Here is a 112,515-nt window from a genome sequence, read left to right as displayed (position 1 = left end):
ATCATCCTCGACGCTCTCGACTGGCGGTGGATCTTCATCCTCGTACTGCCAGTCGCCATCGCGGCGCTCGCCATGGGCGCGATGCGCGTGCAGAACGTCACGACGCCGACAAAGGCACCCGTTGACGTCCTGTCGATCATCCTCTCGGCCTTCGCGTTCGGTGGACTCGTCTACGGCCTGAGCCTGCTCGGCGAGTCGGCGGCGGGTACCGCTCCGATCGCGCCGTGGATCCCGATCATCGTGGGTGTGATCTCGCTGGCCCTCTTCGTGTGGCGTCAGCTGATGCTGCAGCGGTCCGACCGAGCGCTCCTGGACCTGCGCACCTTCACGCGCCGCGGCTTCGCAGTCGCTATCGTGCTCATGGCCGTCATGATGGCAACACTCTTCGGCACGATCATCCTGCTGCCCATCTACACGCAGGACGTTCTCGGCCTCTCGCCCACCGTAAGCGGGCTCCTCGTGGTACCCGGCAGCCTGCTGATGGGTCTCATGGGCCCCGTAGTCGGTCGCCTCTACGACAAGGTGGGCCCACGCCCGCTGCTCGTTCCTGCGTCCATCCTGGTGAGCGCCTCACTGTGGTCGTTCACCTTCCTCAGCGAAACAACACCGTGGTACGTCGTCATAGTCATGCACGTCGCGCTCTCGATCGGTCTCGCCTTCATGTTCACGCCCCTTTTCACGAGTGGCCTGGGCGCGCTGCCGCCGAACCTGTACTCGCACGGCAGTGCGACCATCGGCACGGTTCAGCAGCTCGCGGGGGCCGCGGGAACAGCGCTGTTCATCGCTCTGCTCACTGCGGGCGAGATCATGCGCGCAGCGGAAGGCGCAGACGATGTCATTGCTCGCGCCACGGGCGTGCACTGGGCTTTCCTCGCAGGCGCGATCATCTCGCTGTTCGCGATCGTGATTACGTTTTTCGTACCCAAGCCCGACCCGGAGCTGGCTGGCACCAACGCGCACGGAGGGCACTAGCGACTGGCTGTGTGGCTGCGAGAGCCTGAGCCGTCGCAGCCACACTGCCAAGAGCAGACCTCACCCACGCGGTGACTGTCGCGCGAAGTTCTTAGCGCTTGCGCTTCTCGCGCACCCGCATGTTCACATTGATCGGCGTGCCCACGAAGCCGAAGATCTCGCGCAGTCGACGCGTGATGAAACGGCGGTACTGCGGGTCGAGGAAGCCGGTCGTGAACAGCACGAATGTCGGCGGGCGCGACGACGCCTGGGTGCCGAACAGGATGCGCGGCTGCTTGCCACCGCGCAGGGGGTGCGGATGCTCGGCGGCGAGCTCCGAGAGCAAAGCGTTGAACTTTCCCGTCGGAATACGGGTGTCCCACGACTCGAGGGCCGTCTCCAGAGCTGGAACGAGCTTCTCCAGGTGCCGACCGGTCTTCGCCGAGATGTTCACGCGTGGTGCCCAGTCGACGTGCGACAGGTCCTGCTCGATCTCGCGCTCGAGGTAGATGCGGCGCTCGTCATCCAGCAGGTCCCACTTGTTGTAGGCCAGCACGAGGGCGCGGCCCGACTCGAGCACGAGGTCGATGATCTTGAGGTCCTGCACGCTGATGGGGACCGACACGTCGATCACGACCACGGCAACCTCTGCACGCTCAAGGGCGGCTGAGGTGCGGAGGGTCGCGTAGAAGTCGGCACCCTGCGCAAGGTTCACCCGACGACGGATGCCCGCAGTGTCGATGAAGCGCCAGAACTTGCCGCCCAGCTCGATCTGCTCGTCCACCGGGTCGCGTGTGGTGCCGGCCATGTCGTTGACCACCACGCGCTCCTCCCCCGCCGTCTTGTTGAGGAGGCTGGACTTGCCAACGTTGGGGCGACCGAGGATGGCGACGCGGCGCGGGCCACCCACCTCCTCCTTCGCGACGGACGAGATCTCCGGCAGCACGGTGAGGACGTGATCGAGGAGGTCAGCGACACCACGGCCGTGGAGCGCGGACACGGGCCACGGCTGGCCGAGGCCGAGGGACCAGAGGGCTGCTGCCTCGGGCTCCTGGTACGCGTCATCCACCTTGTTGGCGGCAAGGATGACGGGCTTCTTGGTTGCGCGCAGCATGCGTACAACGTGCTCATCGGTAGCGGTCGCGCCGACCGTGGCATCCACGACAAACAGGACGGCGTCCGCGAGATCGACGGCGATCTCGGCCTGGGCTGCAACGGAGGCGTTGATGCCGCGGGCGTCGGCCTCCCAGCCGCCCGTGTCGACGATCGTGAAACGGCGGCCGCCCCACTCGGCCTTGTAGTTGACGCGGTCACGGGTCACACCCGGAGTGTCCTCGACGACGGCCTCGCGGCGGCCGAGGATGCGGTTCACGAGCGCGGACTTGCCGACGTTCGGGCGTCCAACGATCGCGAGGACCGGCAGCGCGGGGAGGTACGTGATCGCATCCGGGTCCTCCGACGCCGAATCGAGGATGTCGAGGTCCTCGTCGTCCAGGTCGTAGTCGCCAAGCCCCGCACGGAGGGCTTCCGCACGGCGGGCCGCCTCGTCCTCATCGATCGAGGTGATGCGCTCGACGAGCGCGGAATCGAGTTCGGGGAAGTCGTCAGTCTCATCGACGTCGGCCATGGTCAGTCCTTATGGTTCAGCTGCGCTCGGCTCGCGGACCACTCAGCCTGTGGTGGATCGAACGAGGGCGACGACCGAGGCGACGGTCGCCTCGAAGTCAAGTTCTGTGGAGTCGATGGTGGTCACGCCATCGGCGGCATTCATGAAATCGACGACCTGCGCATCCTTCGCATCCCGCGAACTGAGTTCCCGAGCGGTCGCCTCGGCCGAAACCCCGGAGAGTTCGGCTGAACGCCTCGCCATTCTAACTTCTTCGGAGGCTGTGAGGAGAATCCTCACGTCGGCATCGGGAGCCACCACGGTCGTGATGTCCCGGCCCTCCACCACGATCCCCGGCATCTCGGTGGACACGATGATGCCGCGGAAGAGGTCGACGAGGTACTGGCGCACCTCCGGGATCCTGGCGATGTTGCTGACCGTGGACGAGATGGCGGGCTCCCGGATGTCCGTCGTGACGTCCTCAGATCCCACCCGCACGAAGTACCCTTCGGGATCGGTGCCGATCGCGAAGGCAAAGCTCGGGAGGGATTCGATGACGTCGGCCGGACCGTGAGTGTCGATGCCCTCGTGGCGGCAACGCCATGCGAGCGCGCGGTAGGCGGCTCCCGTGTCGAGGTACGCGAATCCGAGCGAACGAGCGGCAGCCCGCGAGACGCTCGATTTTCCGCTACCCGCGGGCCCATCAACGGCAACGACGACGGTCATGCTGACAACTCCGAGATTCTCCAACCACGAGCGGTCAGTTCCGTTGCGAGGCGCTCCTCCGCTTCCGGGAGCACGGAGATCTCGGCGAGGCCGATCTGCGCGCCCGGCGAATGCTCGAGCCGGAGGTCCTCCATGTTGATTCCCGCTTCTCCGATATCGGTGAGGAGACGCGCGAGCTGACCCGGGGTGTCATTGACGATGACCACCAGCTGGGCGAAGCGTGCCGACTGCCCGTGTTTGCCCGGGATGCGCGCTACCCCGGCATTTCCGCCGGCGAGAGCCTCCGCGATCGCACGGCGGGAGCCCCGGGCATCCGGATCCTCGAGAGCGGCGAGCAGGCTATCGACGTCGTCGCGGTATTTGCGGAGCACGTCAACGACCGCGCCGGAGTTCGCGCTGAGGATCTGGACCCACAACTCGGGATCACTCGACGCGATGCGCGTGGTGTCACGAAGGCCCTGCCCCGCGAGCGACACGGCCGCCTCGGGCGCGTCAGTGAGGCGGGTGGCAAGGAGGCTCGCCACCACCTGCGGCACATGCGAGACGAGCGCAACGTTGCGGTCGTGCTCCTCGGTGGACATCTCGAGGGGAATGGCACCCAGATCGAGTGCGAGCTGTTCGACGGCAGCCGCGCGCCGGTAGCTGATGCCGTCGTGACCGGCGATCACCCACGGGCGCCCGATGAAGATGTCGGCGCGAGCGGAGATCGCGCCGCTGCGTTCGCGGCCTGCCATGGGGTGGGAGCCGATGTACCGGCTGACGTCCGCGTCAGCGGCGATGAGCTCCGCGAGGGGTCCGGCCTTCACGCTCGCGACATCGGTCACGAGGGCATCGGGGAACGCGGCGAGCTCGGCGGCGACCGTCGCGGCCGTAACATCCGGCGGCACGCACACGACGATGAGCTCGGGGGCATCTCCATCCGCGGCGCGGCGGCCAGCTCCGTAGTCGACGGCGAGCGCAACGCTCGACGGCGACGTGTCCGCGAGCGAGACGTCGACGCCGCGCGCAGTGAGCGCGAGCCCGATGCTGGTGCCGAGGAGCCCGGTTCCCACGATCCGAACGGGGCCGGCAAGGCGGCGATCAGTCACGGTCTTCCTCGGTCTCGGTGTCATCGGCGGCCGCGGCATCCTGTCCGCCCGATCGGGACAGGGTCAGCACTCGGCCGAGTTCCACCTTAGTGAGATCGCGGGTCTGCCCGACGGGCAGTGTGCCCAGGTGAAGAGGGCCGAACTGGCGGCGCACGAGGTCGATGACGGGATGCCCGACAGCATCCATCATCCGGCGCACGATCCGGTTCCGTCCCGAATGCAGGGTGAGCTCGACGAGCGTCTCGCGCCCCGAGCCTCCGGGAAGAGCCCTGGCCTTATCGGCGACGATCGGGCCGTCCTCAAGATCGAACCCGGCGAGGAGCTTGGCGATGGTCTGCGCGGTGACGACCCCCTGCACCTTCGCGATGTACGTTTTCATCACGCCGAACGATGGGTGGGCGAGCACGTGGGCGAGCTCGCCGTCATTGGTCAGGATGAGCAGGCCCGAGGTCGCTGCGTCGAGTCGTCCGACGTTGAAGAGTCGCTCGGGGTAGTCCTTGGTGAACAGTCTGAGATCGGGGCGCCCGCTCTCGTCGGCGAGCGAGCTCACCACACCGACCGGCTTGTTGAGCATCACGTAGCGCTTACTCGTGTCGAGCTGGATGGCTACACCGTCCACGGTCACGAGGTCGGTGGGAAGCACCCGTCGACCGGGCTCGGTGACCTTCTCGCCGTTGACCGTCACACGGCCCTGAGCGATGAGATCCTCGGATGCTCGTCGCGACGCCACGCCGGCTGCAGCCATCACCTTCTGAAGCCGCTCGCCTTCGGCGGCCGGATCAACGCTGCTCATCGAACCCCGCAGACCCGTCGTCGAGAAGTGGGGAGATGTGGGGCAGGTCGTCGATCGAGTTCACACCGAGCTGCGTGAGGAGCAGCGGCGTGGTCTCGTAGTGGATCGCGCCGGTCTCACTGTCCGTGAACGCCTCGGTGATGAGCCCACGGCTCAGCAGCGTGCGGACCACCGAGTCGACGTTCACGGCCCGGATCGACGCGATCGCACCACGACTGATCGGTTGCTTGTACGCGATCACGGCGAGGGTCTCGAGCGCGGCCTGGCTGAGCCTGGTGGGGCTCTGGGTCAAGACGAAGTCGCGCACCACGATGTCGTGCTCAGGGCGCACGTAGATGCGCCAGCCGCCGCCGACCTCCCGCAGCTCGAACCCACGGCGCACTCCCCCGGCTTCGCCATCGTAATCGGCGACGAGGCGTTCGATCGACTGGCGCACCGCAGGCACGGGGTGCCCGACCGCAGTCGCGAGGTGCACGAGGCTCTGCGGCTCATCGGCGACCATGAGGATGGCCTCAATCGCGCGCTCGACGTCGGATACCGCGGGCTGCGGGGCTGGGGTCGGCGCTTCGGTGGTGGATTCTGCGGTCATCTCGTCCTTTGACGTGTCAGTGTCCATAGTCTGCTCCGAGGTTCGCGAGGCTGTCGTCGGACCACTGCTCTGCCGTCCACTCGATCGTGAGATCGCCGAGTGGCTCGGCCTGCTCGAAGGTGATGAAAGCACCGCGGTACAGCTCGAGCACGGCCAGGAACCGCGCGATGATCACGCCACGCTGCTCGGCTCCAGCGATGAGCTGCCGGAACGACATCGGCTCGCCCTGCCGCAGCATGGAGACGACGTGCGCGGCCTGCTCACGAATACTGACGAGCGGGGCGTGCAGATGGTCGAGTCCGACAGACGGAATCTCACGCGGCGCGAAGGCGAGCGCGGCGAGGGCCGCGAAATCCTCCGCTGAGAGTGTCCACACCAGTTCGGGCACCTGCCTGCGGTACTTCTCCTCGAGCCGCACGGCCCGAAAGTGACGGGATGACTCGGCGTCCAGTCGCTCGGAGAACCACCGTGCCGATTCCTTGAACGCGCGGTACTGGAGTAGCCGGGCGAAGAGGAGGTCCCGGGCCTCGAGCAACGCGACATCCTCCGCATCGACCAGTTCGCCCTGGGGAAGAAGCCCGGCGACCTTGAGGTCGAGGAGAGTCGCCGCGATGACGAGGAATTCGCTCGCCTCATCCAGTTCCTCCTCCGAATCCAGCCCGCGGAGATAGGAGATGAACTCGTCCGTCACCGCCGAGAGCGAGACCTCGGTGATGTCGAGCTCGTGCTTCGAGATGAGGGACAGGAGCAGATCGAACGGCCCGTTGAAATTGGCGAGCGAAACCCGGAACCCGGGGGCGTCGGTCTCGAGCTCGCCTACCGGGTCAGGCGACCGCGCCACGCGAAATCAACTCTCGTGCCAGCTGGCGGTAGGCCTCGGCGGCGGCGTGTTCCGGCGCGAAGCTCGTGATGGGCGATCCGGCCACGCTGGCATCCGGGAACTTCACGGTGCGACCGATCACGGTCTCGAGAACCTGGTCGCCGAACGTCTCGACGACACGCTCGAGAACCTCGCGGGAATGGAGGGTACGTGCGTCGTACATGGTGGCCAGGATGCCGTCCAGCTCGATCGCGGGATTGAGCCGGTCACGCACCTTGTCGATGGTCTCGACGAGCAGCGCGACACCGCGGAGGGCGAAGAATTCACACTCGAGGGGAATGAGCACGCCGTGCGCGGCGGTCAGGGCGTTGACAGTCAGGAGGCCGAGCGATGGCTGGCAGTCGATGAGGATGACGTCGTACTGGTCACTCACCTTGCGCAGCACTCGGGCGAGGATCGTCTCGCGTGCCACCTCGTTGACGAGGTGAACCTCGGCGGCGGAGAGGTCGATATTGGCCGGGATGACGTCGAGGTTGGGGACGCTCGTGTGCACGATCGCTTCGGACGGGTTGGCGATGGTGCCGAGAAGCAGGTCATAGATCGTGGGCACGTCGTGAGTGGCCACGCCGAGCCCGGCTGACAGGGCACCCTGGGGGTCGAAGTCGACTGCGAGTACCTTGCGGCCGTACTCAGCAAGGGCTGCGCCCAGGTTGATGGTTGTGGTGGTCTTGCCCACCCCACCCTTCTGGTTGCAGAGCGAGATGACGCGAGCGGGACCGTGTCCGCGAAGCGGCTTCGGAACAGCGAAGTCGGTGAGCGGGCGGCCGGTGGGACCCGTTGCCGTGGCCTCGAAGCCCGGCAGGAGAGCCGAATCCTCGCGCTGCGCTGTCATTCTCACAGTGTACGGCGGCACCTCTCGTGAGCCCGGCGGCCACACACCCGGCCGCGCAGGGTCGCCTCTACCTCTGGTTGAAGGTTCAGCGGGCTCGGGGATGCGCCGTCGTGTACATGTCGCGGAGCGTGTCGACGGTCACGAGGGTGTAGATCTGTGTGGTTGCCACCGATGAGTGGCCCAGAAGTTCCTGAACAACCCGGACATCCGCTCCCCCTGCCAGGAGGTGCGTCGCAAAGGAGTGCCGGAAGGTGTGAGGCGAGATCTTCACGCCCAGGTGTGCACGTTCGGCCGCAGCCTGGATCACGAGCCAGGCGTTCTGGCGTGACAGACGCTGGCCGCGCATCCCGAGGAAAAGGGCCGGGGTCGATCGACCGGTTGCCGACAGCAGAGGACGTGCCCTCACGAGGTAGGCATCGAGCGCCCTCCGCGCAAAGCTGCCCACGGGAACAATGCGCTGTTTGTTTCCCTTACCCGTGAGTCTCACCACATCGCCATCGATCACGTCGTCGACATTGAGGTCGACGACCTCGGACACTCGGGCACCCGTCGCGTAGAGGAGCTCGAGCAGTGCGCGGTCCCTCAGCGAACGGATGTCATCGCCCTCAGTCGCGGCGAGCACGGCGTCCATCTGCTCGATGGTGATCGCCTTCGGGAGGCGCAAGCCGAGCTTCGGAGGCTTCGTGTCGGCCGCGACATCCACGGCGACCTGCCCCTCGTCGAGCAGGAACCGATGGAATCCGCGAATCGAAGACAGGACGCGAGCCATGGAGGATGCCGTGAGCGGCCGCTCTGCACGAGTGCGGAGTTCGGTCGAGAATGCCGCGACATCGGCACCGGAGATCTCCTCGGGACGGGTGATGCCCCTTGTCGCGAGCGAGTCGACGTAGGCGAGGAGATCACGCCTGTAGGCCTGCACAGTGTTCGCGGACAGTCCCCGCTCGATCGAGACGTGACGGAGGTAGCGGCCGACCGAATCGGCCACGGAGAGCTGCCGGACGGTCATGCCCTCACGGTGTCGCGCTGCGGCCACGCGGCATCCGCAGCACCGAGTGTGCTCCACCCGCGCTCGCGAGCAGCGTGAGCTGCGAGCACGGCCACGCAGAGGATCGAGTTCTGCACGCGGCGCTCGAGCACCGCCTGCACGGCATCGTCGAGGGTGACCCAGCGCAGCACGATCTCCGCCTCCTCCTCGGTGCGATCAAAGGTCTCGTCGGACGCCGAGACGCCACGCGCGAGGTAGACGCGGATCACCTCATTGCTTCCGCCCGGACTCGTCATGATGTCGGAAAGCACGTTCCACTCGGATGCCACGAGGTCGGCCTCCTCGGCGAGCTCACGCTGCGCCGCTACCAGTGGGTCCTCCCCCGCCATATCGAGGAGGCCCGCTGGCAACTCCCAGTCGCGGGAGCGCACCGGATGCCGGTACTGCTGGATCGCAAGCACCCGGCCCTCCTCATCCATCGCGAGCACCGCGACGGCCCCGGTGTGGTCGACGAAGTCCCGCACCACGTCCGTGCCGCCCATGCCGAAGGTCTCGCGTCGGATGTCCCACACGCGCCCCGCGAACTCGCGAGTGGACGAGGTCACCACGAGGGCGACGTGCTCATCCGCGAGAGGCTCGGAGCTGGTGTCAGGCATCGTCCGGTTCCGGCACCTCGAAGAGGCGCGAAGCCTGCTGGCGCTCGAGGGCAGCACCGATCAGGCCGCGGAAGAGCGGGTGGGCCCGGTTGGGACGCGAACGCAGTTCCGGGTGGGCCTGGGTTCCCACGTAGAAGGGGTGCACCTCGCGCGGAAGTTCCACGAACTCGACGAGGGTGCGGTCCGGGGAGATTCCGGAGAACTTCAGTCCGGCATCCGCTATCAGCTCGCGGTACGCGTTGTTGACCTCGTAGCGGTGACGGTGACGTTCCGCGATCGTCGGCGCACCGTAGAGCTCCTCGACGATCGAGCCGGGCTCGAGTGCCGCCTCGTACAGGCCGAGGCGCATGGTTCCGCCGAGGTTGCCGTCTGCGATGATGTCGACCTGCTCGGCCATGGTGGCGATCACCGGGAACTCGGTTTCCGGGTCGAACTCGGAGGAGGATGCTCCGGCGAGACCCGCAACGTCACGCGCGTACTCGATGACCATGCACTGGAGGCCGAGGCACAGGCCGAGAGCGGGGATTGCGTTCTCGCGGGCGAACTTCAGCGCGCCGAGCTTTCCCTCGATGCCGCGGACGCCGAAGCCACCAGGCACGAGGATGCCGTCCAGGTCGCCGATCATGCGCGCCGCGCCCTCGGGCGTCTCACATTCGTCGGAGGGCACCCAACGGATGGAGACCTTCGCCTGGTGAGCGAAACCGCCAGCCTTCAGTGCCTCGGTGACGGAGAGGTAGGCATCCGGCAGGTCGATGTACTTGCCGACAAGGCCGATCGTCACCTCGTACTTGGGTTCGTGCACGGCCTTGAGCAGATCATTCCAGCCATCCCAGACGACGTCACCCGCGACCAGCCCCAGCTGGTCGATGATGTACGCATCGAGTCCCTGGTCGTGCAGCATCGTCGGAATGTCGTAGATGCTGGGCACGTCGACCGCGTTGACGACGGCAGCCTCGTCAACATCGCACATGAGCGCGATCTTGCGCTTGTTGCTGTCGGAGACGGGGCGGTCGCTGCGCAGCACGAGGGCGTCGGGCTGGATCCCGATCGAGCGGAGGGCGGCGACGGAGTGCTGGGTCGGCTTGGTCTTCTGCTCTCCAGAAGCTCCCATGAAGGGAACGAGGGAGACGTGCACGAAGAACACGTTGCGACGGGTGAGTTCATGGCGCACCTGGCGCGCGGCCTCGATGAAGGGCTGGCTCTCGATGTCGCCGACGGTTCCGCCGATCTCCGTGATGATCACGTCGGGTGCGGGCTCGCCGTCGGGTCCGGGCTGCGCCTGCAGTCGCATCCGTCGCTTGATCTCGTCGGTGATGTGCGGGATCACCTGGACGGTGTCGCCGAGGTACTCGCCGCGGCGCTCCCTCGCGATGACCTGCGAGTAGATCTGCCCGGTGGTCACGTTGGCCGCCTGGTTGAGGTTGATGTCCAGGAAGCGCTCGTAGTGGCCGATGTCCAGGTCGGTCTCGGCACCGTCATCCGTGACGAACACCTCTCCGTGCTGGAACGGGTTCATCGTGCCCGGATCGACGTTGAGGTAGGGATCAAGCTTCTGCATGACCACGCGCAATCCGCGCGCGGTGAGAAGGTTGCCCAGACTCGCGGCGGTCAGGCCTTTACCGAGAGAGGAGACGACGCCCCCGGTGACGAAGATGTGCTTAGTAACGGCCTCGTGAGAATTATCCACCACGGGGTTCCATCCTATTCGACGTTGGGGACGCATTCGCCCGACTCGCGGCACGCAATTCCCGAATGGTCACCGTTTCTGCGCTGCAAGGTCGAGAAGCTCCCGCGCGTGGGCGAGGCCGCTCTCGGAATCGGGGAGTCCGGAGAGCAACCGAGCCATCTCAGACAATCGCTCATCGCCCTCCAGTTGTTCAACGTTCGACTCCGTGACGGCTCCGTCCCGGTCCTTGAGCACCCGGAGGTGATTCGTAGCGAAAGCAGCAACCTGGGCAAGATGGGTCACCACGATGACCTGCGCTGACGCGCTCAGCTCCGCGAGTCGCCTGCCCACCTCGATCGCCGAGGCTCCGCCGACGCCGGCGTCGATCTCGTCGAAGATGAACGTCGGCACAGGGTCGACTCCAGCCAGAACGACTTCAATGGCGAGCATGACCCGGGAGAGCTCGCCTCCCGACGCGCCTCGACCGAGCGGCCGAGGTTCTGCGCCGGGGTGCGGAGCCAGGAGAAAACTCACCTGGTCCTTGCCGAGCGGCGAGTAGTCCTGGCGGTCCTCCACGGTGATGAGCAGCCGAGCATCGGGCATCGCCAGCGCGCCGAGTTCCTCGGTGACTCGCGTCGACAGCTCGCGCGCTGCCTCGCGGCGACGCTCGCTGATCGTCTCAGCGAGCGCCATCACTTCGGCGCGATCCCGCTGCACCTCGTCGCCGAGTGACTCGATGCGCGTCGAATCGCTGTCGAGCTCGAGGAGCCGCGAGCTTCCCGAATCGAGGAAGTCGATGGCGTCGTCAAGGGTCGGGCCGTACTTGCGTACAAGCGCGTTCAGCTCGGCGCGACGGTTCTGAACGCTCTCGAGCTCCTGTGCGCTATCGGTGTCGAGCGAGCTCAGGTAGCTCGCGAGTCGTGCCGAGACCTCGCTGACGGCGAGGGATGCCTCGGCCAACGCCTCGGCGATGGAGCCGAGCTCCGCGTCATGCACCGACACCCTCTCAAGGTTGCGGCGGGCGATGCCGAGAAGCCCCACGGCGTCCCTGGCCTCCTCCGGTGACTCGGACGAGAGAAGCTCGTGCGACTCCGCCGCGGCGAAACGCAGGTCCTCAACGTTCGTGAGGCGGTCGGCGCGTTCGGCGAGCGCGGCGTCCTCACCGCGGGTCGGTGCGACGGCCTCGATCTCCGCGATTGCGACGCGCAGGTCCTCCGCTTCACGCGCACGCCGGTCACGTTCCGCGACCAGCACATCAAGCTCTCCCTGAGCGGTCTGCCACCGGCGGAAGACCGCGGAGTACTCCGTCAGGAGAGTCTCAAGAGTCTCACCGCCGAAGCGATCAAGCGCCTCGCGCTGCGCCGTCGCGGAACGCAGGCGGATCTGGTCGGACTGCCCGTGGACGACGACCAACTGCTGGCCGATCTCGTTGAGGACGCCGATGGGCGCGCTGCGACCCCCGACGAACGCCCGGCTTCGGCCTTCGGCAGAAACAGACCGGCCGAGAATGAGGTCCCCATCATCGAGGTCACCGCCAGCATCCCTCACACGCTCCGCCACTGCCCCCTCGGGGTCAACGACCCAGCGCCCCTCGACGACGGCCTGCGGGCTGCCGGAGCGAATGGCCGCGCTGTCGGCCCGCTCACCGAGCAACAGTCCGAGCGCGGTCACGATCATGGTCTTACCCGCGCCTGTCTCACCCGTGAGCGCGGTGAATCCCGGACCCAGGGGAAGCCGGGCTTCGCCGATCACGCCGAGATCGCGAATGGAGATCTCCTCGATCACGGGCGAGCGCCTTCCTCGCTTCCGGGCCCGCGCCATCCCGTGACCGGGAGTGCGAACTTGTTGACCAGCCGGTCGGTGAAGGGTGCCTGCTGGAGCCGCGCCAGCACCACCGGCACCGGTGACCGTCTCACGACGACCCTGGCGCGCGGGGGCAGCTCGAAGGTCCTGCGGCCATCGGCCCAGAGCACCGCTCCCCCGGGTGTGCGCTCGAGAATTTCGACCGCCAACGCGGACTCGGGGCCCACGACCAACGGGCGGGAGAACAGGGCGTGCGCGCTGATCGGAACGAGGAGCATGGCGTCCAGGCTGGGCCAGACCACCGGCCCTCCCGCGGAGAACGAGTAGGCCGTGGAACCCGTCGGCGTGGACATGACGACACCGTCACATCCGAACGTCGACAGCGGGCGACCGTCCACCTCGACCACGACCTCGAGCATGCGTTCGCGGTTGGCCTTCTCAACGGAGGCCTCATTGAGGGCCCATGTTTCGTAGATGACCTCACCGTCGAGCTTCACGCGCACTGAGAGCGTCATGCGCTCCTCGACCTCGTAGTCCTGGGCCAGCGCGCGGGCCACCGTCTCGCCGAGTTCCTCGCGCTCGCTCTCGGCGAGGAAACCCACGTGCCCGAGGTTCACGCCGAGCAGGGGCGCTGAGCATCCGCGAGCAAGCTCGGCGGCACGGAGGATGGTGCCATCCCCACCCAGCACGATGACGAGCTCGAGTTCGTGCTTCTGCACATCGACGTCCAGGATCGCGGCGCCGACCAGATCCGGAGCCGCCTCCACAATCTGGCCGTGCCCGTCCTCGGGGAGCACGGGCACGAGCCCATCGGCCATCAACTGCCGGCAGACCTCGAGCGCCGCCTCAAGCGACTCAGCGCGCCCGGTGTGCGCGACGACGAGGATGTGTCGTTCGGATGTCACGAGCCCTCCACGTCCCATCGCAGCATTCGCGTCACGCGATCGCGGAAACGGCTGCACTCCATTCTGCCGGATTGCTGCCGCGCTCCGCGCTCAACCAGGCGAGATACTCGCGATTGCCCGCGGTACCGACGATTGGGGAGGGAAGGATGCCCGCGGTCCCGAGCCCGAGGTCCCATGCGGCCCATAACACCCCCATGACAGCCTCGTCCCGGAGCGCCGCCGTGCGCACGACCCCCTCACGGATGCCCGTCCTCCCGACCTCGAACTGCGGCTTCACCAGCAGCACGAAGTCGGCACCAGTCTCGGCCACAGCGAGCATCCCCGGGAGCACTATGCCGAGCGAGATGAACGACAGGTCGCCCACCACCAGGCTTGGCCTCTCCGTCGTTCCCGCCTGCTCGGCGAGGGTCTCGGGCTGCAGATAGCGCGCGTTCACGCCCTCGAGGTTGCGAACGCGGGGATCCGACCGAACCGGTTCTGCGAGTTGTCCGTGGCCAACATCGAGGGAGATCACGGAGCGAGCTCCGCGTTCAAGGAGAACCTGCGTGAATCCGCCCGTTGACGCTCCCACGTCGATCGCCAGCCGACCACGGGGATCGATCGGGAATGTGTCGAGTGCTGCGATGAGCTTGTGTGCTGCCCTGCTCACATAGTGGTCAGTGTTCGCCACCTCGATCGATTGGGTGTCACCCACGCGATGCGCGGGCTTCACGACACCCACTCCGTCCACGGTGACCAGACCCTGCGTGATCAGCGTCGCAGCATGCGACCGCGAGCGTGCGAGGCCGCGAGCGGCCACCGCAGCATCAAGCCGCGAGTCAGCCATGCGTCCCCGGTGAATCGCCCCCTTCGAGGCGTGCCTTCAGCTCCTCGTGCAGCTGGGCCAACGCGTCGGCACGCGTCTCGAGCGGTTGGTCCTCGATCACTCGGAGGCGCGACAGCAGGCCGTCCTGCTCTGCTGGGTCGTTGGTCGAAGGATCGCTCGTCATGCTCACGAATATAGTTCGGGTGGAACGTCGAGGGCATAGATCGTCGCCCCGGAGTTCCAGATCGCCGCACAGCCGGCCCGCAGAAGGTCGAGCCCACTTCCCGCCTCCGCCGTGAGAACGTGAGCGCGTCGCCGTACTCTCGCGCTGCCGACGATCGTCAGGACCGAGTCGCCCTCCTCGACGGTCTGCGTCTCCGGATACGGCTCGTGGAGACCCCTCAGGTCGTCCAGGATGTACGTCGGTCGCTGGTCCGGTACCGCAGCGAGCACCTGCTTGGCCTGGTCGATTCCGGTCAGGACGAGAGCCGAGGGGATGCCGGCGCGATTGGCCCCGAGGATGTCGGTGTCCAGGCGATCCCCGATCATCAGGGCGCGACGGGAGCCGAATCGAGCGAAGGCCTCCTCGTAGATCGCGACTTCCGGCTTACCTGCCACCAGCGGCAGGCGTCCGACTGCCGTGTGCACGGCAGACACCAGTGTTCCGTTGCCGGGTGCGGTGCCTCGAGCCTGTGGGATCGTCCAGTCGGTGTTCGTGGCAACCCAGGGAATGTCGGCCCCCGCCGCGCCACCGAGCACGAAGGATGCCTCGGCCAACTGCAGCCAGCCGACACTAGGGTCGAACCCCTGCACCACGGCCGCGGGTGAATCCTCGGCCGTACGGGTCACCACGAACCCTCGGCGCTCGAGTTCGACCGTGAGGCCCTCGCCTCCCACGACGAGGATCGTCGAGCCCTCCGGCACGAGGCCGGCGAGAAGCGTCATGGCGGCCTGGGGTGACGTGACGACGTCGGATGCAACGACATGCAGCCCCAGATCGACAAGGTGTGCCGCTACCGTCGCATCGGAACGCGAGGCATTGTTGGTCAGATAACCGACGCGAAGGCGAGAGTCGAGCGCGTTTATGCTCTCGACGGCATATTCGATGGGACCGGCCCCCCGGTAGATGACACCGTCAAGGTCGGCAAGGATGACGTCCACATCGTCCAGGATCGACTCAGGCACTCGGCCGCCCCTCGCCCTCATCCGTCGACGGGAAACCCTCGACACTCAGTTCCTCTTCGATGACCTCGATCGTGTCGTCGTCATCGGGGTCGATGGCCTCAGCCGCGATGTCGGCGCGTTTCCACCACTGGTCGGCTTCGGCCTGTCGACCGAGGTCCTCAAGCACGGTCGCATACGCCGCGAACAGCGAAGCGCTCCACGAGTACGCGGTCGTGGGATCGAGTTGCGGGATCTCCAGCTCCTGAAGTGCGGCCTCGGGGTTCTCCTGGTCCAGACGCGCGCCCGACATGGCGATCGCAAGCTCAACCTGCACGGGAACGGGGAGAGACACCCTCGGAACCGAGCGTCCGAGTTCGAGTGCACGATCCGGCCGACCCAGGCCGCGTTCGCTGTCAACCATCATGGGCAGCTGGTCATCGCGACCCGTGATGCGACGGTAGGTCCTGAGCTCGCGAAGGGCGAGTGCGTAGTCTCCGATGGCGTACGCCGTAATGGCAAGAGTCTCCCGGGCCACTCCGATGCGACCGGCCCTGCGTGACGCCGAGATCGCATGGCGGTGTGCAAGCTCCGGGTCGTCGTCAATCAGCCGGGCTGCCATCGCAAGGTGCCGGGCGACCTCCTCAGCGTTCTCCTTGCTCAGGGTCTTCAGTTCGTTGCGAGCAACACGATCGAGGTCGGCAGCGGTTACCGACTCGGGGATCTCCGGGTCATCGTGCCGCGGACGAACCGACTTCGTGCCGAACGGATCCCGGTCAATCTCCGGCTCACGCTCTCGAGCAGAGCGGTCACCGCGAGCGGGGGCTCCGCCCTTCGTCCACAGACGCTTCTCCTCCGGTCGACCCTGACCGGAGCGGGGCGGCTTGCCCCTGGAGTTGTCTCGACCGGATCCGGCTCCCCCACTGCGAGGACGAGACGGTCGATCGTCACGTGAATCGGTCATGGGGGCCTCCTGGGTCCTGCTTTACAGCCGCGAACGCGGCGAGGTGGTGACTTAACGCAAAATGGCCACCCGACTCTGTCTTTCAACAGAATGGGTGGCCATTTCACAAAGAAGTCCGGCGGTGTCCTACTCTCCCACAAGGTCCCCCTTGCAGTACCATCGGCGCAGAGAGTCTTAGCTTCCGGGTTCGGAATGTGACCGGGCGTTTCCCTCTCGCTATGGCCGCCGAAACACTATTGATTTATGTATCGAAATTGGCCAGAACGCTTGATCTCAAAGGATCAGTTTCTGGACGCAGTTCCCGACCGTAAATCGGGAACCACAAAGTGGACGCGAATATCTTCTCATTCACCCTCGAAGGGTGGAGTGTTATCAATTTATCGGCTTATTAGTACGGGTCAGCTCCACGAGTCTTTAGTCCTCGCTTCCACATCCCGCCTATCAACCCAGTAGTCTAGCTGGGAGCCTCTCGACCGAAGTCATGGAAATCTCATCTTGAAGCCGGCTTCCCGCTTAGATGCTTTCAGCGGTTATCCGTTCCGAACGTAGCTAATCAGCGGTGCTCCTGGCGGAACAACTGACACACCAGAGGTTCGTCCATCCCGGTCCTCTCGTACTAGGGATAGCTCTTCTCAAATTTCCTGCGCGCGCAGAGGATAGGGACCGAACTGTCTCACGACGTTCTAAACCCAGCTCGCGTACCGCTTTAATGGGCGAACAGCCCAACCCTTGGGACCTACTCCAGCCCCAGGATGCGACGAGCCGACATCGAGGTGCCAAACCATGCCGTCGATATGGACTCTTGGGCAAGATCAGCCTGTTATCCCCGAGGTACCTTTTATCCGTTGAGCGACAGCGCTTCCACAAGCCACTGCCGGATCACTAGTCCCGACTTTCGTCCCTGCTCGACCTGTCAGTCTCACAGTCAAGCTCCCTTGTGCACTTACACTCGACACCTGATTGCCAACCAGGTTGAGGGAACCTTTGGGCGCCTCCGTTACTTTTTGGGAGGCAACCGCCCCAGTTAAACTACCCACCATGCACTGTCCCTGAACCGGATCACGGTTCGAAGTTAGATATCCAGAGTGACCAGAGTGGTATTTCAACAATGACTCCACCTGAACTAGCGTCCAAGCTTCACAGTCTCCCACCTATCCTACACAAGCCACACCGAACACCAATACAAAGCTATAGTAAAGGTCACGGGGTCTTTCCGTCCTTCTGCGCGTAACGAGCATCTTTACTCGTAGTGCAATTTCGCCGAGTTCGCGGTTGAGACAGCTGGGAAGTCGTTACGCCATTCGTGCAGGTCGGAACTTACCCGACAAGGAATTTCGCTACCTTAGGATGGTTATAGTTACCACCGCCGTTTACTGGGGCTTAAATTCGCAGCTTCGCCTTACGACTAACCGCTCCTCTTAACCTTCCAGCACCGGGCAGGCGTCAGTCCGTATACATCGTCTTGCGACTTAGCACGGACCTGTGTTTTTAGTAAACAGTCGCTTCCCACTGGTCTCTGCGGCCTTCAAACGCTCGGGAAGTAAATTCCGTCACGCCTCAGGCCCCCCTTCTCCCGAAGTTACGGGGGCATTTTGCCGAGTTCCTTAACCACGATTCTCTCGATCTCCTTGGTATTCTCTACCTGACCACCTGAGTCGGTTTGGGGTACGGGCAGCTAGAACCTCGCGTCGATGCTTTTCTTGGCAGCATAGGATCACCGAATTCCCCCGTGAGGGGTATGCATCAGATCTCAGGCTATGTGAGAGACGGATTTGCCTATCTCTCGCCCTACGTCCTTACACCGGGACAACCATCGCCCGGTACGGCTACCTTCCTGCGTCACACCTGTTAATACGCTAACCGCACCAGCATGGGGTCGAGCGTTAGGCCGGATGCGTCACCCCGAAGGGATCAGTCGTCCGGATTAGGACTCTTAGCACTACTGGATTAGCTTGGGCGGTTCTTCGCCGGTACGGGAATATCAACCCGTTGTCCATCGACTACGCCTGTCGGCCTCGCCTTAGGTCCCGACTTACCCAGGGCGGATTAGCCTGGCCCTGGAACCCTTGGTCTTTCGGAGGACGGGTTTCTCACCCGTCTTTCGCTACTCATGCCTGCATTCTCACTCGTGTGGCGTCCACGGCTGGTTTACACCGCCGCTTCACTCGCCACACGACGCTCTCCTACCACTCCGTGCGCCTGGACATAAATGCCTAGCTAATACACGAAATCTACAACTTCGGTGGTGTGCTTGAGCCCCGTTACATTGTCGGCGCGGAATCACTTGACCAGTGAGCTATTACGCACTCTTTCAAGGGTGGCTGCTTCTAAGCCAACCTCCTGGTTGTCTCTGCAACTCCACATCCTTTCCCACTTAGCACACGCTTGGGGACCTTAGTTGGTAGTCTGGGTTGTTTCCCTCTCGACGATGAAGCTTATCCCCCACCGTCTCACTGCTGCGCTCTCACTTACCGGCATTCGGAGTTTGGCTAACGTCAGTAACCTTTTGGGGCCCATCAGCTATCCAGTAGCTCTACCTCCGGCAAGAAACACGCAACGCTGCACCTAAATGCATTTCGGAGAGAACCAGCTATCACGAAGTTTGATTGGCCTTTCACCCCTATCCACAGCTCATCCCCTCCATTTTCAACTGAAGTGGGTTCGGTCCTCCACGACGTCTTACCGTCGCTTCAACCTGGCCATGGATAGATCACTTCGCTTCGGGTCTAGGACCAGCGACTGTATCGCCCTATTCAGACTCGCTTTCGCTACGGCTACCCCTCTCGGGTTAACCTCGCCACTGATCGCTAACTCGCAGGCTCATTCTTCAAAAGGCACGCTGTCACCCCTACTAAGGAGGCTCCAACGGTTTGTAAGCAGACGGTTTCAGGTACTATTTCACTCCCCTCCCGGGGTACTTTTCACCTTTCCCTCACGGTACTTGTCCGCTATCGGTCATCTGGGAGTATTTAGGCTTACCAGGTGGTCCTGGCAGATTCACACGGGATTTCTCGGGCCCCGTGCTACTTGGGATACTCTTCGCGCCATTGACACATTTCAACTACGGGGCTGGCACCCTCTATGGCGTGGCTTTCAATCCACTTCGTCTATATGTCGTTGTAACGCTTGCTGTACGGCAGTAACAGCTGAAAAGTCCCGCTACCCCGACCATGCAACGCCTGCCGGCTATCACACATGATCGGTTTGGCCTCTTCCGATTTCGCTCGCCACTACTAACGGAATCACGGTTGTTTTCTCTTCCTGTGGGTACTGAGATGTTTCACTTCCCCACGTTCCCTCTACCCGCCCTATATATTCAGGCGGGAGTCACCAGGTCGAATTGCTTCGCCTGGCGGGGTTTCCCCATTCGGAAATCCTCGGATCAAAGCTCTATTATCAGCTCCCCGAGGCTTATCGCAGATTTATACGTCCTTCTTCGGCTCCAGATGCCAAGGCATCCACCGTCTGCTCTTAGAAAATTGATATCACATGAGTTTGAATCGATCGCCAGCCCGAAGGCTGGAGATAGACCAATGATTGTCCTGACAAGAGTCAGGAGTCATCGTTTATGTGATCCGAACCTTTCGGTTCGAATCTAAGATGCTCGCGTCCACTGTGTAGTTCTCAAAATACGGGCGGTACCCCGTGTGCCAAGCCCTAGGGGCTAGTCACAACAAGGTCCAGAGGTCCGATCGACACCCGAAGGCGCCGGCCCGGTCCCTCAGGACCCAACAGCGTGCAGAAGACCAGACTCGAGTCGAGCATCCGTTCCTGCGTTGTGTTCGTCGTCGAGACGAAAAACACAGCGCGTACTGAGAGGCAAGATCCTTACCTGGTCACAATGTCAATGTTCCACCCATGAGCGCCGTCTGACCCGAACAGGTCAGTACGACTTGGCTGCTTTGTTCTCCCTGTATACAGAGGAGAGCAGCACGTGCTCCTTAGAAAGGAGGTGATCCAGCCGCACCTTCCGGTACGGCTACCTTGTTACGACTTAGTCCTAATCACCGATCCCACCTTCGACAGCTCCCTCCTTGCGGTTAGGCCACTGGCTTCGGGTGTTACCGACTTTCATGACTTGACGGGCGGTGTGTACAAGGCCCGGGAACGTATTCACCGCAGCGTTGCTGATCTGCGATTACTAGCGACTCCGACTTCATGAGGTCGAGTTGCAGACCTCAATCCGAACTGAGACCGACTTTTTGGGATTCGCTCCACCTTACGGTATTGCAGCCCTTTGTATCGGCCATTGTAGCATGCGTGAAGCCCAAGACATAAGGGGCATGATGATTTGACGTCATCCCCACCTTCCTCCGAGTTGACCCCGGCAGTCTCCTATGAGTTCCCACCATTACGTGCTGGCAACATAGAACGAGGGTTGCGCTCGTTGCGGGACTTAACCCAACATCTCACGACACGAGCTGACGACAACCATGCACCACCTGTTTACGAGTGTCCAAAGAGTTGACCATTTCTGGCCCGTTCTCGTATATGTCAAGCCTTGGTAAGGTTCTTCGCGTTGCATCGAATTAATCCGCATGCTCCGCCGCTTGTGCGGGCCCCCGTCAATTCCTTTGAGTTTTAGCCTTGCGGCCGTACTCCCCAGGCGGGGAACTTAATGCGTTAGCTGCGACACAGAAACCGTGGAATGGTCCCTACATCTAGTTCCCAACGTTTACGGCATGGACTACCAGGGTATCTAATCCTGTTCGCTCCCCATGCTTTCGCTCCTCAGCGTCAGTTACGGCCCAGAGATCTGCCTTCGCCATCGGTGTTCCTCCTGATATCTGCGCATTCCACCGCTACACCAGGAATTCCAATCTCCCCTACCGCACTCTAGTCTGCCCGTACCCACTGCAGGCTGGAGGTTGAGCCTCCAGTTTTCACAGCAGACGTGACAAACCGCCTACGAGCTCTTTACGCCCAATAATTCCGGATAACGCTTGCACCCTACGTATTACCGCGGCTGCTGGCACGTAGTTAGCCGGTGCTTTTTCTGCAGGTACCGTCACTTTCGCTTCTTCCCTACTAAAAGAGGTTTACAACCCGAAGGCCGTCGTCCCTCACGCGGCGTTGCTGCATCAGGCTTGCGCCCATTGTGCAATATTCCCCACTGCTGCCTCCCGTAGGAGTCTGGGCCGTGTCTCAGTCCCAGTGTGGCCGGTCACCCTCTCAGGCCGGCTACCCGTCGTCGCCTTGGTGGGCCGTTACCTCACCAACTAGCTGATAGGCCGCGAGTCCATCCTTGACCGAAATTCTTTCCACGCGCAGAAGATGCCTTCGCGCGTCGTATCCGGTATTAGACGTCGTTTCCAACGCTTATCCCAGAGTCAAGGGCAGGTTACTCACGTGTTACTCACCCGTTCGCCACTAATCCGCCGGAGCAAGCTCCGGGTTCATCGTTCGACTTGCATGTGTTAAGCACGCCGCCAGCGTTCATCCTGAGCCAGGATCAAACTCTCCATAAATGTTTATGCGCCATCGTTGCCTCCGGAATGGGAGGACGAACAATGACAAGTTTGAAACTGACAGAACAAATCAATACTGACTTGCTTTGTTGTTTATATCTTTTCCAAAGGAATCCGTGTGTTAGTGACGTCAACTCCGAATGGAGCCGCAGTCAATACCACAACGGGTTTTTGGCATTTGACATTGTGCACGCTGTTGAGTTCTCAAGGATCGGACGCTCCTGGATTCCACGCTTGCGCGTGTCGCTCCAGGGCAACTTGCCTTTGTTTGTTACCCTCCCGCTCTCGCGCCGGGCAACTTGTCTAACTTACCACCAAGCCTGCGTTAGTCAAATCGACCCGCCGGAGACTTTCAGATCTCCGAACGCACCCGCTGGGTGGGTTTTCACCCTAATCCTGGAAGCAGAATCTCACAAGGAGTATCCGTACTTACTTGGGGGTGGTTGTCCCTCTTGAGGCCGGAATGTTGGGGGTTGAACCGCTCCGAACTTTCCGCACCTTTGGGGTGACAGGTGATTACATTACGGGGATCTGGGAGGTGCTGCAAATTACGACGCATCCCGGGCGTGTCGCGCCAGACTTGCCCGGATTCCTGCGGCGAGGAGCGTGAGCGCACACAGCGCGATCGCTCCCCCGGAGGTGCCCACGCGCTCGAGGAACAGGAACCATCCCGAAGAATTTCCGTCGCCTCGGAGGACGGCAACGAGAACTCCAGCCGCGAGGAGGGACAGCGGCACCAGGGCCGCCGCGATCACGCGCACCCGAGTGGGCGTCCGGTACGTAACATCCCGTGGGATCTGCCGTGCACACCAGATCTGGACCCAGAGGCCAATGCCCGCGAGTCCCAGCACGGAGCTCGCGAGTGCGACCCACTCCCAGAGCGGCCTACCCGAGAGCTCGGCGTTCAACGCGGGTATCAGGGCGCTCCCCCAGCGTCCTTCGTGCGTGAAGGCGTCCCATACGAGATGGGTCACGACTCCGATCGCCAGCGAGAGCAGGAGCAGGAGAGTCCGGCGTGAGCTGCCCCAGGTATCGCGCCATCCGGCAGAGACATCTCGCCACGCATCGGGCAGGCGCCGCGCGTACCACCCGGGAACCAGCTCGGGAACAGCAGGGCGAAGTAGGACCCGCCATACCAGGAAGAGCCCGAGCGCGAGCGGCAGATCGACGGGAATCACGGCCCACCACGAGTGTGTTGTCCAGTAGTCGGGTCCGACACGGAGGTACAAGGGCAGGTCCGGCATCATCGCGCCGATCGCCACCGCCCCGGGAACCAAGGGAGTCCGGATGAAAGGAAGCGCGACGATAGCGTGCGCCGGCGTGAAGGGCACGCTACTCCACGAATATGCCGGCGAGAGTCTTCTTGCCGCGACGCAGCACCGCCATGCCCGAGAGGAGTTCGGTGTGCTCGAGCGTTGCCTGGTCGTCCTCGACCTTGACGTTGTTGACGTAGACGCCACCCTGACCGATTGCCCGACGCGCTTCGCTGGCGCTCGCCGTGAGGCCCGTATCGACGAGGAGTTGCGCAATCGACGTGGACGAGGGCGACGTGGTGCCCGGCAGCTCGCGGAGCGCGGACTCGAGGGTCGCGGCATCCAACGCGGAGAGGTCACCCTGGCCGAAGAGCGCCTCGGATGCGTCGATCGCGGCCCGCGTGGCATCGGCCCCATGCACGAGACCGGTGACCTCCCACGCGAGGATCTTCTGTGCCTCGCGCCGGAACGGCTCGGCGGCCACCACACCCTCGAGCCGCTCGATCTCCTCGCGGCTGAGGAACGTGAAGACCTTCAGTCGCTGGATGACGTCGGCATCGTCGGTGTTGAGCCAGAACTGGTAAAACGCGTACGGGCTCGTCATCGTGGGATCGAGCCACACGGCGTTGCCCTCGCTCTTGCCGAACTTGGTGCCGTCCGAGTTGGTGATCAGCGGAGTGCCGATGGCGTGGGCGGTGGCGCCCTCCGACTTGTGGATGAGATCGGTGCCGCTCGTGAGATTGCCCCACTGGTCGCTTCCCCCGGTCTGCAGCACGCATCCGTACGTGCGGTAGAGCTCCCGGAAATCCATGCCCTGGAGTATCTGGTAGCTGAACTCGGTGTAGCTGATGCCGGCGTCGCTGTTGAGACGGGCGCTCACGGCATCCTTCTTGATCATCGTGCCGACCCGGAAATGCTTGCCGATGTCCCGCAGGAACTCGATCGCGGACAGCGGTGCCGTCCAGTCGAGGTTGTTGACCAGCAGCGCCGCGTTGTCACCTTCGAAACTCAGGAACCGCGCCACCTGCCCCTGCAGGTATCCGACCCATTCCGCCACGACACTCTCGTCGTTGAGGGTGCGCTCTGCGGTCGGACGCGGATCGCCGATCAGGCCAGTCGAGCCTCCCACGAGGCCGAGCGGTCGATGGCCAGCCAGCTGCAGACGGCGCATCAGGAGCAGTTGAACGAGATTCCCCAGATGGAGGCTAGGAGCTGTCGGGTCGAAGCCGCAGTAGTACGTGATGGGAGGGCCTGCCAGCAGCTGCTTCAGCTCGTCGGGGTTCGTCGACACGTGGACGAGACCTCGCCACGTGATCTCCTCCCAGACATCGGGGAAACTCGGGTCGTTCGCAGGCAGGGTCAGGTCTGGCACGACAACAACCGTACCGCCAGCGCTCGACACTCACTGCTCGATGCGTTCCGGCGGATCGAGGTCGGGAGGCCTTGGCGGGTAGAGGACGGTCACGAGTACCACAGAGATGATGATCAGCAGGAACCACGAGCCGAGTTTGGCGATCGAGACGAGCTCCCAGCCATCCTCCTGGCCGGGGTACTGCCAGGCGTTGGCCCACGTTCCGATGTTCTCGGCGAACCAGATGAACGAGGCGACGAGAACGAAGGCGACGAGGACGGGCATCTGGATGGTCGCCCTGAAGACGCGCGCGTGCATCGTGCAGAAGCCGAACACGACGAAGGTCGCGAGAAACAGGGCGATCCTGACATCCCAGAAGTAGTGATGCAGGAAGAAGTTCGCGTAGATGGCGGCCGCGAGGAGCGCCGTCACCCATCGCCTCGGGTAGCGCTCGAAGCGCAGGTCGAAGAGGCGGTACACGCGAACCATGTAGGACCCGACGGCCGCGTACATGAATCCGCTGTAGAGCGGCACTCCCCCGAGCTGCAGGATGCCGTCGCCCTCGTACACCCAGGACCCGACCGAGGTCTTGAAGAGCTCCATGATGGTGCCCACGATGTGGAACATCAGGATGACGCCAGCTTCGCGCAGTGACTCGAGACGGAACACGAGCATGAGCACCTGGATCGTGACGGCCCCGAGAACGAGGAAGTCGCTTCGTGCGATGAGCGCGTCGTCGGGATACCAGAGCCGCGTCGCGACGATGAGGCCCAGGATCGCGGCGGCGAACACGCTCGCCCACGCCTGCTTCAGGACGAAGACGGCGAACTCGACCGCCCTGGCGCGCCAGCCGTGGCGCGGAACTCCATCGAGCCTGCGGTGAGCCCACCCGTCGATGCGGGCCTCAGCCGAGGTGTACCCGGTCATCGAGTCACCTCCGTCGATCCAGCGGACGAGAACAGGCTCAGAAGATGCTGATCCCCGACGCGACAGCGAACACGATAGCCCCGACGACGATCACACCGGCCACGACGGCCACAATGACCTGGGCACGCTGCGTCATGCCGCGGCGCCACCATCCGGGATCCGGGTTGTTGTCCTTGTCGAGGGTCATGAGGTGCTCCTTGGGGTGAGATCGCGAACTCTGGCCACCAGCTGGGCTCGCTGCTCCGCGACCCTGGCGGGCGCGGTACCCCCGGCGCCCGACCGGCTCGCCACGGAACCCGCCACCGACAGTACGTCTCGGACGTCGGGGGTGAGGTGTGGGGAGATCGCGAGGTACTGGGCATCCGATGGCTCATGCAGGTCGAGGTCGTGCGCCTCGCAGAAGGCGACGAGGGCCCCGCTGATCTCATGGGCCTCGCGGAACGGCACGCGCTGGCGGACCAGCCAGTCCGCGACATCCGTGGCGAGGGAAAAACCCTGCGGGGCGAGGGCGGCCATGCGGTCGGTGTCGAACCGCAGGGTGGCGATCATCCCCGTGAAGGCAGGCAGGAGCACCTCGATCGTCGTGACCGAGTCGAAGACGGGCTCCTTGTCCTCCTGCAGGTCGCGGTTGTACGCGAGCGGGAGGGCCTTGAGCGTCGCAAGGAGGCCGGTCAGGTTGCCGATGAGCCTGCCCGCCTTGCCGCGGGCCAGTTCCGCGATGTCTGGGTTCTTCTTCTGCGGCATGATCGACGACCCGGTGGAGTAGGCGTCGTCGAGTCGCACGAAGCCGAACTCCCGCGTGTTCCAGAGGATGATCTCCTCTGCGAACCGCGACACATCGATGCCGAGCTGAGCGAGGATGAACGCGAACTCCGCGACAACATCCCTGCTCGCCGTGGCATCGATCGAGTTCTCGGTCGGGCCCGAGAGACCCAACTGGGATGCCACGAGCCCTGGGTCGAGACCGAGGGAGCTGCCCGCGAGCGCGCCCGCGCCGTAGGGACTGGTGGATGCCCGCACTCTCCAGTCACGCAGACGCTCAAGCGTTCGCACCAGCGGCCAGGCGTGCGCTAGGAGGTGGTGCGCGAGCAGAACTGGCTGCGCGTGCTGAAGGTGGGTTCGCCCGGGCATGATCGCGGACTCGTGCGCGGTGGACTGCGCGACGATCGCATCGATCAGGTCGACGACCAGCGAGTTGATGACACCGGCGTGATCGAGAAGATACAGGCGGACGAGGGTCGCGATCTGGTCGTTGCGACTCCGACCGGCACGAAGACGCCCGCCCAGATCCGCGCCGACCACCTCGATGAGCGCCGCCTCGAGGGCGCCGTGCACGTCCTCATCCTCCGGCCGTGCGACAAGCGTGCCGTTGTCGATGCGCACCAGCAGCTCATCGAGACCCGCGTGCATCGCACGCTCCTCGTCCGCCGTCAGGTATCCGGCCTCGGCCAGCGCGCGGGCGTGAGCGTGGGAGCCCGCGATGTCGTACTTGGCGAGCACCCAGTCGAAATGCGTCGAGCGACTGAGGTCGGCCAGTTCTGGCGAGGGACCGCTCGCGAAGCGCGCCCCCCAGAGGGCACCCTCGCCGGTGGATCCAGTTGTGTTCGACATCGCGTCCAGTCTAGAGATCGGCCCCGGGTGGGAATCAGCCGGCGAAGGAGAACGAATCGATGATGTCGTCGAGGGAGACATCCCCGCCCGCGACGATGCTGACCTGGAGGGTGCCCTCGAATGCGACAAGGATCTCCGCAGTCTGACCGTTCGCGAGGGCCAGAACGGCCCGATGCGCAGGCGCGCCGGCGAGCTCCGTCGCGGTCTCCTCGGACACAGTGCCGCCCGTCGAGGTCGCCGCACCGGCGATCGAGTTGGTCAGCATCGTGTCCATGTCCTGCGCCATGATCTCGTCGGGGAACTCCGCCGCCGAGACCACCGCGAGGTTGGAACCGTCGAGCCACTGCGCCTGCGTCAGCGGGATGTCGAAGCCCGCAACACTCTGCACGGTCGTCGTCTCGTCCGGTTCGCCGGGGAGCGTGACCGTGAATCCGAGGTCGTCGTTCGTGTAGACGTAGCCGTCACTGCTCGCCTCGGGGGCTGCGGACTCGCTGGTCGTGGCATCCCCGCCATCCTTGGGGGCAACGGAGTTCAGAAGCCAGAGCACACCGACGAACACGAGTACCGCGACGACCGCCGCGATGATGATCAGGATGACACGCTGGCGACTGGACGTGCGCTTCGGCGACTCCGGCGGCTGAACGGCCTCGGGCGACACAGGCTGGGTCGGTTCGGGCGTGCTGGACGGGGGCAGACTTGTCATGAGAGCTCCTGGTCGGTGACCCGCCAGGGCAGCTGACGGAATCTCGAACCTATCAGGCTTGCTCCAACAGCCACATGAGGAGCGCCTTCTGGGCGTGAAGTCGGTTCTCCGCCTCATCCCAGATCACACTCTGGGGGCCGTCGATGACCTCCGAGGTGACCTCGTACCCGCGGTCGGCTGGCAGGCAGTGCAGGAAGATCGCGTCCGGTTTCGCGAGCTTCATCATGTCCGCGTCAACCTTGTAGGCGCTGAGGGATGCCACGCGAGCGGCCTTCTCCTCCTCCTTGCCCATCGACACCCAGGTGTCGGTGACCACCACGTCGGATCCCGCGACTGCTTCGAGGGGGTCCGTGTAGATAGTGATAGAGCCACCGGTCGTGACGGCGATGGCGTCGGCATCCGCAATCACCCTGCTGTCGGGCTGGTAGTCCTCGGGGCACGCCACACGCACGTGCATGCCCGCGGTCGCACCAGCCAGCAGGTACGAGTGCACCATGTTGTCGGCGCCGTCCCCGAGGAAGGTGACCGTGAGTCCCGCGAGCTGCCCCTTGTGCTCCCTGATCGTGAGGAGGTCGGCGAGCAGTTGGCACGGGTGGAACTCGTCGCTCAGGGCGTTGATGACGGGGACGGTCGTGTTGTTCGCCATCTCGACCAGCCCGGCCTGGCCGTAGGTGCGCCAGACGATGGCGGCAACCTGGCGCTCCAGGACGCGCGCCGTGTCCGAGGGGCTCTCCTTGCCGCCCAGTTGACTGTTGGCCGTCGAGATGATGAGCGGCTGCCCTCCCAGGTCAGCGATACCCACGGCGAACGACACTCTCGTGCGAGTGGAGGACTTGTCGAAGATCACGGCAACCGTCTGGGGGCCGGCGAGCGGCTTGCTCCCCCAACGGTCCTTCTTGACCTTCTCGGCGAGGTCGAGGATCGCGGTCTGTTCGGCCGGGGAGAGGTCGTCGTCGCGAAGGAAGTGTCGGGTCATGGCGTTGCCTCCAGGGCGGAAAGGAACAGGTCGAGGAACTCGGACACCTCATGGTCTCCGATGATGAGGGGTGGCGCGAGCCTGATGCTCGTGTCGTTCGCCGCGTTGACGATGAGGCCGGCATCGAGGGCTGCGTGACTGATCGCCTGGGCGCGCGGGGCATCGAGCCCGACTCCGATGAGGAGACCGGAACCGCGAACCTCGAGGACTCCGGGCATGCCCTGGAGCGCCTCGCGAAGCTGCATCCCCCGCACGCGCGCGTTCTCGACGAGGCCGGCGCGCTCAATCTCGCCGAGCACCGCGTAGGCGGTTGCCGTGACGAGCGGGTTCCCGCCGAACGTGCTGCCGTGCTGTCCGCGGATGAGGAGGTCGGATGCCGCGCCGAAGGTGATCAGGCCACCGATAGGGATGCCACCACCGATCCCCTTGGCGACGGTGATCGCATCCGGCACGATGCCGTGCTGCTGGAACGCGAACCACGAGCCCGTGCGCCCCGCACCCGTCTGGATCTCGTCGAGGATCAGGAGTGCACCGTGGCGCGCCGTGATCTCGCGTGCGGCCTGGAGGTAACCCGGCGGTAGATCAACGACGCCGGCCTCCCCCTTGATCGGCTCGACGATGAAGGCCGCGACGTCGTCGCCCATCGCCGCCTCGAGCGCCTCGATCGTGGTGTCGAGCTGCTCCGTACCGGGAAGCGCCGGCTCGAAGGCCTCGCGCAGAGCGGGCTTCGCCGTCAGCGACAGCGCCCCCATGGTCCTGCCGTGGAAGGCGTCCTTGAGGGACAGGATGCGCGGCCGTCCCGTGCGCCTCGCGAGCTTGATCGCGGCCTCGATCGCCTCGGCGCCCGAGTTGCAGAAGTAGACGCGGTCTCCCCCGGAGACCCGCAGTAGCCGGTCGGCAAGCTGTAGCTGAGGGGGTGTGGCGAAGTAGTTCGACACGTGCGCAAGCGTCGCCGCCTGGCTCGACACGGCTTCGACGAAGACGGGATGGGCGTGTCCGAGGGAGTTGACGGCGATGCCTGCCAGGAAGTCGAGGTAGCGCTTGCCGTCGACGTCCCATACGTAGCATCCCTCCCCGCGCACGAGCTCGGCGAGTGGGGGTGGCGCGGACTTCATGATGCGCGTGGCGTACTGGTCCTGCCAGGGTTCGGTGGTCATGACGGCACCACCTCAGTGCCGATGCCGTGCGTGGTGAAGACCTCGAGGAGGATCGAGTGTGGCTGGCGACCATCGATGATCGCCGCCTTCGGCACTCCCCCTGCCACTGCGTCGAGACAGGCCGTCATCTTGGGGATCATCCCGCTTTCGAGTCGTGGCAGCATCTCGGCGAGATCCCGCGTGTTGATGACCGAGACGAGCGAGTCACGGTTGGGCCAGTCGCTGTAGAGGCCAGCGACATCCGTGAGCACAACCAGTTTGGCGGCTCCGAGGGCGACGGCGAGGGATGCGGCAGCCGAGTCGGCATTGACGTTGAGTAGCCCCCCGGTGCTCTCCTCGATCGCCACCGTGGAGATCACGGGGATGCGGTCCGCCGCGAGTTCGAGCAGCACCGCCTCGGGCTGAACGGTCGTGACCTCTCCCACGAGGCCGAGGTCGACCGGCTCACCGTCGACGATGGCCTCCCGCCGCACACCCGTGAAAAGACCGTAGTCATCGCCGGAGATGCCGTGGGCGAGGTGGCCGTGCTCGTTGATGAGACCGACGAGTTCTCCGCCCACCTGCTCCGCGAGCACCTGGCGCACGACACCGATCGACTCCTCGGTCGTCACACGGTAGCCCCCGCGGAACTCGCTCGGGATGCCGCGACGCGTGAGTTCAGCGGTGATCTGGGGGCCCCCGCCGTGAACCACGACGGGCTTCACGCCCGCGTAGCGGAGGTACACGACATCCTCGGCGAAGGCGCGCTTGAGGTCGTCGTCGACCATGGCGTTGCCGCCGAACTTGATGACGATGATCTCGTCACGGAAGCGCTTGAGCCACGGCAGGGATTCGATGAGAACTGCAGCCTTCGCGGCCGCCTGATCCTGGCTGACCATCAGCTGGAGTACGCGCTGTTCTCATGCACGTAGTCGTGCGTGAGGTCGTTGGTCAGGATCGTCGCCGTCGAGTCGCCCGACCGCAGGTCGATGAGCACGTCGACGCGGCGCGGCGTCAGGTCCACTTCGGAGCGCGGCCGGTCGGGGGCGCCCGCGTGGCACACCCGCACCCCGTTCATCGACACGTCGACATCGTACGGATCGAAGGTGGCCGACGTCGTACCGATTGCCGCAAGCACCCGGCCCCAGTTGGGATCGTTGCCGAACACGGCGGCCTTGAAGAGGTTGTTGCGGGCGACCGACCGGCCGACCTCGACCGCGTCCGCCTCACTGGCAGCACCCAGGACCTCGATGCGGATGTCGTGGCTGGCACCCTCCGCGTCGCCCTGCAGCTGCTCGGCGAGATCTTCGCAGAGCGAGGTGAGGAGTGCGGTGAACTCTGTGACGTCGGGCACGACCCCCGAGGCTCCGCTCGCGAGGAGCGAGACCTGGTCGTTCGTCGACATGCAGCCGTCCGAGTCGAGGCGGTCGAAGCTCACGCGCGTGGCGGCACGGAGAGCCGTATCGAGATCGGCGGAGGGCAGGTCGGCGTCGGTCGTGATGACGACGAGCATGGTCGCAAGGCCGGGGGCGAGCATCCCTGCCCCCTTCGCCATGCCGCCGATCGTGTACCCGTTGCCCTCGCGCACGGCGCGCTTCGGGCGGGAATCGGTCGTCATGATGGCCTCGGATGCCGCGACTCCGTGATCGCCGAGGTCCGCTGCAGAGGCGGCCACCCCCGCGAGCATCTTCTCGAGCGGGAGCTGTTCACCGATGAGCCCCGTCGAGCACACAAGCACATCGCCGGCGGAGACGCCGAGGGCTTCGGCCACCGCTTCGGCCGTGGAGTGCGTGACCTGGAAGCCCTGCGCTCCCGTGAAGCAGTTCGCTCCCCCGGAGTTGAGGACGATCGCCGCAACCTCGCCGTCGGCGATGACCTGCTGCGACCAGATGATCGGGTTCGCCTTCGCGCGGTTGCTCGTGAAGACCGCCGCTGCGGCCTGACGGGGGCCGCGGTTGGCGACGATCGTGAAGTCCAGGCCGCCGCTCGCCTTGAGTCCGGCCGAAACCGCACCCGCATCGAACCCCTGTGCCGCTGTCACGCTCACGGTGCCACTCCATCCGTCGTCAGTCCCGTGGTTTCCGGGAGACCCAGCGCGATGTTCGCCGACTGGATAGCCGCTCCCGCCGTGCCCTTCATGAGGTTGTCGAGTGCGCTCACGACGACGACGCGACCCGCTGCCTCGTCGACGGCGAGCCCGATGAGGCACGTGTTGGCGCCGACCGTGTCGGCCGTGCGCGGGAACTGGCCTGGAGGCAGGAGCTGCACAAAGGGCTCATCCGCGTACGCCTGCTCCCACGCCGCCCGCACGTCTGCCGCAGTGGTTCCGGGTGCGAGGCGCGCCGTCGACGTTGCGAGGATGCCACGGCTCATGGGCACGAGGACCGGCGTGAACGACACCGTGACCCACTCCGCCCCGGCGACGCGGAGATTCTGGACGATCTCCGGCGTGTGACGGTGGACGCCACCCACGGCGTAGGCGGACGCGGAACCCATGAGCTCGCTCGCGAGCAGGTCGGTCCGGAGGGACTTGCCAGCGCCAGAAGGTCCAACGGCGAGCACCGCCACGAGGTCCGTCGGCTCGATGACGCCTGCCCGGATGCCCGGGGCGAGGCCCAACGTGATCGCCGTGACGTTGCATCCCGGCACGGCGATGCGGCGGGAGCCCTCGAGGCTCGCGCGCTGGGTGCCGCCATCGGCGTGCAGGAGTTCCGGCATCCCGTAGTCCCAGGCCCCGAAGTAGTCGCCGCCGTAGAACTGGGCCCAGGCCGATTCGTCGGTGAGCCGGTGATCCGCTCCGCAGTCGACGACGAGCGTCCCCTCCGGAAGGCCGTCGGTGAGCTCACCCGACTTGCCGTGAGGCAGGGCGACGAACACGACATCGTGGCCCGCGAGAACCTCGGGCGTCGTCTCGGAGAGTGTCAGGTGCGAGAGCGACCTCAGGTGGGGCTGAACTGCCCAGAGGGGCTGCCCCGCGTTCTGGTGGGCAGTCACGGTCGTGACCTCGAAGTCGGGATGGGAGGCGAGAAGGCGGAGCACTTCGCCCCCTGCGTAGCCGCTGGCGCCGGCGACGGCGACCGAATAAGTCATTGATCAACCTTAGTGAGAGGTGACGCCCGGAGGGGCGTCGGACGAGAGGGAGGGGCGGCGGCGTCCCGTCGCGCCGGAACGGCACGCGTCAGGGAACGTCGCCTAGCGTCGCTCGTCGGATCCGCGTCGGCGCGCGACGACGGCCAGAGAAAGGCTCTCGTCGTGGGCGCGCAGGGTGGTCACGTAAGAGAGAGTACTCCTCGCGGCAGGTCGGGGCGAATCGCTACCCTTGGGGCGTGAGTCCCGCTCGGGACCGCACTGCGACCGCAGTCCTGCAGAAGAACAAGGAGTTTCCTATGGCCAACCTCGATGGGCTCATGGACCAGATCCCGATCAGCGACATCGCCAAGAAGCTCGGCGTCGATGAGAGCGTTGTGAGGAACGCAGTCTCCGTCGCCGTCCCCGCGCTCGTCGGCGGCCTCGACGCCAACGCCAAGTCCGGCGGCGCGAAGTCCCTCGAGACCGCGGTCGGACACCATGCTGGCAAGTCCACCAAGCTCGCCGACATCGACGAGACCGACGGCAAGAAGATCGTCAAGAACGTCTTCGGCACCAAGACGGACGACGTCGTCTCGGCAGTGGCGAAGAAGACGGATGCTGGCAGCGGAATCGACATCGGGGCGATCGTGCAGCAGATCCTGCCGATCATCGCACCGATCGTCCTCGCCTACCTCGCCAACCAGATGTCTGGCTCGACGTCCAAGACCACGAAGGCCGAGGAGCCCACGGGCGGTGACATCGGCTCCATCCTCGGTGGGCTTCTCGGCAGCCAGCAGGGCCAGGACGTCCTGGGCGGGCTTCTGGGTGGCCTGCTGGGGGGCGGCAAGAAGTAGCACGCACTCCGGTCTTTCCGCAGGACTGACAACGGGCTCCCGATCATCGATCGGGAGCCCGTTGTCGTTGGGTCTATTCGCGGGCCAGCGCGCCGAACCGATCCGCCGCGAGGGCGACTGCCCGGTTCTTGGCTTCGGTTGCCTCGGCGGCGGTGAGCGTGCGATCGGTTGCGCGGAACCGCAGCGCGAAGGTCAGCGACTTGCTGCCCTCCTGGATACCGGAACCGCGATAGTCGTCGACGAGCGAGACGTGCTCGAGGAGCTCGCCTGCACCCTCGATGATGATCGCCTCGAGATCGCCGGCAGGGACCGATTCACTCACGACCAGGGAGAGGTCCTGGGTGGCTGCGGGGAACCCGACGATCGGACGGGCCGAGATGTCGCGAGCGGCGAGCTCGATGACGGTGTCCAGGTCGACCTCGACAACCGCGACGACGCGGGGAAGGTCGAGATCCGCAGCGAGTGCCGGGAGGAGCTCCCCCGCGAAACCGACCACGCGGTCACCGATGCGCAGTTCCGCCGTGCGACCGGGGTGGAGAGCCTGATGGGAGCCCGACACGACGTCGATCGTCACGGACAGGACCGTCGACAGCTGCCGAACGACACCGAGCGCGTCCGCGAGACCGCTCGCGACGGCCGGCTGGCCCGGCTGCTTGCGCACCGCGTCACCGAGGAACAGCGCACCCACGTGCCAGGGCTGCGGAGGGATGCTCGCGCGCAGCGACTCCAGGTCCGTCTCCGACGGGAGGGAGTCACCGACCGGGAGGTCTCCGCTTCCGTAGCTCGCGGAGATCTCCGGCTGGAAGACGGTACCGACCTCGTAGACCGCGAGGTCGGTGAGTCCACGGGACAGGTTGCGACGCGCGACCCCGATGAGCCCGGGCAGAAGAGTCGTGCGGAGGTAGCCGGCATCCGGATCAAGAGGATTCGCGAGGCGCACGGCCGGGGAATCCCCCGGGGCGACGGAACCGAAGAGGTCGTTCTGCTGCTTCGAGACGAACGGATAGCTGAGCACCTCGGTGAGGCCGCCCGCCGCCAGGGCGGTGGTGGCGAGGCGACGCAGCTTCTGCTCGCGACTGAGCCCGCGACCGGGAGGCGCGACGGGGAGGACGGCGGGGATGCGGTCATAGCCGACGATGCGGGCGACCTCCTCGGCGAGCGTCCACCGGTCGGTGAGGTCGGGGCGCCAGGTGGGAGGAGTGACTGACCAGCCGTCGTCGGTCGCCTCGACAGTCGCGCCGATGGCCGTGAGCGAATCGGTGATCTCGTCGGCCGAGTAGTCGACCCCCATGATCGAACCGACAAAGGGCTCCGGCAGCGCGATGGGCGTTGGGGCGACCGAGTCGTCGCGGTAGAACCCAGCGGCATCGATCGTGCCGCCCGCGAGCTCGACGATGAGGGAGAGCACGCGAGCAACGGCCGCAGAGGATGCCGCGGGGTCGACGCCGCGCTCGTAGCGCTTCGCCGCCTCGCTTGGGAGCTTGTGACGGCGGACGCTGCGGGAGATCGTCACCGGATCCCAGATCGCCGCCTCGACGAGGACATCAGTCGACACATCGGTGATCTCCGTATCGAGGCCGCCCATGACGCCCGCGAGGCCCACGGGTACCGACTCGTCAGCAACCACCAGATCCTCGGGATCGAGAGTGCGCGACTTGCCGTCGAGCGTCACGAGGGTCTCCCCCGCCCTCGCGCGGCGAATGACGAGGCCGCCGGACACCTTCGCGAGGTCGTAGGTGTGCGAGGGCTGCCCGAGCTCGAGCATCACGTAATTGGAGATGTCGACGATGAGGGAGATAGAGCGGATGCCCGCGAGCAGAAGTCGCGACACCATCCACGAGGGGGTGGGGCGGGTGGCGTCGACACCGCGCACGACGGCCGCGGTGAAGACGATGCATCCGTCGCGACCGCGGAGAGGCGCGTCGTCGGCAAAGGTCACCGGGTATCCGGTGGCAGCACGACGACTCTCCGCCGCTGCCGCAAGCTCCGGGTCGAGCAGCGGATCGCGCAGTGGCGCGCCCGTGGAGTTCGAGTACTCGCGGGCGATACCCCGGATCGAGAAGGCGTAGCCGCGGTCCGGCGTGACGTTGACCTCGACGGCAACGTCGTCCAGGCCGAGGAGCTTGATCGCGTCCGTGCCCACCTCCGGGTCGAGTCCCAGGGTCGACAGTCGGAGGATGCCGTCGTGCTCATCGCCGAGACCGAGTTCGCGCGCCGAGGCGATCATGCCGTCGGACACGTGACCGTAGGTCTTGCGCGCCGAGATCGGGAAGGGACCGGGCAGCACCGCACCCGGCAACGACACGACGACCTTGTCGCCGACAACGAAGTTGTGGGCGCCGCAGACGATTCCCCTGATATCCCTGGTCCCTGAGGAGGCGCCGTCGGCGCCGTCTCGAAGGGCTCCGACATCCACCTGGCACCAGTTGATCGTTTTGCCATTGGACTGCGGCTCCGGCTCGAACGAGAGCACCTGCCCGACGACGACCGGGCCGGTCACGTCGAACGAGTGGATGTCCTCCTCCTCGAGGCCCACGCGCACAAGAGCGGCATGGACATCCTCCGGGGTCGCCTCGACGGGGACGTCGACGAACTCACGCAGCCAACTGATCGGGACGCGCATCAGACCACCATTCCGAACTGCTGGGAGAAGCGGATATCGCCCTCGACCATGTCACGCATGTCATTCATCTCGTTGCGGAACTGGAGGGTCCGCTCGATTCCCATACCGAAGGCGAAACCCTGGTAGACCTCAGGATCGATGCCGGCCGCTCGCAGGACGTTGGGGTTGACCATGCCGCATCCGCCCCACTCGACCCAGCGCGCGCCGCCCTTGGCGTTCGGCTGCCAGACATCGAGCTCGGCGCTCGGCTCGGTGAACGGGAAGTAGTTGGGGCGCAGACGGATGCGCGCCTCCTCGCCGAACATCGCGCGAGCGAGGTGCTCGAGCGTGCCCCGCAGGTGAGCCATCGTGAGCCCTTTGTCGATGGCGATGCCCTCGATCTGGTGGAACACGGGAGTGTGGGTTGCGTCGAGCTCATCGGTGCGGAAGACGCGACCCGGAGCGACAACATAGACCGGCAGGGGGCGTTCGAGCAGCGAACGCACCTGCACGGGGCTCGTGTGCGTGCGCAGCACGAGGTGGTCATCGACCGGGTCGACGAAGAAGGTGTCCTGCATGGCCCGCGCAGGGTGGTCGGCGTCGAAGTTCAGAGCGTCGAAGTTGAACCATTCGTTCTCGAGCTCGGGCCCCTCGGCGACCTCCCACCCCATACCGACGAAGATGTCCGACATCTGCTCGATGAGGAGGCTCAGGGGATGACGCGCGCCCGCACGCCACCGGAGTGCTACTGCGGTGACATCCACTGCCTCCGAGGCGAGTCGGGCTGCCTCCTCGGCGACGGCGAGTTCCGCCTCGCGGGCCGCGAGGGCCTGCGAAGCACGGGCCCGGGCCTGGCCGACGAGCTTGCCGGCCGCGGCACGCTCCTCCGGTGGAACCGACTTGAGGCTCGCGTTGAAGAGAGCAAGCGGGGATGACTCCCCCACATGCGCCGCTCGTGCGGTGCGCAACTCTGCGACGGTGGTGGCTGCGGCGAACGCTGCGATCGCTGCCTCCGCGGCATCCGTCACCGCGCTCTCGGTAATCGGGGTGGGCTCTGACACAAGTGTCGAGTTTAGTCGTGGTGCGTGACCTTGCCGTTGTCCGCTGTCCCTGCGCGCGCACCATCGATGCCCGCTCCCCCGAGTTGGGCGATCACCCGTGCCGTCCGGCGCGCGCGCCGCGCGGCGACGCCGCCCGCGGCCGTGCGTTTCGCGACGAAGCGGGCAATCGTCGACAGGAGGAGGTTCACCGCGAGGTAGATGGCCCAGACGACGAAGAAGAAGGTGAACTGGTACTGGCTGCCGAAGGTCGTGGTCGTCTGGCGGAGACCGATGTTCAGGAGCTCCTGGTATCCGATGATGAACGCCAGCGAGGTGTCCTTGAGGAGCACAACGAGCTGGGCGAGGATGATCGGCAGCATCTGGCGGAACGCCTGCGGGAACTCGATCGAGAATCGCACATGCAACGCCGTGAGCCCCAGGGCGAGCCCGGACTCTCGCTGCCCCCTGGGAAGGGAGGCGATCCCCGACCGCAGCGCCTCACCGATGACGGCGCCGTTGTAGAGCGCGAGGGCTGCAACGCCCGCCCAGAATGCCCCGGAGGAGAAGACGAGCAGGATGAAGAGCATCATGAGGAGCACCGGCATTCCGCGGAAGAACTCCACGAGGATGCTGGCGGGGACGCGGATCGCTGCCGCGCGAGCGGTGCGAGCGAGTGAGAGCAGGACCCCGATGGCGATCGCAAGCACTGCCGCGACTCCGGCCATCTGCAGCGTTGCCATGAGCCCTACGCCGATGCGTCTCCAGTAGGCGAGGTCGAGCAGGATGTCCCACCGGCTGGGATCGAGGATGCCGGGCTGTGCCACTCCGCCGGCGTTGACCCGAGGCGACGCGAGGAAGATCACCATGGCCACGAGGCCGGCGAGGATGATCGCGCCCGCGACGATCGAGAGGACGAGAGAGAGTCTGCGGGCCCTCGGCCCGGGGACGTCATAGAGGACGCTCATCGGTTCACCATCACCCGTCGTTCGAGATGCGCGGCGACCTGCCCCAGAGGAACAGTGATCACGAGGTAGAACACGGCGACGGCGACGAGGACCGCGATCGTTGCGTTGCCGTTGACCTGGATCACCTGGCGCGAGACGGCGACCAGTTCGAGCACCGAGAATCCGGCGGCGACGGAGGTGTTCTTGGTGAGCGCGATGAGGACGTTGATGAGCGGAGGGATGACCATCCGCACCGCCTGCGGAAGGATGATCAGGCCAACGGTCTGGCCGAAGCCCATGCCGATCGCGCGCGCGGCCTCCGCCTGGCCCACCGGTATGCCGTTGATACCCGACCGGAGCGCCTCGGCGACGAACGGGGACGTGTAGAGCGTGAGCCCGACGAGCGCGGCGGCGGTGAAGTCGAGGCGGACGCCGAGGCTCGGAAGCACAAGTGCGCAGAAGAAGAGCACGAGCGTCAGCGGGGTGTTGCGCAGCACCTCCGTGTAGACGATTGCAAACCCGCGCAGCGCGGGGATGGGCGAGATCCTCATCGCGGCGACGACAGTACCGATCACGAGCGCGCCCGCTCCGGAGATCAGGAGAAGGCGCAGGGTCATCAGGAACCCCTCGGCGAACCGAGGCAGATTCTCGATGATGACGTCCAACGGCGTTCCTTACGTACGAGGGAGGAGTGGCCCGGCCGGCGGGACCGGCCGGGCCACGGGGTCGAACCTCTAGTAGCGGTCGACCGTCGGGGGCTCGGGCAGCGGGAGCACCGTTCCGGCGGTCGACTCCCACGCGTCCGCCCACGTGCCATCCGCGAAGGCCTCCTCGAGTACGTCGTTGATGAACATGCGGAAGTCCGTGTCATCCTTCGTGACGCCGATCCCGTACGGCTCCTCAGTGAAGGGGTTGCCGACGACCTCGAACTCACCGTCGCTGCCGTCGGCGAGACCTGCAAGGATCACGTTGTCGGTCGTGAGAGCGGCCACCTGGCCCGAACTGACGAGAGGCAGGCAGTCTGCATATCCCGCAAGGGACGTGACCTGATCGGTGTACTCCGCGATGTTCGCCTCGGAGGTGGAACCCGCGACTGTGCACACGGGCTTGCCCTCGAGGTCTTCCGGGCCGGTGATGCCGTCGGGGTTGCCAGCGAGAACGAGGATGTCCTGCCCTGCGCTGTAGTACGGCCCTGCGAAGGAGATGACCTCCTTACGGGCATCGTTGATCGTGTACGTCGCAACGACCATGTCCACCTCGCCCGACTGGATGAACGGCTCGCGATTCGCGGAGGCCGTCTCCGTCCAGGTGATGCCGCTCTCGGGAATGCCGAGCTTGGATGCGATGATCTTCGCGATCTCGACGTCGAAGCCCTGCGGGCTTCCACTCGCGTCGACCTGGCCGAACAGGGGCTGGTCGAACTTGGTGCCGATCGTGATGGCGCCAGCCTCGTTGAGGCGCGCCATCGTGGTGCCTGCCTCGAACTCGACCGCTTCCTGTGGCGCGACCGATTCGTCAGCCGTGGGTGCCCCTGAGTCGACGCATCCCGCGAGGCCGAGAACTCCGACCGCGGCGAATGCAGAAATCATCAGGCCTTTTGTGAGACGCATGGTTCCTCCTGTTGTGTGCTTCCTGCCCGCTCTTTTAGCGGGCGGGTTCTTTCAGTGGGCAAGTACCTTGGAGAGGAAGTCCTTCGCTCTCGCGCTCGTGGGATTTGTGAAGAAGACCTCCGGTGTCGCCTCCTCGACGATCTCGCCGTCGGCCATGAAGAGCACGCGATCCGCGGCCCTGCGTGCGAAGCCCATCTCGTGTGTGACGACGACCATCGTCATGCCCTCCTCGGCAAGGCCGACCATGACGTCGAGGACCTCAGTGATCATCTCGGGGTCGAGGGCCGATGTCGGCTCGTCGAACAGCATGACCTTGGGATCCATCGCGAGAGCTCGAGCGATGGCGACCCGCTGCTGCTGCCCGCCCGAGAGTTGGGAGGGCATCTTCGTGGCCTGGTCGGCGACACCCACCCGCTCGAGGAGCGTCATCGCCCGCTCTATGGCCTCGCGCTGGGAGCGGCGGCGAACCACCGTCTGGCCGAGGGTCACGTTCTGCAGCACCGTCTTGTGCGCGAACAAGTTGAAGGACTGGAACACCATGCCAACGTCGGCGCGGAGCCGGGCGAGCTCCGATCCCTCCGCAGGCAGGGCTTTGCCGTCGATCGTGATGGTGCCGCTGTCGATCGTTTCGAGACGGTTGATCGCGCGGCAGAGGGTGGACTTTCCTGAGCCGCTCGGCCCGATGATGACCACGACCTCGCCGCGGTGAACCGTCGTCGTGAGGTCCTTGAGAACGTGGAGCTCGCCGAAGTTCTTGTTCACGTGGTCGAGAACTACGAGGGGTTCCATCCACCCACACAAGCACACCCCCAAACGGGGGTCAACTCAGCGGTCTATCTGTGACCCGACCGACACATGCGTCAGTCGAGCGACTTCAGCACTTCGCGACGCTCGCGCTGCTCCGCCGGATCAGGCACCGGGAGGGATGCCAGGAGCCGCCGCGTGTACGCATGCTCAGGAGCTCCGAGCACCTGGGCCGGTGGACCCTCCTCGACCAGCTGGCCCCGATACAGCACCGCGATCCGGTCGGCGATCGCATCGACGACCGCGAGGTCGTGGCTGATGAAGAGTGCCGCGAAGCCGAACTCCCTCTGCAGTTCCATGAAGAGCTCGAGCACCCTGGCCTGGACGGACACGTCGAGCGCGCTCGTCGGCTCATCGGCGATGAGCAGTTCCGGCTTCAGGGCCAGTGCGCGCGCGAGGCTCGCACGCTGGCGTTGCCCACCACTCAGCTCGTGCGGGAAGCGATCACCGAAGGAACGGGGCAACTGGACGGCCTCGAGGAGGTCGTCCACGCGGGACCGCACCTGGGTGGCATCCAGGGACTTCTCGTGCACGACGAGCGGTTCGGCCACGCACTGCGCGATCGTGAGGAGGGGATTGAAGCTCGAGGCGGGATCCTGGAACACGAAGCCGATCCTGCTTCGCACGGGTGTGAAGTCCCGCTCCCGCACCCCCCGCATCTCGTGCCCGAGAACCTGGAGCGAACCACCGGTGACCTTTGTCAGGCCGCCGATGGCTCGGCCGATCGTGGTCTTGCCCGATCCGCTCTCCCCCACCAGTCCGAGCACCTCGCGCGGCGCGATCGAGAAACTGACGGAGTCGACGGCACGGAAACTGCCACCTCCGAACCGTGCGGCGTACTCGATAACGAGATCGGATGCCACGACCACAGGCTCCGCCGGTGCAACCGGCTGTCGTTCCCTGGTCACATCGATGCGCGGGACGGCCGCCAGCAGGCGCTTGGTGTAGTCAGCTTGTGGATGAGCGAAGAGCTCGGCGACCGGCGCCTCCTCGACGACCTTTCCCTGATACATGACGATGACCCGATCGGCGAGATCGGCGACGACACCCATGTTGTGGGTGATGAGCACGATCGCCGTGCCGAACTCCTGCGACACACGTCGGAGCAGTTCGAGGATCTCAGCCTGCACCGTGACATCCAGGGCAGTCGTGGGCTCGTCGGCGATGATCAGCTCGGGACCAAGCGCCAGAGCCATCGCGATGACAATGCGCTGCTTCTGCCCGCCGGAGAACTGGTGGGGGTAGTAGTCGACCCGCTCCGAGGCATCCGGAATGCCCACCTTCTCCAGGAACTCGATCGCCTTCGTCCGGGCCCGCTTGCGCGAGTACTTACCGTGAGCCCGCAGGCCCTCCGCCAACTGCCACCCGACCGTGTACACCGGGTTGAGGGAGGTCGACGGCTCCTGGAACACCATGGCCGCGTCAACACCGCGGATCGCCCGCAGACGATCTCCCGTGAGACCAACGACGTTCGTGCCGTTCAGCACGACCGCGCCCGAGGTCGTCGCGGTGGACGGGAGGAGCCCGATGATCGTCTTCGCGGTAACGGACTTGCCGCTGCCGCTCTCACCGACGATCGCGACGATCTCGCCCGCGGCGACGGAGAGGCTCACATCATCGACGGCGAGCACATCCCCACCATCGGTCGCGAACGAGACCTCGAGATTGCTGATCTTCACGACATCGGTCATGGCTTACCCTCCAGGGCGTCGATATCGACGACATCGGCGACACCGCCGGGAGCGGTGGACACCTCTGCTGTGGGATGCGGCAGGACGTCCGCGCGACGGCGTGTGCGCAGTCGCGGGTCGGCAAGGTCGTTGAGGGACTCCCCGACGAGCGTGATGCCGAGAACGACGAGAACGATCGCGAGACCCGGGAACACCGAGGTCCACCAGATCCCGCTCGTCACGTCCGACAGGGACTTGTTGAGGTCGTAGCCCCACTCGGCAGCCGCAGTCGGTTCGATTCCGAAGCCGAGGAACCCGAGTCCGGCCAGCGTGAGGATCGCCTCGGAGCTGTTGAGCGTGAAGATGAGCGGAAGCGTTCGGGTCGCATTGCGCAGCACGTGCCGCGACATGATGCGCAGGGGGCTCGCGCCGATGACCTTCGCCGACTCGACGTACGCCTCGGCCTTGATGCGAACAGTCTCGGCCCTGATCACGCGGAAGTACTGCGGGATGAACACCACCGTGATCGAGAGCGCTGCTGCGAGGATGCCACCCCAGAAGCTCGACTGCCCGCCACTGATCGCGATCGCCGCGACGATGGCCAGAAGCAACGACGGGAAGGCGTACACCGCGTCGGCCACGACGACGAGAACTCTGTCGAGCCATCCGCCGACATATCCGGAGATCAGTCCGAGGAGCACGCCGATGAAGATCGAGAGGAGCACCGCGACGATGATCACGAGGATCGCGGTCTGGGTTCCCCAGATCACGCGCGAGTAGACGTCGTAGCCCCCCACAGTCGTACCCATGATGTGCTCGGGGCTCGGGGGCTGCTGGGCGCCGAAGACGCCGTCCGCGTCCCGAAGTTGCGCGTAGCCGTACGGGGCGATGATCGGGGCGAAGATCGACGTGAGGATGAAGATGCCGGTGATCACGAGGCCGGCGATGAGCATGCCGCGCTGGAGTCCAACGCTCTGGCGCAGCTGGTGAACGACGGGGAGTCGGTCGAGGAGACGGGTGCGCTTCATGGTCAGTACCGGATCCTCGGGTCGATGATCGCCGCGATGATGTCGACGATGAAGTTGGTCACGGCGACGATCACCGCCAGCAGGGCGACGATGCCCTGGACCGCGACGAAGTCACGCGATGTCAGGTAGTGCGCCAGCTGGAAGCCCAGCCCCTGCCATTCGAAGGTCGTCTCGGTGAGCACGGCACCGCCGAGCAGCATGGCGATCTGGAGTCCGATGACGGTGATGATGGGCACGAGGGCCGGCTTGATCGCATGCGAGGTGACGAGTCGGTACTCCTTGACGCCCCGCGAGCGTGCGGCGTCGACGTAGTCCATCGAGAGCGTACCTATGACGTTTGTCCGCACGAGCCGGAGGAAAACTCCCGCGGTGAGAAGCCCCAGCGCGATCCCCGGCAGCACGGCGTGGGCGAGGAGGTCTGCGTACACGGCGCCCGGATTCGGTGTCTGGGCGGCATCGATGAGGTAGATGCCGGTCGGATTCGGGACTCGCGAGAGCTCCAGTTCAACCCGCACCGATGCGCGCCCCGCGACAGGAAGCCAGTGGAGTCCCACAGCGAAGATGAGCTTGAGCAGGAGGCCCGCGAAGAACACCGGGGTGGCATACGACAGGATCGCGAAGATCCGAAGCCCAGCATCCGGCCAGCGGTCGCGGAGGTAGGCGGCGAGCATCCCGAGCGGGATACCCACGATGAAGGCGACGATGAGCGCGTAGAACGCGAGCTCCAGGGTCGCTCCGCCATAGCGGAAGAGAAGATCGATGACAGGCTGGCGGTCGGTGATCGACGTGCCGAAGTTGCCCGTGAAGATCTGTCCGAGGTACTCGAAGTACTGAACGATGATCGGCCGGTTGTACCCGGCCTCCTCGATGCGTTGGGCCAGCTGCTCCGGAGGAAGGCGGCCGCCGAGGGCCGCCGTGATCGGGTCACCGATAGTCCGCATCAGCACGAAGACCATCGTCACAAGGATGAAGATCGTCGGGAAGATGAGCAGGAAACGCACGATGATGAACCGGAGGAGCTTGTTGCCCCCTGCTCGCCCGCGCTGTGGTGACGCCGGCGGAATCGTGCCGGCGATCTCGGTCGTAGTCATGTGGTGCGGTCTATCCCCGGTCAGAGGATGGGGTGGCTCGCCGGACGACGAACCACCCCATCCGTTGGTGGAACCTTAGCTCTCTCAGCCCTTGACGAGTCCCGCGAAGCGGAACTTGAAGGACGGGTCGAGCGTCACACCGTCGATGTCCGTGCCGGACACCGCGACCTGCGCTCCCTGAAGGAGCGGCAGGGTGGAGAGGTCCTCGGCGACGGTCGCCTGGATCTGCTCGATGAGCGCGGTACGAGCCGCGACATCCGAGGTCACACCCTGCTCCGTGATGAGCTCATCCACGGTCGGGTTCGAGTAGTGGTTGGCGAGGAAGTTCTCCGTGAGGAAGAACGGTGTGAGGTAGTTGTCCGCGTCCGAGTAGTCGGGGAACCACCCGAGCTGGTACGCCGGGTACACGTCGGACACGCGGTCCTCGGAGTACTGAACCCACTCGGTCGACTGCAGGTCGACAGTGAAGAGACCGGTCGCCTCGAGCTGGCTCTTGACGAGCGCGTACTCGTCACCCGACGAGGGACCGTAGTGGTCCGGGCTGTACTGAAGGCTCAGGGAGACCGGAGTCGCGACACCGGCTGCCGAGAGGATCTCGGCTGCCTTCGTGGCATCCGGTCCGCCCTCGCCGTCACCGTAGAGGTCCTTCAGCACCTCGGTGGCGCCGGTGAAGCCCTCGGGAACGAACGAGTACAGCGGGGTGTAGGTGCCCTTGTAGACCTGGTCGGCGATCTCGGCGCGGTCGACGAGGGATGCCACGGCCTGGCGAACCGCGAGGGCCTTGGCCGGGTCGGCCTCCGCCGTCGTGGCTCCGTACGGCTGGGTGTCGAAGTTGAAGACGATGTAGCGGATCTCGCCACCGGGTCCATCGTGGACGACGACACCGTCATCGCCACGCAAATCGGCCACGTCCGTCGCCGAGAGGCTGCGGTACGCCACGTCGACATTGCCCTCCTGAACGTCGAGCTTCAGGTTCGAGGAGTCGGCGTAGTAGCTGAGGATCACCGAGGAGTTCTGTGCAGGACCGAGCAGGCCCGCGTAGTTCTCGTTGGGGACGAACTCGATCGTCTTGTTGAAGTCGTACGTGGCGATCGTGTACTGGCCGTTGAATGCCTCGCCCGCGACGATGTCGGCGTCGGGGGTGAGTTCGGTGGCCGAGAACACCTCCTCGTCGACGATGGCGCCGGGGAAGGTGGTCAGGATCTGCGGGAAGACCTGGTCGTTGGCGGCCTTGAGGGTGAAGACGACGGTCGTGTCATCCACCGCCTCCGTGCTCTCGAGGTTGTAGAGGAGGCTCGAGGGGCCGTCGGGTGCCGCGATCTCAAGCTGGCGGTCGAAGCTGAACTTGACGTCGGATGCGGTCAGGTCGTTGCCGTTGGCGAACTTGAGGCCGGGCTTGAGAGTGACGGTGTACTCGGTCGGGGAGGTGAACTCCGCCGACTCCGCGAGGTCGGGCTCGGGGTCAGGGCTGCCGAGGGGCGAGTTGAGGAGGAATGCGTAGACCTGGTTCTGGACCGCGAACGATCCGTTGTCGTACGAGCCGGCGGGGTCGAGGGTAACGACCTTGTCCGTTGTTCCGACGAGGATGGCGCCATCCCCGGTCGCGCCCGTGTCGCCACCTGCTGCGCAGCTCGCGAGAACGAGTGCGAGTGCAGATGCGCCGATGAGCGCGCTTGTTGCGCGCTTTCGATGAGTGGATGCGGTTGTCATCCGTTTACCTCTTCCTGATTGCAGTGTTCCTGATGTGAGAGAACGCGCAGGAGGATGGTCACCCCCGTAACGTCGCAATGTCTCAGTCCTAACACACTCCCGAGCGACCTCCGAGGGAAGAGGCGTCAAACCCGGTCATATTTACACGACTGCAACGTGCATGCGGAACGACGTCAGCTGCGCTGGGCGAAAGCGCTCTCATAGAGGCAGACCGCGGCTGCGGTGGCGAGGTTCATCGACTCCGCGTGTCCGTAGATCGGAACCTGGATAACCCAGTCGGCCAGGGCGTAGTGCTCGTCGGTGAGCCCGCGCGCCTCATTGCCGAACAGCCAGGCGGTGGGCTTGGCAAGCGCTCCGGAGTTGCGGGCAGCGAGAAGGTCGCCGCCCTTGACATCCGCCGCGATCACCTGGAGGCCCGCGGCAGCAACCTTCTCGAGAACATCCTCAAGTTCGGCACCACGCGCGACCGGGAGATGGAACATCGAACCGGTCGTGGCGCGCACGACCTTCGGGTTGTACACGTCAACGCTGCGACCGGTCAGAATGACGGCGTCCGCCCCCGCGGCATCCGCCGTGCGGATGATCGTGCCAGCGTTCCCCGGGTCCCTGACCTCCTCGAGCACCGCGATGAGCCTGGGGCCGCCCGCCAGCACGTCCTCTACCGACCTGAGGAACTGCCGGCAGACCGCCACGATCCCCTGGGGTGTCACGGTGTCCGCCATGGCGTCGAGTACCTGTTCGCTCACGAACTCCACGTCCAGGTCCGCGTTGGCAGCAGCGGAGGCGAGCCCGGAGTGCTTCTCCCACGCGGTGGGCGTCGCGAAGATCTCGAGCACCAACTCGGGGCGGAAGGCCAACGCCTCGGAGACGGCCTGTGGCCCCTCAACGAGAAAAAGCCCGGTCTCAGACCGGGCTTCTCTCTTTGCGAGTTTCGCCACGGCGCGCACACGGGGTGAGCGCGGGTTGTCGATCATGTCGACAGCCTATTGTGACGAGGTGAACGAACCGTGACCGGCTCGCTGCACTCGGTGGTGCTGGTGGTATCGCTAGGCGACCTTGGGGGCGCTGGTGTCGGCCGGCAGTGCCGCCTTCGCAGTCTGCACGAGGGCCGCGAAAGTCGCGGGCTCGGTGACGGCGAGGTCGGCGAGGATACGGCGGTCGACGCCGACGCCGGCCAGGTTCAGGCCCTGGATGAAACGGTTGTACGTCAGGCCGTTGGCACGGGATGCCGCGTTGATGCGCTGGATCCACAGGCGACGGAAGTCACCCTTGCGCGCACGACGGTCACGGTATGCGTAGACGAGCGAGTGAGTGACCTGCTCCTTGGCCTTGCGGTACAGGCGCGAACGCTGTCCACGGTAACCGGAGGCACGATCGAGGATGACGCGACGCTTCTTGTGGGCGTTGACTGCCCGCTTTACTCTTGCCATTTTTTTGTCCTAAACCCTTACTTGCCGAGAAGCTTCTTGATGACCTTGGCGTCCGCCGGGGCGAGCACCTGCTCCTGGTTGAGCTGGCGCTTGAGCTTGCCGCTCTTGACCTCGAGGTTGTGGCGCATGCCAGCACCCTGCTTCATGACCTTGCCGCTACCGGTGAGCTTGAAGCGCTTCTTGGCACCGGAGTGCGTCTTCTGCTTAGGCATCCTTGTCTTCCTTTTCCGTTGGTACTTCGGCAGCGGAGTTGTCCGCTGCTACATCCTTGGCCGCGTCGCGCGGGGCCTTGTTCGCAGTCTTGCGAGCCTCAGCCTCGGCCTTCGCAGCCGCCTTGGTCTTGTGGGGGCCGATCACCATCACCATGTTGCGTCCGTCGATGGTGGGGGTGGATTCGACCGAGCCGAACTCCGCGACATCCTCAGCGAAACGCTGGAGGAGGCGCACACCCTGGTCGGGACGCGACTGCTCGCGCCCGCGGAACAGGATCATGGCCTTCACCTTGTCGCCCGCGAGGAGGAATCCCTCCGCGCGCTTGCGCTTGGTCTCGTAGTCGTGCTTGTCGATCTTCAGGCGGAATCGAACCTCCTTGAGGATCGTGTTCGCCTGGTTGCGTCGCGCTTCCTTGGCCTTCTGTGCCTCTTCGTACTTGAACTTTCCGTAATCCATGATCTTGGCGACGGGAGGCTTGGAATTGGGAGCAACCTCAACCAAATCCAGGTCGGCTTCCTGGGCGAGACGGATGGCGTCCTCAATGCGGACGACACCTACCTGCTCACCATTGGGGCCGACGAGACGAACCTCAGGTACGCGGATTCGGTCGTTGGTACGGGGATCGCTGATGCGGAACTCCTCTGTCTTGATGATTCCGTGGCGTGTGCCACGCGGAACGAAAGAGGACATCGCGCGGCGCGCACAGCGCGCCACTCACCCTTGATGCTGCCTGGCCCACAATGACGGAGGCCATCGACGGAACAGACGGGGTGCAACTACCCGATAGCCTGTATGAGGCGGCCAGCAGGTGGGAGAATCTCCACTTTCGCGTCTCCGGGAGCCCGGAGCCTCGCCAATGGTAGCAGACCATTGGTGTTCCCGCCCAGAACTCAGCTGGGGTTCCCACCCCGCTCGATGGAGGACATTCATGCCTGACGGCTACGACGAAGCCAGCAACGAGATCCGCGACATCGGCGATGTTCCCGCGATCGAGCTGATCAACACCGTCTCGGTGCACCTCATGAGCGCCGCCGCCGTCAAGCTCGGCCTTGCGGACGACCCGGATGCCGCCTCCGAGATCGACCTCGACGAGGCTCGGAAGCTCATCACGGCCCTGGCTGGTCTGGTGACGGCAGCCGCCCCCGAGGTGTCGGACAGTCATGCCCGCCCGCTGCGGGACGGCCTGCGTTCGCTCCAGCTCGCCTTCCGTGAAGCGTCCAGCATCCCCGATGCGCCGGGTGCGGGCCCGGGCGAGAAGTTCACCGGTTCGGTGATCTGACCCGATCCTCGTCAGGCGGATGCGACGAGCTGGACCTTCAGGGAATCGACGCGCACCGCGATCGTCTCGTCCGATGACCAGCGGTCGCTGAGACGAGCCATGAGTTCGTCGACCGCGGACCTGTCGAGCCCCTCCTCGAGCGACAACCTGACGATGAGCTCCGGCCCCGCGAGCCTCGCGTCCGGGTCCCCCGGTGCCAGATACAGCTCACGGACGACGGGCTCCGGTGACGCCGAGGCGAGGAAGGCCTCGAGCACGGCCGGGTCGAGATAGCTCGGCGTCCACGGCTGGGATTGGGCGATCGCCCAGAGGGCGGGACGACGCACGGCGAACTCCGTCTCGCTCGTCGGGTCGACAATGACGACGTCCGTGTGTTCCTCGACGGCGGCCAGTGCGACCCGCGGCGCTGCGGCGGGGACGGGACGAGCATCCCGATTCCAGGCGCCGAGCGCGGTGACCGAGGTGAATGCCGGCTGCACGGTGCGACCGTCGGGGCCAGCCACCCTCACGATGGACAGTTCTTGCGTCTTGTCGACGAGATGTCCGTGGGGGCCGACACCACTGTCCCCACGCTCGGCAACCAGGGGCACAAGGAGGCGCGACTCGCGAAGCGCCTCCACCACCTCGGCCTCGCCGACCTCGCGGGCGCGGAAACGGCGTATCGCCTCCAGGAGGCGCGGGGGCGCTGAGCCATCGTCGTCCGGCGTTGCCGGATTCTCGATGTGTCGGCCGGCCCAGGGCACGCCTGCACTATCGGCCGCGGGCATCCCGTCGCCGACCATGTCAGGCGGAGGCGACGTCGAGCGCCTCGGCGAGGGTGAATGCCTTGGCGTAGAGGGCCTTGCCCACGATGGCACCCTCGAGGCCCTGCGGGACCAGGGCGCGCAGCTCGGCGATGTCATCCAGCGTTGCGATCCCGCCGGACGCGATCACGGGGCGGTCGGTGCGGTCCATGACCTGTTCCAGGAGGTCGACGTTCGGACCCTTGAGCGTGCCATCCTTCGTCACGTCCGTGACGACGTAGCGAGCGCACCCCGCCTCCTCAAGGCGGTCCATGACGGCCCAGAGGTCACCGCCCTCCTGGGTCCATCCCCGAGCCGCGAGCGTCGTACCGCGCACGTCGAGTCCCACCGCGATGGCCTCGCCGAACTCGGCGATCACGTGGGCAGCCCATTCGGGGTTCTCGAGCGCAGCCGTTCCCAGGTTGATGCGCTTGGCGCCGGTCGCGAGAGCAGCCTCGAGCGTCTGGTCGTCGCGGATGCCACCGGAGAGCTCGATGTTCACCCGACGCGGCGTCGCCTTGATGACCCTGCGGATGACGGCGCGGTTGTTCCCCCGCCCGAACGCCGCATCGAGATCCACGAGGTGGATCCACTCGGCACCCTGGTCGATCCATTCCTGTGCAGCATCCACCGGGTCGCCGTAGTTGGTCTCCGATCCCGCCTCGCCCTGGGTCAGGCGCACGGCCTTGCCCCCCGCGACATCGACCGCCGGAAGGAGCTCGAGGGCGGGGGTGGTGTTGAATTCGCTCACAGGGTTTCCAGCCAGTTCGTCAGGAGTCGGATGCCCGCTTCGCCCGACTTCTCCGGGTGGAACTGCGTCGCCGACAGCGGGCCATTCTCGACCGCGGCAAGGAACCGCGAGCCGTGTTCTGCCCATGTCAGGACGGGTGAAGGGAACGGGTGGTTCGTCTCCAGCGTCCAATCCTGGGCCGCGTAGGAGTGTACAAAGTAGAAGCGCTCATCGCGAATCCCCTCGAAGAGGCGCGAGTCCTCCGGCGCCTCGACGGTGTTCCACCCCATGTGCGGCAGAACGGGGGCATCGAGTTCACGCACGACGCCCGGCCACTCCCCCAGTCCCTCGGTGTCGACGCCCCGCTCGACGCCGAGTTCGAAGAGCACCTGCATGCCGACACAGATGCCGAGGACCGGCCTGCCGCCAGCGAGCCGCTGTTCGATGACAGCACCGCCCCGGGCCGCGCTCAGGCCGTCCATGACGGCCGAGAACGCGCCCACGCCGGGCACCAGGAGGCCGTCTGCGGCCAGCGCGGTGGAACGGTCGGACGTCAGTGTGACGCGAGCGCCCGCAAGCTCAAGGGCCTTGGCGGCCGAATGGATGTTTCCGGAGCCGTAATCGAAGATCACGACCGAAGGTGACGCGCTCACGATCAGAGTGCGCCCTTGGTCGAGGGAATACCCACGACCTGGGCATCCCGCGCGACGGCGAAGCGGAACGCCCGCGCGAACGCCTTGAACTCGGCCTCGGCGATGTGGTGCGGATCGCGACCCCCGAGCACTGTGATGTGCACGGTGAGGGCAGCATTGAAGGCGATCGCCTCGAACACGTGACGCACCATGGAGCCGGTGAAGTGGCCGCCGATCAGGTGGTGTTCGAATCCCGCGGGCTCCCCCGAGTGCACGAGATACGGCCTTCCCGAGATGTCGACGACCGCCTGCACGAGCGCCTCATCCAGCGGCACGAGAGCGTCCCCGAAGCGGGAGATTCCGGACTTGTCACCCAACGCCTCGCGGATGGCGAGGCCCAGGGCGATACCGATGTCCTCCACCGTGTGGTGGACATCGATGTGGGTGTCACCCGTCGCCTCGACGGTGAGATCAACGAGCGAGTGCCGCGCGAACGCCGTCAGCAGGTGGTCGTAGAAGGGCACACTCGAATTGATGGACGAGGTGCCGGTGCCATCGAGGTTGATCGTCAACTCGATGCTCGACTCGCTCGTCTGGCGGCGGATGGTCGCCTCGCGTGGGGTCATGATTCCCATCCTACCGAGGTGACCGGAGCGCCCAGAGTGCTCCAGAGGCGCCTAGCCGAGCCTCGCGAGGGCCTCGAGGAAGATATCAGTTTCCGCCTCGGTTCCCGCGGTGACGCGAAGGTGATGCGGGATACCCACATCTCGGATCAGGATCCCCTCGTTGAAGAGCTTGACGAAGAGATCGTGGGAGTTGGCGACCCCACCGAACAGCACGAAGTTCGCGGCGCTCGGGAGCGGCAGGTATCCGAGCGCGGGCAGCGCCTCGATCATCCGATCGCGCTGGCGCTTGATGTCGTCGACCATGGCGAGCATCTCGCTCGAGTGGGCGAGGGCAGCAACCGCGGCGGCCTGGGTCAGCGAGGAGAGGTGATAGGGCAGGCGCACGAGCCTGAGAGCATCGATGACGGCGGGATCGGCGGCGAGATAGCCGAGACGGATGCCTGCGAAGGCGAACGCCTTGCTCATCGTGCGACTGACGAGCAGCCGGGGGCGCCCTTCGAGGAGGGTCAGGGCTGTGTCTCCGTCAGCGAATTCCGCATAGGCCTCGTCCACGAGCACGATGCCGTCGGTCGCGTTGTACGCGGCCGCGATCACGTCCAGGTCGAGGGGGGTCCCCGTGGGGTTGTTCGGTGAACAGAGGAAGACGATGTCGGTCTGCTCGCGCTCGATAGCAGCCACGACGGTCTCCGCGCTGAGGGTGTACTCCTGATCGCGGTCGGCGGGGACCCAGCGGGTGCCGGTGCCACTCGCGATGATCGAGTGCATCGAGTACGTGGGCGGGAAACCGAGGACGCTACGCCCGGGGCCGCCGAAGGCCTGGAGGACGTGCTGCAACACCTCGTTTGAACCGTTCGCGGCCCAGATGTTCTCGGGAGCGAGACCGTGGCCGAGGTACGCGGAGAGCGATTCGCGCAGCGACGTGAACTCGCGATCGGGGTATCGATTGGCCCCGAGCACCGCTTGTGCGAGCGACATGACGATGTCCGTTGCCACCGCCTCCGGGATGGGGTGGGTGTTCTCGTTCACGTTCAGCTGGACGGGAACGGGCTCCTGGGGCGCACCATAGGGCTTGAGCCCACGCAGGTCATCCCGGATGGGGAGGTCGTCGAGGCTTGTCACCCGTCCAAGCTTAGGGCGCACGCCATGGCCCGAACTGACGGCGCTGGCACTGTCGCGCTGGCACTGTCTATCGCGCGAACTCCAGCGGGATCGCGAGCTGCTGGCCCGCGAACACGTCGGCGGACTCGAGCTGGTTGAGTCGGACGATCGAGTCGATGACGTCGCGCGGATCGGTGCCCGGGGCGACCGCCTCTGCAACATCCCACAGGGACTGGCCCGACGCGACAGTGACGTAGTCGAACGAGACGGGCGTCGATTCGAGGGATGCTACGGCGCCGCCGCCGTTGAGAGCGAACAGCAGCGCGGCGACGACGAGTGGTGTGGCCGCGAGGGTCAGAAGGACCCCGCGGCCACGTCGTGTGAGGCGCAGGCGGGGTGCGGGGGCGCGGCCCGAATCGGACTGTCGTGCCACGTATGTCGCTGTGGGGAAAGCAATCGTGCTCATCATCCACTCCTTGCGTCTCGAACGAGGTTTCGTATCCGGCTCTCGGCCGGGAGTGCCGGATACGAAGTCATTAGTATTCCTGTACCGAACATAACTTCGATTGCTATCGAAATCAAGTCCATCTTCGAACAAGCCACCGACAAAGTTGTCAACACACTCGAAGATGTGTTTGTCTGCGGTCGCTCATCCGGATACAGTTTCGACAGAACCACCGACATTCGCCGGCGTACGGCAGGAACGAGGAACCGTGGACGAGACTCTCCCCACCGACCGCCCCGCGACCCGGCGTCGAAAGAGCCTGAGCGACAAGCAGCTCGCCATTCTCGATGTCATCCAGCGTTCGGTCGCATCTCGGGGGTATCCGCCGAGCATGCGCGAGATCGGGGATGCTGTGGGGTTGGCATCGCTGTCGAGCGTCACCCACCAGCTGGGTCAGCTCGAACTCAGCGGCTACCTGCGACGCGATCCGAATCGTCCCCGCGCGATGGAGATCCTGATCGACCTCCCGGAGCTCGAAACCGAGGCCGTGGTGGAGAGTGGAGCCCCCTCCGTCGGGGATGCCGCACTCGTGCCGCTCGTCGGGCGCATCGCGGCGGGCATCCCGATCACCGCCGACGAGCAGGTCGACGAGGTGTTCCCCCTCCCCCGGCGACTCGTCGGCAAGGGCGACCTCTTCATGCTCAAGGTCGTGGGTGAGTCGATGATCGATGCGGCGATCTGCGATGGCGACTGGGTCGTCGTCCGCCAGCAGCGCGACGCCGTCAACGGGGACATCGTGGCGGCCATGCTCGACAACGAGGCCACGGTCAAGGTCTTCAAGCAGCGCGACGGCCACACCTGGCTGCTCCCCCGTAACTCCTCGTTCGAGCCGATCCTCGGGGATGAGGCCGAGGTGCTCGGCAAGGTCGTGGCGGTGCTCCGGGCGGTCTAGCCCGCGATCACCTGCCGCGGGCTAGACCCTTCCGCTACTTCGCGGCTGCCTTCTCCCTCGCTGCCCGCGTTGCCGTGAGCACGTTCGTGAGTGACTGCACGGTCTCGTCGTACCCGCGCGTCTTGAGGCCGCAGTCGGGATTGACCCATACCTGGCGTTCCGGGATCGAACCGAGCGCGATCTCGATGAGGTCACTGATCTCCTCCACCGAGGGCACTCGCGGCGAGTGGATGTCGTAGACGCCCGGGCCGATACCGCGGCCGAAGCCGCTGTGCTTGATATCCGGCACGACCTCCATCTTGGATCGGGCTGCCTCGATCGAGGTGACGTCCGCGTCGAGACGGTTGATCGCGTCGATCACCACACCGAACTCCGAGTAGCAGAGGTGCGTATGGATCTGCGTGCGGTCCTCGACGCCCGCCGTGGCGAGGCGGAACGAACCCACGGACCAGTCGAGGTAGTCGGCATGGTCCTTTGTCTTGAGCGGCAACAACTCGCGGAGGGCCGGCTCATCGACCTGGATGATGCCGATGCCGGATCCCTCGAGGTCGGCGATCTCGTCGCGCAGGGCGAGGGCAACCTGGTTCGCGGTCTCGCGCAGGGGCTGGTCGTCGCGCACGAAGGACCAGGCGAGGATGGTGACCGGTCCCGTGAGCATGCCCTTGACGGGCTTGCTCGTGAGCGACTGGGTGTATGTCGACCACTCGACGGTGATGGGCGCGGGTCGCGAGACGTCACCCCAGAGGATCGACGGGCGCGTACAACGGGAGCCGTAGGACTGCACCCAGCCGTTCTGGGTGACGGCGAAGCCGTCCAGATTCTCGGCGAAGTACTGCACCATATCGTTCCGCTCGGGTTCCCCGTGGACGATGACGTCGAGCCCGATCTCCTCCTGGAGGTCGACGACACGGCGGATCTCCGCTCGCATGGCCTCGGTGTACTCCTCCACCGAGATGTCGCCCCTGACCAGGGCTGCGCGCGTCTTGCGGATGTCGCCCGTCTGGGGGAACGACCCGATCGTCGTCGTCGGCAGGAACGGCAGGTTGAGTGCCTCATCCTGCGCGGCGAGGCGTGCAGCGTAGTCGCCGCGCGAGAAGTCCTCGGGGGTGAGCGCCGCCGTGCGGGAACGAACGGCCCCGTCTCGCACGCCGGCCGCGGCATGGCGAGCTTCGAGGGCCTCGGTCGCGGCATCCAGTTCGCTCTGGATGGCGGCCTTGCCCTCGATGAGTCCCTTCGCGAGCGTGGCGACCTGTCCGACTTTCTGGTCGGCGAACGCCAGCCAGTTCGTGAGCCACTCCTCGAGGAGCGGCTCGTCCTCGACGTCGTGGGGCACGTGGAAGAGGCTCGTCGAGGTCGAGACAGCGACGTGTGGGCTGAGGCCCTTGAGGGACTCGAGGGACGCGAAGGCGCCCTCGAGGTCACCACGCCAGATGTTGTGGCCGTCGATCACTCCACCGACGAGAACCTTGTCCGTGGTGATGCCCGAGGGCAGGTCGCCCTTCACGAGGTCGATGCCCACCGCCTCCACCGGAGTCTCCAGGAGGACAGGCAGGGCGTCGTCGAGCGACGCGTAGGGTGCGGCCACGAAGATCGCCGGGCGCACGGGCGCTCCCCCGAGAGAGGTGTAGGCAGAGGCAGTCGCCGCCAGAACCACGTCACGCGGGGCCTCGATGCTCTCCGACACGAGACCGGGCTCGTCGAGCTGCACCCACTCGGCACCAACTGCGGTCAGCGCCGCGAGGAGCTCGGCGTAGACCGGGAGCAGGTCGTCGAGTCGATCGAGCGGGCTGAATCCCTCGGGAGCGTCCACACTCGGCTTGCTCAGCAGGAGGAAGGTGACGGGCCCGACGATGACGGGGCGCGTGCGGTACCCGGATGCCGTGGCCTCTGCCACCTCGCGGATGAGGCGATCGGATGCCAAGTGGAAGTCGGTCTCCGGACCGATCTCCGGGACGAGGTAGTGGTAGTTGGAGTCGAACCACTTGGTCATCTCGGCCGGGGTGTCCTGGCCCTCGCCCCGTGCGATGGTGAAGTAGCCGGCGAGATCGATGGTTCCGTCATCCTTCACCAGCCGGGCGAAGCGCTGGGGAACGGCTCCCACGGTCACGGCGGCGTCGAGCACCTGGTCGTAGTAGCTGAACGCCTCGGGAATCGACGAGTCCGTGCGGCCCAGCCCGAGGCTCGCGAGACGCTCACGGGTGGCGGCACGGAGATCGGCAGCGGCCGCCTCCAGCTCCTCGGCAGAGATCTTCCCGGCCCAGAAGGCTTCGACGGCGCGCTTCAGCTCACGACGACGACCGATACGCGGGTAGCCGAGGATCGTGCCGGTGGGAAAGGCTGGGATCGTGGTCATGCGAGTTCCTTTTCTCGTGGAGGTGTCGTTGGCGACCCTGGGTCGCCGACCAGGCCGACGCCGCGGAGGACCGCGAGTGGCGCCTGGTGCTGGTTGAACGTGTAGAGGTGAAGGCCGGGGGCGCCGCCCTCGAGCAGCTGGTCCCCGAGCTCAATCGCGTGACGGATTCCCACCGCGGCCTGGGCGCCCTGGGAATCCGCGGCAGCGAGCTCGCGCTCGAGGGAGCGAGGAGTCGCCTCACCGGTGAGCTCGAGGATGCGCTCCAGCCGCCGGGGGCTCAGTACGGGCATGATGCCGGGCAGGATGCGCATCGTCACTCCGGCGGCACGCGCACGCTCGACGAAGCCGAGATACTCGTCCGCGTGGAAGAAGAGCTGGGTGATCGCGAGATTCGCCCCCGCGGCCTCCTTGGCCAGGAGGGTGTCGAGGTCCTGGTCGACCGACCGGGACCTCGGGTGGCCGTTGGGGAACGCCGCAACCGCGATCGTGACCTTCTCACCGTGAGTCACGCGCTTGGCACCAGGGAATCCGGGCACGTCGCTGAAGCGGAAGGGCTCACGCTCCTTCTGCACACGATGGATGAGTTGCACGAGCTCACCCGCGCTCCCGAGGTCGCCGAGGAAGTCGTCATCCTCGGTGGCGCCCGCTGGCGGGTCGCCGCGCAGTGCGAGGAAACTCGTGACCCCGGCATCCAAGAACTCACGGATGAGCTGGCTCGCCTCGGCGTAGGACGAGCCGACACACGTGAGGTGAGCCATGGGCTCGACGGAGCTGTTGCGGAGCATGTGGGTAAGCACCGAGAGCGATAGCCCCCTGGTTGAACCGCTCGCCCCGTACGTCACCGAGATGAACTCCGGCGACACGGCCACGAGCTCGGCTATCGAGGCGTAGAGGGCGGTCTCAGCCTCGGAGGACCGGGGCGGGTACAACTCGAACGAGAACGTCGCGTCGGCGCGAGTGATCGCACGCACAGGACTAGTCGTCACCACTCACCCTCCGGTCGCCAGAATTCTGCTGTCCGTTGGGGCGGGTGCCGGGCTCGGCGGTCGCACCTGCCGGGAGCGAACCCGACCACTTCAGTCTAGGCAGCGCTCCCGGCGGATGACGGAACATTACGCCGTGCGGAACTCCTCCACCTCGGGCAGCCGCGACGGGTGCACGAGAGCGCGCACGCGGGTGCCCGTCTCCTCGTAGTCGGTCGACAGCACACGACCCTGCACGTGAAGCCGCGAGATGATCTCGCCACGGTCGTACGGGATCACGAGCTCGACCTCGATCTCCGGGCTCGGCAGGAGTTCGGAGATGCGCTCGAGGAGTTCATCGATGCCCTCGCCGGTACGAGCTGAGACGAATATTCCGGTCGGCTCCAACCCGCGCAGGACGAGACGGTGGTCATCGTCGGCAAGATCCGCCTTGTTGAAGGCGACGATCTCCGGGATGTCGCGCGCACCGAGTTCCCCGATGACATCGCGCACGGTCGCGAGCTGGCCTGCAGGGTCGGGATGCGACGCGTCCACCACGTGCACGATGACATCGGACTGGCCGACCTCCTCGAGCGTGGAGCGGAACGCCTCGACCAGCTGGTGCGGGAGGTTCCTCACGAAACCGACGGTGTCGGCGAGCGTGAAGAGGCGACCGTCTGGCGTGCGGTAGCGGCGGACCGTGGCATCCAGGGTCGCGAACAGGGCGTTCTCGACGAGCACACCAGCGCGCGTGATGCGGTTGAGGAGGCTCGACTTGCCCGCGTTCGTGTACCCGGCAATCGCAACACTCGGCACCTCGAAGCGCGTGCGGTTGGCACGCTTGGCCTCGCGGGCCGGCGCGAACCCCTTGATCTGGCGGCGGAGCTTGGCCATGCGGGTGTGGATGCGACGGCGGTCGAGTTCGATCTTCGTCTCACCCGGTCCGCGGCTTCCCATGCCGGTGCCCGCGCCGACCTGGCCACCGGCCTGTCGGGACATCGACTCACCCCACCCACGAAGTCGCGGCAGGAGGTACTCGAGCTGGGCCAGTTCGACCTGCGCCCGACCCTCACGGCTCGTTGCATGCTGCGAGAAGATATCGAGGATCACCGCGGTCCTGTCGATGACCTTGACCTTGACGATGTCCTCCAGGGCACGCCGTTGGCTCGGGGCGAGCTCGGTGTCGGCGATGACGGTGTCCGCACCGGTGGCGGCGACGACACCCCGGAGTTCCTCGGCCTTGCCCTTGCCGAAGTAGGTGCTCGGGTCGGGATGCGGCCGGCGCTGCAGCAGCCCGTCGAGGACAACAGCTCCTGCGGTCTCCGCAAGAGCTGCGAGTTCGCGCAGGGAGTTCTCGGCATCGGCAACCGTTCCGCCGGAGTACACGCCGATGAGGACGACGTTCTCGAGGCGCAGTTGGCGGTACTCGACCTCCGTGACATCCTCGAGTTCCGTCGAGAGGCCAGGAACGCGGCGGAGCGCCTGGCGATCCTCACGGTCGAACTGGTCGCCGTCGCGTCCGGACTCGTAGTGCGCGTCATCCTGAAGCGCCAAGGCGCTGCCGCTGCCAAACCGGGATACCTCGGCGGAGCGAACGCCGTCGGCGGCGAGAACGCGATCCACGTCGCGACGAGACATCGCGTCATCGCGAGGTTCGGCGTCGTGTGATGTGGTTTCAGTCATGGTGTGGTTAACCCTATTTCTCTCTACTTCGGTAAGTTCTCTGCATGGTTAGTGAGCACTACTTCTCCTCGACACCCGGGAGTGAGCTCAGGCCACGAACGATTCACGTACGCCTTGCGGGCGCAGACCGTGAACTCGTGACCGCGGGAGGCGTCTTCAGCCCTGACCGTGTCGACACGGGCACCCAGGTACTCCTCGCGAACGTGCCATCCCCTCCGCCGGGAGGAAATCTCCTGGATCTCGGCTGCGGGTGGGGGCCGATCGCCCTCACGCTGGCCTCGGAGTCACCTCATGCGAAGGTGTGGGCGGTGGACGTCAACGAGCGCGCACTGGATCTCGTGCGGGCAAACGCCGAAAAAATGTCCATAACTAATGTTAACGCAGTTCTTCCGGATGATGTCCCTGATGACGTCAGTTTCACGACGATCTGGTCGAACCCCCCGATTCGCGTCGGCAAGAACGAGCTCCACGGGCTGCTGGAGCGATGGCTGCCGCGGTTGGAGATCGGGTCGGATGCGTGGCTCGTCGTGCAGCGCAACCTCGGTTCCGACTCGCTGCACCGCTGGCTCCAGGGCCGTTTCCCGGAGGACTTCTCGATCATTCGCGCCGCCACCAATAAGGGCTACCGCGTACTGCGCGCTCGTCGCCGGACCGGCATGACGTCCCCCATCGATATCGTCGAGCAGTAGCGAGTCGCCGCCGGTCTACACCTCGAGCACGCCCTCGAAGACCAACTCCGCCGGCCCGCTGAGGGAGACGTGCTCGCCGTCCTCCGCTGCGAACATCCGCACACCAACGCGCCCGCCGGGCACGTCAACGCGCCACTGGTTCGGCGCTCCGGCCCCCGCCCAGTACCGTGCGGCCAGCGCCGTAGCGACAGCGCCCGTGCCGCACGAGAGCGTCTCGCCACTGCCGCGCTCGTGCACGCGCATCCTGATGTGTCCGACACCATCGCTCACGAGCGGATCCGCCGCGACCATGAACTCAACGTTGACGCCGTCGGCGGGTTCGGGATCGACCACGGGGATGTAGCTCAGGTCCGCGGCATCCAGCTCCTCGTCACTGGCAAGGGCAACCACGACATGGGGGTTGCCGACGTTGATGCCGAGACCGGGGCGGGCCACGGGAAGCTCCTTGGCGCGTACGAGGGGCTCGCCGCCGTCGAGACGCCAGCGCCCCATGTCCGCGGAGAACCCGTTGGTCGACCGCTGGACATCACGAACACCCGACCGTGTGCCGATGGGAAGGGTGTCGCCAGGCTCGAGGTCGGCGAGACCGGTCTCGATGAGGTACTTCGAGAAGACACGGATGCCGTTGCCGCACATCTCGGCGATCGAGCCATCAGCATTGCGGTAGTCCATGAACCACTCGGCATCGGGATCCTCAGCGAGCGCGGCGGCTCCCGCGTCGATGCTGCGGCTTCGCACCGCGCGGAGCATGCCGTCCGCACCCACGCCGAAGTGGCGATCGCAAATGGCGGCGATCTGCTCCGGCGAGAGTTCGACCTCACCGTCGGGGTCGGAGAAGATCACGAAGTCGTTGCCCGTGCCCTGGCCTTTGGTGAAGGAGATCGTCGCCACCACTCAATCCTGCCGTATCTGCAGGAGAGCACTGGCGACGAGGTCCGGATCGTCGTAGTCGTAGACCGTCGCGGCGTACCTGCGGAACCAGCCGACCTGCCGTCGGGCGTACCGCCGAGTGAGCGCTGCGGTCTGCTCGATCGCCTCGGCCGTCGTGAGTTCACCGTCGAGTTCGGCGATCGCCTGGGCGTATCCGATGGCCCGGCTCGCCGTCGTTCCGAGGCCACGCTCGCGCAGTCGCGTGACCTCGTCGAGAAGGCCAGCCTCCCACATGCCCGCCGCCCGGGCATCGAGCCGCTGGACGAGTTCGGCCCGGGGAGCCTGGAGATGGATGATGGATGCCTCGCGCCACGGTGGTTCGTCCTCCGGCAGCCCCGATCCGAAGGGCTTCCCCGTGATCTCGATCACCTCGAGGGCGCGGACGATACGTCGCCCGTTGTGCGGTCCGATGGACGCTGCCGCGTACCGATCGAGCTCTGTGAGTCGGGCGAAGAGGATGCCGGGTCCCAGGGTGGCGAGCTCCTCCTCCAGCCGCGCGCGCACGGCCGCGTCAGTGCCGGGGAAGCTGAACTGCTGGATCACGCTCGAGACATAGAGCCCCGATCCGCCGACGAGGAGCGGGACGGCACCGCGTGACTCGATCCCCTCGATCGCCTGCCGGGCGGCCATCTGGTACGCCGCGACCGATGCCTCCTCGGTGGGATCGAGCACGTCGAGGAGGTGGTGGGGCACGCCACGACGCTCCTCGACCGGCAGCTTGGCCGTGCCGATGTCCATGCCCCTGTACAGCTGCATCGCATCCGCGTTGACGACCTCGGCCGCGATACCGCGATCGCCGAGTTCCTGGGCCAGATCGAGGGAGAGTGCGGATTTGCCGGTGCCCGTCGCACCGACGATGACGACGAGGGGAATGCCGTGCGGGGTACTCAGCGGAGTCCGTCACTCGTGTCGTAGATGGGCGTGGTGGCAACGCGGAGCGTTGGGAGCCCCAGTGAGACCCTGGCCGGGGCATCCGCCGCCGAGCCTGCAGTGCCCGACGGAACCGCGCAGGATGCCGCCTCCGCGCGATCCCACGCGTCTCCTGCGCGCGTGCGACGCACGGGGAGCTCGCCGACCGTGTCAGCGATCAGGTAGAACGGCGCGGCCTGCGAGACAACCGCGGACACCACGTCGCCAGGGCGCGGGATGACGCTGCCGTCGGGCACATCGAAGTGCACGAGCCGCGAGTCCTCTGCGCGCCCCGAGAGCCGGTGGGTCTGATCGCTCTTGCGGCCCTCCGCGGCGGTGACCATGACCTCGACGGTCGTGCCCACGAGGCGCTGGTTCTCCTCGAGGGAGATGCGGTCTTGAAGCGCCATGAGGCGCTCGAAGCGCTCCTGCACCACTGCCTTGGGCACCTGGTCGGCCATGGTCGCGGCAGGGGTGCCCTCGCGGATCGAGTACTGGAAAGTAAAAGCCGTCGCGAATCGCGCCTGCTCGACGACACGGAGGGTCTCCGCGAAGTCCTCCTCGGTCTCGCCGGGGAAGCCGACAATGATGTCCGTGCTGATCGCCGCGTGAGGAATGCGGTCGCGAACGCGCTCGAGGATTCCGAGAAACTTCTCCGACCGGTAGGAGCGACGCATGGCCTTGAGGATGCGATCCGAGCCGGACTGCAGCGGCATGTGGAGTTGCGGCATGACGTTCGGCGTCTCCGCCATCGCGTCGATCACGTCATCGGTGAAGGCAGCAGGATGCGGACTCGTGAAGCGAACCCGCTCGAGTCCCTCGATCTTGCCGGTGGCACGCAGGAGCTTGCCGAAGGCCTGTCGATCGCCGAACTCCACACCGTAGGAGTTGACGTTCTGTCCGAGAAGGGTGACCTCGATGGCACCATCGTCAACGACGGCCTGGATCTCGGCGAGGATGTCACCCGGGCGACGATCCTTCTCCTTGCCGCGGAGCGCCGGCACGATGCAGAACGTGCAGGTGTTGTTGCACCCGACCGAGATCGACACCCACGCGCTGTGGCTGGACTCCCTGCGCGTGGGGAGGGTCGACGGGAACACCTCGAGCGATTCGAGGATCTCAAGCTGAGCCTCATCGTTGTGACGGGCCCGCTCGAGAAGCGTGGGAAGCGCGCCCATGTTGTGGGTACCGAAGACAACGTCGACCCACGGGGCCTTCTCGAGGATGCTCGCCTTGTCCTTCTGGGCGAGACAGCCGCCGACGGCGATCTGCATGCCCTCGTGACCGCGCTTGGTTGATGCGAGCTGGCCCAGGGTGCCGTAGAGCTTGTTGTCCGCGTTCTCGCGCACTGCGCACGTGTTGATGACGACGATGTCGGGATGCCCGTCCTGGGCCTTCACGTAGCCGGCAGCTTCGAGCGAACCACTCAACCTCTCGCTGTCGTGCACGTTCATCTGGCAGCCGAAAGTCCGCACCTCGTAGGTGCGAGCGGAGGTGAGGACGGGTGTGCTCATGGCTCCATGGTACGGCGCGGATAGGGAACCGCCGGGCATGCGGCGTTCAGCGGAAGACGGGTCCGGATGACTCGCCACTACGGCTCAGCGCGCGGTCGACGGCCGCACGCACTACCCCGCTGGAGTAGCCCTTGCGCATGAGGAATCCACTGAGCCGACGCGTGGCCGTCTCGGTGTCGAGAGAGCGCAGCTGGGGGGCGCGACGTTCGGCCAGGTCGATCGCCCGTGCGAGCTCGTCGTCGTCGAGGTCCTCGAGGGCGGCCTCGATGGCGTCGTTCTCCAGCCTGCGCCGACGCAACTCGGCCGTCACTCCCGACCGACCGAGTCCCTTCCGCTGACGCAGGGTGCGAATGAGCGTCTCGGCGAGGGCAAAGTCGTCCAGAAGGCCGACGCCCAGAAGGCGGTCACATTCTTCGTCGGCTTCGTGCTGGTCGAACTCACGCCCGATCAGGTAGTCGCGCATCTCGGCGACCGACATGCCACGCCGCGCGAGCGCATGCATGCTCACGTTGTTGATGCGCTGGAACTCGCCCGCCCGGGACGCACGCTCCGCGCGAGTCGGTGGTTCGTGGCGCCCCCGAGGCGCATCGGCTGTGGTGGGCTGCGACGGCGACGCGGCCTGCTCGGTGACGGAGTCACGTTCGGGTTGCCCGAACAGCCACGTCACCGAGGCAAGCCGCTCGCCATCTGCCATGGTTACTCGCCTACTGCCTTGAGCGCGGTCTCGACCGGCATGACCGGCCCGGATGCCTTGCCGGCCTTGGTGGCCTTCGGCTCGGGAGCCGCAGCGATCTCGGCCTCGCGGGCGAGCGCCGCACGTGCCTCGGCGCCCACTCCGAGCTTCATCATGATCCTCTGCTCGATCTCCTTGGCGATCGCCGGGTTCTCGAGAAGGAACTTGCGCGAGTTCTCCTTGCCCTGACCGAGTTGGTCGCCCTCGTAGGTGTACCAGGCACCGGACTTGCGCACGATCTCGTGCTCGACGCCGAAGTCAATGAGGCTGCCCTCGCGCGAGATGCCCGTGCCGTACAGGATGTCGAACTCCGCCTGCTTGAACGGCGGAGCCATCTTGTTCTTCACGACCTTGACGCGTGTGCGGTTACCCACGGCATCCGTGCCATCCTTCAGCGTTTCAATGCGGCGGATGTCGAGGCGAACAGAGGCGTAGAACTTGAGAGCCTTACCGCCGGCGGTGGTCTCGGGGCTGCCGAAGAAGACGCCGATCTTCTCGCGGAGCTGGTTGATGAAGATCATGGTGGTGTTCGTGGAGCTGAGCCCGCCCGTGAGCTTGCGCAGGGCCTGCGACATGAGGCGAGCCTGCAGACCCACGTGCGAGTCACCCATCTCACCCTCGATCTCCGCACGCGGAACAAGGGCAGCGACCGAGTCGATCACGATGAGGTCGATGGAGCCGGAACGGACGAGCATGTCGGCGATCTCGAGCGCCTGCTCCCCCGTGTCGGGCTGCGAGACGAGCAGCGAGTCGATGTCGACGCCCAGCTTGGCCGCGTACTCGGGGTCGAGAGCGTGCTCGGCGTCGATGAACGCCGCGATACCGCCAGCACGCTGGGCGTTGGCGATCGCGTGGAGGGTGAGCGTGGTCTTACCCGACGACTCCGGGCCGTAGATCTCGACGATGCGCCCGCGCGGAAGCCCGCCGATCCCGAGCGCGACGTCGAGCGCGATCGAGCCCGTCGGGATCACCTCGACAGGAGCACGCTCGTCGCTGCCGAGACGCATGACGGAACCCTTGCCGAACTGGCGGTCGATCTGAGCGAGGGCCGTTTCAAGGGACTTCTCGCGGTCTGCTACTGATGGCATCTTTTCTCTCCTGGTCTGAGGTGGCTGCCCATAGGCTGTCGCTCCGCAGCGGACCGGTGGTGCAAGGCCCGCAGCCTCCCGACAAAGGCTGGTCGTGCTACGTCCAACGGGACGAGGCCCACGCTACGCCCGGCCCCCGACAATCGGTGGAGGCCTGCTGCGTGTTGTGGATGACACTCGTCTTCGATAGGACGTTGGGGAGAAGCTACCACTTCATCGAATCAATATTCGAGCGAACGGGGCGTGTCGCGAGAACCGCGAGTGCAGGAACGAGCGCTCAGGGCTTCTTCGGTTCGCGGCGCCCGACGCCATACCGGCGTTCCTCAGGGACATCCATCGCGCTGCACAGCGCCAGCCAGACGTCCCGCACGGACACACCGGCCTTGATCGCATCGTCGGCGGTCATGCCACCGATGTCACCCAGGACCAAGTCTCGGGTCAGGATCCGCCCGTAGGCATCACCGAACTCATCGGCAACGGCCAGCCAGAACTCACTCAGACGCATATCTCAACGCTAACCCGAGCTCGGCGGCCACCGGAGACGACGAATGCCCCGGCACGGGGCCGGGGCATTCGTGGAAACCTATCAGCGGGAGACGAGGTCGGAATCGAACTCGGCCACCAGGTCGTCTGGCAGCGTGTCCGGTACCGGGCTCAGGCCCTCGATGACCGAGAGGCGGTCACCGACTTCACGCATGATGACCGAGATCGGCGTGTCGAGAGCCTCGGCGACCGAGGCAAGAATCTCAGAACTCGCCTCCTTCTGCCCGCGCTCTACCTCGCTGAGGTAACCGAGCGCGACGCTCGCCTTGCTCGCGACCTGACGAAGGGTGCGCCCCTTCTGCAGGCGAAAGTCGCGGAGAACGTCGCCCAATTCCTGTCGAACCAGAACCATTGGACCCTCCTTATATGCCTGACTGTGCGGTCGAACTTCTTACCGGATGGCTAAGACTACAACCACCGAGGTACATGAACTCTAACCACCCAAATCTGTGCGGTGCGTGTGAACCTGACAGATGTAACGTGATCGAAACGAGGGCTATTCCCGCCTCACCCTTCGAGCATCTTGTGAAGTTGTACCAGTGCTTCGGCGACCGTGGCCGAACGGATTGCCGAGCGGGACCCGGCGAGGCTCAGCTCGATCGAGGAGACCCGCTCGCCCATCGCGAGACCTACGAACACGGTGCCGACAGCCTTGCCGTCCTGGGGGTCTGGCCCCGCTACACCGGTCGTCGAGATCCCCACGTCCGCAGGCCTGCCGTCGACGGCAAGGACGGCGCGCACGCGATCGGCCATCTGCTCGGCCACCCGAGCATCGACCGCTCCCGCCGCGGCGAGCAAGTCGGCATCCACACCGAGGAGGGTGTGCTTGAGGCGTGTGTCGTAGGCCACCACACCGCCGAGGACGGTGGCGGATGCCCCCGGCGTCGCGATGAGCTCGGAGACGAGCATCCCGCCCGTCAGCGACTCGGCGACAGCGATCGTCAGGCCGCGCTCGACGAGCGCGCCGACCACCGCAGCACTAGGCACGCTTGCGGTTCTCCCGCCACGCCTGCCAGAGGTAGTCGATGCCTGTGACCACCGTGAGCACGAGCGCGATCGCCATGACGACCCAGTTGACCCAGAGAACCCAGTCGCCGACGATCGTGAAGAGCGGCACCAGGAAGAGCGAGATCGCCACCGACTGGAACACCGTCTTGAGCTTGCCACCGCGGGAGGCCGGGATGACGCGATCACGCAGCACCGCGAACCTGAAAGCCGTGATGCCGAGTTCGCGCACGAGGATCACGATGGTCACCCACCACCACAGTTCACCGAGGATCGACAGCATCACGAGCGCCGCACCCGTGAGCACCTTGTCGGCGATCGGGTCGAGGATGATGCCGACGTTGGTCACGAGGTTACGGCTGCGGGCGACGGAGCCGTCGACACCATCGGTGGCGATCGCGAGGATGAACAGGCCGGCTGCGAGCCAGCGGAGGATGCCGTACTCGCCGTTGTCCGCCGCGAGAAGCCACACGAACACGGGAGCGAGCAGGATGCGCGCAACCGTGATGATGTTCGCGAGGTTGCCGTTGCTCGCCGGGGTGTCACCCTTCGACGAGACGCGACCCTTCATCGAGTCGCGGACCGCCGCAGCGCGATCGGCATGAGTCCGTCGCTGGCTGTTCGGGGAGTCCTGCGGAGCGTCCGGCTCAGCGACCACGTGTCTACTCCCGATCGGTCAGATTCCAGGCGTCCTCGTCGGACCCGCCATCCACGACATCGTAGCCGTTGAAGGATTCCTCGACCTGATCGCGCGGGGCCGCGGATGCCTGAGGCGCTGGTGACCCGGAGGCCGGGGCATCCTGCCCCCTGAGCTTGGCCAGAACGCCGGGCAGCTGCTCGGCCGTCACGTGCACGTCCCTGGCCTTGGAGCCCTCGGACGGGCCGACGATCTCGCGCGACTCGAGAAGGTCCATGAGGCGGCCAGCCTTGGCGAAGCCGACCCGCAGCTTGCGCTGGAGCATGGACGTCGAACCGAACTGGGTGCTGACCACAAGCTCGGCCGCGGCCAGCAGCAGTTCGAGATCGTCTCCGATGTCGGAGTCGATCTGCTTCTTCTCGGCCGTGGCCTCGACATCGTTGCGGTACTCGGGGCGGGCCTGGCCGATGACGTGCTGTACGACCGCGGCGACCTCGCTCTCCCCCACCCACGCGCCCTGCACACGGATGGCCTTGGAAGAACCCATCGGCAGGAAGAGCGCGTCGCCCTGCCCGATGAGTTTGTCGGCGCCGGGCTGGTCGAGGATAACGCGGCTGTCGGTCATGCTCGACACAGCGAACGCGAGCCTCGACGGCACGTTCGCTTTGATCAGACCGGTGACCACGTCGACGGACGGGCGCTGCGTTGCGAGAACGAGGTGGATGCCCGATGCCCGGGCCAACTGCGTGATGCGCACGATCGAGTCCTCGACGTCGCGCGGTGCAACCATCATGAGGTCGGCAAGCTCGTCGACGACGACGAGCAGGTACGGGTAGGGCGAGAGCTTGCGTTCGCTCCCCTGGGGCAACACGATCTCGCCGGCGACGACCGCGCGGTTGAAGTCGTCGATGTGACGGAAGCCGAACGACGCGAGATCGTCGTACCGCATGTCCATCTCCTTGACGACCCACGCAAGCGCCTCTGCCGCCTTCTTCGGGTTCGTGATGATGGGCGTGATGAGGTGCGGAACGCCCGAGTAGATCGAGAGCTCGACGCGCTTCGGGTCGATGAGCACCATGCGCACCTCGGAGGGCTTCGCGCGCATGAGTACCGATGTGATCATCGAGTTGACGAAGCTCGACTTGCCCGAGCCGGTCGAACCCGCCACCAAGAGATGGGGCATCTTGGCGAGGTTCGCGACGACGAACCCGCCCTCGACGTCCTTGCCGAGCCCGATCGTCATCGGGTGCTCGCTCTTCGTTGCCGCTGGCGACCTCAGGACGTCTCCGAGGGAGACGATCTCGCGGTCCTTGTTCGGGATCTCCACGCCGATGGCGCTCTTGCCCGGGATCGGCGAGAGGATGTTGACCTCGTTGCTCGCGACCGCGTAGCTGATGTTGCGCGCGAGAGCCGTGACACGTTCCACCTTGACGCCGGGGCCGAGTTCGAGCTCGTAGCGCGTCACGGACGGGCCTCGGCTGAAGCCGGTGACCGCGGCATCCACCTGGAACTGCTTGAGCACCTCGGTGATCGCCGCGACGACCTCGTCATTGGCCGCGCTGCGTGCCTTCGGCGGCGTGCCGGCCGCGAGAACGGAGGGCGTGGGGAGGCGGTAGACGGCCGTGGGCTGCTTGGCACGCGGCGCGGGCTCTGCCTCCTCGAACTCGCCCGCGAGGCCCTTCTCGCTCGCTGTCGCGGCAAAGCCGGGAAGAAGGCCGGGCGAATCGTCACGGATGCTCGTCGCTGCAGGGTCCACTTCGCCCGTGAAACGCTGCACAGCGGCCTCGGCATCCGCCAGCTCGTCGAGGAGACTCCACGCTCCCGCTGGCGCCGGATCGATCACCTCGGTGACGTCGTCCGAGGAGGGCGCGACATCCCGCGCGATGACGGGGCTGTCGAACGCTGGCTCGGCGGAGGGGGCCTTGTTGCGGCGCCACCACGGGACCGAGGCTGGGTCGTCATCGAGCCCGAGGTCGCCGAGCGTGCCGAATTCGCCGGAGTCGCCTGGCGAGCGCTTCGCCGCCTTGGCGGCCGCTCGCTCGGACTCGTCCACCAGTTGCGCTCCGAAGAGGTAGGCGTAGAGCTCCCGCAATCGCGAACCGAGTCGATTGGGCGGAGTCTTGGTGATGATGAAGAGCGAGAGGATGAGCAGCACGATCAGCACGGGAGCGGCAAGAGCAGCGGTGCCCACGAAGAGCAGGGGGCCCGCAAGGATCCAGCCGATGATGCCGCCGGCCTTCGCGAGGAACTCCATCCCATCGGCAGGCTGCGGCTGGCCGCCGAAGGTGTGGCACAGGCCGCTGATCGAGACGACGAGGATGGTGACGCCGATACCGATGCGCGTGTTGTCGTGCACGCTTGCCGGGTGGCGGAAGAGCCAGATGGCGAACAACAGCATGATCACGGGGAGCGCGAATGCAACGCGCCCGAAGAGCCCGCCGAACGTCCAGGTGTCGAGGGCGATCGCAACCGGGTCAGTCGGGTTGAACCATTCGACGACCGCTCCGGCGACCGCGAGCAGGAAAATCAGGAAGGGCACACCGTCGCGACGCTCCTCCTTCGCGAGAGTCTCCTTGCCGAGGACACGGAAGGCGCCTCCCGTGGCATGCGCGAGCCCCATCCACGCCTTGGTGAGGAGGCCGGGCTCCTCCACGGGCGGCTGCTTGCCGCGGGGAAGCTTCTTGGTGGGCTGGGTGCGGCCGCGCGCGGGCGCCGTACGCGGGCGCGACGTCGTCCTGGAGCTCGTAGCCATGCGCATCACGGTACCCGCGGGGTCCGTCACAACCCGGGAGGCACGCTGGGGGCCGTCAGTAGCGGATTGCGTCGATGACCTTCACCCGCACGGCCACAAGCGCGGGAAGGAGACCTGCCAGGGCTCCGACCCCCGCCGAGACTGCGAGTCCCAGTATCGCCGCCTCCAGGGGGAACGGCGGTACGTCGGAGAGACCGGATGCCACGAAGTCGCGCACCCACGGATTCTGGACGATCGCGACCGCCAGCACGACACCCGCGAAGCCCGCCACGACCGTGGCGACGACACTCTCCATCATGACGGCGAAGAACACGCGGGAAGCCGTCGCGCCGAAGCTGCGCCGGATACCGATCTCCCGGATGCGCTGGCGCACCGTCACGAGCGAGATGTTCACGAGTCCGAGCGCTCCCAGGAGCAGGATCAGGATCGAGATTCCCGCGAGCACGAGCCTGACCGAGCCGAGCGGGTCTCCACCCTCCCAGGCGAGGTAGTCGTTGCGCGTGACATCCACCTGCCAGTCGTCGCCGAAGGCGGAGGCCACGTCCCTCTGGATGAGTTCCGTCAGCTCCGGGGCGAGCTCAGGAGGAACCCAGAACTCGTACTGCGGCCACGCATTAGCGATCATCTCCGGCGTGGACAGCTGCGCGTACGCCGAGTTGAGGATGAACATCGTGAGGCTGGAGTCGAATGGGCTTGCCGGCAGGACGCCGATGACGACGGCGGTCGTCGAGTCCTGGCCGAGTAGCGTCACCGTGGGATGCGAGCGCAAGTCGGGCGCGCCGAGCCGCTGGTAGAACGCGTCGCTCACGACGATCGCGGGAGCGAGGCGGAGCTCGTCCTGTTCGGTGAACCACCGTCCCTGCTCGAGCTGGACGCGATGCATGACGCCGTAGTCGGGATCGACCGACTGCCCGTAGGTCTCGCTCACCCCGTCGACGAACTGCACGTTGAGCTGCACGCCCCCGACCGCCCCCACGTAGGTGATCCGATAGCGCTCGATCACCGAGTTCGCGGCAGTTGTCAGGGTGTCGACCGGTCCCTGCTCCCCCGTCACCGGGTTGTACGGCGACCCGAGCATGAGTGTCGCGGGCCGACCAGATCCGCGCTCGAGCTGCTCGATCTGTGCCTGCTGGGCGATGGCACCCACCCCCACCACCGTCGTGAGCGCGCACACGGCGACCCCGACTCCGATCAGGCTGAGCAGCACCCGTGTCCTGTGGATGCGCAGTTCGTCCCATGCCTCGACGACGGCTCCCACGAGTCCGCTGAGAACTCCCCCGCGCTGCCGGCTCCCCGCGGCACGCTGGCGCGCCCGGGGAGTCTTCTCGACCGTCACTGCGTGATTCCCGGCGTCGACTCCGAGAGCGCGAGCACCCGGCGAACATCCACGGGAGCGAGGACGCCGCGATCCAAGCGGTAGTGACGGCGCGCGAGCGCTGCAACGTTGGCGTCGTGGGTGATCGTGATGAGCGCTGCACCCGACTGTTCGGCAACGTCATCGAGGAGCTTCATCACGGAGGCACCGGTGTCGATGTCGAGCGCGCCGGTCGGCTCGTCGGCAAGGATGAGGCGCGGCCCACGGACGAGCGCGCGGGCGATGGCCACCCTCTGCTGCTCACCACCGGAGAGCTTCTCCGGCATCGATCCCATGCGATGGCCGAGGCCGACACGCTCAAGCATCTCGCTCGCGATCCTCGCCCTGTTCCAGAACTGCCTGCCGGAGGCGTAGAGCAGCGGCGTCATGGCGTTCTCCAGGGCCGTTCGGCCAGGGAGGAGGTTGAACTGCTGGAAAATGAAGCCGATGTCGCGCCCGCGCTTGCGGTCGCGACGCCCGCCCGTGAGGGACTCGAGGGGTTCGTCGTCGAAGAGGATGCGACCCGTGGTCGGGGCGTCGAGCAGCCCGAGCAGGTTGAGCAGCGTCGACTTGCCGGAGCCCGAGCGTCCCACGATGCTCACGTGGTCGCCGACCTCCACCTCGAGGTCCACACCCCGGAGAATATCGAGCTTCTCGCCATCGGGGAGGTCGACGGTGCGCGTCACTCCCTCGAGCTGCAGCAGTGTCATCCCTCGCACACCATTCCGCCATTGCCGACCGGGTAGCAGTTCTCGCCCATGCCCTCCGGCGCGCTGGGTGCACCAGGCACGAACTGGAGGATCGCATCGCCCTCCTCGAGTCCGCCCGTGACCTCGACGTTGACTCCGTCGTTGAGGCCGAGCGTGACCTCGCGGGTCTCCGTGGAGCCGTCGGGCAACACGAAGTAGACATTGCCCTTGCCCGATGCCCCCTCGACGGCGGTGATGGGCACGACAAGGACGTCCTCGGCGACTCCGCCAGCAATCACGAGGTCGGCAGTCAATCCCGGGAACACCGTGACATCGCCCGGAACCGTGCACGTCACGGTCGGGCCCGATGCCGAGCCGGTGCCCTCACTCTGTTGGCCTTGGCCCGTGCCCTGGCCCTGCCCCGGGAGTGGGGTCGTGATGGTGAGGTTCGTACAGGCGAAGGGCGCTGGACCGCCCGCTATCGTCACCTGGGCCTCGGACGGCCGCTCGATGAGGCGGTAGAGCTGCTCGGGAGGGATGCTGCCACTCACGTGGAAACCGGGTGGAGCGATCTGCCCCACCGGGTCGCCCACCGCGAACTGCTGCCCCACGAGTGCGGTGAAGCTCGACAGCGTGCCCGCGACCGGCGCTGTCGCGTACTTCCACTCCGTGCCGGACGTGCCGTCGGAGTAGGTGACGATCGCCTTCAACTGGAGGATGTTCTGGCCCGCCTCGACCCACGCGCCCTGGGCGACGAACACGTCGCGAACCTCGCCAGTGAGAGTTGCGGGGATCGGGACTGCAGCGTCAGACGCGACCGTTCCGCTCAGCGTGACATCGTTGCTGACAGTCCCCCGCGCGACGATGTACTCCGGCTCGACGATCTCGGCACCGGGAACCGCGGGATCGGCGGCTTCACTCTGGTCGGGGAAGAACGCGACCTTGACGAGCGCTGCGGCGATGACCGCGAAGATGATGATCCAGAGGATCGGGAAGACCCAACGACGGGCAATACTCACGGCAGACAGCTCCCTGCGGGTCTCGAACGGTACCCATCCACGCTAGACGGGAGACAGTTCAAGAGAATCACTCGGAAGGATGATTCGACCAGCCCAACGTTTGCCGGGAGATGAACGTCGGGGGCTACGCCTCAATAACTACCGGAACGATCATCGGGCGGCGGCGGTGCTGCGTGTTGACCCAGCGACCCACGGTGCGCCTGATAACCTGCGCGAAGGCGTGGGTGTCCCGGGTACCGTTGTCCGCGGCATCCGTCAGCGCCTTGACGACCTGGGGCAGAACGGCGTCGAACACGTTCTGGTCCTCGGCGAAGCCCCTGGCCTGGATCTCCGGCCCCACGATGACCCGCCCGGTCTGGGGGTCGATCGCCACGAAGATGGAGATGAACCCCTCCTCGGCGAGGATGCGACGATCCTTGAGGTCCGCGTCGGTGATCTCCCCGACGCTCGAGCCGTCGACGTAGACGTACCCGAGGTCGAGCTGGCCGACGATCTTCGCCACTCCGTCGCGGAGGTCGATCACGGTGCCGTCCTCGGCGAGGATCGTGTTCTCCTCGGGAACGCCGGTCTGGATCGCCAGATTGGCGTTCGCCACAAGATGGCGCTGCTCCCCGTGAACCGGGAGCACGTTCTTCGGCTTGAGGATGTTGTAGACGTAGAGCAGCTCGCCCGCAGCGGCGTGACCCGACACGTGCACCTTGGCGTTCGCCTTGTGCACGACGTTCGCACCGAGCTTCATGAGGCCGTTGATGACCCGGTAGACCGCGTTCTCGTTGCCGGGGATGAGGCTCGAGGCAAGGATGACGGTGTCTCCCTTGCCGACCTCGATCTGGTGCTCGAGATTGGCCATGCGGGCGAGGACGGCCATGGGCTCGCCCTGGCTGCCCGTGGACATGTAGACGACGCGATCGTCCGGGAGGTCGACGGCCTTCTTGGCGTCCATGAGAACGCCGTCCGGCACCTTGAGGTAGCCGAGTTCCGCCGCGATGCCCATGTTGCGCACCATGGAGCGCCCCATGAGAACGACCTTGCGGTTGTTGGCGACCGCGGCATCCAGAACCTGCTGCACACGGTGCACGTGGCTCGAGAAGCTTGCGACGATAACACGACGCGGTGCCTTGGCGATGACGGCCTCGAGCACGGGACCGATGTCACGTTCGTTGGGTGTGAACCCCGGGACATCCGCGTTCGTCGAATCCGAGAGGAAGAGGTCGACGCCGGCCTCGCCGAGACGTGCGAACGCGCGCAAGTCGGTGATGCGGTCATCGAGCGGCAGCTGGTCCATCTTGAAGTCGCCCGTGTGGAGGACCACGCCCGCGGACGTCGAGATCACGACGGCGAGTGCATCGGGGATGGAGTGGTTGACCGCCACGAATCCGAGATCAAACGGGCCGAGCTTCTCCTCCTGCCCTTCCTTCACAGTCAGGGTGTAGGGCTGGATGCGGTGCTCCTTGAGCTTCGCCTCGATGAGGGCGAGAGTCAGGGTGGAGCCGATGACCGGGATGTCCTGCTTGAGCTTGAGCAGGTACGGCACGGCACCGATGTGATCCTCATGGCCGTGCGTGAGCACGATACCGAGCACGTCGTCGAGCCGATCGCGGATCGGGCTGAAGTCGGGGAGGATCAGATCCACGCCGGGCTGGTGCTCCTCAGGGAAGAGCACGCCGCAGTCGACGATGAGGATCTTGCCGTCGATCTCGAACGTGGTCATGTTGCGACCGATTTCGCCGAGACCTCCGATCGGAGTCACACGGAGTGTTCCGGAGGTCAGGGGCGGCGGCGCGAAAACTGAGACTGGCATTGGCACGAGCCTACCGCCGCATCAGCGAGTCGTGCCCGCAACCTTCGGCAGGGCGCCGCCTGCAGCGGCATTGCGGTCGGGACGGAAGTTGTCGAAACTCACGCCCGTGATGTCCTTGACGAGGTCGAGTTCGTCCTCGATCTGGGCGGCCTCCCACTCCTCCGGGCCGACAAGCGGAAGGCGAACGCGCGGGCTCGAGATGCGACCGAGGCCGTGGAGGATGTACTTCGTGGCGACCGTTCCGGGAACGTGCGTCATCGTCGCGCGGACCAGGGGCTCGAGGGATTGGTGCGCCGCGGTTGCAGTGCGCAGGTCACCGGCATTCACGGCATCCACCATCTGGCGGTACGGGGTTGCCGCGATGTTCGCAGTCACCCCGATGAGGCCCGTTGCACCGATGGCGAGGCTCGGGAGCACGTTGGCGTCGTCGCCGGAGAAGTAGTACAGGTCGGTCTGGTTGAGCACGCGGCTGACCTCGGAGAGGTCACCCTTGGCGTCCTTGACCGCAAGGATGTTCGGATGCTTCGCGGCGCGCAGGATCGTCTCGTAGGTGATCTGCACACCGGTGCGACCGGGAATGTCGTAGAGAATCACGGGCAGGTCGGTCGCGTCGGCGATCATCCTGAAGTGGGTGAGGACGCCAGCCTGGGTCGGCTTGTTGTAGTACGGCGTGACGATCATGTTGCCGTCCGCGCCCGCCTGCTCGCTCTTCTTGGCGAGCTCGATCGCGTGCGCGGTCTCGTTCGAGCCACCGCCCGTGATGACCTTCGCGCGGTCGCCAGCGACCTGCTTGGCCACCTCGACCAGCCGTATCTTCTCCGGGTCGGTGAGGGTCGAGGTCTCCCCCGTGGTTCCCGTGACGACGATGCCGTCGGCACCGGCAGTGATCACGTCGTCGATGTGCTTCTCGACATCGGCCCAGTTGACCTCACCGTCGGCGTTCATCGGGGTCACCAGGGCGACGAGCACCTGGCCAAAGGGGTTGGGGATCGTTGACACGCACCAAGGCTACCGCCAACGGGAAAGGGGCCGCACGGCTTACCGCACGGCCCCTCGTGTCCCAAGCCTGTCTAGGCGAGCGCCTTCTTCTTGAGCGCTTCGTACTCCTCGGCCGTGATCGTGCCGTCGTCGAGAAGGGCCTTGGCCGCCGCGATGTCGGATGCCGGGCCGCTGCCCGCGGCCTGGCGAATGTAGGCCGTCGCCGCGTCGTTGCTGGCCTTGGCGAACTCATGCTGGCGCTCGGCCATGCCGCGACCGCGGGCGATGAGGTAGATGAACGCAGAAAGGTAGGGGAACACGAGCAGGGCAATGATCCACAGCGCCTTGTACCAGCCGTTGAGTGCACGGTCACGGAACAGGTCGGTGAAGATCGTGATGAGGATCATCAGGTAGACCACGAAGGCGAAGATGAGGAAGGTGTTCCAGAGGAAGGTCCAGAGGTCCATGCGAGTTCTTTCTTTCAGTTTCTCCGGCCAGGTCAGGCCGGGAGTCGCGGATCGCGGGCGTTGGTAGGCGTCCCGAGGAGCGCCGCTCCCGTCTCAACTATGGCCTCGTCCGGGCCATCAGATTCCCGGTTGGCGCGAGAATCCTCGCTGGCTGGCGCAACAATGCCTCTGACACGGTAGTCGGAGGGCAATTGCCCGAATCGAGCCCTGAACGCGGAACGCAGCTCGAACGCCGAAGCGAATCCGGAGGCGCGAGCGATTTCGCTCACCGTGAGCGTTCTGCCGTGTGGCGACGCGAGCAGGTCGGCCGCCGACATCGTGCGCCGCGAGGCTATCTGATCGGCGATCGTTGAGCCGCTGTGTTCGAAAGCCCTTTGGAGGTGACGCAGGGACACGCCAAGGTACTTCGCAAGCAGTGCCGGCGCGAGTGCCCGATCCCTATGACGTTCTGCGATCTCCTCGAGCGCCTTGGCTCGAAGCACCGCGCGCTGTTCGTCGTGCTCGTCTCCAGTGTCCCCACGTTCCAGGAGGAGACCCACCGCCAGGTCCTCCAGCGCCCTGTCGATCACGCGTAGGGAGGTAGCTGTGGACATCCACTCGCGGTCGACAACAGAGCCCACGAGCGCGACGATCGGCTCCCGGAGTGACGGTGGTGCGGCGATCAACACGCGGTCGGCTCGCAACCGCACTCCGCGATCCCGGAGTCGGGACTCCGAGAAGAGGAGGTGCGTGACGCGTGCTGGCTTCAGACAGCTGAGGTCGTAGTCGCTCCATCGCGTCACGATGCACATGTCGCCCGCCGTGAGCGTGTGCCGTTCACCCATCGTCGAGTCCAGGACGATTACCCCCTCCCGCACGACGAGGAGGTGCGCGGCGTCCGGCCGTGAGAACGGAAGGCGGCGAAGTGCCATCTCAGAGACGGTGAAATCCGCCACGCTCGCATTCGGCAGCTTCCGTCGGTGGATCTCGAGATGAAACGGGGAGTCGGCGCGCACCCGAAAGGCCCGCCCGACCTGTCGAAGGATCGAGACGGGCAGCGAACGCGCGCCCGTGAGCTGCACCACGACCGTCTCGAGTTCGTCGTCGGACGGTGCCCGCAACGGCGACACCGAGAGCTCATCACTATCCACAATGTTGAGATTAGTTCTTGCGCCACGGCTAGGTCATTCCCGCGCCACAATAGGGTCGTGCAAACACGCACGCCCTACATTGTGTTCACGGTATGTACGACGCGGGCGGGCCGAAGGCTTGGGCACCGCAACGCGTCCGCTCATTGTCCTGATCTTCCGTACACCCCTCTCGAGGAGTCCGCATGAACCCCATGCCCCGGCTGCTGTCCTCTGGCCCCTTCCGATTCGGATTCATCGCCACACTCGGGGTGCTCCTGGCGCTCGTGCTGGGCACAGCCCTCGGGTCCCTGGGCTACGCGCTCACGCTCATCTTCTTCGCGCTGTTCGTGAGCCTGGGCCTCTACCCGATCGTGCTGCGGCTCGAGCGAATGAAGTTCTCACGCGCCGGGGCCGTACTGACCGTCCTGGCAGGGTTCGTGGTCATCCTCGCGCTCCTGATCTGGATGCTGCTTCCCGTGCTCATCGAGCAGGTGACGCTCCTCATCAACTACCTGCCCATCGGGTTCGACGACGTCGAACGCCAGGCATGGTTCGAGGATCTCAACGATTCGCTCGGCGGAGTACTCACGCCCTTCCTCGACCAACTCGAGGATGGCGTGAGCGACCCCAACGTCTGGGTGGCCATCACGGGCGGTGCTCTTCGCGTCGGCATCAACATCATCAACGGCACCTTCGGGGCGATCTTCGTGATCGCCCTCACCGTGTACTTCGTGGCGACGCTCGAGCCCATGAAACAAGGGCTCTACTCGCTCGTCCCTGCGTCTCGGCGGGAGGGGTTCGCCTCGATCGCGGAGGAGATCTTCGAATCGGTGGGAAGCTACCTCGGTGGGATGTTCATCCTCGCGCTGATGAACGCCGCCTTCAGCTTCGTGGTGTTGTCCATCGTGGGCGTACCCTTCGCCCCGATCCTCGCGGCGATTGCCCTCCCGATCACCTTCATCCCTGTGGTGGGGAGCCTCGTCAGCGCGGGCATCATGACCGTCGTGTCGCTCTTCACGTCTCCGGAGACGGCCCTCATCGTCGGAATCGTCATGCTCGTCTACCTGCAGATCGAGGCCTACGTGCTCACCCCGCGCATCGTCGGCAAGGCGATCCAGATTCCCGGCTCACTCGTGCTCATCGGTGCGATGGTCGGAGCGACGCTCCTGGGGCTCCTCGGCGCGCTCGTCGCGTGCCCGATCAGCGCCTCGATCCTTCTCATCATCAAGAAGGTCGTCGTGCCGGCGCAGAACGCGCGCTGACCGCGTCTACGGGGCGACGCGCCCGTTGTCGTTGAACGCCCCGTAGGTGAGCGGCATGAGGTCCGCCCAGATGGACTCCATCTGCTCGGCGGCCATCTCGATCTCGCGCTGCGGGAACGACGGGAAGTGCGTTCCCTCGCGCTTCGTGCGCAGCGAGAGGAAGTTCATGAGCGATCGGGCGTTCATCGTGACGTACATCGACGAGTAGATCGAGAGCGGCAGCACGATGCGCGCTACCTCGCGGGCGATGCCCGCGTCGAGCATCCGCTGGTACGACGCGTAGGCCTCCGTCGCCACGGCCTTGGCCTCGGAGATGGCGAGATCGGTCTGCTCCGGGCTGCCGGGCAGGAACTCGTAGGCACCGGCCTTGCCCACCTGGACGAGGTTGCGCTCGGGGCCGGGAACGTAGAACACCGGGTTCAGCTCGCGATAGCGGCCGCTCTCCTCGTTGTACGAGGCGATGCGGTGCCGCATGAACTCGCGGAAAACGAAGATGGGCGCCTGAACGTAGAAGGTCATCGAGTTGTGCTCGAACGGTGACCCGTGGCGGTCGCGCATCAGGTAGTTGATGAGGCCCTTGCTGCGGGATGTATCGAGCCCGGCGTCCTGCGCCTGCTCCAGCGTCTGCTCCCCCTGGGTCGACACGCGCGCCGCGAACAGCACGTCGGAGTCCTGTGCGCTGGAGCGTACGAGCTCCACGGTCACATCGGAACGGAACTGGACCTCGGGCTTCGTCTCATCAGGCACGGCCTTCACGATAGCGAGAGTTCGCCCCGTCATATGCCGCAACACTCAGGCAGAGGGGTTGGACGACTTCTACATTTGCTCCATGTCGCTTCCGCTCATCGTCGTGGTGCTGGTCACCCTGGTGGCGTTCGCCACGGCGATCGGCCTGCTGTGGCGATCGCGCCAGGGTCGAGTCGTGCAGGTGGACGCAGGAACCATCGTCCGGGTCTCGGACGTGCCCGGGTTGCGTCGGCTGCCGCGCGGGGCGACGCTCCTGCAGTTCTCGACCGAGGTCTGCGCTCCGTGCCGCGCGACGCACACCGTTCTCGACGCGGTTGCCGCCGAGCGCACCGACATCGCCCACATCGACCTGGACGTGACTCGCCGTCCGGACCTCGCGAGCAGGTTCAACATCCTGCAGACCCCCACGACGCTGATCCTGGACGGCCGCGGAGTCGTTCGTGCCCGCATTGGTGGGGCACCCCGACGAGCCGATCTCCAGGCGGAGCTGGACCGCGTACTCGTCGCATGACCCGGAGGCAGCAATGACGACATCCACCTCGACGACCACCCCCACCCGGGGCATCGACCCGCGCTCGCCCCGCTTCGGTGCCGGCATCACGGCCGTTCTGCTGCTCGTCGTGGTCGGTCTGGCACTGGCATCCCCCGTCGTGTCAACTCCCATAGAACGTGCGACACAGCCCGCCTTCATACTCTTCGCGGCGATCAGCGCCCTCTTCGCGTGGGGTGCCTTCGCCGGCATCCGCCGCCACCCCTACGGCGCGATCTTCCGAAAGCTGGTGCGCCCGCGCCTGTCCGCCCCGACCGATCTCGAGGACCCTGCTCCGCCGACCTTCGCCCAGGGTGTCGGTTTCGTCATCACCCTCGCTGGCCTCGTGCTGCAGCTCGCCGGGGTTCCGTTCGCCCTCGTCGTCGCGGCATCCGCCGCCTTCATCGCCGCCTTCCTGAACTCGGTGTTCGCCTACTGCCTCGGATGCCAGATCTACCTGCTGCTCGCTCGCGCGGGAATCCTCGGCCGAAAGGATGCCGCCGGCGCCTCAGCCGCCTAGTCTGGAATCGACGAAAGGGGCTCCATCGATGTCAGTCACCAGCGAAGCCACAACCCTCTGGTTCGGCGATCTGAAGAGCGGTTCAGGTACCACCTCACTCGATTCCTCGGATGCGGCGGAGTTCCCCGTCACGTGGGCCGCGCGTTCGGTCGGCGAGGCAGGCCAGACCAACCCGGAGGAGCTCCTCGGCGCCGCGCACTCCGCCTGCTACTCGATGGCCTTCTCCAATGCACTCGCCGGCAACGGCACGCCGCCGGAGAGCCTCCAGGTGACGGCCGCCGTCACGTTCGACCCCGGAGAGGGCATCACGGGAAGCCATCTCCTCGTGAGCGCCAAGGTCCCAGGCATCAGCGATGAGGACTTCCAGCGTCTCGCCGAGGAGGCCAAGGGCGGATGCCCCGTCTCCCGTGCACTCGCCGGCATCCCGATCACCCTCGAAGCCAGCCTCGCCTGATGGCGCGCGGCGGTGCCGCTGACGGCACCATCCACACGGTTCTCGTCAGCGGTGCTTCCGGATTCATCGGCACGGAACTGTGTCGGCAGCTCGAGGCCGACGGTCGCACGGTGCTCCGTCTCGTGCGCCACGCGCCGGCGACGGAGTCCGAGTTCCGCTGGTCTCCCGAGGGCGGAACCATCGACCAGGCTGCGATCGAGGCGGCCGACGCCGTCGTGAACCTCGCGGGGGCCACCACCGGGCGGATCCCCTGGACCCCAAGCTACAAGCGCCAGATACTCGACTCGCGGGTGAAGGGCACGACGACGATCGTCGAAGCAATCAACCGCGCCACCTCGCCGCCCGCCGTGCTCGTGAACGGTTCGGCCGTCGGCTACTACGGGGATCGCGGCGATGAGGTGCTCGACGAGCAGTCAACGAAGGGCACAGGCTTCCTCGCCGACGTCGTGGAGGACTGGGAGAACGCCGCCCGCCGGGCATCCACCCGGGTTGTGCTACCCCGCACGGGTGTCGTCGTCGGCCGGGGTGGTGCCTTCACCCCGCTGCTCGCCCTCACGCGGGTCGGACTCGGCTCGCGATTCGGATCGGGGAGCCAGTTCTGGCCGTGGATCAGCCTCCATGACGAAGCGGCGGCGATCCGCCACCTCATCGACTCGTCGCTCGACGGCGTCGTCAATCTCGCGGGTCCAACCCCTGCGACCTCGGGCGAGATCACGGCGACACTCGCCGACACGCTGCGGAGGTGGCATCCGTTCGTCGTCCCCGCGTTCGCGATCAAGGCGCTCGGGGATGCCGGTAGGGAGCTGCTGCTGAACAGCCAGCGTGTGACGCCGAGCCGGCTCGTGCTCGACGGCTTCGGGTTCCGTGACATCACCGCGACCGAGGCCATCGAGCGAACGTTCGCCGCTGGCGTTTAGGCCTCCGCGCGCCGTTCCCGGCGCTCGAACGCGATGGCCTGTCGCGTGGCCCAGCGGGCCCTGCGGCGGTCTCCGCTCGCGTCATAGGCGAGCCCCAATCTCAGCCAGTCGCGCCACGACTCGGGCGATTCCTCGACGGCGGCCTGGTAGGTGGGAAACTCGAGGTCGGCGGCCGCCCGGTCGATGCGACCGCTCGGCGAACGCGGCAGATCGTCCTCGGGCAGGCCACCCTCTGCACCGAGCCGCGCGACGAGGCGGTTGCCGCGGGCCACGAAGAGAATCTCGGAGAGGAGCGCCCACGCCCCGATGACGGGAAGCACGATGAGCGCGGCACCGATGCCGACGGCGATCGCATCTCCCGAGCCCAGGAGAAGGAACGCGTACTGCGCGACCGCGACGAGGTAGAGCGCGAGGAGCACCGCCATGACGATGGTGCCGATGCGGGCGCTCATGAGGGGTCGCTCGTCGGCATCCCCACGTCGATGAGCTTGTCGAGGCCCACGATGAGCCCCTTGGCCTCTCTGGCAGCCCGAAGGCTCACGAGGATTCCGGCCTCGTACGAGGTGCGTGACAGGGTCTCGTGGCTGATCGTGACACGCTCGCCCTCTCCGCCGAAGTAGACGTCCTGGCGGGCCGAGACCCCCTGCATCCGCACACTGTGAATGGGGATGCTCGATACCTGCTGCCCGCGTGCGCGCTGGTCGACGTGGGGTGCTGCGACGGGGCCGATCTCCTGGCGAGCTGCACCCATGAGTTCGGCAGTGCGGACGGCGGTGCCGGAGGGCGAGTCGACCTTGGAGGCGTGGTGGGCCTCGACGATCTCGATGGAGTCGAAGAAACGAGCGGCGTGAGTGGCCAGGGCGGTCGCGAGCACCGATCCGATGGAGAAGTTCGGCACGACCACGACGCCGACCTGCGGCTCCGGTCCCAGGAGCCGTTTGATTCCCGCGAGTCGTTCGCTCGACCACCCGGAGGTGCCCACGAGAACGTTGATCCCGAGTTCGATCGACTTCTCGACGACACGTTGCGAGACGACGGGGATGGTGACATCCACCACCAGATCAGCGCCAGCGATGTCATCGAGCGAATCACGGGAGGAGATGAGGGCGGCGACTTCGAAGTCGTCAGACGCCTCGACGAGGGCGGTCATGACCGTACCCATGCGTCCCGGGGCTCCGACAATGGCAACGCGTGTGGGCATGTGGCCAATCTACCAAGTCACCCTGCCGGGCTAGAACGGCTGGTCGGCTGGCATGCCCGTTCGCAGCTCCGGGGCGAGGTGCCCGAGGTCGTTGTGCGTGACGAGCACAGGCGGCTTCGCACTGCGTACCCGGATGATCGTCAGCCCGCAATTGGCCTGGTTGATGCCGAGCCACCGCCACGCAGGAGCCCCGAAGACCTCCCGCACGAACCATGCGATCACGAAGTTGTGCGTGATGAGCAGGTCGTGTCGGTCTTCGCGCGCAGGCACGAGGAACTCGTCCACGGCGTCGGCCATCTGCGCCTGCCCCGCCTCGATCTCCTGCGGGGTGATGCCGCCGAAGAACGGCTCGAACGCGGCGGGCATGCTGGGCTCGGGCCCAGAGGGGATGCAGTCCATGAGTAGTGCACTCGGCACCGAGCCCAGTGCTGGCATCCGTTCGGTCATGATCGCGGCGGTCTCCTCCGCGCGCTGCAGCGGGGAATGCCAGGCGCGGGAGAAGGGAACTCCCCCGAGCCGTTCGGCGATCGCTCGCGCTTGCCGCACGCCGCGGGGACTCAGCGGACCATCGGGGAGCCCGTACTCGGCGTCGAGCTGCTCCCCATGCCGTACCAGGTAGATGTAGTGAGCCATATCTGGCACCTCTGTTTCTTGCCGCGAGGCGGCGCTGTTATTGCGGAAGCAGGCCAGGCGACACTGCCAGGCCGGCGAGAGAGTCTGCATCGACGGAACCCACAGCCGCGACCGACAGCGGCCGCGCAGCGAGGAGCTCCGCGAGCTCGCGAACGTCGTCGACGGTCACGAGGTCGAGTCGTCGGAGTGATTCGTCGAGGTCGGCGAACTCACCGAGGGTCAGCTCGCTCCGCGCGAGCCGAGACATCCGCGTATCGGAGTCCTCGAGCGAGAGGGCCGAGCCACCAGCGAGCTGCCCCACGGCACGACGCAACTCGTCGGTGCTCACGACCTCACGGGCGACGCGCTCGAATTCCGTGACCATGAGCTCGGCGACCTGTGCCGTCTTGGCGGGAGAGCAGCCGGCGTACATCCCGACCAGGCCCGCGTCCGAGTAGCTCGCAGCGAACGAGTATACGGAGTAGGCGAGCCCCCTCTGTTCACGGATCTCCTGGAAGAGCCTGCTCGACATCCCCCCACCGAGGATGGAGTTGAGTACTGCGAGAGTCGAACGGCGTTCGTCGGATGCCGCGAGGCCCGAAACTCCGATGAAGAGGTTCGCCTGCTCGAGAGGCCGCTGCACGACCACGAGCGGGCTCCCACGGTCGATGATCTCGGCGGCCGCACTGCGCCGTGCCACCGGTGTCGCCTGCTGCTCCAGGTCCCACCCCGCTGCGGCGAGTGCCGCACTGGCGCGGGCGACGAGCTCGTCGTGGTCGACAGCACCGGCGACCGTGATCACGAGGTCCTGGGGGCGGTAGTTCTCGCGGTAGTGCCCCACGACCGCGTCGCGCGAGACCGCCTCGATCGCGGCCGGGTAGCCGCCGATGGGCCTGCCCAGGGGATGCTCGCCGAAGACGGCCTCGAAGAAGCGCTCGTTCGCGACATCCGACGGGTCGTCGTCGGCCATCGCGAGCTCCTCGAGGATGACGGCGCGCTCGGTGACGAACTCGTCAGCGTCGATAAGCGATGACGTGAACATGTCCGCGAGTACGTCGATGGCCATAGGCAGGTCGCGATCCTGCACCTTGGCGTAGTAGCAGGTGTACTCCTTGGCCGTGAGCGCGTTGTGCTCGCCACCGACCGAGTCGAAGGCGATCGCGATGTCGAGCGCGGTGCGCGATGCGGTGCCCTTGAAGAGAAGGTGCTCGAGGAAGTGCGTCGATCCGAAGGTCTCCGGCCGCTCGTCGCGCGATCCGACCGCGACCCAGTATCCGATGGTCGCACTCCGCGCGCCGGGAACGCTCTCGCTGAGGATTCGCACACCGCTCGGAAGGACCGTGCGGCGGACGAGGGATCCCCCCGATGCCGCGAAGGTGAGGTCAGCAAGGTCGAGCGGGAGTGGTACGGCGCCATTCATCGCTCCTGAGCCTACGTCATGGGTTGCTCGGGAGGCTGAGAAGGGGCCAGAAGGGTGTGCCCCATTTTGGGGTAAGGAAAGGAGGACAAACAGACTGGTCTGTCTGTCCTCATTAAGCTACAGTGATCTCCGGGCACCCGAAGCCCGGGCATATCCGCTAACCCGATGGCGGATATGCATAATCCCCCGCAAAGGAGTCGCGCTGTGATGATCGTCGAGGATTCTCCGCTCACGCAGCGCGCTCCTGCGAAGGGTCGCATTCTGGAGACGGCCTCTGTCTTGTTCTACGAGGACGGGATTCGCAACGTGGGCGTCGACCGCATCATCGCTGCGTCGAGCGTCACCAAGGCCACGTTCTACAAGCACTACCGGGCCAAGGACAACCTCATCATCGAGTACATCTCGGGCCAGCACCGCGCCGTCCGGGCCAACCTCGAGAGCCTCATCGAGGCTTCCCCCACCCCCGAAGCCGCGCTGCGGGCGTTTGTCTCCGCCGTGGCGGCCGAGGTCGGCGCTCCTGGCTTCCGCGGATGTGCGTTCATCAACGCCGCTGCCGAGTTCCCCGACCCGAACCACCCCGTCCGCGTGATCGTGAGCGACCACCGCGAGTGGTACGTCGAGACCCTCGCCGACCTGCTTCGCAAGCTCGGGCATCCGGTACCAGGCGATGCCGCTGACGAGCTGCTCCTTGCCAGGGACGGCGCCTTCTCCGGTGGCTACGCCGGCGACTCGATCGCGGCCATCGCGGCCATGAGCCGCGTCGCGTCCCGCGTCATCGCGGACGCACGCGCGGCCGCGTAGGCCGACACTCGGCTCCAGCCCCGGGGCCAGCTGCTACTGCGAGGCCCTGTCCAGGTCTGCCATCTGGTGGCGGGTGAGTTGAAGCGTGACGGCGTCCGAGAGGTCGGCGAGTTGCTCAGCGCTCGTTACCGAGGCCACGGGCGCGACCACTCCGGGCTTCGCGAGAAGCCAGGCGAGGGCGACGGATGCCACGGTCGTGGACTGCTCCCGCGCGACCCGGTCCAAGGCAGTCAGGATGCGCATTCCCCTGCGCGTCATGAGTTTGGCAACCTCGCCCCGCCGCTGATTCAGTGCAACGTCGGACCGCTGGCGGTACTTGCCCGTCAGGAACCCGCTCGCGAGGGCGAACCTCGGCATGACTCCGAGTCCCTGCTGGGCTGCGACGTGGGCGAGGTCCCCCTCGTACTCCGAGCGCTGAAGCAGGTTGTAGCGGTTCTGCAGCGCGACCATGGGCGCGACACCGAGCTGCGCCGAGGCGACGCGCGCCTCGATGAGGCGGTTGCCCGTGTGGTCCGAGCATCCGAAGTAGCGGACCTTGCCCGCGCGGATCAGTTCGTCCACCGCGAGCAGGGTCTCCTCGAACTCGACGTTCACGTCGTCGATGTGCAGGTAGAGCAGGTCGATGCGGTCGGTGCCCAGGCGATTCAGGGAGGCGTGAACAGCCCTCGTGAGAACCCGGGCACGCAGGCCGGGGTGATCGGCGGACTTGCCGACCTTGGTTGCCACGACCATGCTGCTGCGGTTCCGGCGCTTGCGCATCCAGTTGCCGATCATGGTCTCGCTGCGGCCGCCCGCATACGAATCGGCGGTATCGACGAAGTTGCCGCCCTGTTCGGCGTAGGCGTCGAGGATCGAGTTGGTCTCGGCGTCATCCGCCGTCCACCCGAAGACGTTGCCGCTGAGGGCGAGGGGGAAGACGCTGAGATCGGATGATCCGACTGCGCGGAACCGGAGTGGGCCCCTCGTGGCCGCGTCGAGGTGCCCGGTGGCCACCGCCACCGCCACCTGCTGCAGCTGCGTCACGATTCCTGCCATCCGACCGGTACCCCTCCGGTCACGACCAGAGTAGAACGCTGTGCGGAGACGGCGGGGAGCGACAGGCCAATCGTTACCACTCCGTGGTAGAGGCCCCGTTAACGCAATGAGGGCCCGCCTCCTCGGAGACGGGCCCTCATCAGTGACTACTGCTAGCCCTCGGCGGGAGCCTCGGGGCCCTCGGACGCGGCGGCGGAGCCGTCGGTGTCGGCCGAGTCGGCCTCATCCGAGACCGGAGCCAGCGAGAGCTTTCCGCGATCGTCGATCTTGGTGATCTCGACCTGGATCTTCTGGCCGACGGAGAGCACGTCCTCAACGTTCTCGACGCGCTTGCCACCGGCGAGCTTGCGGACCTCGCTGATGTGCAGCAGGCCGTCCTTGCCGGGAGTGAGCGACACGAAGGCACCGAACGTCGCGAGCTTGACGACGGTTCCGAGGAACCGCTCGCCGACCTCGGGGTTCAGCGGGTTCGCGATCGCGTTGACCGCGGCGCGAGCGGCCTCGGCCGACGGGCCGTCGACGGCGCCGATGTACACGGTGCCGTCATCCTCGATCGAGATGTCTGCCCCGGTGTCGTCCTGGATCTGGTTGATCGTCTTGCCCTTCGGGCCGATCAGCTCACCGATCTTGTCGACCGGGATCTGCACGCTGATGACGCGCGGCGCGGTCGGCGCCATCTCGTCGGGCGCGTCGATCGCGGCGTTGATCACGGCGAGGATCGCGGTGCGAGCCTCCTTGGCCTGCTTGAGCGCACCGTCGAGCACGCTCGAGGGCAGGCCCGCGAGCTTCGTGTCGAGCTGGATCGCGGTGACGAACTCGGAGGTACCCGCGACCTTGAAGTCCATGTCGCCGAGCGCATCCTCGGCGCCGAGGATGTCGGTCAGGGCCGCGTAACGCGTCTGGCCGTCAACAACGTCGGAGATGAGGCCCATCGCGATTCCGGCAACGGGTGCGCGCAGCGGCACACCGGCGTTGAGCAACGAGAGGGTGGATGCGCAGACCGAACCCATCGACGTCGAACCGTTGGAGCCGAGAGCCTCGGACACCTGGCGGATCGCGTAGGGGAACTCCTCGCGGGGCGGCAGAACCGGCACGAGGGCGCGCTCGGCGAGGAAGCCGTGCCCGATCTCGCGACGCTTCGGGCTGCCCACGCGGCCGGTCTCACCGGTCGAGTAGGGCGGGAAGTTGTAGTGGTGCAGGTAGCGCTTCTTGGTGATCGGGCTCAGGGAGTCGATCTGCTGCTCCATCTTGAGCATGTTGAGCGTCGTGACACCCAGGATCTGGGTCTCACCGCGCTGGAAGATCGCGGAACCGTGAACACGCGGAATGACCTGCACCTCGGCGTCGAGCGCACGGATGTCGCTCAGGCCACGACCGTCGATACGGATGCCCTCGGTCAGCACGCGGTTGCGCATGACGACCTTCGACACCGACTTGTAGGCTGCGCTGACCTCGGCGAGTGCCGACTCCGGAAGCTCCTCGGCGGCGACCTTCGCGGTGATGGTCTCCTTGACGCGGGCCTTGAGCGCGTCATCCGCGTTCTGGCGCTCGATCTTGTCGGCGATCTGGTACACGCCCCCCAGCTCGTCGTAGGCGAAGGCCGCGACGGCGTCGTAGGTGCTCTGCGCGTACGGCGGGAACAGCGGGAAGTCCTGGATCGGCTTCGCGGCCTGGACTGCGAGCGACTCCTGGGCCTTGATGAGCTGCTTGAGGAACGGCTTGGATGCCTCGAGGCCCTGGGCGACGACGGCCTCGTCTGGCTTGGTCGCACCGGCCTTGATCAGGTCCCAGCTCACCTCGGTGGCCTCGGCCTCGACCATCATGATCGCGACATCCTCGTTGCCGTTCTCGTCGACGACGAGGCGGCCAGCGACGGTGAGGTCGAAGACGGCCTCCTCGAGCTGCGAGAACTTCGGGAAGGCGACCCACTGGTCACCGATGAGTGCGAGACGCACGCCAGCGACGGGGCCGTAGAACGGCAGGCCCGAGATCTGGGTGGATGCGGACGCAGCGTTGATCGCGAGCGCGTCGTAGAACTCGTCGGGTGCGATGGAGAGCACCGTGATGACGATCTGGACCTCGTTGCGCAGGCCCTCGACGAAGGTCGGGCGCAGCGGACGGTCGATGAGGCGGCAGACGAGGATGGCCTCGGTCGAGGGGCGACCCTCGCGACGGAAGAAGCTTCCGGGGATCTTGCCTGCTGCGTACGAACGCTCTTCCACGTCGACCGTGAGCGGGAAGAAGTCGAATCCCTCGCGCGGGTGCTTTCCGGCACTCGTCGCGGACAGGATCATCGTGTCCTCGTCGAGGTACGCGGCGACCGCGCCCTGGGCCTGCTGTGCGAGACGACCGGTTTCGAAACGGACGACGCGCTTGCCGAACGAACCGTTATCGATAACGGCCTCGGCGAACTTGATTTCTGGACCCTCCAAGGGGTTTTCTCCTTTGTTTACCGTCGCGAACCCGTGTGGCGCGCGACTCATCAGTGCTCTGACATGAGCAAGGAGCAGGGAGGAGGCAGAAAGCGGCGCACACTCGCGAACGAGGGGCGCTGTGGCATACGTGCCGTAGATGTCGGCACTGCTCTGGTCAACAGTAGAAAAACACCATGCTTCTCGCTTGGTAGTTCACCACCGGTGACCAGCTTCTTGCCAGCCTGCTCCGGTTGTCATCTTACGGAAACCCGTAATCAACCTCATGAATCGTACCAGTTGCGGCGTGGCGAACCTAGGGAAGTGCCTGCGGCGACCCCCGCTGTTCACCTTCGGTGGCTACAACGGACAGCGATGGACGTCGTTCTCGACTGGCTCACCGCCGCAGCAGGATCCCCGTGGCTGTACTTCGGGGTGTTCGTGCTTGTGGTCGCCGATGCCTTCACCGTCATCCTCCCGAGCGAGACCGTCGTGGTCGCCCTCGCGTCGCTCGCTCTCTCCACGGGCGAGCCGTCCCTCTGGGTGCTCATCCCGGTCGCGGCGGTCGGCGCCGTCGTCGGCGACAACCTCTGCTACGTCATCGGGAAGCGCATCGGCACGACCCGGTTCCGATGGATGCGCGGTCCTCGGGTGTCCGCGGCGATCGAGTACGCACGGCGAGCGCTCGAGAAACGTCCGGCCTCGCTCATACTCACGGCCCGGTACATCCCGTTCGCTCGGATTGCGGCCAACCTGACCGCGGGCGCCACCGGGTGCTCCTACCGCAGGTACCTGCCCCTGACGGTGGTCGCCGGCACGGGCTGGGCGATCTACAACTGCGTGATCGGAGCACTCTTCGGTGCGTGGCTGGCCGAGTACCCGATCCTCGCGATCGTGATCTCGGTGGCTGTCGCGATCGCGCTCGGGGTGACGATCGACGCGATCACCGCGCGGTGGGCTGCCCGATCCGCGTCATCCGCCGAGTTGCGGTCGTAGGCTGGGCCTCATGGATGACGACGCCGCATCGACAGACCCTGCCGAGGAGACGAAGCGCAAGTTCCGTGAGGCCCTCGAGCGCAAGAAGCAGGGCTCGAACGCACCGAAGGATGGCCCCGCCTCCAGTTCGACCATCGGAGGGGCGCGACCCAAGGCCGATCACAAGCGGGAGTTCCGACGCAAGAGCGGCTGAGGGGATGACCCCGCCAGCCGCTCTCGGTCGTTGCTGTGGTGCTACTGCGCCCCGTATCCGCCCACGGGGCTGAAGCCCTCGGGAAGCGCGAACGGGTCGCGGATCTGCTGTGAGCGGTCGCTCGCGACCACGAGGGCGGCGAGCTCGCCCGCGGCCCGGTCAATGCGCCCGGGCAGCGCATCCTCCGCGCTCCCCCAGTCGGAGGATGCCGCGTATACACCCGTCGACACCGGCACGGCGTGCAGATAGGTGAACAGCGGACGCATCGCGTAGTCGATCGCGAGCGAGTGTCGCTCAGTGCCACCCGTCGCTCCGAGGAGAACCGGCAGGCCGTGGATCGACTGCGGGTCGAGCACATCCACGAAGGACTTGAACAGCCCGCTGTAGCTCGTCGTGAAGATCGGGGTCACGGCGATCAGGCCATCGGCCTCGGTGACCGCGGTGATCGCCGCCTCGAGCTTCGGCGGGGCGAACCCCGTCAGGAGGTTGTTGGTGATGTCCTGCGCAAGGTCGCGCAGCTCGATCACCGTGACCTCTGCCGTGATGCCCTTGCCCTCGAGCGACGCGACGGTCGCTGCCGCGATGCGGTCGGCGAGCAGTCGCGTGGACGAGGGCTGGCTCAGGCCAGAGGACACAACGGTGATCTTGCGTGTGGTGTTGTCGGTCATCAGCTTGCCTTCCTGGTTGCGGCAGGGCCGAAGGAGGAGCCAGCGGGAGCGGGCCGTGCGGGGGTGTCCCGGTAGGGACGGTCACCCGCGAGGTTGTCTCCGCGGTTGGGGTTGGGGATGGCAACGCGGACCGGTCCGTCGCCGTAGGCGGCGGCCACGAGCGACGCGTGGGTGGGGGCATCCGGAACCTCGGCGGGGCGGTTCTCGGCCAGCTCCTTGCGGAGCACGGGCACGACCTCCTCACCGAGGATGTCGAGCTGCTCGAGCACGGTCTTCAGCGGGAGTCCGGCGTGGTCCATGAGGAACAGCTGGCGCTGGTAGTCGCCGTAGAACTCGCGCATGGACGCGTAGCGGTCGATGACCTCCTGCGGGCTACCGACGACGAGCGGCGTCTGCTCCGCGAAGTCCTCCATCACGGGGCCGTGGCCGTAGACCGGCGCGTTGTCGAAGTACGGGCGGAACTGGTTCTTGGCGTCCTGCGACTTCTTGGCCATGAACGCCTGCCCGCCGAGGCCGACGATCGCCTGCGCGGCGGTGCCGTGCCCGTAGTGCTCGAAGCGCTGGCGGTAGTAGGCGATGAGGCGCTGGTAGTGCTCCTTCGGCCAGAAGATGTTGTTGGCGAAGAACCCGTCGCCGTAGTACGCGGCCTGCTCGGCGATCTCGGGCGTACGGATGCTGCCGTGCCAGACGAACGGCGCGACACCGTCGAGGGGGCGCGGTGTGGAGGTGAAGCCCTGCAGCGGCGTGCGGTACTTGCCCTGCCAGTCCACGACGTCCTCACTCCACAGGCGGCGGAGAAGGGCGTAGTTCTCGATGGCGAGGTCAACACCGTCGCGGATGTCCTTGCCGAACCAGGGGTACACCGGTCCGGTGTTGCCACGACCCATCATGAGGTCGATACGACCATCGGACAGATGCTGGAGCATCGCGTAGTCCTCGGCGATCTTGACCGGGTCGTTGGTGGTGATCAGGGTCGTCGCGGTGGAGAGCTGAAGCGTCTCGGTCTGCGCGGCGATGTAGGCGAGAGTCGTCGTGGGGCTCGAGGAGAAGAACGGCGGGTTGTGGTGCTCTCCGAGTGCGAAGACGTCCAGCCCAACCTCCTCCGCCTTCTTGGCGATGGCGACGATGGCCTTGATGCGGTCATTCTCGCTCGGGGTGGTGCCATCCGTCGGATCGGCGGTGATGTCGCCGACCGAGAAGATTCCGAACTGCATTGTGTGCTCCTGTTGGGCCGAAAGTCCATGCGTTTGCATCGACTAGCTTACATAACCGGAGGGGTGGTGCAGATATTCCCGGACCGTTCCCGGGTTCAGCAAGACCCCGTCGGAGCGGATCCTTCGCGAATGCCGCGCAGCCAGGGCAGAACATCCGGCACGGAAACCGAGCCAGCGAGCAGATGAGAGATACCGTCGAACTCGCGGAAGGTCACGTTCTCCCCCGTCGAGCAGAGGTGCTGCACGTACGACGTGGTCGAGCTCGGATCGACGGTCGTATCCGCGAGCCCCTGGCCGATGAAGACCGGGACACCGATCGGTGACGCTCCCGCACTGTTCTCGGCGAGGAGGGTCTGCCAGGGCGCGGTTGTCGCTGGGTTGCTGCGCACGAAATTGCCGATGAGCGGCTTCGCGACGGCATGGAGCCGGTCACCCTGGGTGAGCAGGCAGATGCTCGCCAATTCGTCCACGGCGGCGGCGCCATCATCGGTGAGGATGGCGGTGAGCTCGTCCTTCGTGTAGCGGTCGGCATACGCAGCCTCGAAGGAGGGGAACGCATAGGCGGTGATCGTCACGCCCTCCATGTAGTCGATGTCGTCGGTCATGAGCTCAGAGAGATCTGCTGCTGGAGCGGCGGTGGCAACCGCGATCACATCGAGGTCCGGCGCGTACCCGGCAGCGGCCTGCTGCCCGGCGAAGAGTGCCGCCTGTCCGCCCTGCGAGTGACCCCAGAGCACCACGTCGGTACTGAGGCCAGGGCTGAGCGTGCGCGCTGCGCGGGCGGCATCCAGCATGCTGTTGCCCTCCGTGACACCGATGAGGTACGAGGAATCGCCACGCACGGCCATGCCCGGATAGTCCGTGGCGACCATCGCGTAGCCCGCCGCGATGAACTCGGACAGCCCGGTCATCATGAGGAAGGGATCGATGAGGACCGACGGGGCACAGCCCTGGGCTGCGCCCGTCGTCGGGTGACCCCAGGACACGATCGGGGTACCCCCGGCCGGAGGTTCGCCCTCGGGCACCGCGACGATCGCCGACGACAACAGATCCCGACCGTTGACGTCGGTCGTGTGGTAGATCACCCGCCACGCGTCGACCCCGAGCGGAGCCGAGAGAATCGGGAGGGACCGCAGCACCTCGCCGGGCTCGCCAGCTGGCACGTCGTCGGGCACGGAGTAGAAGGACTCGTTGCTGATCTCGTCGAGCGCCCCCTCCTCCAGCCGGCGCTCGGCATCCCAGACGCAACCCGACAGAAGAAGACTGGCGGCGACGAGCAGGACTACGAAGCGTTTCACAGCGTCTCCCCCATCAGGAGCTCCACCCGGAGAAGGCCGCCCTTCCTGATGATGTCGACGGGGATGCGGGTGCGCTTGCCCGCCATGTCGAGTCTGGAAAGCGCCTCGTCGACGATTGCCTCGAGCCCGCGCGGTACCCAGCCGACCGGACCAGTCACCCGCGACCCCGTGAACAGGCGCACCTCGATGGGAGCATCCTCGGCGTCCTGCTGTTGGTTGCGTCGGGTGATCGCCGTCTCGAGTTCGTCGCCCGATGCGAGCAGCTCCGACAGGGTCTCCTGGTGGGGATTGCTTCCCGCCAGCCTGAGGCGCACACGAGCGTTGTTCGGCGCCAGCCCCCACTTGTACTGGCCGAACGAACCCTTGCCGAGGTCGTTCCGGTCGAAAGCCGGCATCTCAGGAGCCACGTACGGATGCTACCGCGCTCCGCTTTGCCGGGGTAAGGCTCGTCAGGCGCTCAGCTGACCACGCACGATCGAGTCGCCGGAGTGCGATGGGTCACCGTCCAGGGGTTCGGCCGAGACATCCACGAGATCGTAGACGGACAGATCGACCCCGGCGGGGATGGGCAGGGTGCCGGAGTTGCCCTCGACGGTTCCGAGGCTGATGAGGCGCGTGGCATCCGAACTGATGAGCCACACCTCCGTGTAGCCCTCGCGGTCCTCCGGTACGTCGAGCGTCACCCTGACGAATCGGGCGCCGTCCGCGGACTCCTCGACGACGGCCTTGCCCGTCGCGTCGGGCCAGGCCGGGAACGCATCGAGTGTCGCCGAGGCCACCACGACGGATGCCGCAGGCCGAAGCGTCTGCCAGGCCGCGAGCCCACCAACAGCGAGCAACCCCACGACGGCCGCCGCGATGGCGAACGGCGCCCAGCCTCTGCCGGCGCGTCGACCGATGCGAGGCACGGGTGGGGTGCGGGCATCACTCGCCACGCCTGACGGCGCTGTCGTTGCCGCCACTTCTTCGGCGATGCGCTCCCAGACCCGTGGGGCTGGGGTGAGCAGTTCGGCGTCGAGCGTCGAGCGACCGACCTGTGCGGCACGGCTGAGCTTCGTGAGCTCGGCGGTGCACGCCGGGCAACCAGCCAGGTGGGCACGGTCCGCGTCATCGGCGACCCCTTCGCCCAGGGCGAGGAGAGCAAGGACATCAGGATCGATGTGTTGCATAGGTCACCTCCAGTCGTGCTCGCATCCGCTGCAGGCTGCGTCGGATATGGCTCTTGACCGTGCCCAAGGGTAAGCCGAGACGGTCAGAGATCTCGTTGTGCGTGAGGTCGTCGAAGAATGCCAGCCGCATAACGCTCTGCGCATCGGGTTCGAGACGGGCGATCTCGTCGGCCACGACGAGCGTGTCGGCAAGGTCGGGGGGTTCGGCGACCCAGTCAGAGTCCACGGAGATCGTCGTGAGCTGTTCGTGGAGGCGGCGGATCTTCGCGCGGGCCTCGTGCGTATCGGCGATCTTGTTGCGCGCGATCCCGACCAGCCACGCTGAGAGGCTCGCGCGCTCCGGGGAGAAGCTCGTGCGGCCCGTCCATGCAGCCACGAAGGTCTTCTGGGTCACGTCCTCCGCGTCGCCGATGTCGCCGAGTGATCGGATCGCGAGCGTGTAGACAAGAGGGGCCCAGCGCTCGTAGACCCGCGCGAGGGCGGCGTCGTCGCCCGACGCGAAAGCGGCGGCTAGCCGAACGTCGTCGTCCACGTGCCGATCGTAGTCCGGGGATCGTGAACTCATTGGGGAACCGCCACGACGACGACGTTGTCGGAGTAGTTGAGCTGTTCGGAGTTGAACTGTCCGCCGCAGGTGATGAGAACGAGCCGCGGTGATCCCTCGCGATCGAAGACCTGGTCGAGCGGGAGCTGGTCCTTGAGGATACTCTGCACCGACTCGACGGCGTAGGTCGTTGTTGTGCCATCCGAACTCGTCACCGTGATGGGTGCACCGACTCCGAGTGTTTTCAGCTGGGAGAAGGGCCCGAGGCCGTACTCCAGGGAGTCGACGTGGGCTGAGATGACCGTGGTACCCGACTCGCTGCCGGGGTCGGACCCGAACCGATACCAGCCAGCGATCGCCACATCGGGCGGGAGTTCCATGTAGCCATCCGGCTGGACTCCGACGGGCACCACGGAGACATCGATGCCGACGCCCTCGACCTGGACCCGGACGGGAGGCACGGGCTCCCGAACGGGCGCGAGAGCCGCGCTGTGCGTGCCGATCGCGGGAGCTTCGGCCGTGGCCGAGGGAGTGGGGATGGCACGTGGCTCCACCGACACCGGCTCCGGCGTGCACCCCGCGAGGGCCAGTGACCCGGCGAGCAGGAGGAGAGCCACGGGCGCGAACGTGGAACGCTGTGTCATGACTCTCCTCCTCTCTTCACTCCGGCTGCGCAGGCAGCGGCCTGGCTGTGCGCAGCCGCCCTACAGGACTACTTGGTGAGCTTTGCCGCGCGCATCCGAATGAGGGCGAATGCGAGCAGCCCCAGTACCCCGAGCGCTCCGGCGAACGACCAGGCGACCTGCGCCGGGCTGGCGTCCGCAGCGAGACCGGCGTTACCCGAGGGCACGCCGTCCGGCGTCGAGTGCAGACCGCTGATGGTCTGGACGGCGAGGTCGAGGTTGTCGTCCTCGAGGCTGCCCCACGCGTAGACGATCGTGTTGACGCCCTCCTGGATCGTGACCGGTGCGGGGCCGATGACCGGGTCTGTCGTGCCGGTGGCCGCAACGGCGGCCTCGATGGTGCCGACGGGCAGATTCGCCTTGACCTCGTCGGGGTTCGACAGGTTGGTGAATGCGGCGGCACCGTTCGCGAGGATGTCGACAGCGGGAGCCGCGGCGACGTGGCGAACCGTGAGCTTGCCCTCGCCCGCGGGGATCGTGCTGAGGTCGTTGGTGAAGAGCGTCGCCGTCGGCGTGCCGTCCTCAGCGAGGTGCGCGACCGCGGTGTAGCTCGTGTTCGCTGCAAGGGGCAGGGTTGCTGGACCGATCGCGGGACTCGTGATCGGATCGCCAGCAGCGGTGATGACCACCTCGTAGTCGCCAGCGGGCAGGTCGAGCGCGTCCGTGAGGGTTCCGGGCTCGAAGTCCTCGAGCAGGACCTCACCGTTGACCCAGACATCGACTGTCAGTCCGGGAACCGCGTGGAGCACGGAGAGATCTGCCGTGGAATCGGAGATTGCCTGTGCGGGACCTGCGATCCCGACGGCGGCGATGACACCGGCAGCGATGCCGGCGGCGAGCTTGTTGCGCATGATGTCCTCCTCTGAGCGGGCGGGTTTCGCCCGTCAGAAAGCACTTCCGCGGGAGAGGGCGTTTTGGATGCACCTTCCCGGAAAAAAGTTCGACGAAGGCCCGGTAGCCTGACTGGATCGGCGACATGGCACTCGCTGCAGCCGCACATCACCGTGAAAGGACCCGGAGGACCGGTGGAGAATTCGCACGAACCCGAGCAGCAATCGGGCCAGCCCTTTCCGCCTCCCCTGCCGCCGCCTCCCGCGCCCGTGCCGCAGATCTCGACTCCTCACAGCCCCCAGCACCCCACCCCGGTGTACGCGCCACCCCTGTCGAAGCCGGGTGCTCAGTCCGGCAGAACCGCGGCGATCGTGGTTGCGATCGTCGTCGGTTCCATCGTGCTCCTGGGCGGCCTCGGCGTCGCGTTCTACGTGATCGCGCACGGCGCGCTCTCCGCGATGGACAGCGCTTCCTCGGACCTCCCGGCCGACGCTGAGTTCACGGACCTCCCTCTCGTCCCCGGAGAGCCGGGACCGTCGACCGCCGTGGCGCCTCTCGAGTGCCCTGAGCAGTGCTTCACCTCGGCCGCTCTCGACAGGATCCTGTTGGACTCCTCGACGTACCGAACCTTGGGGGTGGGGTCGGAGGGCGAGTACACAGACGACGAGTACGCCACGACCACGGCCGACCAGGAATTCCTCGAGTTAGCCAGCTATTGGAAGGACGAGGCGAGTTCGCCAGACCAGTGCTTCTTCGCCACGCTGTGGTCCCCGATCTCGGATACCGTGGACAGCCGCCCGGAGTCCCCCGACGACCTGGTTCGGTACCACACCGCCTGGTACTCCGAATCCGAGTATTCGACCCTGACTCACTCCACACGCCTCTTTACGACCACGGCGGGGGCAACCGGACACATGACTGCCCTCCGCGACCATGTCGGGACATGCACGAGCTACGCGTTGGGCGGCGACGAGGCCTACTGGGAGGCCACGGTGACACCGATGCCCGCCGTTGACCTTCCCGACTCGATTGCCGCGGTCGGATGGGTCGAGCAGGAGTCCTACGGGAGTCGCGTGTATGTCGCCGATCTTCAACGCGGCAACCTCGTCGTGAGGGTCAACCTCTATACCGAGCAGGAAATCAGCGAAGAGGCATTCCGGGACTACCTCGTGGCGGCATCCGAGCATCTCGCCAAGATCACCGTCCAGTAGCCACCGCTCAGAGTTCCAGCACCACGAGCGCGGCATCGTGCAGGGCTCGCCCGTAGTGGCGCCCGTGGCCCGCGGCGTGCACGGCAAGCGGATGCAACTGGTGCAGCGGTATCCGTCGCTCGTAGTCGGTGGCGAGATCTCCGTCGCTGCGGTAGCCCTCAATCACGTCGTCGAGGTACGGGCACCCGAAGAGGTGCAGCATCGCCAGGTCCGTCTCCCGGTGACCGCCGTGCGCGGCGGGGTCGATCAGCACGACACCATCGTGCGACCAGAGCACGTTTCCCGCCCAGAGATCACCGTGGATGCGGGCAGGCGGCTCGTCATCGTCGAAATCACCCGCCGCGATACGTTCGCAGGCCCTGCGGATGTCACGTGCCTCTGCGTCGTCGATCGTTCCGGCCTCCTCCGCGAGGGCCACGAACGGGAGCACGCGGTCTCGCGCGTAGAAGCCGCCCCACGTGGCATCCTCGGCGCTCGCCATGGGACGGCGGCCGATGAACAGGGGGCCGACCCAGCCGTCGGGTGGCGCCCCGAAGGATCGGGCGCCCGCAGCGTGTGTGCGGGCCAGTGCACTGCCGAAAGCGCGCGCAGCCGTTCGAGTGGGCGGGACCTCGGGTACCCACTCGAGCCTTATTCGACCCGGGGCAACGTCGATCACTGCGACAGTGCGGGCTCCGTGCGCTGCCGTGAGCCAGTCCAAGCCTGCCGCTTCGGCCTCGAAGAATCCAACGGGCGCATCCTGGCGGGATTTGGTGAAGGCCTCCATGAGACCAGTCTGCGGGCTCCCGGCGCTCAGTCGCGAGAGCACGAGCCGCGGGACTTTCGGTCCACCGTGCCGACCCGCCGAGGTGTTGACTTCCGCCATGACGTTCTTCGATTCCATCACGACTGTGTTCCGTAAGTTCGCCGAGTTCGGTGGCCGCGCCACTCGACCCGAGTTCTGGTGGTTCACACTCTTCAGCGCGCTTGTCGCAGGGGCTCTCGGGAGCCTCAACCTCACGTCGACCACGGGGACCTTCGACGCCTTCCGCATGATGGGCGAGCAGGCCACCGCGACGACCACAACCTTCTACCTCGGCAGCAGTCTTGCGGCGGTGTGGTCGTTCGTTGTTCTTCTGCCCTCGCTGGCGGTAACTGTGCGCAGGCTTCGGGATGCTGGGCACAAGTGGGCCGAGATCTTCTGGATCCTGCTCCCGATCGCCGGAGTCATCATCCTGATCGTGCGCTTGTGCGATCCGACGGTGCAGCTCGCACCGCAGGCACCCGCGCCCGCCGCACCGCCCGCACCCTAGCTACTACCGGAGAACGTAGAACGGGCCGTCACCGTCTCCCTCAGGAGTTGGTGACGGCCCGTCCGTCAAGTTCGACGCGATGTCTCGCGAGCGCCTGCTTGCGTTATCGGCGGAGTCCGAGACGCTCGATCAGCGAACGGTAACGCTCGATGTCGATGTCCTGGAGGTAGCCGAGCAGACGACGGCGCTGACCCACGAGCAGCAGCAGACCACGACGTGAGTGGTGGTCGTGCTTGTGCTCCTTGAGGTGCTCGGTCAGGTCCTTGATGCGCTGGGTGAGCATCGCGACCTGGACCTCAGGGGATCCGGTGTCACCGGGGTGGGTAGCGTACTCGTCGATGATCGCCTTCTTGACACTGGCTTCAAGAGCCATAAGGTGATCCCCTTTCTCCTCGTTGCGCGGCGCCCGAGTCGGAATGACTGGGCTCTCTTTATCCGCGGCCGTTAGACGGCAACCTTGGGAGTCTAGCACTGTTCGCATTCGACCAGCGGACCGGGCGCCAGTCAGGATCGAGGGCGTGCGTCTCGGCAGTACCGAGCCACCGAAGTCGGGTACGTGAGATACACACGACCGCTGGGCGAAGTCCACCGAAGAATGCGGCCGGCGAGCTGCTCCACCGTCCAGGCGGTGTGGTGCTTGAAACGATGGTGCTTCAGACACAGGTGAGCGAGGTTGTCGACAGCGGTTCTGCCGCCGTAGAACCAGTCGTTCGTATGGTCGATATCGCTTCGGGATGCCGGTCGATTGCAGTTCGGGAAACGACAGGTCTCATCGTCAATGACTAACCATCTCCGCAGATCCGCCGGGGGCATTCTGCACTCGCGGTCGACATCTTTGACAGAGCCCGTGACCGGATCTGTGAGGACGCGAACGAAGCTCTTCGCCGTGCCCGCGAGCGTGAGGGCGGTATCGATGTCGATGGGCCCATAACCCTCGAGCGTTGCTGGCTGGTCACTGGCGCCAAGGAGACGAAGGACCGGGACGGTGATCGCGAGTGTCGCGACGATGTTGCGGACGCTCCCGTCGCCCGGCTGTCCCTCGATGAGGAGTTCGAGGAGCAGGTCTGTGCGTCGCTGGGCAATGGTGCGATCATCCGTCGAGTCCCTGCCCTGTTCGCGGCGATCGCGCTCTGCCATGTCGTTGAGGCGGTGATGTGCGGCGTGAATCAACGGCGCGGAGCCGGTGACGAGAAGGCTCGCCATGCCGTCGTGCTCCGGCAGCACCACAACGTCACGATCTTTCAGAGCTCTCTCGTGGCGGGCCTCGATCGTCTCGGGGTGCAGTCGCTCGCGCAGTCTCCGGGCCTTCTGCGTGAACTTCGCGACCGTCAAGCACTCCGCGGCTGGCAGTACCGCTGCCTCGAACGCGGGGAGAGCATCGGCCGGCACCGTGCGAGATTCGTCGACGAGCTTCTCGGCATGCCGCAACGAGACCCGCCCCTCGGACAACGACGCGAGAGTTGCGGGAAGCTCGTGCACCAATGCCTTGCTCGTGGCGACCATCGTCTCGGCCGTGGGTTCCGGGATGCGCAGCACACACGCCAACTCGGCCACCAGCTCACGCCGGGCACGAACCCCGGGAGTCCACCCGCGGTCGTTGGAGACACCCGAGGAGGTCTGCGTGACCTCCGACCATTGTCTGGCCTGATCGACCAGTTCGAGCTTGCGCGCCTGGAGGGAATTGATCATGCGATCAACTGCCTCGATGCTGTCGACCATCGCGCCGAGAGTGTTCGACATCGCCCCGTACAGCGAGGTTTGCGCTGCTGTCGCCGCATTCACCTCCGGGGCGAGGTCAAGAATCTTCATACGAATATTCTACCCCCCATCGGGGCGCAAGAATAGTATTCCTGTTCGAATGCGGGTTCGGGCCCCCAGTCAATCCAGCACTCCCCCGCATAGGCTCGTCGCGTGACCGAGTCGATCTTCCTGGACGTGCTGCTCATCGTGCTGCTCGTCAGCTACATCGTCTACGGCGTTCGCGCGGGTCTCTCCCACGCGGTCTTCGCCTTCGCAGGAGTGGTTGCCGGTGCGATCGCCGCGTACTTCCTCGTGCCCATCATCTCGGGCTGGGTGCCGTTCCCCCAGGCCCGCCCGATCGTCGTGATCATCTCGGTTCTCGGGCTCATCGCGATGGGCTCGACGGTCGGCGCCCTCATCGGTCGAGTCGTTCGGCGCGGGTTCGAGGCGACCCCGCTGAGCGGCCTCGACCGCCTGGCCGGAGGGATCGCCACCGGCATCGCCGCAGCCCTCGTGGCATCGGTGTTGGGCGCGAGCGTCGGTCAGCTTGGCGTGCCGTTCCTCTCCCGCGCGATCGCTGGGTCGACCGTGCTCCGCACGATCTCAAACCTCACCCCCGATCCCGTCGAGGCGTACCTCGCCCAGTTGCGATCGACCGTGCTCGATAACGGCCTGCCGGTGATCTCGGATGCCCTTGGGATCCAGGATCCTGTCATCCCGAGCATCGACGCGGGCAGCCCGGAGCTCACGGCCGCCGCGCAGTCCGTCGTGCGGATCACCGGCAACGCCCTCGCCTGCGGCATCGCCCAGAGCGGAACCGGCTTCGTGGTCGCCGACGACCGCGTCGTGACGAACGCCCATGTCGTCGCTGGCGTGACAGAGCCGGTGATCGAATCGCCGGCCGGGCAGGCCATCGCCGGAACCGTCGTCTACTTCGACCCGGTCGTTGATCTCGCCGTGCTCGCGGTGCCGGGCCTCACATCGGAGCCCCTCGACCTCGGCGTGACCGCTCCGCCCGGCACGGATGCCGCGGTCCAGGGTTACCCGTTCGGTGGTCCGTTCTCGTCGATTCCCGCCGGGGTGATGGCCGTACAGGTGACGTCGGTGCAGGACATCTACGAGAACTCACGCTCGCCGCGCGAGGTGTACACACTCGCCTCAGCGGTGCGCGAGGGAAACTCGGGCGGACCGCTCCTGTCCCTCGATGGCGACGTCATCGGTGTGGTCTTCGCGCGCAGCGCCGACACGGCGGATATCGGGTATGCGATGACGATGACAGAACTCGACCCCGTGGCCGACCAGGCGCCGACCCTGACGAACGCCGTCGACACGGGAGCGTGCACGACGTAGTCAGGTCGGGAGCGGTGCGGCCGCTCGACGTTGGGCGGCGAGTACGGTCCCGGCGATGATGAGCCCCTGGGCAGCAAGGTAGACGAGCATGATCAGGACGTCCTCCTGCCACAGCGAGAACCCGGGCACGAAGAACTTCAGGGACAGCAGGGTGTCCGAGGTGAGGAAGAGCAGAGCACCCGTTGCGATGATCGGAGTGGTGCCGAGGGCCGCTGCTGCCGCTCCGCACAACAGGAGGCCGTACGCGGCGAGGGGAAGCGTGAGGGGCCCGATATGCGGGAGCAGCACCAGGAGGAGAATCCCGAGCCACGCCACGTAGAAGAGGCCGCGCCATCCGATCGCCCTGGTGCGCAAAGGCCTGAGGTACAGGAAAAGGTAGGCGACGTGCGCGAGCGAGAAGGCACCGACACCCACGAGGAAAGCGATCTCCCCGGGCACTCCGAGAAGGATGTCGCCCGCCGTGGAGAACACCAGGGCGAGCCCCGCCCACAGCGCGATCTCCGAGCGGATCCGCGGCAGGCCGACGAGCAGCGCAAGAAGCAGGGCGGGCATGAGCAGCGCCTTGGTCGGCGTGGCGATGACCTGCGATCCCAGTGCGAGCGCGGCGAGATGGATGACACTCACCGCACCGAAGGGGAGGAACCCCCACCAGCGCCTCACGACCGGGACTCCGCTGCTCGCAGGCGTCGCGCCTTCGACGCGGTCAGGATGAGCCCGAGAACGGTTCCCGCCACGGCGCCGATCGAGTTGGAGACCAGATCGCGCGGATCGGAGACCCGCCCCCCGATGAACTGCTGCGCGAACTCGATGAGCAGCGTCGTCACGATTCCGATGAGGATCGCGATCCACCAGCGGTTCCGCCCGAAGAGCAAGACGAAGAAGAGGCCGAGCGGCACGAACAGCGCGATGTTCGCAAGGAACTCAAGGGTCGAGAACGTCAGCCACTCCGTCGCTTCGAATCGACCGAAGAACCTCGCGAGCCTCCACAGCAGGTTCGTGCTCGCGGGCGCGGACTGCGGGGTCAGGGTCGCCCACGCGAGGAGAGCGAGGTACGCGAACGTCGCCAGGCTGAGGACGGGATGCCGCGCGAACATCCCCCCATGGTGCAGTGTTTGGCTGGGAGAACCCGTTCGACTCGCGCGGCTATGCCCTGACTTGTGACGAATATTCTCAGTTTGCCCCGACCCTGCGGTCACCGTTCAGAAGGCGAGGAGCATGGAGGTGGCCTGCGCCACGAACGTCCACAGGGCGATCAGGCCGACCCCCGCGGCAATGCCACCCAACACGAGCCGGCGCGCGCGGGCCGCTCGGACCTCCTCGCGGATGAGACTGAACGAGGAGTGCAGACCCTGCACCTCGAGCGACTCCGACGCGGGAGTGTCCCAGGTCGATTCGAGGTCAGCGAGATCCGAGATCGCGGCGACCTCGGTGCCGGAGAGAGCGCGCGGCGACCTGGCGAAGTAGCGTCCGAGCTCGTTCGCCGTCATGACCTCGACCGATCCGGGAGCCACCCTGATCACCAGTCGGCGCGGCGCGACAACCACGAGGACAGGGGTCACGATGACGGGCTGCTTCGCGACATCCGAGAGGCGTTCGGCCGCTGTGGCCGCCTGCGTGACGGCCTCGGCGAGATCCAGCGGACGCTCACTGCCGACACTGACCTCGTCGCCGGTGATGACGACATCGCGTTCGCCATAGTGTGCCGCCCTGACCGCGAAGGTTCCGGCTGGGCCGATGAGCAGGTGGTCAAGAGTGGCATCCCCGAGGGGAACATCGTGGAGCACGTCCCAGTTCTGGCCGAGGTTCTCGAGGATGTCGCCGACCACGAGTTCGGCGAGTGCATCCCGGTAGCTCGCCCGGGATGCCGGCAGCAGGGGCGAGAGCCCGATCAACCGCGGCAGGGCACCGCGCGGTGGCGCATCCCGCTGGCGGTCGACGACGTCGGCCATGGCGGACTGCGCTGCGATCCGATCGCGCACTGCCCGCCCGACCGACATCTTCTTCCCCTCCGTGCCCCTGCCCGGGCGCTGCGGTGCGTGAATGCGCCCTGAGACGACGTTGGGCCGGAGGCTCCCCCGCCTCCGGCCCTACTCGTTGCGACGAATCGCACCCGATCGAATCGGTTCCTCCCCCGAAGAACGGTGATTCGTAACTACAGTGTGTCGAACCTGTGAAACACCTGCAAACCCCCACTTGGGGGTACCCGTGGGGGACATGTTGCTGGTGTGACTCGACTTACTCGCGCGGGAAACCCTCGGGCAGCCGCGCGGATGCCACGACGTGCAGTCTCTGGGTCGCTCTCGTCATTGCCACGTAGAGTGCCGCTGCGCCGCGGGAGTGCTCGTCGATGACGTCCTGCGGTTCAACGACGACAACGGAGTCGAACTCGAGCCCCTTGGATTCCTGGGGAGTCAGGATCGCAATCGATCGGTTAAGACCTGCCGCGCCAACACCGACCTCGGTCCCGAACTCCGTACCGAGCCTCGTCGCAAGCCCAGGTATCCACTGTCCCGTGGCGATCACCGCGATGGTGCCCTGGCCGAGCTCCCGATCGGCGCGGATGCTGCGTACCGCGAGCTCAGCGGAGTCACCACCAACCTCGACCATGACGGGCCAGTCCCCCTCGCGCACCGCACGGGAGCGGGTGATTCCCACCCCGTGTGCGAGCGCTACGGCCTCGGCGACCTCGCTCACCTGGGCGGGCGTGCGGTAGTTCACCGTCAGCTCCTCCAGGCGCCAGTTCGTGCCGACATGGGGCTGGAGGGCTTCTGCCCAATTTGTCGTCCCCGCCGCGGTCGATGCCTGCGCAACATCCCCCACGATCGTGAACGACTTGAGCGGGTTCCTCCGTGTCAGCACTCTCCACTGCATGGGTGAGAGCTCCTGGGCCTCGTCGACGACGATGTGCCCGTAGGTCCACTCGCGGTCGGCGGCAGCCAGCTCGGCCGTCGTGCCGCGGTAGGAGCCAGCCTCGAAGCCCTCGGCGAGCGTCTTGGCGTCGACGAGACCCTCGACGTCCATGTTGCGGATGGCCTGCTCGGCGTTCTCGATGTCGCGCTTGCGCTGCTGCTTGCGCTGCGCCTTGCTCGCGTCGCCCGCGGCATCCGACTCCCCCAGCAGCTCCGCCGCTTCGTCGAGGAGGGCAATGTCGGCGATCGTGAACTCCGCATCGCGGGAGCGCAGCAGCAGCGCGCGCTGCTCGGGCGACCACTGCGGCGTGAGCGAGGCGAGCCAGTTGGGGCGCGCGTAGAGGTCCTGCAGAAGCTTCTGCGGCGTGAGCGGCAGCCAGGCCGAGTTGAGCAGCACCCGAACGTCGTACGAGCCGCGGAGGTCCTCACGCAGCCACGCCATGTCCGAATCCTCCACGGTGTTGCCGTGCGACCGGAGCTGGTCGGCGAGGAGTCGAGCGAGCGACCCGAGCGCAGCCTTGTTGAAGGTCACGCGGGCGATGTTGTGCGGCTTGCGGGTGTCCCACGCACGCTGCATAGCCGAGTGCACGAGCGACGGCTCCACAGTCAGCAGCTCGCCGTTGACATCCACCACCTGCGATTCGCGCGGAACGACCTGCCGCGAGCGGACCGCCCGCTTGATGAGGGCAGCCATCTCGAGGCTGCCCTTGAGCGCCGCGACCTCGGGAACGTCGTCGCGCGTCGCCTCCACGCCTGGATACAGCTGGCCGAGACTTGCGAGCACCACGCCCGTCTCACCGAGCGACGGCAGGACCTGCTCGATGTACTGGAGGAACGACGGGGATGGCCCGACGATGAGCACGCCGTTCGACGCGAGCCTCTCGCGGTAGGAGTAGAGGAGGAACGCGGCGCGATGGAGTGCCACCGCGGTCTTGCCCGTGCCCGGCCCGCCCTGCACCACGAGTGTGCCGGCGAGCTCCGACCTGATGATGGCGTCCTGCTCGGCCTGGATCGTGGCGACGATGTCGGTCATCCGTCCCGTGCGCTGCGCAGTCACCGTGGCGAGCAGTGCCGCCTCGCCCTGGAGCCCTTGAACGTCCCCGTCCAGCAGCTCACGATCGAAGATCTCGTCGTCGATGCGGATGATCTCGCGGCCCTTGCTCTGCAGGTGACGCCGAGCTCGGGCACCGAGAGGAGTGGCCGCCGTCGCCTGGTAGAAGGCCCTGGCCTGGGGCACGCGCCAGTCGAGCAGGAGCGGCTGCTGGTCGGCATCGCGAAGCCCGATCCTGCCGATGTAGTGGTGCTCGGATCCCTCCGGTGCGTCGGCGACGGTCAGCCTGCCGAAGGCGAGGCGCTCGTCCACCTGGCGGAGCTGGGCTACGCGGTCCTCGTAGATGCGCGCGAAGGCGTCCCGCTCCGAACGATTCTGGTGGGTTCCGCCCTGGTTGGTGCGACGAACGGCCTCGAGTTGAGCCTGGGCTCCCGCGAGCAGTTCGTCGAGTCGTTCGTACAGGGTTGCGACATACTCGCGTTCCCTCGACAACTCGCTCGACGGCATCCGCCCACCTCTCGATTTCAGGCCTTCGAGTCTAGTGGTGAGTAGCTGATGGACTCTTGCGCAGGTGCCGCGACGGTGGCAGTCTGGACCCAGAACAACTCATCGCCCGGAAGAGTCGCAGGCAGTGCCGCACCACCGGGCGATGAGTCTGTTAACGGTCGGTTACCGGCGGCGTTAGACCGGCTGTGTGGATGCCGCGGATCCGTCGCTCGCGAGGGCGCGCCGGTAGTCGACGACCGTCGTGAGCAGCAGCGCCTCATCGGCCTCCGCGGTGCGACGTCCACGTCCCGTGATGATGCGCTGGCGGGCGAAAGCGAGACGTGTCGCAGCCTGGAGATAGCGCTTCATCTCCGCTCGCTTGCCGCGGGAGCGAGCCCACGCCAGCGCCTGGCGCCGCCCGGTCGGCGTAGCGATCACGTTGACCTCCTCCGGGTCGAACCACCCAGCTGCCGCGTATTCGGCGAGACGATCGTGCGTGAGCTTGGACTCCTGCCTGCGGAAGAACACGACGAGCCCGATCGCCCCGATGAACAGCGGAACCTGGACGAGCACGTAGTAGCCGAAGAAGTTGCTCACGAAATACAGGGCGCCGTTCCAGAAGGCGTGGAGGAGGATCGCGGGGATGAGCCCGAGGATGAAGTACCCGATCGCCCCGAGCGCGCTCGAGCGCCGCGCCGCGATCCCCAGTGCGATGCCGACGAACGCCGTGAACATGACGTGCGCGAAGGGCGACATGATGCCGCGCACGAGGAAGATCTGCACCACACTGCCGTCGACTCCGCCGGCCTCCACGAGCTGGGACCCGAAGTACAGGATGTTCTCGGTGAAGGCGAACCCACCGGCGACCCAGGCGGCGTACACGATCCCGTCCACGGGACCGTCGAAGTGCCTTCGCGCGGCCCAGAAGATGATCAGAACGCCGAGCCCCTTTCCGAACTCCTCGACGATCGGCGCCTGGATGGCAGCCGCGAAGAACTCGTAGCCCGGACCGGGCCCACCCATGCTGGTGATCACGTTGTCGATCTCCGCCCCGACGAGGAGCGCAAGGAGCACCGAGACGCCCGCTCCCCAGAGGAACGCGAAGACCACGGCCGCCCGCGGTTCCGGTTCCCACTTGTCGATCCAACGCACCCCGAAGAACACAATGGCGAGCGGTATGAGGGCCATGATGCCGCCGATGGCGAAGGCGTTCACGCCGAGGCCCGCGACGAGGTAGACGGCCACGAAGAGCGTCACGAGGGAGAGGAGGATGATTCCCACGACCGCGAGTACCGCGCGCGCTGCGCTACCCGGAACGGTCGGCGGGATGGTCGCAATTCCGGCGGTCGAGGCGACCTCGGCCGGTGCGGTACCCGGCTGGGCCGGAGACACGCCCGCGGATGCCGTGTAGTCCGTGGTGGACTCGGTCGGTTGGGGAGGTGTCATGACGACGACACTATCGGCTGGGTTCCCCCGGGGGCGGTTCAGCCCTGCTGTTCGCGGAGGATCTGGAGCGCCCGGTTGACCCTGTCGCCGAGGCCGGCGACCCGCTTGCGAGCAGACCGGGATGCGCGGTCGATGAGCTCCTCGATCTCAGCGCGGTGCTGCTCATGCACGGTGGCGCGCGCGCTCGCCGCCGCCACCGACGCACGTGCCGCGGCGAGCGCCAGCACGTAGGTCACGACCGGAAGGGGAAGCGCGGCGAGAGTGACCGGCCACGCCCAGATGCTCGCGACGACCAGCGCGAGCGCCAGCACAGTGGGCGCCAGCCGCCAGGGTGTTGCTCGCCACAGTTGCTCGGTGGCACCGCGGCCAGCGGGGATCGCGCGAGCGGCCTCCCGGGCATCCAGCTCGGCCACCTGCGCACGCCAGGCCTCGAGTTGCTCGGGCGCCGTGCGGGTCCCCTCGGCCGCGAGCAACTCGGCCTTCACGCTCGTGAACGCTGAGAGCTGGGGCAGACGACTCGCGGTGAGCACAACGTCGGCGAGCTGCAGCGCGAGGAGGCCGAACCAGCTGGCCAGCAGGAGAACGGCGAGGAGGAGATCTGGGTGCACTCCAGCACCCTAGCCCAGTGCCCTCCCCGTCGGACCTGCGAGAGCGCGACGCCGCGTACTAGTCCTGGAGCACCCGCTGGCGGCGCGAGATGCCGAAACTCACCACGGCCGCGACGACGCAGAGGCCTGCCGCACCGAACCACGCGATCGTGTACTCACCGGTGGAATCGCGGACGACGCCCGCCACAGTGGCCGCGATCGCGGCACCGACCTGATGGGAGGCGAAGACCCATCCGAAGACGATCGGTCCGTCCTTGCCGAAGACCTCTCTGCACAGCGCGACCGTGGGGGGCACAGTCGCGACCCAATCGAGCCCGTAGACGACGATGAACACGATCATGGGCGGATGGACTGCCTCAGAGAGCAGGAAGGGCAGCACCGCGAGGCCGACCCCGCGCCCCGCGTAGTACGCGGCGAGCAAGATCCGGGGGTTGACCCGGTCGGTGAGCCACCCCGAAGCGATCGTGCCCACGATGTCGAAAAGCCCCACGAGAGCGAGCAGGCCCGCCGCGGTCGTCTCGGGCATGCCGTGGTCGTGGGCGCTCGGGATGAAGTGGGTGCCGACGAGACCGTTTGTCGTGGCCCCGCAGATGGCGAAGCCTGCGACGAGTGCCCAGAACGTTCGTGTCCTGCTGGCGCGCCGCAGGGTCGTGAGGGCGATCCGCACCGCATTTCCTTGAGGACGCGGGACTGGCGCCCACCCCTCCGGCGCACCGTACGGTGCGAGGCCGAGATCGGCCGGCGAGTTCCGCAGGAACAGCAGCACAAGCGGGACTACAAGCAGTGCGCCGCCCGCCACCAGCAGCGATGCCTGTTGCCAGCCCTGCTCCGTCACGAGGATGGCGATGAAGGGGAGGAACACGAGCTGGCCCGTCGCACCACCCGCCGTGAGGACGCCGACCACCAGCCCCCGGCTCTTGATGAACCACTGGTCGGCCACCGTCGCCGCGAACACGAGAGCCATCGACCCCGTGCCGAGACCGATGAGCACGCCCCAGGTGAGAACGAGCATCCAGGGTTCCGTCGCGAAGATACTGAGAGCGGCCCCGGATGCCACGAGCAGGAGCGCCACGGTCGTGACGCGGCGCAGTCCGAACCGGGCCATGAGCGCCGCAGCGAACGGGGCCGTGAGGCCGTACAGCAGCAGGTTGACCGTGACCGCGAGGGACAGGTCGGTGCGACTCCAGCCGAACTGCTCCTCGAGCGGGAGCATGAGCACGCTCGGCGCAGCCCGGAACCCTGCCGCACCGATGAGCGCGAGGAACGCCACGGCGGCGACGATCCACGCCGGGTGAAGGCGGCGGCGTGGTGTGGACACTCCAGCTGGGCTGTTCACCGCGTGAGGAGCCCCGCGTCGAGCGTGAACTGCGCACCCGTGGCGTAGCGGGCGCGATCGCTCGCGAGGTAGAGCACCAGCTCCGCGACATCCGAGGCCTCGATCCAGGGCACGCCCGGCAGCAGGTTGCCGGCGGATCGTTCGGCGATCTCGAGCGCCGTGGCTCCCTCCAGCTCGGCGAGCCCGTCGTTCATCGGGGTGTTAACACCCGTGGGGTGGATGCTCACCACTCGGATCCCGAAGGGTGCAAGTTCGATCGCCCACGCCTTCGTGAGACCGGTCAAGCCATGCTTCGACGCGACATAGTGCGAGAGGCGATTGCCGCCGCGGAGGCCCATGACGGAGGAGTTGTTGATGATCACACCGGACCCCTGCCGCTTCATCACGGGGACGACGCTGCGGGCAACGAGGAACGGGCCTTTGAGATTGATGTCGATCATCGAATCCCACTCCCCCTCGGTCATCTCGTCGAGGGCCGCGTAGGCGACGATTCCGGCGTTGTTGACCAGCACATCGATACGACCGAAGGTCTCAACCGTGCGATCGACCGCAGCCTGTACTGCCGCGGCATCCCGAACGTCAGCGACAATCGCGATCGCACGCGAGCCCAACGACTCCACCTCGGCGACGAGCGAATCGAGCTCGGCTGTGGAGCCCTGGGCGTAGGCGGGGTACTCGATCTTGGCCGCGACATCCAGCGCGACGATCTCCGCACCATGGGCAGCAAGCGCGAGGGCGATCGCGCGCCCCTGGCCGTGAGCGGCGCCGGTGATGAAGGCCACGCGGCCCGCGAAGTCGGCCGTCACCTCAGAAGGTCCGCTCGTCCCCGGGCTTGCGGTAGTCGTAGAGCACCTCGTCGAGCGGCACACGACCAACGGTGTTGAAGAGGTTGGTCGCGACCATCTGGCCCGCGAAAGCCAGCAGGATGACACGCAGCTGCGGGCTGAACGCAGCCTCGAGCTTCGCGTAGAACTCGTCGGGGATGCCCGCAGGGTCACGCACGATGAGCCGACCCCAGTCGATGAGCAGCTGCTCGGCCTCGGTGACCTGCGGGTTGTCGGGGTCCTCCCCGTTGTCGATGAGGATCCGGCGGAAGAACACCGAGCAGACGAGGCAGTCGTTCTCGTCGGAGATCGCGTAGGAGAAGAGCGACACCGCGCGCTCGCCGATGAACGGCACGAGTTCGTCGCGCAGCGTGTACCACTCCATGTACGCATCGAAGCTCGGCACGTGGCTGAGGAGCGTCGCCTTCATGTTCGTGATGCGACCACCGTACGTCTCGATCTGACGGTTCGCGGCGGCCTTCGCAGCATCGCTGCGGTTGTCGTCGGAACTGATGGGCAGGAAGGTCATGGCAAAAGACTAATCTGCGGCAGGCGCGCGGAGCCCAGCGTTACGACGCTGGCGAGAACACCTTGCCGGGATTCAAGATGCCGAGCGGGTCGAATACCCGCTTGACCTGGCGCTGCAGCTCCAGTTGGTCGTCACCGAGCTCATCGCGCAGCCAGCGTCGCTTGAGCAGACCGATGCCGTGCTCCCCCGTGAGCGTTCCACCGAGGCGCAGCGCCGCGAGGAACATCTCATCGGCGGCGGACCAGATGTGATCGGGAACCTCCGGCCCCTCGAACACGAAGTTGGGGTGGAGGTTGCCGTCGCCCGCGTGCGCGACGGTCGGGATCTCGATGCCGTACCGCTGCTCGATGTCCCCGATCGCCGCGAACATCGCTGGCAGCGCGCTCCGGGGCACACACACGTCCTCGATGAGCACGGTCCCGAGCCGCGCGATCGAGGGGTGGAACGCACGGCGCAGCGCGAAGAGGCGCTCGCCCTCGGCGCGGTCGCCGGAGAGGACCGCGACACCACCGAGCGACGTGATGCTCGTGAGCGCGGCATCCGCCTCGACGAGTGCACCCGGCCCGTCG

At 66.1% G+C, this 112,515-nt stretch carries 111 protein-coding genes and 3 rRNA genes (2 of these 114 only partly in view); 16 read left to right on the top strand and 98 right to left on the bottom strand.

The annotated features are described in order from the left end of the window. Nucleotides 1-972, top strand: partial view of a DHA2 family efflux MFS transporter permease subunit gene (locus HDC94_RS08580; RefSeq protein ID WP_179498957.1) — the 3' portion only. The gene continues 519 nt to the left of window position 1, outside the view; the window shows 972 of its 1,491 coding nt (coding positions 520-1,491); the start codon falls outside the window, past its left edge; it ends in the stop codon at nucleotides 970-972. 91 nt (nucleotides 973-1,063) lie between these two features. Here HDC94_RS08580 and der read toward each other — a convergent pair whose 3' ends face one another. From der to argC, 30 genes are all read right to left on the bottom strand, one after another. Further along, nucleotides 1,064-2,578, bottom strand: a complete 1,515-nt coding sequence (gene der, locus HDC94_RS08575; protein ID WP_179496679.1) for a ribosome biogenesis GTPase Der — start codon at nucleotides 2,576-2,578, stop codon at nucleotides 1,064-1,066. 42 nt (nucleotides 2,579-2,620) lie between these two features. After that, nucleotides 2,621-3,283 carry a (d)CMP kinase gene (gene cmk, locus HDC94_RS08570; RefSeq protein ID WP_179496677.1) on the bottom strand — a complete coding sequence of 221 codons (663 nt, stop codon included), beginning with the start codon at nucleotides 3,281-3,283 and terminating at the stop codon, nucleotides 2,621-2,623. Next, on the bottom strand, nucleotides 3,280-4,395 hold the full coding sequence (locus HDC94_RS08565) for a prephenate dehydrogenase (RefSeq protein WP_179496674.1): 1,116 nt from the start codon (nucleotides 4,393-4,395) through the stop codon (nucleotides 3,280-3,282). Before HDC94_RS08565 ends, cmk begins: the two co-directional genes overlap by 4 nt. Further along, a complete protein-coding gene (locus tag HDC94_RS08560) occupies nucleotides 4,364-5,164 on the bottom strand; it encodes a pseudouridine synthase (RefSeq protein ID WP_179496672.1) in 801 nt (266 codons plus the stop codon). The genes HDC94_RS08565 and HDC94_RS08560 overlap by 32 nt, the downstream gene beginning before the upstream one ends. Continuing rightward, nucleotides 5,151-5,753 (bottom strand): SMC-Scp complex subunit ScpB, encoded by a 603-nt coding sequence (scpB, locus tag HDC94_RS08555; protein ID WP_179498955.1) that lies wholly within the window; start codon nucleotides 5,751-5,753, stop codon nucleotides 5,151-5,153. The genes HDC94_RS08560 and scpB overlap by 14 nt, the downstream gene beginning before the upstream one ends. 16 nt (nucleotides 5,754-5,769) lie before the next feature. Beyond that, nucleotides 5,770-6,594 carry a ScpA family protein gene (locus HDC94_RS08550; protein ID WP_179496670.1) on the bottom strand — a complete coding sequence of 275 codons (825 nt, stop codon included), beginning with the start codon at nucleotides 6,592-6,594 and terminating at the stop codon, nucleotides 5,770-5,772. Beyond that, on the bottom strand, nucleotides 6,578-7,465 hold the full coding sequence (locus tag HDC94_RS08545) for a ParA family protein (protein ID WP_179496668.1): 888 nt from the start codon (nucleotides 7,463-7,465) through the stop codon (nucleotides 6,578-6,580). Before HDC94_RS08545 ends, HDC94_RS08550 begins: the two co-directional genes overlap by 17 nt. Nucleotides 7,466-7,550: 85 nt before the next feature. Next, entirely contained in the window at nucleotides 7,551-8,471 is a 921-nt protein-coding gene (gene xerD, locus HDC94_RS08540; RefSeq protein ID WP_179496666.1) for a site-specific tyrosine recombinase XerD, read from the bottom strand. Then, nucleotides 8,468-9,106 carry an NUDIX hydrolase gene (locus HDC94_RS08535; protein ID WP_179496664.1) on the bottom strand — a complete coding sequence of 213 codons (639 nt, stop codon included), beginning with the start codon at nucleotides 9,104-9,106 and terminating at the stop codon, nucleotides 8,468-8,470. The genes xerD and HDC94_RS08535 overlap by 4 nt, the downstream gene beginning before the upstream one ends. Continuing rightward, nucleotides 9,099-10,829, bottom strand: coding sequence for a CTP synthase (locus HDC94_RS08530; protein WP_179496662.1), 1,731 nt, complete (start codon nucleotides 10,827-10,829; stop codon nucleotides 9,099-9,101). The genes HDC94_RS08535 and HDC94_RS08530 overlap by 8 nt, the downstream gene beginning before the upstream one ends. Nucleotides 10,830-10,862: 33 nt before the next feature. Then, complete coding sequence (gene recN / locus HDC94_RS08525) at nucleotides 10,863-12,557, bottom strand: DNA repair protein RecN (RefSeq protein WP_179496660.1); 1,695 nt, start codon at nucleotides 12,555-12,557, stop codon at nucleotides 10,863-10,865. Next, nucleotides 12,554-13,480, bottom strand: coding sequence for an NAD kinase (locus HDC94_RS08520; protein WP_374757268.1), 927 nt, complete (start codon nucleotides 13,478-13,480; stop codon nucleotides 12,554-12,556). The genes recN and HDC94_RS08520 overlap by 4 nt, the downstream gene beginning before the upstream one ends. A gap of 31 nt (nucleotides 13,481-13,511) precedes the next feature. Then, nucleotides 13,512-14,306 (bottom strand): TlyA family RNA methyltransferase, encoded by a 795-nt coding sequence (locus tag HDC94_RS08515; RefSeq protein ID WP_179496656.1) that lies wholly within the window; start codon nucleotides 14,304-14,306, stop codon nucleotides 13,512-13,514. Next, a complete protein-coding gene (locus tag HDC94_RS14605; RefSeq protein ID WP_257021648.1) occupies nucleotides 14,299-14,469 on the bottom strand; it encodes a hypothetical protein in 171 nt (56 codons plus the stop codon). Before HDC94_RS14605 ends, HDC94_RS08515 begins: the two co-directional genes overlap by 8 nt. Nucleotides 14,470-14,471: 2 nt before the next feature. After that, complete coding sequence (locus tag HDC94_RS08505) at nucleotides 14,472-15,491, bottom strand: HAD-IIA family hydrolase (protein ID WP_179496652.1); 1,020 nt, start codon at nucleotides 15,489-15,491, stop codon at nucleotides 14,472-14,474. Next, nucleotides 15,463-16,410 (bottom strand): hypothetical protein, encoded by a 948-nt coding sequence (locus tag HDC94_RS08500; RefSeq protein ID WP_257021647.1) that lies wholly within the window; start codon nucleotides 16,408-16,410, stop codon nucleotides 15,463-15,465. The genes HDC94_RS08505 and HDC94_RS08500 overlap by 29 nt, the downstream gene beginning before the upstream one ends. 113 nt (nucleotides 16,411-16,523) lie before the next feature. Continuing rightward, nucleotides 16,524-16,640: ribosomal RNA gene (gene rrf / locus HDC94_RS08495) — 5S ribosomal RNA — on the bottom strand. A 138-nt stretch (nucleotides 16,641-16,778) separates the two neighbouring features. Beyond that, nucleotides 16,779-19,895 (bottom strand): 23S ribosomal RNA (locus HDC94_RS08490). A 460-nt stretch (nucleotides 19,896-20,355) separates the two neighbouring features. After that, nucleotides 20,356-21,878 (bottom strand): 16S ribosomal RNA (locus HDC94_RS08485). The 16S, 23S and 5S rRNA genes sit together here, the layout of an rRNA operon. Before the next feature lie 548 nt (nucleotides 21,879-22,426). Beyond that, a complete protein-coding gene (locus HDC94_RS08480) occupies nucleotides 22,427-23,209 on the bottom strand; it encodes a DUF4184 family protein (RefSeq protein ID WP_179496650.1) in 783 nt (260 codons plus the stop codon). 1 nt (nucleotide 23,210) lies between these two features. Then, nucleotides 23,211-24,503 (bottom strand): tyrosine--tRNA ligase, encoded by a 1,293-nt coding sequence (gene tyrS / locus HDC94_RS08475; RefSeq protein ID WP_308495676.1) that lies wholly within the window; start codon nucleotides 24,501-24,503, stop codon nucleotides 23,211-23,213. 30 nt (nucleotides 24,504-24,533) lie between these two features. Next, entirely contained in the window at nucleotides 24,534-25,409 is an 876-nt protein-coding gene (locus HDC94_RS08470) for a DUF817 domain-containing protein (RefSeq protein WP_179496646.1), read from the bottom strand. 37 nt (nucleotides 25,410-25,446) lie between these two features. Further along, on the bottom strand, nucleotides 25,447-25,596 hold the full coding sequence (locus HDC94_RS08465) for a hypothetical protein (RefSeq protein WP_179496644.1): 150 nt from the start codon (nucleotides 25,594-25,596) through the stop codon (nucleotides 25,447-25,449). Next, nucleotides 25,593-27,020 (bottom strand): argininosuccinate lyase, encoded by a 1,428-nt coding sequence (argH, locus tag HDC94_RS08460; protein WP_179496642.1) that lies wholly within the window; start codon nucleotides 27,018-27,020, stop codon nucleotides 25,593-25,595. The genes HDC94_RS08465 and argH overlap by 4 nt, the downstream gene beginning before the upstream one ends. A gap of 34 nt (nucleotides 27,021-27,054) precedes the next feature. After that, a complete protein-coding gene (locus HDC94_RS08455; protein ID WP_179496640.1) occupies nucleotides 27,055-27,723 on the bottom strand; it encodes a hypothetical protein in 669 nt (222 codons plus the stop codon). 52 nt (nucleotides 27,724-27,775) lie between these two features. Continuing rightward, nucleotides 27,776-28,699 (bottom strand): ornithine carbamoyltransferase, encoded by a 924-nt coding sequence (argF, locus tag HDC94_RS08450; RefSeq protein WP_179496638.1) that lies wholly within the window; start codon nucleotides 28,697-28,699, stop codon nucleotides 27,776-27,778. Beyond that, the gene (locus HDC94_RS08445) at nucleotides 28,696-29,856 is read right to left on the bottom strand and encodes an acetylornithine transaminase (RefSeq protein ID WP_179496636.1); all 1,161 of its coding nucleotides are present in this window, start codon (nucleotides 29,854-29,856) and stop codon (nucleotides 28,696-28,698) included. Before HDC94_RS08445 ends, argF begins: the two co-directional genes overlap by 4 nt. Then, entirely contained in the window at nucleotides 29,853-30,734 is an 882-nt protein-coding gene (gene argB, locus HDC94_RS08440; RefSeq protein WP_179496634.1) for an acetylglutamate kinase, read from the bottom strand. Before argB ends, HDC94_RS08445 begins: the two co-directional genes overlap by 4 nt. Next, on the bottom strand, nucleotides 30,734-31,882 hold the full coding sequence (gene argJ / locus HDC94_RS08435; RefSeq protein ID WP_179496632.1) for a bifunctional glutamate N-acetyltransferase/amino-acid acetyltransferase ArgJ: 1,149 nt from the start codon (nucleotides 31,880-31,882) through the stop codon (nucleotides 30,734-30,736). Before argJ ends, argB begins: the two co-directional genes overlap by 1 nt. Further along, nucleotides 31,879-32,925: an N-acetyl-gamma-glutamyl-phosphate reductase gene (gene argC / locus HDC94_RS08430; protein WP_179496630.1), complete on the bottom strand. Its 1,047-nt coding sequence runs from the start codon at nucleotides 32,923-32,925 to the stop codon at nucleotides 31,879-31,881. The genes argJ and argC overlap by 4 nt, the downstream gene beginning before the upstream one ends. A gap of 236 nt (nucleotides 32,926-33,161) precedes the next feature. Between argC and HDC94_RS08425 the strand changes: the two genes are divergently transcribed. Then, entirely contained in the window at nucleotides 33,162-33,758 is a 597-nt protein-coding gene (locus HDC94_RS08425; RefSeq protein WP_308495675.1) for a DUF937 domain-containing protein, read from the top strand. Between the two features lie 73 nt (nucleotides 33,759-33,831). Here the strand turns inward: HDC94_RS08425 and pheT are convergent, their stop codons facing one another. The 14 genes from pheT to infC all read right to left on the bottom strand — a co-directional run bounded on the left by pheT (nucleotide 33,832) and on the right by infC (nucleotide 48,590). Continuing rightward, the gene (gene pheT / locus HDC94_RS08420) at nucleotides 33,832-36,381 is read right to left on the bottom strand and encodes a phenylalanine--tRNA ligase subunit beta (RefSeq protein ID WP_179496628.1); all 2,550 of its coding nucleotides are present in this window, start codon (nucleotides 36,379-36,381) and stop codon (nucleotides 33,832-33,834) included. Further along, entirely contained in the window at nucleotides 36,381-37,421 is a 1,041-nt protein-coding gene (gene pheS / locus HDC94_RS08415; protein WP_179496626.1) for a phenylalanine--tRNA ligase subunit alpha, read from the bottom strand. The genes pheT and pheS overlap by 1 nt, the downstream gene beginning before the upstream one ends. 11 nt (nucleotides 37,422-37,432) lie before the next feature. Continuing rightward, nucleotides 37,433-38,365 (bottom strand): amino acid ABC transporter permease, encoded by a 933-nt coding sequence (locus tag HDC94_RS08410; protein ID WP_179496624.1) that lies wholly within the window; start codon nucleotides 38,363-38,365, stop codon nucleotides 37,433-37,435. Continuing rightward, nucleotides 38,362-39,009, bottom strand: coding sequence for an amino acid ABC transporter permease (locus HDC94_RS08405; RefSeq protein WP_179496622.1), 648 nt, complete (start codon nucleotides 39,007-39,009; stop codon nucleotides 38,362-38,364). Before HDC94_RS08405 ends, HDC94_RS08410 begins: the two co-directional genes overlap by 4 nt. A 69-nt stretch (nucleotides 39,010-39,078) precedes the next feature. Next, nucleotides 39,079-39,933, bottom strand: a complete 855-nt coding sequence (locus HDC94_RS08400) for a glutamate ABC transporter substrate-binding protein (protein ID WP_257021646.1) — start codon at nucleotides 39,931-39,933, stop codon at nucleotides 39,079-39,081. Between the two features lie 72 nt (nucleotides 39,934-40,005). Further along, nucleotides 40,006-40,743, bottom strand: coding sequence for an amino acid ABC transporter ATP-binding protein (locus HDC94_RS08395; RefSeq protein WP_179496619.1), 738 nt, complete (start codon nucleotides 40,741-40,743; stop codon nucleotides 40,006-40,008). A 71-nt stretch (nucleotides 40,744-40,814) separates the two neighbouring features. Then, on the bottom strand, nucleotides 40,815-42,449 hold the full coding sequence (locus tag HDC94_RS08390; protein WP_179496617.1) for an ABC transporter ATP-binding protein: 1,635 nt from the start codon (nucleotides 42,447-42,449) through the stop codon (nucleotides 40,815-40,817). After that, complete coding sequence (locus HDC94_RS08385; RefSeq protein ID WP_179496615.1) at nucleotides 42,446-43,456, bottom strand: ABC transporter permease; 1,011 nt, start codon at nucleotides 43,454-43,456, stop codon at nucleotides 42,446-42,448. Before HDC94_RS08385 ends, HDC94_RS08390 begins: the two co-directional genes overlap by 4 nt. 2 nt (nucleotides 43,457-43,458) lie before the next feature. Continuing rightward, on the bottom strand, nucleotides 43,459-44,547 hold the full coding sequence (locus HDC94_RS08380) for an ABC transporter permease (RefSeq protein WP_179496613.1): 1,089 nt from the start codon (nucleotides 44,545-44,547) through the stop codon (nucleotides 43,459-43,461). A gap of 84 nt (nucleotides 44,548-44,631) precedes the next feature. Beyond that, a complete protein-coding gene (locus HDC94_RS08375) occupies nucleotides 44,632-46,257 on the bottom strand; it encodes an ABC transporter substrate-binding protein (protein WP_179496611.1) in 1,626 nt (541 codons plus the stop codon). 173 nt (nucleotides 46,258-46,430) lie between these two features. Beyond that, nucleotides 46,431-47,231 carry an RNA methyltransferase gene (locus HDC94_RS08370; RefSeq protein WP_179496609.1) on the bottom strand — a complete coding sequence of 267 codons (801 nt, stop codon included), beginning with the start codon at nucleotides 47,229-47,231 and terminating at the stop codon, nucleotides 46,431-46,433. A 72-nt stretch (nucleotides 47,232-47,303) separates the two neighbouring features. Continuing rightward, nucleotides 47,304-47,687 carry a 50S ribosomal protein L20 gene (gene rplT / locus HDC94_RS08365; protein ID WP_179496607.1) on the bottom strand — a complete coding sequence of 128 codons (384 nt, stop codon included), beginning with the start codon at nucleotides 47,685-47,687 and terminating at the stop codon, nucleotides 47,304-47,306. Between the two features lie 17 nt (nucleotides 47,688-47,704). Next, nucleotides 47,705-47,899 carry a 50S ribosomal protein L35 gene (gene rpmI, locus HDC94_RS08360; RefSeq protein ID WP_179496606.1) on the bottom strand — a complete coding sequence of 65 codons (195 nt, stop codon included), beginning with the start codon at nucleotides 47,897-47,899 and terminating at the stop codon, nucleotides 47,705-47,707. Then, nucleotides 47,892-48,590, bottom strand: coding sequence for a translation initiation factor IF-3 (infC, locus tag HDC94_RS08355; RefSeq protein ID WP_179496604.1), 699 nt, complete (start codon nucleotides 48,588-48,590; stop codon nucleotides 47,892-47,894). Before infC ends, rpmI begins: the two co-directional genes overlap by 8 nt. Before the next feature lie 238 nt (nucleotides 48,591-48,828). On the opposite strand from infC, the gene HDC94_RS08350 reads away from it, so the two are divergent. Next, nucleotides 48,829-49,179 (top strand): DUF1844 domain-containing protein, encoded by a 351-nt coding sequence (locus HDC94_RS08350; RefSeq protein ID WP_179496602.1) that lies wholly within the window; start codon nucleotides 48,829-48,831, stop codon nucleotides 49,177-49,179. An 11-nt stretch (nucleotides 49,180-49,190) separates the two neighbouring features. On the opposite strand, the gene HDC94_RS08345 is transcribed toward HDC94_RS08350, so the two are convergent. From HDC94_RS08345 to HDC94_RS08320, 6 genes are all read right to left on the bottom strand, one after another. Further along, on the bottom strand, nucleotides 49,191-49,946 hold the full coding sequence (locus HDC94_RS08345; RefSeq protein WP_306457269.1) for an SseB family protein: 756 nt from the start codon (nucleotides 49,944-49,946) through the stop codon (nucleotides 49,191-49,193). A gap of 16 nt (nucleotides 49,947-49,962) precedes the next feature. Beyond that, complete coding sequence (priA, locus tag HDC94_RS08340; protein WP_179496597.1) at nucleotides 49,963-50,712, bottom strand: bifunctional 1-(5-phosphoribosyl)-5-((5-phosphoribosylamino)methylideneamino)imidazole-4-carboxamide isomerase/phosphoribosylanthranilate isomerase PriA; 750 nt, start codon at nucleotides 50,710-50,712, stop codon at nucleotides 49,963-49,965. Then, nucleotides 50,709-51,344, bottom strand: a complete 636-nt coding sequence (gene hisH, locus HDC94_RS08335) for an imidazole glycerol phosphate synthase subunit HisH (protein ID WP_179496595.1) — start codon at nucleotides 51,342-51,344, stop codon at nucleotides 50,709-50,711. The genes priA and hisH overlap by 4 nt, the downstream gene beginning before the upstream one ends. A 2-nt stretch (nucleotides 51,345-51,346) precedes the next feature. Continuing rightward, nucleotides 51,347-51,949: an imidazoleglycerol-phosphate dehydratase HisB gene (hisB, locus tag HDC94_RS08330; RefSeq protein ID WP_179496593.1), complete on the bottom strand. Its 603-nt coding sequence runs from the start codon at nucleotides 51,947-51,949 to the stop codon at nucleotides 51,347-51,349. A gap of 51 nt (nucleotides 51,950-52,000) precedes the next feature. After that, entirely contained in the window at nucleotides 52,001-53,068 is a 1,068-nt protein-coding gene (locus tag HDC94_RS08325) for a histidinol-phosphate transaminase (protein ID WP_179496591.1), read from the bottom strand. 67 nt (nucleotides 53,069-53,135) lie between these two features. Then, nucleotides 53,136-53,513 (bottom strand): LysM peptidoglycan-binding domain-containing protein, encoded by a 378-nt coding sequence (locus HDC94_RS08320; RefSeq protein WP_179496589.1) that lies wholly within the window; start codon nucleotides 53,511-53,513, stop codon nucleotides 53,136-53,138. Nucleotides 53,514-53,760: 247 nt separating this feature from the next. Here HDC94_RS08320 and lexA point away from each other — a divergent pair, with 247 nt between their 5' ends. Further along, nucleotides 53,761-54,444 carry a transcriptional repressor LexA gene (lexA, locus tag HDC94_RS08315; RefSeq protein WP_308495673.1) on the top strand — a complete coding sequence of 228 codons (684 nt, stop codon included), beginning with the start codon at nucleotides 53,761-53,763 and terminating at the stop codon, nucleotides 54,442-54,444. Between the two features lie 34 nt (nucleotides 54,445-54,478). Here the strand turns inward: lexA and metE are convergent, their stop codons facing one another. The 3 genes from metE to hflX all read right to left on the bottom strand — a co-directional run bounded on the left by metE (nucleotide 54,479) and on the right by hflX (nucleotide 59,442). Continuing rightward, complete coding sequence (metE, locus tag HDC94_RS08310) at nucleotides 54,479-56,797, bottom strand: 5-methyltetrahydropteroyltriglutamate--homocysteine S-methyltransferase (protein WP_179496585.1); 2,319 nt, start codon at nucleotides 56,795-56,797, stop codon at nucleotides 54,479-54,481. Next, nucleotides 56,794-57,783: a methylenetetrahydrofolate reductase gene (locus HDC94_RS08305; RefSeq protein WP_308495672.1), complete on the bottom strand. Its 990-nt coding sequence runs from the start codon at nucleotides 57,781-57,783 to the stop codon at nucleotides 56,794-56,796. Before HDC94_RS08305 ends, metE begins: the two co-directional genes overlap by 4 nt. A 126-nt stretch (nucleotides 57,784-57,909) precedes the next feature. Beyond that, a complete protein-coding gene (hflX, locus tag HDC94_RS08300; protein WP_179496583.1) occupies nucleotides 57,910-59,442 on the bottom strand; it encodes a GTPase HflX in 1,533 nt (510 codons plus the stop codon). Between the two features lie 44 nt (nucleotides 59,443-59,486). Between hflX and HDC94_RS08295 the strand changes: the two genes are divergently transcribed. Continuing rightward, on the top strand, nucleotides 59,487-60,131 hold the full coding sequence (locus HDC94_RS08295; RefSeq protein WP_179496581.1) for a class I SAM-dependent methyltransferase: 645 nt from the start codon (nucleotides 59,487-59,489) through the stop codon (nucleotides 60,129-60,131). A 15-nt stretch (nucleotides 60,132-60,146) separates the two neighbouring features. Here HDC94_RS08295 and dapF read toward each other — a convergent pair whose 3' ends face one another. From dapF to HDC94_RS14890, 17 genes are all read right to left on the bottom strand, one after another. After that, nucleotides 60,147-61,022, bottom strand: coding sequence for a diaminopimelate epimerase (dapF, locus tag HDC94_RS08290; RefSeq protein WP_179496579.1), 876 nt, complete (start codon nucleotides 61,020-61,022; stop codon nucleotides 60,147-60,149). A gap of 3 nt (nucleotides 61,023-61,025) precedes the next feature. After that, on the bottom strand, nucleotides 61,026-61,934 hold the full coding sequence (gene miaA, locus HDC94_RS08285) for a tRNA (adenosine(37)-N6)-dimethylallyltransferase MiaA (RefSeq protein ID WP_179498947.1): 909 nt from the start codon (nucleotides 61,932-61,934) through the stop codon (nucleotides 61,026-61,028). A 14-nt stretch (nucleotides 61,935-61,948) separates the two neighbouring features. Beyond that, nucleotides 61,949-63,484: a tRNA (N6-isopentenyl adenosine(37)-C2)-methylthiotransferase MiaB gene (gene miaB, locus HDC94_RS08280; RefSeq protein WP_257021645.1), complete on the bottom strand. Its 1,536-nt coding sequence runs from the start codon at nucleotides 63,482-63,484 to the stop codon at nucleotides 61,949-61,951. Nucleotides 63,485-63,530: 46 nt separating this feature from the next. Continuing rightward, nucleotides 63,531-64,178 (bottom strand): regulatory protein RecX, encoded by a 648-nt coding sequence (locus HDC94_RS08275; protein WP_179496575.1) that lies wholly within the window; start codon nucleotides 64,176-64,178, stop codon nucleotides 63,531-63,533. 2 nt (nucleotides 64,179-64,180) lie between these two features. After that, complete coding sequence (recA, locus tag HDC94_RS08270) at nucleotides 64,181-65,305, bottom strand: recombinase RecA (RefSeq protein WP_179496573.1); 1,125 nt, start codon at nucleotides 65,303-65,305, stop codon at nucleotides 64,181-64,183. 277 nt (nucleotides 65,306-65,582) lie between these two features. After that, on the bottom strand, nucleotides 65,583-65,810 hold the full coding sequence (locus tag HDC94_RS08265) for a DUF3046 domain-containing protein (RefSeq protein ID WP_179496571.1): 228 nt from the start codon (nucleotides 65,808-65,810) through the stop codon (nucleotides 65,583-65,585). Nucleotides 65,811-65,891: 81 nt separating this feature from the next. Then, nucleotides 65,892-66,200 (bottom strand): helix-turn-helix domain-containing protein, encoded by a 309-nt coding sequence (locus tag HDC94_RS08260; protein WP_179496569.1) that lies wholly within the window; start codon nucleotides 66,198-66,200, stop codon nucleotides 65,892-65,894. Nucleotides 66,201-66,355: 155 nt separating this feature from the next. Beyond that, a complete protein-coding gene (locus tag HDC94_RS08255) occupies nucleotides 66,356-66,835 on the bottom strand; it encodes a nicotinamide-nucleotide amidohydrolase family protein (protein ID WP_308495671.1) in 480 nt (159 codons plus the stop codon). Then, a complete protein-coding gene (gene pgsA / locus HDC94_RS08250; RefSeq protein WP_179498943.1) occupies nucleotides 66,828-67,424 on the bottom strand; it encodes a CDP-diacylglycerol--glycerol-3-phosphate 3-phosphatidyltransferase in 597 nt (198 codons plus the stop codon). Before pgsA ends, HDC94_RS08255 begins: the two co-directional genes overlap by 8 nt. 91 nt (nucleotides 67,425-67,515) lie before the next feature. Further along, complete coding sequence (locus HDC94_RS08245; protein ID WP_179496567.1) at nucleotides 67,516-70,242, bottom strand: DNA translocase FtsK; 2,727 nt, start codon at nucleotides 70,240-70,242, stop codon at nucleotides 67,516-67,518. 55 nt (nucleotides 70,243-70,297) lie between these two features. Continuing rightward, nucleotides 70,298-71,578, bottom strand: coding sequence for an ABC transporter permease (locus HDC94_RS08240; protein WP_179496563.1), 1,281 nt, complete (start codon nucleotides 71,576-71,578; stop codon nucleotides 70,298-70,300). Continuing rightward, complete coding sequence (locus HDC94_RS08235; protein ID WP_179496562.1) at nucleotides 71,575-72,306, bottom strand: ABC transporter ATP-binding protein; 732 nt, start codon at nucleotides 72,304-72,306, stop codon at nucleotides 71,575-71,577. The genes HDC94_RS08240 and HDC94_RS08235 overlap by 4 nt, the downstream gene beginning before the upstream one ends. Then, nucleotides 72,303-73,304 (bottom strand): efflux RND transporter periplasmic adaptor subunit, encoded by a 1,002-nt coding sequence (locus tag HDC94_RS08230; RefSeq protein WP_179496561.1) that lies wholly within the window; start codon nucleotides 73,302-73,304, stop codon nucleotides 72,303-72,305. Before HDC94_RS08230 ends, HDC94_RS08235 begins: the two co-directional genes overlap by 4 nt. A gap of 124 nt (nucleotides 73,305-73,428) precedes the next feature. Beyond that, nucleotides 73,429-75,105: a ribonuclease J gene (locus tag HDC94_RS08225; protein WP_179496559.1), complete on the bottom strand. Its 1,677-nt coding sequence runs from the start codon at nucleotides 75,103-75,105 to the stop codon at nucleotides 73,429-73,431. A 21-nt stretch (nucleotides 75,106-75,126) separates the two neighbouring features. After that, nucleotides 75,127-76,104 (bottom strand): 4-hydroxy-tetrahydrodipicolinate synthase, encoded by a 978-nt coding sequence (gene dapA, locus HDC94_RS08220; protein ID WP_179496557.1) that lies wholly within the window; start codon nucleotides 76,102-76,104, stop codon nucleotides 75,127-75,129. A 71-nt stretch (nucleotides 76,105-76,175) separates the two neighbouring features. Next, nucleotides 76,176-76,550 (bottom strand): SHOCT domain-containing protein, encoded by a 375-nt coding sequence (locus HDC94_RS08215; RefSeq protein WP_179496555.1) that lies wholly within the window; start codon nucleotides 76,548-76,550, stop codon nucleotides 76,176-76,178. A 32-nt stretch (nucleotides 76,551-76,582) separates the two neighbouring features. Beyond that, complete coding sequence (locus tag HDC94_RS14890) at nucleotides 76,583-77,680, bottom strand: AraC family transcriptional regulator (RefSeq protein WP_179496553.1); 1,098 nt, start codon at nucleotides 77,678-77,680, stop codon at nucleotides 76,583-76,585. 182 nt (nucleotides 77,681-77,862) lie between these two features. Between HDC94_RS14890 and HDC94_RS08205 the strand changes: the two genes are divergently transcribed. Next, nucleotides 77,863-78,921, top strand: a complete 1,059-nt coding sequence (locus HDC94_RS08205) for an AI-2E family transporter (protein WP_179496551.1) — start codon at nucleotides 77,863-77,865, stop codon at nucleotides 78,919-78,921. A gap of 6 nt (nucleotides 78,922-78,927) precedes the next feature. On the opposite strand, the gene thyX is transcribed toward HDC94_RS08205, so the two are convergent. Further along, nucleotides 78,928-79,677 carry an FAD-dependent thymidylate synthase gene (gene thyX / locus HDC94_RS08200; protein WP_374757267.1) on the bottom strand — a complete coding sequence of 250 codons (750 nt, stop codon included), beginning with the start codon at nucleotides 79,675-79,677 and terminating at the stop codon, nucleotides 78,928-78,930. Between the two features lie 73 nt (nucleotides 79,678-79,750). Between thyX and HDC94_RS08195 the strand changes: the two genes are divergently transcribed. The 4 genes from HDC94_RS08195 to HDC94_RS08180 are packed head-to-tail and all read left to right on the top strand — an operon-like array spanning nucleotide 79,751 to nucleotide 82,088. Then, the gene (locus HDC94_RS08195) at nucleotides 79,751-80,179 is read left to right on the top strand and encodes a thioredoxin family protein (RefSeq protein WP_179496547.1); all 429 of its coding nucleotides are present in this window, start codon (nucleotides 79,751-79,753) and stop codon (nucleotides 80,177-80,179) included. Between the two features lie 13 nt (nucleotides 80,180-80,192). Continuing rightward, entirely contained in the window at nucleotides 80,193-80,717 is a 525-nt protein-coding gene (locus HDC94_RS08190; RefSeq protein ID WP_179496545.1) for a DUF4395 domain-containing protein, read from the top strand. A gap of 28 nt (nucleotides 80,718-80,745) precedes the next feature. Beyond that, a complete protein-coding gene (locus HDC94_RS08185; RefSeq protein WP_179496542.1) occupies nucleotides 80,746-81,171 on the top strand; it encodes an OsmC family protein in 426 nt (141 codons plus the stop codon). Beyond that, nucleotides 81,171-82,088 carry a TIGR01777 family oxidoreductase gene (locus HDC94_RS08180; RefSeq protein WP_179496540.1) on the top strand — a complete coding sequence of 306 codons (918 nt, stop codon included), beginning with the start codon at nucleotides 81,171-81,173 and terminating at the stop codon, nucleotides 82,086-82,088. The genes HDC94_RS08185 and HDC94_RS08180 overlap by 1 nt, the downstream gene beginning before the upstream one ends. Here HDC94_RS08180 and HDC94_RS08175 read toward each other — a convergent pair. Genes HDC94_RS08175 through HDC94_RS08160 form a run of 4 tightly spaced genes read right to left on the bottom strand, consistent with a single transcriptional unit; the run spans nucleotide 82,085 to nucleotide 85,321 of the window. Next, nucleotides 82,085-82,540, bottom strand: coding sequence for a hypothetical protein (locus tag HDC94_RS08175; RefSeq protein WP_179496538.1), 456 nt, complete (start codon nucleotides 82,538-82,540; stop codon nucleotides 82,085-82,087). The genes HDC94_RS08180 and HDC94_RS08175 overlap by 4 nt on opposite strands. Continuing rightward, nucleotides 82,537-83,289, bottom strand: a complete 753-nt coding sequence (gene dapB / locus HDC94_RS08170; protein WP_179496536.1) for a 4-hydroxy-tetrahydrodipicolinate reductase — start codon at nucleotides 83,287-83,289, stop codon at nucleotides 82,537-82,539. The genes HDC94_RS08175 and dapB overlap by 4 nt, the downstream gene beginning before the upstream one ends. Before the next feature lie 30 nt (nucleotides 83,290-83,319). Further along, nucleotides 83,320-83,922, bottom strand: coding sequence for a histidine phosphatase family protein (locus tag HDC94_RS08165; protein ID WP_179496534.1), 603 nt, complete (start codon nucleotides 83,920-83,922; stop codon nucleotides 83,320-83,322). A gap of 37 nt (nucleotides 83,923-83,959) precedes the next feature. After that, nucleotides 83,960-85,321, bottom strand: coding sequence for a pitrilysin family protein (locus tag HDC94_RS08160; protein WP_179496532.1), 1,362 nt, complete (start codon nucleotides 85,319-85,321; stop codon nucleotides 83,960-83,962). Between the two features lie 207 nt (nucleotides 85,322-85,528). On the opposite strand from HDC94_RS08160, the gene HDC94_RS08155 reads away from it, so the two are divergent. After that, a complete protein-coding gene (locus HDC94_RS08155) occupies nucleotides 85,529-86,122 on the top strand; it encodes a TetR/AcrR family transcriptional regulator (RefSeq protein ID WP_179498941.1) in 594 nt (197 codons plus the stop codon). Nucleotides 86,123-86,155: 33 nt separating this feature from the next. On the opposite strand, the gene HDC94_RS08150 is transcribed toward HDC94_RS08155, so the two are convergent. Next, complete coding sequence (locus HDC94_RS08150; protein ID WP_179496529.1) at nucleotides 86,156-87,157, bottom strand: aldo/keto reductase; 1,002 nt, start codon at nucleotides 87,155-87,157, stop codon at nucleotides 86,156-86,158. 152 nt (nucleotides 87,158-87,309) lie between these two features. Continuing rightward, nucleotides 87,310-89,589, bottom strand: coding sequence for a polyribonucleotide nucleotidyltransferase (locus HDC94_RS08145; protein WP_179496527.1), 2,280 nt, complete (start codon nucleotides 89,587-89,589; stop codon nucleotides 87,310-87,312). Nucleotides 89,590-89,943: 354 nt separating this feature from the next. Between HDC94_RS08145 and HDC94_RS08140 the strand changes: the two genes are divergently transcribed. Next, entirely contained in the window at nucleotides 89,944-90,564 is a 621-nt protein-coding gene (locus tag HDC94_RS08140; protein ID WP_179496525.1) for a DedA family protein, read from the top strand. 10 nt (nucleotides 90,565-90,574) lie between these two features. Next, a complete protein-coding gene (locus HDC94_RS08135) occupies nucleotides 90,575-90,757 on the top strand; it encodes a DUF5302 domain-containing protein (RefSeq protein WP_179496523.1) in 183 nt (60 codons plus the stop codon). A gap of 41 nt (nucleotides 90,758-90,798) precedes the next feature. Here the strand turns inward: HDC94_RS08135 and HDC94_RS08130 are convergent, their stop codons facing one another. The 8 genes from HDC94_RS08130 to HDC94_RS08095 form a co-directional block, all read right to left on the bottom strand. Next, nucleotides 90,799-91,425 (bottom strand): FMN reductase, encoded by a 627-nt coding sequence (locus HDC94_RS08130; protein WP_179496521.1) that lies wholly within the window; start codon nucleotides 91,423-91,425, stop codon nucleotides 90,799-90,801. Continuing rightward, entirely contained in the window at nucleotides 91,425-92,639 is a 1,215-nt protein-coding gene (locus HDC94_RS08125) for an LLM class flavin-dependent oxidoreductase (RefSeq protein ID WP_179496519.1), read from the bottom strand. The genes HDC94_RS08130 and HDC94_RS08125 overlap by 1 nt, the downstream gene beginning before the upstream one ends. A 95-nt stretch (nucleotides 92,640-92,734) precedes the next feature. After that, complete coding sequence (locus HDC94_RS08120; RefSeq protein ID WP_179496517.1) at nucleotides 92,735-93,937, bottom strand: lipase family protein; 1,203 nt, start codon at nucleotides 93,935-93,937, stop codon at nucleotides 92,735-92,737. Beyond that, nucleotides 93,934-94,344 carry a hypothetical protein gene (locus tag HDC94_RS08115; RefSeq protein ID WP_179496515.1) on the bottom strand — a complete coding sequence of 137 codons (411 nt, stop codon included), beginning with the start codon at nucleotides 94,342-94,344 and terminating at the stop codon, nucleotides 93,934-93,936. Before HDC94_RS08115 ends, HDC94_RS08120 begins: the two co-directional genes overlap by 4 nt. 42 nt (nucleotides 94,345-94,386) lie before the next feature. Further along, entirely contained in the window at nucleotides 94,387-95,106 is a 720-nt protein-coding gene (locus HDC94_RS08110; RefSeq protein ID WP_179496513.1) for an anti-sigma factor, read from the bottom strand. Then, nucleotides 95,087-95,638, bottom strand: coding sequence for a sigma-70 family RNA polymerase sigma factor (locus tag HDC94_RS08105; RefSeq protein ID WP_308495669.1), 552 nt, complete (start codon nucleotides 95,636-95,638; stop codon nucleotides 95,087-95,089). The genes HDC94_RS08110 and HDC94_RS08105 overlap by 20 nt, the downstream gene beginning before the upstream one ends. Before the next feature lie 29 nt (nucleotides 95,639-95,667). Beyond that, the gene (locus tag HDC94_RS08100) at nucleotides 95,668-96,294 is read right to left on the bottom strand and encodes a class F sortase (RefSeq protein ID WP_179496509.1); all 627 of its coding nucleotides are present in this window, start codon (nucleotides 96,292-96,294) and stop codon (nucleotides 95,668-95,670) included. 68 nt (nucleotides 96,295-96,362) lie between these two features. Beyond that, nucleotides 96,363-97,184: a DUF4397 domain-containing protein gene (locus HDC94_RS08095; protein WP_179496507.1), complete on the bottom strand. Its 822-nt coding sequence runs from the start codon at nucleotides 97,182-97,184 to the stop codon at nucleotides 96,363-96,365. A 174-nt stretch (nucleotides 97,185-97,358) separates the two neighbouring features. On the opposite strand from HDC94_RS08095, the gene HDC94_RS08090 reads away from it, so the two are divergent. Continuing rightward, nucleotides 97,359-98,375 (top strand): hypothetical protein, encoded by a 1,017-nt coding sequence (locus HDC94_RS08090; RefSeq protein ID WP_179496505.1) that lies wholly within the window; start codon nucleotides 97,359-97,361, stop codon nucleotides 98,373-98,375. Nucleotides 98,376-98,382: 7 nt separating this feature from the next. On the opposite strand, the gene HDC94_RS08085 is transcribed toward HDC94_RS08090, so the two are convergent. Next, nucleotides 98,383-99,141: a fructosamine kinase family protein gene (locus HDC94_RS08085; RefSeq protein WP_179498939.1), complete on the bottom strand. Its 759-nt coding sequence runs from the start codon at nucleotides 99,139-99,141 to the stop codon at nucleotides 98,383-98,385. A 97-nt stretch (nucleotides 99,142-99,238) separates the two neighbouring features. On the opposite strand from HDC94_RS08085, the gene HDC94_RS08080 reads away from it, so the two are divergent. Continuing rightward, a complete protein-coding gene (locus HDC94_RS08080) occupies nucleotides 99,239-99,667 on the top strand; it encodes a DUF805 domain-containing protein (protein ID WP_179496503.1) in 429 nt (142 codons plus the stop codon). Between the two features lie 103 nt (nucleotides 99,668-99,770). Here the strand turns inward: HDC94_RS08080 and rpsO are convergent, their stop codons facing one another. Beyond that, the gene (gene rpsO / locus HDC94_RS08075) at nucleotides 99,771-100,040 is read right to left on the bottom strand and encodes a 30S ribosomal protein S15 (RefSeq protein WP_179496501.1); all 270 of its coding nucleotides are present in this window, start codon (nucleotides 100,038-100,040) and stop codon (nucleotides 99,771-99,773) included. 131 nt (nucleotides 100,041-100,171) lie between these two features. Beyond that, a complete protein-coding gene (locus tag HDC94_RS08070; RefSeq protein WP_179496499.1) occupies nucleotides 100,172-101,476 on the bottom strand; it encodes an HNH endonuclease signature motif containing protein in 1,305 nt (434 codons plus the stop codon). Between the two features lie 102 nt (nucleotides 101,477-101,578). Here HDC94_RS08070 and HDC94_RS08065 point away from each other — a divergent pair, with 102 nt between their 5' ends. Next, a complete protein-coding gene (locus HDC94_RS08065; protein ID WP_179496497.1) occupies nucleotides 101,579-102,757 on the top strand; it encodes a MarP family serine protease in 1,179 nt (392 codons plus the stop codon). Here the strand turns inward: HDC94_RS08065 and HDC94_RS08060 are convergent, their stop codons facing one another. The 10 genes from HDC94_RS08060 to HDC94_RS08020 form a co-directional block, all read right to left on the bottom strand. Further along, entirely contained in the window at nucleotides 102,758-103,417 is a 660-nt protein-coding gene (locus HDC94_RS08060) for a lysoplasmalogenase family protein (RefSeq protein WP_179496495.1), read from the bottom strand. Beyond that, on the bottom strand, nucleotides 103,414-103,851 hold the full coding sequence (locus tag HDC94_RS08055) for a VanZ family protein (protein WP_179496493.1): 438 nt from the start codon (nucleotides 103,849-103,851) through the stop codon (nucleotides 103,414-103,416). The genes HDC94_RS08060 and HDC94_RS08055 overlap by 4 nt, the downstream gene beginning before the upstream one ends. Nucleotides 103,852-103,956: 105 nt before the next feature. Beyond that, on the bottom strand, nucleotides 103,957-104,754 hold the full coding sequence (locus HDC94_RS08050) for a nuclease-related domain-containing protein (protein ID WP_179496491.1): 798 nt from the start codon (nucleotides 104,752-104,754) through the stop codon (nucleotides 103,957-103,959). A 238-nt stretch (nucleotides 104,755-104,992) separates the two neighbouring features. Continuing rightward, nucleotides 104,993-107,224 (bottom strand): UvrD-helicase domain-containing protein, encoded by a 2,232-nt coding sequence (locus HDC94_RS08045; RefSeq protein ID WP_179496489.1) that lies wholly within the window; start codon nucleotides 107,222-107,224, stop codon nucleotides 104,993-104,995. A gap of 174 nt (nucleotides 107,225-107,398) precedes the next feature. Continuing rightward, nucleotides 107,399-108,649: a PrsW family intramembrane metalloprotease gene (locus tag HDC94_RS08040; RefSeq protein ID WP_179496487.1), complete on the bottom strand. Its 1,251-nt coding sequence runs from the start codon at nucleotides 108,647-108,649 to the stop codon at nucleotides 107,399-107,401. Nucleotides 108,650-108,687: 38 nt separating this feature from the next. Then, complete coding sequence (locus HDC94_RS08035) at nucleotides 108,688-109,257, bottom strand: hypothetical protein (RefSeq protein ID WP_179496485.1); 570 nt, start codon at nucleotides 109,255-109,257, stop codon at nucleotides 108,688-108,690. Nucleotides 109,258-109,315: 58 nt separating this feature from the next. After that, a complete protein-coding gene (locus HDC94_RS08030; protein ID WP_308495668.1) occupies nucleotides 109,316-110,575 on the bottom strand; it encodes an MFS transporter in 1,260 nt (419 codons plus the stop codon). A 14-nt stretch (nucleotides 110,576-110,589) separates the two neighbouring features. Continuing rightward, nucleotides 110,590-111,399 (bottom strand): SDR family NAD(P)-dependent oxidoreductase, encoded by an 810-nt coding sequence (locus tag HDC94_RS08025; protein ID WP_218870522.1) that lies wholly within the window; start codon nucleotides 111,397-111,399, stop codon nucleotides 110,590-110,592. Nucleotide 111,400: 1 nt separating this feature from the next. Beyond that, entirely contained in the window at nucleotides 111,401-111,946 is a 546-nt protein-coding gene (locus tag HDC94_RS14445; RefSeq protein WP_218870520.1) for a carboxymuconolactone decarboxylase family protein, read from the bottom strand. A gap of 40 nt (nucleotides 111,947-111,986) precedes the next feature. Continuing rightward, on the bottom strand, nucleotides 111,987-112,515 hold the 3' end of the coding sequence (locus HDC94_RS08020) for an FAD-binding oxidoreductase (protein ID WP_179498938.1). It continues 854 nt past the right edge of the window; only the last 529 of its 1,383 coding nucleotides appear in the window; its start codon lies off the right edge, out of view — the gene reads right to left on this strand; the stop codon is at nucleotides 111,987-111,989.

Source organism: Leifsonia sp. AK011, from assembly GCF_013410945.1.
GTDB lineage: Bacteria > Actinomycetota > Actinomycetes > Actinomycetales > Microbacteriaceae > Rhodoglobus.
The sequence above is the reverse complement of the archived record's forward strand: the minus strand, read 5'-3'. Positions and strand labels throughout refer to the sequence as shown.

What these genes read in the sequence shown, in the direction of transcription:
- der (WP_179496679.1), bottom strand. Translation starts at nt 2,578, where the DNA reads ATGGCCGACGTCGATGAGACTGACGACTTCCCCGAACTCGATTCCGCG.
- cmk (WP_179496677.1), bottom strand. Translation starts at nt 3,283, where the DNA reads ATGACCGTCGTCGTTGCCGTTGATGGGCCCGCGGGTAGCGGAAAATCG.
- HDC94_RS08565 (WP_179496674.1), bottom strand. Translation starts at nt 4,395, where the DNA reads ATGACACCGAGACCGAGGAAGACCGTGACTGATCGCCGCCTTGCCGGC.
- HDC94_RS08560 (WP_179496672.1), bottom strand. Translation starts at nt 5,164, where the DNA reads ATGAGCAGCGTTGATCCGGCCGCCGAAGGCGAGCGGCTTCAGAAGGTG.
- scpB (WP_179498955.1), bottom strand. Translation starts at nt 5,753, where the DNA reads ATGACCGCAGAATCCACCACCGAAGCGCCGACCCCAGCCCCGCAGCCC.
- HDC94_RS08545 (WP_179496668.1), bottom strand. Translation starts at nt 7,465, where the DNA reads ATGACAGCGCAGCGCGAGGATTCGGCTCTCCTGCCGGGCTTCGAGGCC.
- xerD (WP_179496666.1), bottom strand. Translation starts at nt 8,471, where the DNA reads ATGACCGTCCGGCAGCTCTCCGTGGCCGATTCGGTCGGCCGCTACCTC.
- HDC94_RS08535 (WP_179496664.1), bottom strand. Translation starts at nt 9,106, where the DNA reads ATGCCTGACACCAGCTCCGAGCCTCTCGCGGATGAGCACGTCGCCCTC.
- HDC94_RS08530 (WP_179496662.1), bottom strand. Translation starts at nt 10,829, where the DNA reads ATGCGTCCCCAACGTCGAATAGGATGGAACCCCGTGGTGGATAATTCT.
- HDC94_RS08515 (WP_179496656.1), bottom strand. Translation starts at nt 14,306, where the DNA reads ATGGCTGACTCGCGGCTTGATGCTGCGGTGGCCGCTCGCGGCCTCGCA.
- HDC94_RS14605 (WP_257021648.1), bottom strand. Translation starts at nt 14,469, where the DNA reads ATGACGAGCGATCCTTCGACCAACGACCCAGCAGAGCAGGACGGCCTG.
- HDC94_RS08505 (WP_179496652.1), bottom strand. Translation starts at nt 15,491, where the DNA reads ATGAGGGCGAGGGGCGGCCGAGTGCCTGAGTCGATCCTGGACGATGTG.
- HDC94_RS08500 (WP_257021647.1), bottom strand. Translation starts at nt 16,410, where the DNA reads ATGACCGATTCACGTGACGATCGACCGTCTCGTCCTCGCAGTGGGGGA.
- HDC94_RS08470 (WP_179496646.1), bottom strand. Translation starts at nt 25,409, where the DNA reads ATGACCGGGTACACCTCGGCTGAGGCCCGCATCGACGGGTGGGCTCAC.
- HDC94_RS08465 (WP_179496644.1), bottom strand. Translation starts at nt 25,596, where the DNA reads ATGACCCTCGACAAGGACAACAACCCGGATCCCGGATGGTGGCGCCGC.
- argH (WP_179496642.1), bottom strand. Translation starts at nt 27,020, where the DNA reads ATGTCGAACACAACTGGATCCACCGGCGAGGGTGCCCTCTGGGGGGCG.
- HDC94_RS08455 (WP_179496640.1), bottom strand. Translation starts at nt 27,723, where the DNA reads ATGACAAGTCTGCCCCCGTCCAGCACGCCCGAACCGACCCAGCCTGTG.
- argF (WP_179496638.1), bottom strand. Translation starts at nt 28,699, where the DNA reads ATGACCCGACACTTCCTTCGCGACGACGACCTCTCCCCGGCCGAACAG.
- HDC94_RS08445 (WP_179496636.1), bottom strand. Translation starts at nt 29,856, where the DNA reads ATGACCACCGAACCCTGGCAGGACCAGTACGCCACGCGCATCATGAAG.
- argB (WP_179496634.1), bottom strand. Translation starts at nt 30,734, where the DNA reads ATGGTCAGCCAGGATCAGGCGGCCGCGAAGGCTGCAGTTCTCATCGAA.
- argC (WP_179496630.1), bottom strand. Translation starts at nt 32,925, where the DNA reads ATGACTTATTCGGTCGCCGTCGCCGGCGCCAGCGGCTACGCAGGGGGC.
- pheT (WP_179496628.1), bottom strand. Translation starts at nt 36,381, where the DNA reads ATGCGCGTCCCGATCAGTTGGCTGCGTGAGTTCGTCGACGTCCCCGTC.
- HDC94_RS08410 (WP_179496624.1), bottom strand. Translation starts at nt 38,365, where the DNA reads ATGAGCGTCCTCTATGACGTCCCCGGGCCGAGGGCCCGCAGACTCTCT.
- HDC94_RS08400 (WP_257021646.1), bottom strand. Translation starts at nt 39,933, where the DNA reads ATGATTTCTGCATTCGCCGCGGTCGGAGTTCTCGGCCTCGCGGGATGC.
- HDC94_RS08395 (WP_179496619.1), bottom strand. Translation starts at nt 40,743, where the DNA reads ATGGAACCCCTCGTAGTTCTCGACCACGTGAACAAGAACTTCGGCGAG.
- HDC94_RS08390 (WP_179496617.1), bottom strand. Translation starts at nt 42,449, where the DNA reads ATGACCGATGTCGTGAAGATCAGCAATCTCGAGGTCTCGTTCGCGACC.
- HDC94_RS08385 (WP_179496615.1), bottom strand. Translation starts at nt 43,456, where the DNA reads ATGAAGCGCACCCGTCTCCTCGACCGACTCCCCGTCGTTCACCAGCTG.
- HDC94_RS08380 (WP_179496613.1), bottom strand. Translation starts at nt 44,547, where the DNA reads ATGACTACGACCGAGATCGCCGGCACGATTCCGCCGGCGTCACCACAG.
- HDC94_RS08375 (WP_179496611.1), bottom strand. Translation starts at nt 46,257, where the DNA reads ATGACAACCGCATCCACTCATCGAAAGCGCGCAACAAGCGCGCTCATC.
- HDC94_RS08370 (WP_179496609.1), bottom strand. Translation starts at nt 47,231, where the DNA reads ATGATCGACAACCCGCGCTCACCCCGTGTGCGCGCCGTGGCGAAACTC.
- rplT (WP_179496607.1), bottom strand. Translation starts at nt 47,687, where the DNA reads ATGGCAAGAGTAAAGCGGGCAGTCAACGCCCACAAGAAGCGTCGCGTC.
- rpmI (WP_179496606.1), bottom strand. Translation starts at nt 47,899, where the DNA reads ATGCCTAAGCAGAAGACGCACTCCGGTGCCAAGAAGCGCTTCAAGCTC.
- infC (WP_179496604.1), bottom strand. Translation starts at nt 48,590, where the DNA reads ATGTCCTCTTTCGTTCCGCGTGGCACACGCCACGGAATCATCAAGACA.
- HDC94_RS08350 (WP_179496602.1), top strand. Translation starts at nt 48,829, where the DNA reads ATGCCTGACGGCTACGACGAAGCCAGCAACGAGATCCGCGACATCGGC.
- HDC94_RS08345 (WP_306457269.1), bottom strand. Translation starts at nt 49,946, where the DNA reads ATGCCCGCGGCCGATAGTGCAGGCGTGCCCTGGGCCGGCCGACACATC.
- hisB (WP_179496593.1), bottom strand. Translation starts at nt 51,949, where the DNA reads ATGACCCCACGCGAGGCGACCATCCGCCGCCAGACGAGCGAGTCGAGC.
- HDC94_RS08320 (WP_179496589.1), bottom strand. Translation starts at nt 53,513, where the DNA reads ATGAGCACGATTGCTTTCCCCACAGCGACATACGTGGCACGACAGTCC.
- metE (WP_179496585.1), bottom strand. Translation starts at nt 56,797, where the DNA reads ATGACCACGATCCCAGCCTTTCCCACCGGCACGATCCTCGGCTACCCG.
- hflX (WP_179496583.1), bottom strand. Translation starts at nt 59,442, where the DNA reads ATGACTGAAACCACATCACACGACGCCGAACCTCGCGATGACGCGATG.
- HDC94_RS08295 (WP_179496581.1), top strand. Translation starts at nt 59,487, where the DNA reads ATGGTTAGTGAGCACTACTTCTCCTCGACACCCGGGAGTGAGCTCAGG.
- miaB (WP_257021645.1), bottom strand. Translation starts at nt 63,484, where the DNA reads ATGAGCACACCCGTCCTCACCTCCGCTCGCACCTACGAGGTGCGGACT.
- HDC94_RS08275 (WP_179496575.1), bottom strand. Translation starts at nt 64,178, where the DNA reads ATGGCAGATGGCGAGCGGCTTGCCTCGGTGACGTGGCTGTTCGGGCAA.
- recA (WP_179496573.1), bottom strand. Translation starts at nt 65,305, where the DNA reads ATGCCATCAGTAGCAGACCGCGAGAAGTCCCTTGAAACGGCCCTCGCT.
- HDC94_RS08265 (WP_179496571.1), bottom strand. Translation starts at nt 65,810, where the DNA reads ATGCGTCTGAGTGAGTTCTGGCTGGCCGTTGCCGATGAGTTCGGTGAT.
- HDC94_RS08260 (WP_179496569.1), bottom strand. Translation starts at nt 66,200, where the DNA reads ATGGTTCTGGTTCGACAGGAATTGGGCGACGTTCTCCGCGACTTTCGC.
- pgsA (WP_179498943.1), bottom strand. Translation starts at nt 67,424, where the DNA reads ATGAAGGGTCGCGTCTCGTCGAAGGGTGACACCCCGGCGAGCAACGGC.
- HDC94_RS08245 (WP_179496567.1), bottom strand. Translation starts at nt 70,242, where the DNA reads ATGGCTACGAGCTCCAGGACGACGTCGCGCCCGCGTACGGCGCCCGCG.
- HDC94_RS08235 (WP_179496562.1), bottom strand. Translation starts at nt 72,306, where the DNA reads ATGACACTGCTGCAGCTCGAGGGAGTGACGCGCACCGTCGACCTCCCC.
- HDC94_RS08225 (WP_179496559.1), bottom strand. Translation starts at nt 75,105, where the DNA reads ATGCCAGTCTCAGTTTTCGCGCCGCCGCCCCTGACCTCCGGAACACTC.
- HDC94_RS08215 (WP_179496555.1), bottom strand. Translation starts at nt 76,550, where the DNA reads ATGGACCTCTGGACCTTCCTCTGGAACACCTTCCTCATCTTCGCCTTC.
- HDC94_RS08205 (WP_179496551.1), top strand. Translation starts at nt 77,863, where the DNA reads ATGAACCCCATGCCCCGGCTGCTGTCCTCTGGCCCCTTCCGATTCGGA.
- HDC94_RS08195 (WP_179496547.1), top strand. Translation starts at nt 79,751, where the DNA reads ATGTCGCTTCCGCTCATCGTCGTGGTGCTGGTCACCCTGGTGGCGTTC.
- HDC94_RS08190 (WP_179496545.1), top strand. Translation starts at nt 80,193, where the DNA reads ATGACGACATCCACCTCGACGACCACCCCCACCCGGGGCATCGACCCG.
- HDC94_RS08185 (WP_179496542.1), top strand. Translation starts at nt 80,746, where the DNA reads ATGTCAGTCACCAGCGAAGCCACAACCCTCTGGTTCGGCGATCTGAAG.
- HDC94_RS08180 (WP_179496540.1), top strand. Translation starts at nt 81,171, where the DNA reads ATGGCGCGCGGCGGTGCCGCTGACGGCACCATCCACACGGTTCTCGTC.
- HDC94_RS08175 (WP_179496538.1), bottom strand. Translation starts at nt 82,540, where the DNA reads ATGAGCGCCCGCATCGGCACCATCGTCATGGCGGTGCTCCTCGCGCTC.
- dapB (WP_179496536.1), bottom strand. Translation starts at nt 83,289, where the DNA reads ATGCCCACACGCGTTGCCATTGTCGGAGCCCCGGGACGCATGGGTACG.
- HDC94_RS08165 (WP_179496534.1), bottom strand. Translation starts at nt 83,922, where the DNA reads ATGGCTCACTACATCTACCTGGTACGGCATGGGGAGCAGCTCGACGCC.
- HDC94_RS08160 (WP_179496532.1), bottom strand. Translation starts at nt 85,321, where the DNA reads ATGAATGGCGCCGTACCACTCCCGCTCGACCTTGCTGACCTCACCTTC.
- HDC94_RS08155 (WP_179498941.1), top strand. Translation starts at nt 85,529, where the DNA reads ATGATCGTCGAGGATTCTCCGCTCACGCAGCGCGCTCCTGCGAAGGGT.
- HDC94_RS08150 (WP_179496529.1), bottom strand. Translation starts at nt 87,157, where the DNA reads ATGGCAGGAATCGTGACGCAGCTGCAGCAGGTGGCGGTGGCGGTGGCC.
- HDC94_RS08140 (WP_179496525.1), top strand. Translation starts at nt 89,944, where the DNA reads ATGGACGTCGTTCTCGACTGGCTCACCGCCGCAGCAGGATCCCCGTGG.
- HDC94_RS08135 (WP_179496523.1), top strand. Translation starts at nt 90,575, where the DNA reads ATGGATGACGACGCCGCATCGACAGACCCTGCCGAGGAGACGAAGCGC.
- HDC94_RS08130 (WP_179496521.1), bottom strand. Translation starts at nt 91,425, where the DNA reads ATGACCGACAACACCACACGCAAGATCACCGTTGTGTCCTCTGGCCTG.
- HDC94_RS08125 (WP_179496519.1), bottom strand. Translation starts at nt 92,639, where the DNA reads ATGCAGTTCGGAATCTTCTCGGTCGGCGACATCACCGCCGATCCGACG.
- HDC94_RS08110 (WP_179496513.1), bottom strand. Translation starts at nt 95,106, where the DNA reads ATGCAACACATCGATCCTGATGTCCTTGCTCTCCTCGCCCTGGGCGAA.
- HDC94_RS08100 (WP_179496509.1), bottom strand. Translation starts at nt 96,294, where the DNA reads ATGACACAGCGTTCCACGTTCGCGCCCGTGGCTCTCCTCCTGCTCGCC.
- HDC94_RS08095 (WP_179496507.1), bottom strand. Translation starts at nt 97,184, where the DNA reads ATGCGCAACAAGCTCGCCGCCGGCATCGCTGCCGGTGTCATCGCCGCC.
- HDC94_RS08085 (WP_179498939.1), bottom strand. Translation starts at nt 99,141, where the DNA reads ATGGAGGCCTTCACCAAATCCCGCCAGGATGCGCCCGTTGGATTCTTC.
- HDC94_RS08080 (WP_179496503.1), top strand. Translation starts at nt 99,239, where the DNA reads ATGACGTTCTTCGATTCCATCACGACTGTGTTCCGTAAGTTCGCCGAG.
- rpsO (WP_179496501.1), bottom strand. Translation starts at nt 100,040, where the DNA reads ATGGCTCTTGAAGCCAGTGTCAAGAAGGCGATCATCGACGAGTACGCT.
- HDC94_RS08070 (WP_179496499.1), bottom strand. Translation starts at nt 101,476, where the DNA reads ATGAAGATTCTTGACCTCGCCCCGGAGGTGAATGCGGCGACAGCAGCG.
- HDC94_RS08055 (WP_179496493.1), bottom strand. Translation starts at nt 103,851, where the DNA reads ATGTTCGCGCGGCATCCCGTCCTCAGCCTGGCGACGTTCGCGTACCTC.
- HDC94_RS08050 (WP_179496491.1), bottom strand. Translation starts at nt 104,754, where the DNA reads ATGTCGGTCGGGCGGGCAGTGCGCGATCGGATCGCAGCGCAGTCCGCC.
- HDC94_RS08045 (WP_179496489.1), bottom strand. Translation starts at nt 107,224, where the DNA reads ATGCCGTCGAGCGAGTTGTCGAGGGAACGCGAGTATGTCGCAACCCTG.
- HDC94_RS08040 (WP_179496487.1), bottom strand. Translation starts at nt 108,649, where the DNA reads ATGACACCTCCCCAACCGACCGAGTCCACCACGGACTACACGGCATCC.
- HDC94_RS14445 (WP_218870520.1), bottom strand. Translation starts at nt 111,946, where the DNA reads ATGACCTTCCTGCCCATCAGTTCCGACGACAACCGCAGCGATGCTGCG.